Source organism: Janthinobacterium sp. ROICE36, assembly GCF_002869965.1.
Lineage (GTDB): Bacteria > Pseudomonadota > Gammaproteobacteria > Burkholderiales > Burkholderiaceae_D > Janthinobacterium.
The window spans coordinates 1-102,533 of record NZ_PEBS01000011.1; the positions used below are offsets into that span (position 1 = coordinate 1).

Genomic DNA, 102,533 nt, shown 5'->3' on the forward strand with positions numbered 1-102,533 from the left:
TTCCCGTGCCGATGGCTTTCCACAGCTTCGGTGGCTGGAAGCGCAGCCTGTTTGGCGACCACCACGCGCATGGCCCGGAATCGGTGCGTTTCTACACCAAGCAGAAGGCCGTCACGCAGCGCTGGCCGGCCTCGACAGCTGCAGGCGCCGAGTTTGCCATGCCGACCTTGAAGTAAAACGCCGTGGCGGCGCGCAGCATCAGCGCGCCGCCACGTGTCCGTAGCAGGTCTTCAGTTTCATATAGTCGTAAAAGACGCTGCCCGGCGCGATGCGGGCACCGTCGCAAGCGGTCTGGAAGTCGGTTTCCTTCTCGTTGTACAGCAGGCGCACGATGAGCTGTCCTTCGCCGTTGCGGTACACATCCCACTGCATATTGGCCGCCAGCGGCGAGACGTCCTGTCCGCGCCACGGATTACTCTCGTAACTGTAGCTGGCCGATGCCGGCAGCGGCGCCAGCACCTGCTTCAAGCCCATGGCCGAAGCGAGCGGAATGATCATCTCGGCGTGCGTGAAGCGCAGCTTGGCCGCGTGGCGCAAATCTCCCTTGGTCAGCGCGTCGACTTCCTTGAAAAAATCCTCGCGCAAGGCCAGCGCGAAACGCCAGGTCACGCCTGCGCTGGCCGTGGTAGCCGGTCCTTTCTGGTAAAAATCCTCATGGTCGGCGATATACGCGTAGTAGCGCGCATCCTCGGCAGGCATGTAGCGGCTGAAATCGGCCGGTACTTCATGCCGCATGCCGGCGCTGATCGCATACAGCGCATACAGTTTCGAGGCGGCCGCATTCAGGCTGCGGATGACGGTCTTGCCGCTGCCCGTCATGGTACGCGTGAGCTTGCCGTCCGCGCTGGTGAAGGTGTAGCTGCCCTTGTCGGCATAGCTGGCGCGGCCGCCTTCAAACTGGTCGAGGAAGGCGGGCGCAAACAGCCGTTCAAGCACGTGGCGCGCATGCGCGGCCGCTTCCGGCTGCCGGGCTGGCGCATCCATCAGCGCGTGCAGCTGCTTGGTTCTTTGATAGTACTGGTAGGCCTGGCTGGCGGCATAGGTGGCGTAATGCGGGTTGGCGCGATCGGCGACAAAATCCGTCTGCGGCGCCAGCTTGTGCGCGTACAGCAGGAAGCGGTTGACGCCATCATGCTGCAGTACGGGTGCGCGTTGCTGCGGATACGGCGTCGGCGCGGGCGGCAGGTACAACAAGGGCGCCAGCGCGGGCGCGTGTTCGAGCAGCGACTGCGTGAAAAAGCGCGCACTGTCGCGCGCGCGGTCCACGCCCGAATCGATGGTGACGAGCTGGCGCGGCGCCGTCGCGGCATCCTGCCCGATTTGCGCAAACAGGGTAGGCAGGCGCGCCAGTATGCGCACGGCCAGTTGCCGGTGTTCGTCGATGCCCGTCTGCGACAGATTGCCGTAGCCGGGCCGCTCGATGCCGGCCACGCCATAACCAAGCAAGGCATTCGCCTGCATCAGGGCCAGGATATCGGGGCCCAGTTCGCGTCCCAGTGGCGTGAGCGCCTCCTGCGCGGCGGCCTGCTGCCACATCGCATACAAGGCCGCGTCGTTCTTCATGCCGGTCAGCCCGCGCGAACCGTGGCGCGCCACCAGTTGCGTGTAGATGGGCTGGAAGCCGGCCGGCGGCGCGGCATAGGTGGCCGGATCCTGCTGTGGCGCATAGGGCGTCTTGGTCTGGTAATGGCCTTCGACGGCCATGGCGGGAGCGGAGCTGATGGCGAAGGCCAGGGCCAGCAGCATGCTGGACAAGGGGAGAGATGGGGGCATGGGAGTCCGTGACGTGATTAGTTCCTGGGTGCGAGCCTAGCATCAAACGTCAAACAGGCGGGCACGGCTACCCGCCTGCATGCCCTGATTACTGCGCCACGTGGCCGTAGCAGGTCTTCAGCTTCGCATACACATAGAAATGGCTGCCGGCAGCAAAGCGGGCGCTATCGCAGGCGGCCTGGAAGTCCGTTTCCTTTTCGTTGTACAGCATTTTTACCAGCACATTGCCGCTGGCGTCGCGGTACACATCCCACTGCATGTTGGCCGCCATCGGCGCCACGTACAGGCCGCGCCAGTTGCTGTTGTCATAGCTGTAGTTCTGCGCCGCCGGCAGCGCGCCGACGACGCCCTTCAGACCCATGGCCGTGGCCAGCGGGATGATGGCTTCCGCGTGCGTGAAACGCAGCTTGGCGCCGTGCGACAGGTCGCCGCGCGCGATGGCGTCCACTTCCGTGAAGAAGTCGTCGCGCAGCGCGCGCACATAGTTCCAGGTGACGCCGGCGCCTTCCGTGGTGCCGGGCCCCTTGTTATAGAAATCCTGGTAGTCCTGCACGAAGGCCTGGTACTTCGCCGCGTCCGACGGCATGTACTGCACGAAGTCGGCTTTTACTTCATTCGTCATGCCGGCCATGATGGCGTACAGGTTGTACAGCACCGAGGCGGCATCGGCCAGGCCCTTGATGGTAGTGCCGCCATCGCCCGTGACGGTGTTGGTGAACTTGCCATCATCGCTGGTAAAACTGTAAGTGCCCGTATTGGCAAAGCGATAGGTGCCGTTGTCGATCCTGTCGACGAAGGTTTTGGTAAACAGTCGCTCCAGCACCTCGCGTCCCAGGGTGCGCGCCGTGGCATCTGTGTCGATGGCCGTGTACTTGGCCAGGAAACCGGGGCTATCCAGGTAGGCCTGGTAAGCCTGGCTGTCCTGGTAAGTCTGGTAATGGCGGTCGAGGGCATCGCTCACCAGGTCCGTCTTCGGCACCAGTTTGTGTGCATACAGCAGGAAGCGGTTGGTGCCATCGGGCTGCGCTACGGGCTTGCCGGCCGGGTAGCCGGCCGGCGCGGGCGGCAGGGTAATCAAGGGCGCGACGGCCGGCGCCGTGGCGGTCAGCGACTGCACAAAATATGCAGCGCTGTCCTTGGCGCGGTCCACGCCGGAACTGATGGTGACGATCTGGCGTGGCGCGCTGGCGGCGTTCGCGCCCAGCTGCGTGAACAGGGCGGGCATGCGCGCCAGCATGCGCACGGCCAGCTGCTTGTGTTCATTGATGCCCGTCTGCGACAGGTTGCCGTAACCGGGCGCCGTGATGCCGTCGACGCCATAGCCGAGCAGCGCGTTGCCCTTCATCAGTTTCAAGATGTCGGCGCCCAGCTTTTGCCCCAGCGGCGTAAGCGCATCGTCGGCGGCCGCCCTTTGCCAGACGTTGTAGAAGGCGGCGTCATACTTCATGCTCGACAGCCCGCGCGAGCCGTGGCGCGCCACCAGTTCGGTGAACACGGGCGCATAGCCGGCCGGCGCGGCTTCATACGTGGCGGCGTCCTGCTGCGGCGTGTACAGCGTCTTGGTCTGATAGTAGGTGACGGGGATGGCCGGCGTGACTGGAGGGGCGGTCTCGCTGCCGCCACAGGCGGCCAGGGAGAACATCAGGATGGGCAGGGGAAGATGGCGTGCGTGCAGCATGGCGTTACCTTCAGGTGTGGTTAGCCCGGGCGCGCCGCGCAGGACGGCGCACCCAGGGTAGACAGGCAGGAGAATGGGCTTTACAGCTTGAGTGCTTTGGCCAGACTGTTGGCGCGCGCATCGCGCTCGCTCAAGGGTGCCAGGCCGTGGCGTTCCTCGATGAACTTCAGAATCGATACGGTTTCATACTCGGTATGGTCGATATGGCCTCCTTCGCTGAAGGGCGAGATGACCAGGGCGGGGATGCGCGTGGCCGGGCCGAAGCGGTCGCCTTTCGGTGGCGCCACGTGGTCCCAGAAGCCGCCGTTTTCATCGGTGGTGACGATGATGACGGTGTCCTTCCATTGCGGGCCTTCCATGATGGCGCTGATGATGGCTACGCCCTCGTCGTCGCCGGCCGCCACGCTCGATTTATCCATCCCTGGATGCATGTTCTTCTTGCCCATGGGCTTGTAGAACGAGACGGGCGGCAGTTTTCCCGCCTTGACGTCGGCGAGCATATCGGAACGGTCTTTCAGGTGCGTGGCGCGCTGCTGCGGGCTGTCGATGAAGCGCTTGAAATAGGTGAACGGCTGGTGGTGATACGAGAAATCGTCGGCCTTCTTGCCCGACTTGGTCGAGGCGACAGCGATGTCGTAGCCGTCCGCATAGTAGACCCAGGAAATGCCCTTGTCCGTCAGGCGGTCGCCGATGGTGGGCAAGGTTTGCGGCGGCAGGAAAGTCTGTTTCTTGGTGGGGTCGAACAGCAACGGGCCCTGCATGGTGTTGACGGCGTAGCCATCCTGCGTCACTTCCGCCTCTTCGCCCTTCTTGTGGCCCGTGCCGCGCTCATCCCGGGCGACGATGGACTTGGGCGCGTTCGGGAACACGGGCGTGCAGGCGCAGGTCAGCCACATGTGGTTGAGGAAGGAGCCGCCGTAGGCGGACTGGAAGAAGCGGTCGGCCAGCGTGTAGCGTTGCGCCAGCGCCCACAGTTTGAGCTTGCTGCCATCGAAATAGCCCATGGGCAGGGCGCCTGTATTGCCCTCGACGACGAAGCGGTCGTTCTTGCCGTCGTTGATCTGGCGCTTGTGCGTCCAGAAGGCATGCACGGGACTGGCCGTCTTGTCGCCCAGCGAGACGCTCGGTTCCATGTGGAAGGGCGCGTTGGCGATGCCGGCCTTGAAGCGCGCGTCCAGGCCGCCCTTGTCGAGCGCGACGGCGGGCAGTATGGCATAGGGCTTGCCATCGGGGCCGGTCTGCGTGGTGGTGTCGGGCGCGCGGCCATTGGCGATGCCGTCGGCGCCAGGGAAGGTGCCGAACAAATGGTCGAAGCTGCGGTTTTCCATGTAAACGACGACGATCTGGCCGATTTTCGCCAGCTTTGGATCGGCGGCGACCGCGGCGGCCATATCTTGCCGCGTGCCGACGGGGGTGGTGCAGGCCGCCAGACCGATGGCCCCGGCGCCGAACAGGGCGATTCTTAGAACGTGGTTCAACATAACAGTCTCCTTGATGGCGCCTCCGCGGACGGGGCGCTTTTTTTAGTGGTGTGGCCAGAACCGGCCTGTTTGAACGAATTGCACACGTGTGCAGCACGCGTGTGCAAACAGTAACCCGGATTTTTTTTGATGTCAACAAGTACAGGCGGGGGACGAAAAAATGTGGAAAACGGGGAACGGCGAGCGGTGGCGGGCGGGCAGACGGCGTTGCGCCATCTGCCGTCTTGAGTGGACTAGCGCGTCGTGCCGCGCCGCACCAGGGTGACGGGTACTTCCTTCAGGCGACCCGGCATGGCAAATTTTTCCATGCGTTCGACCAGGCTCTTGACGGCGCGGCGCGCCAGTTCGCCCGCGTCCTGGCGGATGGTGGTCAGCTGGTAGGCATCGAGCGCGGCCATGGGAATGTCGTCGAAACCGATCACCTGCAACTGCGCAGGCACGTCGATGCCGAACCTGCTGCGCGCCGCATCGATGAAGCCGCAGGCGATCAGGTCGGTGGCGCAAAAGACGCCGTCGGGCAGCTTGCCCGAGGCGAGCAGGGCGTCGGCCGCATCCTGGCCCGCCTGGTAGCCGATGGCGTCAGCCAGGTATTCGTCCGCCGTGCAGCGCTTTTTCGCCACGGCCGGCGCCAGGTGTTCAAGGAAGGCTTTGCCGCGCGCGATGCCGCTGAAACTGCTGGCGCGCGTGTTGATGAAGACCAGCCGTTTGGCGCCGCTGTCGAGCAGGGTGCTGGCCGCCAGTTCGCCACCATGGCGATTGTCACTGTTGACCACGTCCACGCCTTTCAGGTCGCGCGCGCGATTGATCATGGCCACCGGCACTTGACGCTGCAGGTATTCAGTGGCGACGGCGGACGGCGGCGAGCCGGATGTCATGATGACGCCGGAAATCTTGTAGCTGAGCAGGATGCGCAGCAATTCGCTGAGGCGTTCGGGGTCTTCCGCATTCATCAGCAGCGGCACCAGCGCATGTTCGCTCAGGCTGCGCGTGACTTCGCCCAGCAGGGCCACGCGGAACGGGTCCGTGAAGCCTGTGATGACGACGCCTACCAGGTTGCTTTGTCCCTGGTTCATGCTGCGCGCCAGGATGTTGACCTGGTAGCCCAGCGACTGCGCCGCTTCCATCACGCGGGCCCGTGTTTCGGGCGCCACGCTGGCGCCCGGTGTGAATGTGCGCGAGACGGCGGAGCGGGAGACGCCGGCCCGTTTGGCGACGTCCACCGAAGTGACCCAAGACTTGTCTTTTTGTTCCATTGACGGTGTAGATGAATGAGAGGCCGATGCACGATGCGGTGCGGCGCAACGCCGCGCCATCATCTTAGCCGAAAATCCCGGCCGCGGCGCGAACTGAATGCCAGTCCCGCACCACGGCCATCGTGCCGGTGCTCAGCTTCTCAATCGTCTTACCACTTCGGTGTGTACTTCAAGGTGAACTGCACGTTGCGCGGGTCGCCATAGTAGTTATTCGACCCGGTGGTGTTGTAGGCCGGGATGATATAGCGCTTGTCGAGAACATTGTTGACGTTGACCGACAGGGCCATTTGCGGCGTGGCTTGCCAGGCCAGGCGTGCATTCCATATCGAGAAGCCGGCAACCTTGAACGTGTACGCGGTATCGAGCGTATGGCTTTGCAGGTTGGCGCCGGCGCCCACGCTGAACTTGTCCCAGGCGCCGGGCAGGGTATAGCTGGACCAGACGCGCAGCATGTGCTTCGGCGTCCAGGTGGAAAAGACCTTGCCCTGCTTGTCCGGGTCTTCCAGGTAGGTCGTCGTCGTATAGGCGTAGCCGGCCGACAGCTGCAAGCCGCGCGCCACTTCGCCGGAAACTTCCGCTTCCAGGCCCTGGCTGCGCACCTTGCCCGAGGCGCGCGAGCAGTACTGCCCGTCGCACACAAGGTCGGCGGCATAGTCGGTGACGGCGCGGTTCTTGTGGTCGTAGCGGAACACGGCCAGCGAGGTGTTCACCTTGCCATCCATCAGTTCCCCCTTGATGCCCGCCTCGTAGTTGCTGCCCGTGATGGGCTTGAGGACCTTGCCTTGCACGTCGCGGTTGCTTTGCGGCGTGAAGATGTCGGCATAGCTGGCGTAGGCCGACCATTGCGGATCGAGCGCGTAGATCAGTCCCGCCGACGGCGTGAACTTGGCGGTGGCGTTGAGTTGTTCTTCTGAACCTGCAGGCGTCGCATACAGGAAGTCATACCAGCTGAAGCGTCCGCCCAGCACGGCTTTCAGCTTGCCGGTCAACTGGCCGTTCCAGCTGCCATACAGGCCTTTCTGGCGTATTTCGTAGGTGCTGTCGCTGGTCACGCCCGTTGGGCGCGCGGCGATACCGTCGATATCTTGCCATGGACGGTGGTGGTTGATGTTGAAGACGTTTGCCGCTTCTTCCCAGGCGCGCGCGTAGCGGTCGTCTGACGCCAGCGTGACATAGCTGGCGCCCACGAGGACTTCCTGCGCCATGCCCAGGCCATCGAATTTGCCGCGTACGAAGGTATCGATACCGCGCTTGCGGTTGTCGAAAACCAGGCCAAAGTCGCCATAGCGCGCGCCGCTGCCGTCGGGACGGATGGGCATGGCCACGCGCTGGTGCACGGAGCTGGTATTTTCCTGCATGTTCACGGCCGATGCCTTCAGGCTCCACTGGCTGTTGAAATGGTGTTCCAGGTCGAGGTAAACGTTGGTTTGCCTGGCCTCGCTGCGGTTCCAGTCGGCGCCCGTGAAGGTGGAGCGGGGAAGGTTCAGCGCGCTGCCGTCCACATAGCGGGGCAGGCCGATGAAGGTGGGGCGGCCGTGGTCATTGACGTTGCTGATGGCCAGGCCCAGGGTGGTGGCCGGTCCCAGGTCATAGTCGAGCGCCGCATACAGGGTGCGGTTCTTGCTCCACACCTGGTCGACGAAGGAGTGGGTATCGTCTTCATCGACAATAACGCGTCCGCGCAGGCTGGCGTCCGCGTTCAAGGAGCTGCTGACGTCGAGCTGGGCGCCAACATGGTCCCACGAGCCGGCGCGCGCCGTCATGCTGACGCTGCGCGTGGCGGTCGGGCGCTTGCGTACCAGGCTGACGGAGCCACCAGGGCTGCCCGTGCCGACCAGCATGCCGGAGGCACCGCGCAGCACTTCCAGGCGGTCGTAGATGACCATGTTCTCCTGGCCCCAGTTACCCAGTGCATAGGTGTTGCGGTCGATCGGCACGCCGTCGTATTGCCATTGGTCGATCTGGAAACCGCGCGCCGTGATCACCACGCCCGGTCCCACGCCATGTACGCCCACCACGCCGGTGACGTTGTTGACGGCCTCGCGCAAGTCCGTGATGCCCTGATCGTCCAGGCGCTGGCGCGTCAGCACGCTGACCGATTGCGGGATGTCCTTCATCGCTTGCTCGCCCTTGCCGATGCTGATCCTGCGTGCCGTATAGGAGCCGCTGCCTTCCGTGGTGGCGCCTTGCTCGGCCTGGCCGACGATGGTAATCGAGGGCATGGTGCGCTCGGCCGCCGCCGTGGGGGCGGACACCGGCGCGGGGGCTGTCACCAGCACATAACCGGTGGGCGTCTTGCCGATGGCGTAGCCGCTGCCGCGCAGCAGCACGGCGAAACCGTCATCGATGGCGTAGCTGCCTTGCAGGCCTGCGCTGGTCAAACCCTGCACCTTGGAGGCATCGATGACGATGGAGACGCCCGCCTGCTGGGCATAGCGATTCAAGGCACCGGCCAGCGGACCGGCGGGGATGGCGTAGCTGGCGACGGCCGGTGCAGCCTGGGCGACTGCCTGGGCATGCAGGCCGGCGCCGGCCAGCAGCATGGCCGCCAGGGCCAGCGGGCGCAGCCGCGTGCGCAGGGTGTTCGGGGATGAAACGGCAAGGACTTGAACGGACATGGTGACAGCCTTTTTTGATTGATCTCAGCTGCCTTGACGCACGAGATGCGCAAAGTGGAACCGCGCACGCGAAATTATTCGCATTATTTTTTGACGGGAGCGTCGACCATCACCAGGTAGCGCGTCAGCATGCGGATGCGCAGCTGCGGGAAATTATCGATCAACAGTTGCAGCGCCTTGTCCGTGTCGTCCAGCGGCAGCACGGCGGCCACGCGTATACCCGCTATCTGCGCCCGGTCGTAATGCAGTTGTCCGGGACGGTGACGGGCCAGTTCGTCGAGTACCTCGGCCAGCGGCAAGTCATCGACCACCAACTGGCGCGCGCGCCACGCGTCCTGCACGCTGGCCGCATCGATGGCTTGCAACGGGCCCACGCCATCGTCCGTGATGCGCGTGCGCTGGCCCGCCTGCACCACGACGGCCGGATGTTGCGGCACCTGCGCCAGCACTTTGGATTCCAGCATGCTCAAGATGGTGGCGCCATCGTCCCTGCGCACGGTAAAACGCGTGCCCAAGGCGCGGATCGCCGCCTGCTTGCTGTCGACGATGAAGGGGCGCTGCGCATCCTTGGCCACGTTGACGAGGATGTCGCCACGCACCAGCTCCACATGCCGCTCGCCCGCAGTGAAACGCACGTTGACGGCGCTGTCGCTGCCCAGGGTGAGGTGGCTGCCGTCGGCCAGCGTGTGCGTGGACCATTGTCCGGTGGGGCTGCGCAGGTCGGCCAGCAGGTAGGCGGGGCGCTCGCTGCTGACCAGTGCACCGGTCAGCACCAGCGCGGCCACGGCGCTGGCTGCGGCCAGCTGGCGCAGACGTTGGCGCTTGGGGGCAATGGCGGCCAGGGCGGAGCGTGCGGGCCTATGGTCGCCGCCGGCCGGTTCGCGTACGGCATTCAATTGACGCAGCAGGTTTTCCATGCCGGCGGCTGCGGTCGCGTGCAGCGGATCGGCCGCCTTCCACGCAGCGAAGCCGGCCTGCGCGGTGTCGCGCTCGGCCGGATCGTCGGCGCTGAGTTGCACGATCCAGTGCGCGGCCTGCTCGGCTGCGACCTCGGCGCGGATGGTATTCATGCCGCCAGGGCCGGACAGGCATGGCGGCAGGCCAGCAAGGCTTGCACCAGGTATTTTTGCACCATGCGCGTGGAGACCTTCAGTTGTGCCGCCACGGCAGCCTGCGGCTGCTCTTCCAGGTAGTGCAGCAAGAAGGCGTCGCGCGCCTTGGCCGATAAGCCGGCCAGCGCCATGGCGATCTGCTCAAGCGCCTGCACAGCCATCAGGATATCGTCCGGCGAAGGCGCGCCGGGCAAGCTGTCGGCCAGTACGGCCAGTTCCGCCAAGTAGCTGCGCTCGAGTATTTGGCGGCGCGCGCGGTCGAGCAGCAATCGCTTTGCCGTGGTAGACAAGTAGGCGCGCGGCTCGCGCATGCCGAATAGCGCGTCGCGCGAGGCGATGATGCGCACGAACGTGTCTTGCGCCACATCGGCCGCGCCATGCGGGCAGCTGAGTTTTTTGCGCAGCCAGCCGACCAGCCAGCCGTGATGCTCGCTGTAGAGCGACTGCACTTGCTGTTGCAGGCTGGGTTGGACGATGGACATGAGTGATGATTAATATAAATGAGAATTATTCTCATTGTAAGCGCCAGTGGCGGCTTGCCACAATCCCCGATTGCATGCGGATGGGGCAGGTGTTGCGCGCAGGCCGCATGCGCAGCGGTGCGGGAAATGAAAAAACCCGCCGCTGCACGGGGCAGTGGCGGGGTTTTTGGGGCGGGTAATTCTTGGTGGTGATAGGGGGGCTTGAACCACCGACCCCAGCATTATGAATGCTGTGCTCTAACCAACTGAGCTATATCACCAAACAGACCGGTCAGACCGGATGCTGGTTGCGACCATGGCAGAACCATGATTCTTGTTCTTTGGTGGTGATAGGTGGACTTGAACCACCGACCCCAGCATTATGAATGCTGTGCTCTAACCAACTGAGCTATATCACCCAACAGCCGAGCATTATCCAGTCTTCCCATTTCCTTGTCAATGCCGGCCATGAAAAATCTGTGGGTTTTTCGTGGCGTTTTGTCGGTGTGATTATTTTTGTAACGGCGTCAGCAAGTGCTGGATCTGTGCCAGCATGGCGCTGGCCGGATCAGCTCCCAGGCAATCGATGACGATGCGCTCCGGCATCGCGCGTAGCCTAAGTCGAGCCTAGCGCCTGGCCAGTTGTTGTGTGGCGACGCTTATTTCAGCAAAGGGCGGATCTGTGCCAGCATGGCGCTGGCCGGATCAGCTCCCAGGCAATCGATGACGATGCGCTCCGGCATCGCGCGTAACCAGGTCAGCTGGCGCTTGGCCAGCTGGCGCGTGGCGATGATGCCCGTCTCGCGCAAGGTGGCGCGGTCGATGCGCCCATCGAGGTACTCCCAGGCCTGGCGGTAGCCCACGCAGCGCATGGAAGGCAGGCCGGGATGCAGGTCGCCGCGCCGGCGCAACCCTTCCACTTCATCGAGCAGGGCATCGTTTTTCAGCATGATGTCGAAGCGCGTGGCGATGCGCGCATGTAGCACGGCTCGGTCCGATGGCTCCAGCGCGAACGACTGTAATTGAAATGGCAGCACGGTTTTTTCGCGCAGGGCCAGCAGGGCCGACATGGGCTGGCCGGACAGGGCGATGATTTCCAGCGCGCGGCCGATGCGCTGCGCATCGGCTGGCGCCAGGCGCGCGGCCGTGACAGGGTCTTGCTGCGCCAGGCGCGCATGCATGGCGGGCCAGCCGATGGCGGCCGCGTCCTCTTCCAGTTGGGCGCGCAAGACAGGATCGGCGCCGGGCAAGTCGTCGAGGCCATCGGTCAGGCCCTTGAAGTACAGCATGGTGCCGCCGACCAGCAGCGGCAGCTTGCCGCGCGCGCAGATTTCACTCACCAGGCGCAGGGTATCGTTGCGGAACTGCGCCACCGAATAGGCGTCCAGCGGGTCGATGATGTCGATCAAATGATGCGGCGCCTGGGCCAGTTCTTCTTTCGATGGCTTGGCCGTGCCGATATCCATGCCCCGGTAGACGAGGGCGGAATCGACGGAAATGATCTCGGACGGGATGGCTTGCGCGATGGCCAGCGCACTGGCCGTCTTGCCGCTGGCCGTGGGGCCCATGATGGCGACGGCCAGGGGGAGGTGTGGGGTGTTTTTCATGATACTTTTTGATGTACTTGCGATGGGAACCCCAAGGCAAAGGCTGGGGTCAGACCCCGGATTTTTACTGCCCGCGCAGGAACAGTTTATCGAGCGCGTTGATCTCGACCTGTACCCATGTGGGCCGGCCATGGTTGCACTGGTCGGCGCGTTCCGTGCTCTCCATCTGGCGCAAGAGGGCATTCATTTCCTGCACCGACAAGATGCGGTTGGCGCGCACGGCCGTGTGGCAGGCCAGGGTGCCCAGCAATTCGTTCTGGCGCTCGATCAGCACGCGCGAGCCGCCATATTCGCGCACGTCGCGCAGCACGTCGCGCGCCAGCGTTTGCGCGTCGGCGTTTTTCAGCAAGGTCGGCACGGAACGCACGGCCAGGGTGGTGGGCGACAGGGCGGCGATATCGAAGCCCAGCGCCTTGAGCGTTTCCTGGTTTTCATTCGCCGTCGACACTTCGATGGCATCAGCATAAAACGTCACGGGTATCAACAGCGACTGCACCTGCATGTCCTGGCCCGAGACTTGCGCCTGCAGCGCGTTTTTCAGCTGTTCGTACAGGATGCGCTCATGCGCGGCGTGCATGTCGACCAGCACCAGGCCCTTGGTGTTTTGCGCCAGGATGTAGATGCCGTGCAGCTGGGCCAGGGCAAAGCCCAGCGGATATTCTTCGCGCGCCATCGCTTCGGACGAGGCGATGTAGGGCTCGACCTGCGTGATCGGAGAGCTGGCGGCGGCGCCGAACAGGGCGCCGTAAGCCGCCGTGTCCTGGGCGATTCCTGGCGCATCGGCAAAGAAGGGGCGGGCCGCACCGGGCGAGGCGGGCGCGAAGGTATTCGTAAATTGCGCGCCGAACGAGGTTTGCGTCTGCTCGCGGCGCCAGATGCCGGGGCCGCCCGCGCCCTGGGTGCCGTCGTTGACACCGAGGCTGGAAGCGGCCGGCAGCGGCGCCGGCACGCTGCCGAAGGCCGTGGCCGAGGTCTGCGCCAGCGCGCGCTGCACCGCGTGGAAGACAAACTGATGCACGGAGCGGCTGTCGCGGAAGCGCACTTCGATCTTCGACGGGTGCACGTTGACGTCGACCAGCGCCGGGTCGAGGTCGAGCGCCAGCACGTACGAGGGAAAACGGTCGCCATGCAGCACGTCCTGGTACGCCATGCGCACGGCATGCACCAGCAGCTTGTCGCGCACGAAGCGGCCATTGACATAAAAGAACTGGCCGTCGGCGCGTGCCTTCGATGCCGTTGGCAAGCCGGCAAAGCCGTGTATGCGCAGGGTGCCGGCCGATTCGTCCAGCGCCAGGCGCGCTTCGGCGAAGTCATCGCCCAGGATGTGGGCGCTGCGCTTGGCCAGTTCGCTGATATTCCACTGGTTGATGGTGCGCCCATTGTGCGACAGCGAAAACGCCACGTCAGGCCGCGCCAGGGCGATGCGGCGTACCACTTCGGCGCAGTGGCCGTATTCCGTCTGTTCGGATTTGAGGAACTTGCGCCGCGCGGGCGTGTTGAAATACAGGTCTTGCACGTCGACCGTGGTGCCATGCGCGCCCGACGACGGCGAGACGCTGCCGTTGTGCGAGCCAACGATTTCCCACGCATGGGCTGCGTCCGCCGTGCGCGAGGTCAGGGTGACGGCGGCCACCGAGGCGATGGAGGCCAGCGCCTCGCCGCGAAAGCCCAGGGTACCCACGTTTTCCAGGTCGTGCAAGGAGGCGATCTTGGAGGTGGCGTGGCGCGCCAGGGCCAGCGGCAGCTGTTCCTTGTCGATGCCGCGGCCATTGTCGGTAATCGCGATGCGTTTTACGCCCCCTTCTTCCAGCCGCACCGTGATCTGCGTGGCACCCGAGTCGAGCGCGTTTTCCAGCAACTCCTTGACCACGGCCGATGGCCGCTCGACCACCTCGCCAGCGGCGATTTGCGAAATCAACTGGTCAGGCAGGGCCTGGATCGGGCGGTGGGGTGTGATGGGCGCGTTCATGCGGTAATTATACCGGGGCCAAACCCGTCGGGGGGATACGCCCCAATGGGACGTATCCCGATCTCGAAGAGACTGACCCCAGCCCTTGTTCTTGGGCTAAAAGTTGGCCTACTTCGCTATCTCCCGCACCGGTATCGGCGCATTGCACAGGTCGACGTGGTCGGCCGTGACCTTGCTCCAGGGGCCGCCGCGGTGGCGCTGGGCTTCCAGCACGGCCTGGTAGGCGGCGCTGTCTGTGCGCATCACTTCCAGGTTCGCGCGCTGCTCTGGCGGCATGCTGGCGGCCAGGCGGATGGCCTTGATCGGCACGTTTTTCTCGGGGCTGTCATAAAAGCCCATGGGTCCCGCGCCCCGTGGCAGGGTCGACAGCAGCGGCATGCCGGCCACCACGCGTCCGACCACGGTGATGTCGCGGTCCAGGTGGCGCGGCGACTGGCCGATGACGGCGTACAGCTCCGTGCCGCCGCCGCTGTCGCTGGCACTGTCGCGGCCCACACCTACGGTGGCATAGCAATGCGTGAGCCAGGCCGTGCCGCTTTTCGGATCGCGCGCGGACGGGAAACCGTTCGAATGGCCCACCTGCGGCGCATAGCCATCGACGTCCGGCAGGCGCGTGAAGCTCTTGATGTTTTTCAAGGGCACGGTGAATTCGCCGGGCAAGGTGCGTTGGGCATGCAAGATGGGCTTGGGATTTTTCTCGTTCGGATCGCCCCACTGCGCCACCCAGTTGTCCTGCGCGCGCGTGATGGCCAGGCCATCGTAATACTGTTCTGCCACCAGGGCCTTGATGTTGGCCACGTGTTTCGGCGCGAAGTCGGGCGCCAGCTCGATCACCACGCGGCCGGCGGGAATCTCCAGGTACAGGGTGTTGTCCGGGTCCAGCGCACGCCAGTCGGACGGTTTGGAGGCCTTGATCACGTCGGCGAGCGTCGCCTTGGCGGGCAGTTCGGCGGGCGCCTTGATCTGGACAGGCGCCGCGTGGGCAGTCAGATGTGCAAGGCCCAGTATGGTGGCCATGGTCAGGCCGCTCAGTGGGTGTCGATACATGTTTTCTCCTGGTCGGCACGGGTTGCACCGGTCAGAAAGTGTATACCGGAATGCTAATATTTCGTTTGAAAAACATTGCAAATAGTAATCCTGGCATTGGCCGGCCGATACGGCGTTTCCTTAACCTGCACTTAAAATGCCACGCCGCCAGGGGCGCTGCCGAATTAATCACGAAATATAGGGCAGGGGACTGCCGTTGCGCCGGTCCGGTGGTGTATGATTCCGCCGCTACCTCTAGGGAAAAATATATGGATTTTGTGCAATTCCTCGACATGATCGTGCATGTTGACAAGACGCTGGGTCTCTTGATCGAGCAGTACGGTACCCTCGTGTACGCGGTGCTGTTTGCCATTATTTTTTGCGAAACAGGCCTCGTGGTGCTGTTCTTCTTCCCTGGGGATACCTTATTGTTTATCGCCGGCGCGTTTTGCGCGACGGGACAGATGCACCTGGGCTTGCTGATTGCCCTGCTGGTGACGGCGGCCGTCACGGGTAACACGCTCAATTACTGGATAGGCGAGGCCATCGGACAAAGGGTGTTTACCCACGATTACCGCTGGATCAACAAGGATGCCATGCGCCGTACGCATGAATTCTTTGAAAAGCACGGCGGCAAGACCATTATCCTGGCCCGTTTCGTGCCGGTGGTGCGCACCTTCGCTCCCTTCGTGGCCGGCATTTCCGACATGACGCATGCGCGCTTCCAGATGTACAACGTGACGGGCGCCCTGTTGTGGGTGGTCGGTCTGGTGACGGCGGGCTACTTCTTCGGCAATATCCCATGGATTCGCGACCACCTGACCTTGATCGTGCTGATCGGTGTCGGCGCCGCCGTCGTGCCGGTGGTACTGGGCGGCATGTGGAAAATCTACAAGCGCATGGTCGGCAAGTCGGCGTAAGGCCGTATGGATCCGGGGCAAGCGCGCTGCGGCACAGGCCGCAGCGGGCCCCGGATCCAGTTTTTCTCTTCCTTGTTTTTGTTTTACTCCCACGCTGATTCAAGTTTTGTTGCTTTCCAGCCGTAAACCAGAGGGTATTCTCACTTTCTGGATTTCCATGCGACATTTGAGCGCCCTGTTAGCTTGCAGCCTTGCCGCGATGGCGGTCACGGCAAGCGCCAAAGATGTCCCCGCTTCGGCGAGCGCCGCCGCATCCGCGCCAGCGAGCGCGCCCATGTCGGCGTCGGCGCGTGCTGCCGCCATGAAAACCCTGACCGAATCGGTGAAGGGTAAGGAGGTCAAGGCGCCTGTCGTCGTCGCGCCCACGGCGCGCGAGAAGGAAGAAGCGTCTGAAGTCGACCTGTCCGAACGTATCGCGGCGCGCCTGGCGGAAATGCGCGCCACCCAGGCGGCCCGCGCCTCTGCCCGTGCCAAGCGCGCCGCCGTGGTGAAAGCGGCGCCACCGCCACCACCTCCCGTGCCGCGCGGCACGCACTGGTCGTACGAAGGCGACAGCGGCCCGGCCAACTGGAGCAAGATCAATGTCGACTGGGCCAAGTGCGGCAATGGCAGCCGTCAGTCGCCGATCGATATCCGCGATGGCATGAAGGTGGAACTCGAGCAGATCAGCTTTGACTACCACCCATCGTCGTTCAGTGTGGTCGATAACGGTCACACGGTGCAGGTGGGCGTGAGTGGCGGCAATTACATCACGGTGCAGAACCGCATGTTCGAGCTGCAGCAATTCCATTTCCACCGCCCGTCCGAAGAGCGCATCAACGGCAAGGCCTTTGAAATGGTGGTACACCTGGTGCACCGCGACGCGGAAGGCCGGCAAGCCGTGCTGGCGCTGCTGCTGGAGCGGGGCGCGCCGCAAGCGACCATCCAGACGGTGTGGAACAACCTGCCGCTGGAAAAATTCGAGACCATGCAGCCCACCATCCTGCTCGACCCGGCCGAGATGCTGCCGTCGCGGCGCGATTACTACACCTACATGGGATCGATGACGGAGCCGCCTTGCAGCGAAGGCGTGCTGTGGCTGGTGATGAAGCAGCCTATCCAGGCCTCGCCGGCGCAGATGGCCTTGTTCAGCCGCTTGTATCCCTTGAATGCACGCCCGATTCAGCCTGCGAATGGCCGCATCATCAAAGAGTCGAATTAAATAAATGCGAGGCGCTGGCGGCCGGTCCACTCGGCGCCGGCAGCCAGCGTATCGGGCTGGATCAGGGCCGGCTCGATGCAGATGAAGCGCTGGTATTCGTCGTCGGCCAGGTCGGGCAGGGCGGCTGCGTCTTGCGCGCCCGGGTTCCACACGACGGCATCCGTAAAGCCCTGCTGCTCCAGGCGCAGGGTGTGGCTGCCAGACTGCAGGCTCAAGGCGCCCGGCAGCTGGTAGTAGATTCGGTCCAACTTGTCTGCAAACTGCAGCAGTTCTTCCGCCTGCAAGGCATCTTGCGGCGTCTCGTCTGAATAGCGCACGCGCTGCAAGCCGCCAACGCGCGCCTCGCTCAATTGTTCAATCGCAAAATAGCTGTGCAGGGCGGCCGAGAACGGGAATGCCTGCTCGCCTGTGTTGCGCACGGACAGACTCAGCTCCAGCGATTGGCCTTGCACCGCCACGCGCAGGCGCAGGGTGAAGGCGTAGGGCCAGCTGGCGCCGATCGCCTCCGGCAGTTCCGTGTGCTGCAAGGTAAATTCCGCATGGGCAGCGCCATCGACTTTGCCGGTCGATTCCAGCTGCCAGGTCGCCACGCGCGCAAAGCCATGGCGCATGCCCGTGCCGCGCGCGCCGAACTGGGGAAAGATCACGGGCACGCCGCCACGGATGGCGCGGCTGCCATCGAGACTGGATGCGCGGCTGCAGAACAGGCGCTCCTGGCCGTCGCTGGTCCGCCACGAGACCAGGTGGCCGCCGTACAGGGTGACGGTGGCTTGCGCGCCATCGGCGGCGCAGATGGTCACGGCTGGCAGCTCGCCAAAGATACTCTCGCTCATGCTCGGCTTTCTTGTCAGGTCAAACGGCTTTTCGCCAGCGGCGGATTCTTGGCGAAGTAATTCTTGATGCCCGTGACGATGGCGTCTGCCATCTGGTCCTGGTAGCCGTTGTCGGTCAGCTTGGCTTCTTCTTCCGGGTTCGAGATGAAGGCTGTCTCAATCAGGATGGAGGGGATGTCCGGTGCTTTCAGCACGGCGAAACCGGCCTGCTCGACGGATCCCTTGTGCAGGCGGTTGATGCCGCCGATTTCGCGCAGCACGGCCTTGCCCAGCTTCATGCTGTCATTGATTTGCGCCGTCGTCGACAGGTCGAGCAGCACGCTGGCCAGTTGCTTGTCGTGGTTCTTCACGTTCACGCCGCCGATCAGGTCGGCCTGATTTTCCTTGTTGGCCAGCCAGCGCGCGGCCGTCGAGGTGGCGCCTTTCTCGGACAGTACGAAGACGGACGAGCCGCGCGCCGTCGGCTGGATGAACGCGTCGGCGTGGATGGAGACGAACAGGTCGGCCTGCACCTTGCGTGCTTTTTCCACGCGCATGCCCAGCGGGACGAAGAAATCGGCGTCGCGCGTGAGCATGACGCGCATGTTGGGCTGCAGTTCCAGCTTGGTTTTGAGGCGCTTGGCGATGGCCAGCACCACGTCTTTTTCGCGGCTGCCCCGGCTGCCCATGGCGCCCGGGTCTTCGCCTCCGTGGCCGGGGTCGAGCGCGATGGTAATCATGCGCACCACTTTCTGGCCTGGCAGGGGGCGCGCTTCGGGGCGCTGTTCCGGGCGGATATCGGGCACAGGCGGCACGATGGTCGCCACCGGCGGCACGACCGCCACGGGCGGCTTGCCGCTGTCGGGCAGGGGCAGCGCGGGCGGCGGCGTATGCGTGCCGGCCATCGGTGGCTTGGCGGGGTCGCTCGACCAGTCGCCCTTTTCGATCATCTGCGCGATCAGGTCCGGCTCGTGCACGGGATACAGGTCGAAGATCAGGCGGTGGTTGTAGGAGCCGGCCGGCGGCAGGGTAAACAGCTGCGGCGTGACTTCCTCCTTCAGGTCGAACACCAGGCGCACCACGTTGGGCCGGTTCTGGCCCACGCGCACCTGCTTGATGTACGGGTCGTTCGACTGGATCTTCGCCACCAGGCCTTTCAAGGTGGGATTGAGCTCCAGTCCTTCGATGTCGACCACCAGCCGTTCCGGGTCCTTGACGATGAAGTGGGTCGCCTTCAGGATGCTGTCGTTTTCCAAGGTGACGCGCGTGTAGTCATCGGCCGGCCAGACGCGCACGGCGAGAATTTGCGCCGCCATCGCCGACATGGGCGCGAACACGGACAACAGCAGGGTGCCGCCGGCCTTGAGTACCGTGCGCCGGGTGATGGGCGAGGAGATCAAAGGTTCGGGGCGAATTTGAGACGATGAAGGCATGACAGACCCAATTCAGAAGACGCCTGCAATTCTACATCACGTCCTGTACCCGCAACGTTCAAATAAATATTCAGGTCGGCCGGCGGCAGAACCGGTTCGGCTTTCTCCGGCCATTCGACGATGCAGATATTGCGGCCGTCGAAGTCTTCGCGAAAACCGGCGTCGAGGAATTCCTCGGCACTGCCCATGCGGTACAGGTCGAAGTGGATGACGTTGACGCTCTGGCCATCGAGCTGCACCGTGTACGGTTCGGACAGCGTATAGGTGGGGCTTTTGACGTGGCCCGCATGGCCTGCCGCGTGCAGCAGGGCGCGCGTGAGGGCCGTCTTGCCGGCACCCAGGTCGCCATGCAGGTAGATCGCCAGGCCCGGTGCCAGTGCGCGCGCCAGCGCGGCGCCCAGCGCGGCGGTACCGGCTTCGTCGTGGAGGTGGGCTGTGAAGTGTTCGGTCATTATCTTCTGTATCGCATAAAATGGAGGCTGCTGTCATTGTAACCGCCCGCGCGCCTGCCGTTTTCCGTAAAGTCCCCTATGTCTGCCACCGTCACCGATCTCGCCGTCCTGGCGCGCACCATTAAAGAATGGGGGCGCGAGCTGGGTTTTGCCGAGGTGCGTATCGCCGACGTGGACCTGTCGCACATGGAAGCACCCTTGCAGGCCTGGCTAGCTGCAGGGTACCACGGCGAAATGGATTACATGGCCAGCCATGGCATGAAGCGTGCGCGCCCGGCCGAACTGGTGCCGGGTACGGTGCGCGCCATCAGTGCGCGCATGAATTACCTGCCGCCGGCGCTGGGCCCGGACTGGCGCGCGCACGAGGCGGCGCGCGACGCCGATCCCGCAGCGGCCGTGATCTCCGTGTATGCGCGGGGCCGCGACTATCACAAGGTGATGCGTGCGCGCCTGCAGCAGCTGGCCGAGCGCATCAAGGGCGAGATCGGCGACTTCGGTTACCGCGTCTTCAGCGATTCGGCGCCCGTGATGGAAGTCGAACTGGCGCAAAAGGGAGGGCTGGGCTGGCGCGGCAAGCACACTTTGCTGATCAACCGCCAGGGCGGCTCCTTCTTCTTCCTCGGCGAAATCCTGATCGACGTGCCGCTGCCCGTCGACCCGCCGGAGATTGCGCGCTGCGGCCAGTGCTCGGCCTGCATCACGGTGTGCCCGACGCAGGCGATACTGGGGCCGTACCAGCTCGACGCGCGCCGCTGCATCTCCTACCTGACCATCGAATTGAAGGGCGCCATTCCCGTCGAGATGCGCCCCTTGATCGGCAACAAGGTGTACGGCTGCGACGATTGTCAGACCGTCTGCCCGTGGAATAAATTCGCCCAGCGCGCCGTCGTGCCCGACTTCGACGAGCGCCACAGCCTGGGCAGCGCCGGCATGGTGGAGCTGTTCGCCTGGACGGAAGAGCAATTCAACCGCCGCATGGAAGGCAGCGCGATTCGCCGCATCGGCCACGAACGCTGGCTGCGCAACCTGGCCGTCGGCATGGGCAACGCGGCCGCCAAGGCCCTGGGCCAGGCCGACATCGTCGCGGCCCTGCTGTCGCGCCGCGAGCACCCGTCGGCCATCGTGCGCGAACACGTCGAATGGGCGCTGGCCCTGCACGGTATCGTTTGATTTTCGTTTAAACCTGCTGCAGGCGCAGCGCCGACCACTCACTATCAATGGCGACCATCGCCACGCTGTTGCGCCCCACGGTGTGTGCAAAGTGGCGGATATCGTCGCGGTGGATGTCGCTGCCCGCCTCCGCCGGCAACTGCGCCAGCAATTCCCCGTGTTCGCCGCCGTCATTGAGTACGGCCAGGGCCTTGGCATTTTTCACAACCATTTTGTCGAAGGCGGTTTTGTCAGGCATGGCATCGGCGTGTGGATGGGGGAAAGACGCGCATAACAAATTTTTCCTTGACTTATCGATATATCGTTATAAAATAAAGATACCTACTAACGATATATCTTTAAAGAGAAAACATGAGAAACTCACACCACGCAGAACACGGCCATTGCGGCCAACATCACCACCATCACGGCGAGCATCGCCACGAACACAACCCTGGTCACTTCATGCACGGCCGCGGCCCGCGCGGCTTCGACGAGCGAGGCGACGGCATGGGCCATGGCGGCCCCGGTGGCCGGGGTGGACGCGGCGAACGGGCCGAGCGCGTCTTCGGCCGTGGCGACCTGCCGCTGATCGTGCTGGCGCTGATCGAAATCAGCCCCCGTCACGGCTATGAAATCATCAAGGCCATCGAAGAGCGTTGCGGCGGCGCGTATGCCCCCAGCCCGGGTGCCGTGTATCCGACATTGACCTTGCTGGAAGAGCAGGACCACGTGACGTCCTCCGAAAGCGCCAGCGGCAAGAAGCTCTACGCGATCACGGACCAGGGGCGCGCCTATCTTGACGAGAACCGCGCCCAGGTGGACGGCATTCTGGCTCGCCTCGACATGTTCGCCCGGGTCCAGGCGCGCAAGGCCTTGCCCGAGCGCGTGCACCAGGCCATGCACACCCTCAAGCATGCGCTGTTGCTGAACAAGAGCAACTGGAGTGAAGCGGAAGCCGAGCGCGTTTCTGCCGTGCTGGAACAGGCGGCGAACGCCATCGTCGATGGTCACTGAGCCTACTTTACAAGGATAAGCAATGATTACTGCATCACCTACGGCACCACGCCCGCATGCCATCGAGCGCGTGCGGCATGACTTGACACTGCGCGTGCTCACCGTCGTGCGCACCGAGCAGCTGACGCCGCACATGCGCCGCATCACCCTGGCCGGCGACGACCTGGAAGGCTTTGTCTCGCCGGCGCACGACGATCACGTGAAACTGTTCTTCCCCGCCCCGGGCGAGACTACCCCCGTGCTTCCCGTGCTGGGCAACGGCGCTAACCCGATCCAGTACGCGCAAGGGGCGCGTCCCATCGCCCGCAACTACACGCCGCGCCGTTATGACGCCGAACGGCGCGAGCTGGAAATCGACTTCGTGCTGCATGACGACGGGCCTGCATCGCTGTGGGCGGCGCAAGCCGTACCCGGCCAGACCCTGGGCGTGGGCGGTCCGCGCGGCTCGATGCTGGTGCCGTTTGACTTCGACTGGTATGTGCTGGTGGGCGACCAGACGGCCCTGCCGGCGATCGCCCGCCGCCTGGAGCAGCTGCCGGCCACGGCGCGGGCGATGGCCGTGATCGAAATCGTCGAAGACGGCGAACAGATCGCGTTGGACAGTGCGGCGCAGCTGGACGTGCGCTGGGTGGCGCGCAATGGCCGCAGCGGCGCCTTGTTGCTGGAAGCGTTGGCGCAGGTGGCCCTGCCGCAGGATGGCGATGGCTATGTGTGGGTGGCGTGCGAGCATGCGCAGGTGCAGGGCTTGCGCGGGCACTTTATTGAAGCCGGGGTGCCGAAGCAGCATCTGCATGTAGCCAGTTACTGGAAGCATGGGGCGGCCGAGCACCATGAGCATCATGATGAGTGATTAAGGCCGGGGTCAGACCCCAGATTGCAGCCTACTTCAACAAGCCCGCCAGCTCCACCGCCGTCTTGACCTGCATCTTGTCGAAGATATGCGCGCGGTGCACTTCCACGGTGCGCATGCTGATGCCCAGCTTGTCGGCCACCACCTTGTTCATCTTGCCCGCCAAAATCAGGTCCAGCACTTCGCGTTCGCGCGTCGACAGGGTGGCCAGGCGCGCGTGCACGGCGGCCATCTCGCCTGCCTGGCGCGAGTTCGCCAGGCCCTGCTGCACGCGGTCCATCAGGTCGTTGTCGTTGAACGGCTTTTCGAAAAAATCGAAGGCGCCCCGTTTCAGGCTGTCGACGGCCATCGGCACGTCGCCGTGGCCGGTGAGGAAAATCACGGGCAGGCGCGCCGTCAGGTCGCGCTTGACCAGCTGGTCGAACAGGGCGATGCCGTTCATGTCGGGCATGCGCACGTCGAGCAGCACGCAGTCGCCAGCGGCGTCGAAGCTGCCGTCCAGGCTATCGAGGAATTGCTGGGCGCTGGCGTAGTTGCGCGCCTCGATGCTGCGCGAGGCGGCCAGCCAGGACAGGGAGTCGCGTACGACCTCTTCGTCGTCGATGATGTGTAGCATGGTGTCTCCGGCTCGTCGTTATTGGTTATTGCTTATTGCCTGGTGCTGAGTGCGCGGCGCGGCCGGCACACTGAATGTAAAGATAGTACCGCCAGCGGGGTTGGCGTTGAAAGTCAGCGCGCCGCCGTGAAATTCGATGGCGGTGCGGCAGATGTTCAGGCCCATGCCCATGCCTTCGGACTTGGTCGAGAAAAACGGCGAAAACAGCCGCTCGGCCACGTCTTGCGCAATGCCGTGGCCATGGTCGATCACATCCACCGTCACCATGCCTTGCTGCGCATCGTGGCTGGCCCGCAGGCGCATGATACGCCGTCCGGGTGGCGCATCCTGCATGGCCTCGATGGCGTTGCGCGTCAGGTTCAGCAGCACTTGCTCGATCATCACGGGGTCGGCGCGCAACAGCGGCAGGTCCGGCGGCAGCTCTTCCTGGATGGTGACATAGTATTTGCGCGCCTGCAGGTCGATCAGCGCGCGGATGCCGTCGATCAGCGTGCGGATGGCGATATCCTGGCGCTGCGGTTCGCTTTTGCGCACAAAATCATGCACGCTGCGGATGATCTGGCCGGCCCGCTGCGCCTGCGCGCCGGCCTGTTCCAGCGCCGGCTTCAAGGTGTTCGGATCGACGGGGGCGTCATGCTCGATGGCGCGGCGGATCAGGTTCAGCGCCCCCGTGGTGTAGCTGGAGATGGCTGCCAGCGGCTGGTTCAGTTCATGCGCCAGCATCGACGCCAACTCGCCCATGGTGGCCAGGCGCGAACTCGTTTGCAGCTTTTCCTGCTGCTGGCGATTCAGTTCCTCGACCCGCTTGCGGTCCGAAATGTCGAGCACGGAGCCCATCCAGCCTGTCTGCCGGCCGTTCTTGTCCACCAGCGGCGCTTCGAAGATCAGCACGGGCACGCGCGTGCCGTCGGGGCGCTGGAAATAGGTTTCGAACTGCGGCGTGGGATTGCCAGCAAGGGCCTTGACGAAGCGCTGCTGGTATTCCTCCAGCGCTTCTGGCACCCAGTAGGGCATGGGTGGCAAACGCCCCAGGATTTCCTCGGCAGGATAGCCGACGATGTGGCAGAACGCGGGATTGACATACGTGACACGTCCTTCCAGGTCGCGCGCGCGCATGCCTGTCACCAGCGAGTTTTCCATCGCCGTGCGAAACAGCATCTGCTGGCGCAGCGCCCCTTCGGCCACCAGGCGGCGCGAAATATGCCGCCACAGGGCCAGCAAGCTCCACAGCAAACCCAGCGACAGGGCGATGACGGAGCCGACCAGCAAATTGGGCAGCAGCTTGGGCTGGCTTTTTACACTGTCGGTAAACAGGGTGATGGTGGCACCGGGCACGTCGAGCGCGCGCTTGTGCGTGTACACGCCGTGACCGGGACCGGCGGCGGCGCGCCGCGCCAGTACCTTGTCGTCGCGGTCGATCAGCGAAATCTGGTTATCCTGGGCGAACCACCACGGCACCATTTCATCGAGCAGGCTGCTGATCTGGTAGGTAGCTACCAGGCTGCCCACATAGCGCTGGCCATCGAACAGGGGCTGGTGGTAATCCATCAGCATGGCGCCTGGCGGCGCGTCGGGAAAGCCGCTTTGCTGCGATGGCTGGGCATACTGCCCCCGGTGCAGGCGGCGCGCATTGTCGGCCGCCGTCAGCGAAGCCGGTGAAAACGCCAGGGCATGCGGCAGGCTGTTGTCGCTGGTGGCCAGCACCTTGCCGCTGGTGTCGAGCCATAGCACGCGCTGCAATTCGCGGCCATTGCGCAGCATCTGCTGCAGCCGTTCGTGCACTTTTTCCGCGCTCAGCGAGGCGCTGGCGATGTCCACGCCCAGGTTGAACAGGCTTTCCTCGTTGCGCGCCAGTTGAAAGCGGATGGTTTGCTCCACCCACAGGGTATCGGCGATCAACTGCTCCTGGCGCTCGTTGCTTTCCATCTGGCGTGCCTGCCAGGGCAGCCAGAACAGGATGGACAGGAACAGCAGCAGCAGGATGACGGGCAGCAGCCAGCGCATCGGGCTCGATAGCTTGAAGCGGCGTGCAAGGGTGGGAGGAGTCGGCATGGCTGGCAGGGTAGCGGCTTATCGGGAGCCGGCTATTGTGGTTAACCACAATAGCCGTGGTGGTTTCTTTGGGACAATATCCAAGTAGACAAATAATAAAGTTTTTTCAAAAACCATCCAGGAGACAAAAATGCAGATGAAAACCATGTTCGTCGCGCTGTGCGCGGCCATCGGCGCCACCGCCGGCGTCCACGCTTACGCGCAAGCCCCCATCGTCATCAAATTCAGCCACGTTGTGGCGACAGACACGCCGAAGGGCCAGGCCGCCGAGCGCTTCAAGCAACTGGCCGAGAAAGCCACGAACGGCAAGGTCAAGGTCGAACTGTACCCGAACAGCCAGCTATACAAGGACAAGGAAGAACTCGAAGCGCTGCAGCTGGGTGCCGTGCAGATGCTGGCGCCATCGCTGGCCAAGTTTGGCCCGCTGGGGGTGAAGGAATTTGAAGCCTTCGACCTGCCCTACATTTTCCCCAGCAAGACGGCGCTGTACAACGTCACCGAAGGCGAAATCGGCAAGAGCCTGCTGAAGAAACTGGAACCCAAGGGTATCACGGGCCTGGCCTACTGGGACAATGGCTTCAAGGTGATGTCGGCCAACAAGCCGCTGCACAGCCCGGCCGACTTCAAGGGCTTGAAAATGCGCATCCAGTCGTCCAAGGTACTCGACGCGCAGATGCGCGCGCTGGGCGCCAATCCGCAAGTGCTGGCCTTCTCGGAAGTGTATCAGGCGCTGCAAACGGGCGTGGTCGACGGCACGGAAAATCCGCCTTCGAATATGTACACGCAAAAGATGCATGAAGTGCAAAAGCACGTGACCGTGTCCAACCACGGTTACCTGGGCTACGCCGTCATCGTCAACAAAAAGTTCTGGGATGGCTTGCCACCCGATATTCGTGCACAGCTGGAAAAAGCCATGCGCGAGGCCACCACGTTTGAAAAAGCCATCGCCCAGCGCGACAACGACCAGGCCCTCGACGCCATCAAGAAATCGGGCAAGACGCAAATCTATACGCTGACGGTGCAAGAGCAGGCCGAGTGGCGCAAGGCCCTGGCGCCCGTGCAGAAGGCCATGGAGGGGCGCATCGGCAAGGATCTGATCTCCGCCATCAACAAGGAAAGCGCGAAGTAAACAGCGCCGCCGCACCGCCTGGTGCGGCGTTCAGGGGCATCCCTGTCTCTCTGTCGCAACAGCGTCTGCGCGTCCTGCGCGGGTGCTGGCGTCCCCGCATTCTTTGAAAGTCCACCATGAAATTTCTGGATCACCTGGAAGAGTGGCTGATCGCGTCCCTGATGGGCGCCGCCACCATCATCATTTTCGTCGCGGTCGTGCACCGCTACCTGTCCGGCTTGCCGATACCGGGGCTGCAAGACTTCCTGATACAAATCAATACCAGCTGGGCCCAGGAGCTATGTATCTATATGTTCGTTTGGATGGCCAAGTTCGGCGCCGCGTACGGCGTGCGCACCGGCATACACGTGGGTGTCGATGTGCTGATCAATCGCATGAATCCCCGCTGGCGCGACCGTTTCATCGTCTTCGGCCTGGCCGCCGGCGCCCTTTTTACGGGCATCGTCGGGACCCTGGGCGCCAGTTTCGTGTGGTCGATCGGCCACACGGACCAGACCTCAGCCGACATGGAGGTGCCGATGTGGCTGGTGTACCTGGCCGTGCCGCTGGGTTCCTACCTGATGTGCTTCCGCTTCCTGCAAGTCATGGTGCATTTCATTAAGACGGGTACCCTGCCGAAACACGACCATTCGCATGTCGAAGGGCTGGAAGAAGAACTGACGGCTGAAGAAAAAGGAGCCAAGGCATGAACGCGCTGATCATATTTGTGTTGCTGCTGGGCTTGATGCTGACCGGCATGCCGATTTCCATCTCGCTGGGCCTGACGGTGCTCACCTTCCTGTTCACCATGACCAGCGTACCCATCGAATCGGTGGCCCTGAAGATTTTCACGGGTATCGAGAAGTTCGAGATCATGGCCATTCCGTTCTTCATTTTGGCAGGCAACTTCCTCACGCATGGCGGGGTGGCGCGGCGCATGATCAATTTCGCCAGCTCCATGGTGGGCCACTGGCATGGCGGCCTGGCGCTGGCCGGCGTGATGGCGTGCGCGTTGTTTGCCGCCGTCTCCGGCTCCAGCCCCGCCACCGTGGTGGCGATCGGTTCCATCACCCTGCCGGCCATGGTCAAGCAGGGCTATCCACGGGGCTTTGGCGCCGGCGTCATCACCACCTCGGGCGCGCTGGGCATTTTGATACCGCCGTCGATCGTGATGGTGATGTATTCGGTCAGCACGAACACCTCCGTGGGCAAGCTGTTCATGGCGGGTGTGATTCCCGGCATGATGCTGGCCATGCTGCTGGGCCTGACCACCTGGTTTTTGGCGCGCAAGAACAACTATCCACGCATGAAAAAAGCCAGCTGGGGCGAGCGCTTCGTGACGTTCAAGAAAAGCGCCTGGGGCTTGCTCTTGATCGTCATCGTCATGGGCGGTATCTATTCGGGCGCCTTCACGCCGACGGAAGCGGCTGCCATGGCTGCCGTGTACGCCTTCATCATCGCCGTCTTCGTCTACAAGGACTTGAAGATCAAGCAAGTCGGCAAGGTCTTGCTCGATTCGGCCGCCATGTCGGCGATGCTGTTGTATATCATCACCAATGCCGTGCTGTTCTCGTTCCTGATGACCAGCGAAAACATCCCGCAAGCGATGGCCGAGTGGATCACGGGCAAGGGCCTGGGCGTGATCAGCTTCCTGCTGGTGGTCAACGTGCTGCTGTTGGTGGCTGGTAACGTTATGGAACCGTCGTCGATCGTGCTGATCATGGCACCGATTTTGTTCCCCGTGGCCATGAAGCTGGGCATCGATCCTGTGCACTTCGGTATCTTGATCGTGGTCAATATGGAGGTGGGCATGTGCCATCCACCTGTGGGCCTGAACCTGTATGTGGCGTCCGGCATTACCAAAATGGGCATTTCCGAATTGACCGTGGCCGTGATGCCATGGCTGCTGACGATGCTGGCCTTCCTGGGGTTGATTACCTACGTACCACAAATCTCGCTGTGGCTGCCAAATTTAATTTACAACTAAAACAGTTGTCCCCGTCATGGTGCAAAAAAAGTCGATACTGCCGAATAAATGCGCTATGATGGGCAGCCTTAGGGGGAAACACGTCGTTGCATATACGCTCCGCTAGCAAGGCTGAAATACAGAATTGGTCACAAAGTTGGTGGGGGAGTGGTCTATAAAAACGGTATTGATACCGGGGATATATTGAGGAGACACACGTTTCACAGAAGTTGTTGAGTCATAGCTGTTTGCGGCCACAAGCCTGCACCGGCGGACCCAAACGACCGGGAACGTGAAGCAATATTTGAAGCGCACCGACTGGTGCGCTTTTTTTTCGTGCGCGGGAAACGTCCGCCCACCTGGCTGCAGACGGTGCATAATCGCCAGAGCGCAGCATCGTGTGCTTGCGGGTTGTATATTTGCCACACTTGAACTTTGATTAGCAGATGAAAAAACAACAGGGCAGTGAGCTGTTCAGCGCCATCGTGGCCGCGCCATTCGGCGCCATGGGCGTGCGTGTGCAGGACGGCCGGTTGCGCGAACTGGTCTACCTGCGGCCCCACTTCGCCGAAAAAGACGCCCAGGATGCCGTTTCAGCGCTGGCGTGCGTGCAGCTGGCGCGCTATTTCGTCGACCCCGATCATGTCTTCGACCTGCCGCTGGCCGCGCTGGGCAGCGCCTTCCAGCAACGCGTGTGGGCGGCCATCGCCGGCATCCCGCGCGGCCAGGTGCGCACGTATGGCGATGTGGCGCGCCTGATCGGCTCGGCGCCGCGCGCCGTCGGCCAGGCCTGCGGCGCCAACTGGTATCCCGTGCTCATTCCCTGTCACCGTGTCACGGCCGCTGGCGGCCTGGGCCGCTTTGCCCACCACGACGATGCCAGCGGTTTTCACCTGGGCGTGAAGCGCTGGCTGCTGGCGCATGAAGGGGTCGAGGGTTACGCATGATGAACAGTCTGCTGGCGCCGGACAACACTACCCTGATCGATGAATTCTGCGACAGCCTGTGGCTGGAAGACGGCTTGTCGAAAAACTCGCTGGACGCCTACCGGCGCGACATGCGTTTGTTTTCGCGCTGGCTGGAAGTGGCGCGGCCCGGACGCGACAACCTGTACGAGGTGTCCACGGCTGACATTGAAGCGTATTTTGCCGCGCGCCACGACGAGAGTAAGGCGACGTCGTCGAACCGGCGCCTGTCCGTGCTCAAGCGTTTTTACCAGCTGGCCTTGCGGCAAAAACATATCGCGGCCGACCCGTGCCTGAAGATGGTGTCGGCCAAGCAGCCGGCGCGCTTCGTGCATACCTTGAGCGAAGCGCAGGTGGAAGCGCTGCTGGCGGTGCCCGACGTGAGCACGCCTCTGGGCCTGCGCGAGCGCACGATGCTGGAACTCATGTACGCGAGCGGCTTGCGCGTGTCGGAACTGGTGGACTTGACATCCGTGGAGCTGAGCCTCAACGATGGCGTACTGCGCATCACGGGCAAGGGCAGCAAGACGCGTCTGGTGCCGTTCGGTGAGCAGGCGCGGCTGTGGATCGAGCGTTACCTGAAGGAGGCGCGCGGCGTCATCCTCGACGGCCAGATGGACGATGCGCTGTTCGTCACGCGGCGCGGCGGTGCCATGACGCGGCAGATGTTCTGGGTCATCATCAAGAAACACGCGCTGAGCGCCGGCATCACGGCGCCGCTGTCGCCGCATACCCTGCGCCACGCATTCGCCACCCATTTGCTGAACCATGGAGCAGACTTGCGTGTTGTGCAATTGTTATTGGGGCACTCCGATATTTCCACCACGCAAATTTATACGCATGTGGCCCGTGAACGGCTGAAACTGCTGCATGCGCAGCATCATCCGCGCGGCTAAACATTTGGTGTTTGGTCCAATTACGTCATAATGTGCCTTATGTGCTTATCTGTAACATCTAAAAACTAAAGAGGTAGTAAATGGCCAAGACAAATTTCCAATACGAAAAACGGCAAAAAGAGCTGGAAAAGAAGAAGAAAGCCGAGGAAAAAGCCAGGCGCAAGCTGGAAGCGAAGAACAATCCCAAGCCGGCCGACGGCAGCGAGGGTGAAGAGCCGGAAGCGGACGATGCCGATGATGACGCCGAAGGCGACGCGCCCGCCCAGGCGCAGTAATTCCCCGTTCCTGATGACCGGTGCGGCATCGCCGCGCCGGTATCTCCTCGTTCCACCTTCCCTCCGCTATAAGCTCGGCCGCTGGCCGATGGCCAGTTGCAGCTGCGTGCTGGCGATGGCCGCATCGGCGCGCGCCTGCAGATAGCCCTGGTAAGCGTCATCGGCTGAACGCTGCGCCGCCAGCCATTCCAGCAGCGACGCATTGCCTTTGACGTAAGACAAACGCATGCCATCGACCACTTTTTGCGCATCGACCAGCACGCCGTCGCGGTAGCGCGCCAGCCGGTCCTGCGCTGCGCGCAATTGCCGCTGCGCCGTGCGCACTTGCGTTTCCGCCTGCAGTTCCGCCTGGCGCAAGGCCAGCATCGCCTGTGTCACGCCCGCTTCGGCCTGCACCACGTCGCCCTTGTCGCGTCGCGACAGGGGGATGGGGATGGCCAGCGAGAGGGTGAGGGCGCGCGAGCGCGGTGATCCGTCGACGGGATTGCCGCTGCCGTCGATGCCGTCATGGTAGCCGCGCGCGGCGGCAAGGCCGAGCGTGACGGTGGGATCGACGGCGCGGTTGGCGCGCACCAGCGCCGCGCCATCGCGCAGATTGTCCAGGGTGGCGCGGGCGATGCGCACGTCGCTGCGCGCGCCGAGTGCCTGCGCCACCAGCACGCTGTCATCCCTGTCTGCCTGCGCGGCGAAGTCGCAGGCCAGTTGCGCGTCCGGAAACAGGGCGTCGAACTGGCGCCCCAGCGGCGGCGACAGGGCCAGCATGGCGCTATTGGCCTCGCTGCGCGCCTGCGCCAGGTCGGCCTGGAACTGGTCGCGTTCCACGCGCGATTGCAGCAGTTCGATACCGCTCACGTCGCCGGCCTTGCGCCGCACGGTGTTCGCTTCCACCAGCGTCGACAGGGCCGCCATGGTCTGCTGCTTGCGCGCGGCGACTTCGCGCGTGCGGCACGCTTGCGTGAACGCGGCGGCGGCGGTGCCATACAGCTCGCTCCTGAAGCCGGCCACCGTCTCTTCGGCCAGTGCGACACTGCTCTGCGCCGCCTTTAAGCGCGCGGCGCGCTTGCCGCCTGTCTCGATGGCCATGCTGATGGCCGGGTTCCACGTGACGGGACGGTGCTCGATGCTGCGCACCGTCTCGCGCGTGGCGCCCAGGGTGAATTCGGGGTCGGGGCGCAGGCCGGCGATGCCGATGCCTGCCTTGGCCGAGCCTATGTTTTCGCGCTGCGCCTGCAGTTCCAGGCTGTTGGATTCGACGGCGCTCAGGTAGGTCTCAAAGCTCAAGGGGGCGGCAATGGCGCAGGGCGCGATCAGCCAGGCCGCCAGCAGTACATTAAAACGTGTCATGGTTCACTCCTTTGTCGGTCAGGCGTTTTTGTCTGTGCGCCTCGATCAGGTAATACAGGGCCGGCAACAGCAGCAGGGTCAGTGCGGTCGCCGTCACCAGTCCGCCCACCACCACAGTGGCGAGCGGGCGCTGCACGTCGCTACCCAGGCCGCTTGCCAGCATGGCGGGCGTCAGGCCCAGGGCGGCCACGGTAGCCGTCATCAGCACGGGGCGCATGCGGTCGCGCGCGCCTTCCAGCACGGCCTCGCGCAAGCTCCTGCCTTCGTCGGCGCGCAGGCGGTTGATTTGCGCCAGCATCAGAACGGCATTCAATACCGCCACGCCGAACAGGGCGATGAAGCCCACCGCGCTCGAGACATTCAAGGTCATGCCGCGCAGGTGCAGTGCGGCCAGGCCCCCGAGCATGGCCAGCGGCACGGCCAGCAAGACCAGCGCGGGCTGTCGCAGGTTGCGGAACTGGCCAAACAGCAGCAAAAACATGGCGCCCAGGGTCATCGGCAGGATCAGGGCCAATCGGCTTTGCGCGCGCTGCAGGTTTTCGAACTGGCCGCCCCATTCGACGCTGATGCGCTGGTGCTCGTTTGCCACCGCTTGCGCCACCAGGGGACGCGCTTCGGCCAGCAGGCCGGCCAGGTCGCGCCCACGGGCATTCAGGCGCACGATGATGTGGCGCCGTCCCATTTCGCGCACGATCACGCTTTCGCCCGAGGTAGTGCTGATGCTTGCCACCTGCGCCAGCGGAATCCTGGCGCCGTTGGCGGCGGTGAGCATCAGTTTGGCGATGGCATCCGGGTCGGAGCGCGCGGCGGGCGGGAAGCGCACGGCGATGTCGTAGCTTTTCTCGCCCACGTAGAGCTGGCCGATGGGCGCGCCGCCGATGCCGGTGGAAATCAGGTCGGCCACGTCGGCCGCGTTGATGCCGTAGCGGGCCGCCTTTGCCCTGTCCAGTTCCACTTTCAGGTTGGGCAGCGGCGGCTCCACGTCCACCGCCACGTCGGAGGCGCCCGGGACGCCTTTCAATACGTGCGCCACTTTGCCGGCGATACGGCGCACTTCGTCGAGGTCGTTGCCGAAGATTTTCACCGTCAGGTCGCTGTGCGCGCCCGATAATTTGTCCTGCACGCCATCGATCATCGGCTGCATGAAGGCCACCGTATAGCCGGGCATGCGCGCGAAACGCTGGTTCATTTTCGCGATCAGTTGCTGCTTGCTCAGGCCCGACTTCCAGCTTTTGTACGGATGCAGGCCTACGCTGGCCTCGATGTGCGACGGCGTCCAGTAATCGGTGCCGTCGTCGTTGCGCCCTGTCTGCGTGTCGATGGTCGACACTTCCGGGAACTCCAGCGCGGCGCAGCGCAGTTCACTGGCCATCTCGGAGGCCTTGTCGAGGGTAATCCCGGGCGGCATCTGCACTTGCAGCCACAAGGAGCCTTCATCGAGGTATGGTAAAAAGTCGCGCCCGATGCTGCCGCCCAAGATGACAAGCGCTGCGAGCGATCCTGCGCACACCATCGCTACCCAGCGCTTCTTGCCCACCATGCGTTCGAGGAAGCGGCCATATGCTGCTGCCAGCTGTTCCAGCACGCGGTGATGGAAGGTGCGGCGCGGCTTGCGCAAGGCCAGCCAGGCCAGGCCCGGAATCAGCACCAGCGCCACCACCAGCGCGCCCACCAGCGCCGCGCCCACCGCATACGCCATCGGCGAGAACAGCTTGTATTCGATGCGCTGGAAGGCGAACAGGGGCAAGTAGGCGGCGATGATGACGGCCATGCCGAACATGATGGGGCGCGCCACCTGCAGGGTCGACGCTATGGCGTCCTGCAAGGTAAGGGGCCGTTCCTGCTCGCGCTCGCGGCGGCGCAGCATGTTTTCCAGCACCACCACGGAACCGTCGACGAGTATGCCGAAGTCGATCGCCCCCAGGGACAGCAAGTTGGCGGGAATTTTAAAATGGTGCATGAAGATGAAGGCGATCAGCAGTGCCAGCGGGATCGTCAGCGCGACGATGGCGGCCGCGCGCGGGCTGCCCAAAAACAGCAGCAGCACCAGGGCGACCAGCAGCATGCCTTCCCCCAAGGTATAACTGACCGTGTGCAGGGTGGCGTCGATCAGCGCGCTGCGGTCCAGGTAGGGCACCACTTTCACATCCTTTGGCAGCACATAGGCGTTCAATTCATCTACGGCCGCATGGATGCCCGCCAGCGCCTCGGACGGATTGAAATCCTTCAGCAGCAGGGTGATGCCTTCGATGGTGTCGGGATTGTTGTCCTTGCCGAGGATGCCGCGCCGCTCCACGTTGCCGTAGGCGAGCTTGCCGAGGTCCTTCACCAGCACGGGCACGCCGTCCTTGCTGCTGACGACGACATTGCCCATGTCGCCCAGCGAGTGCAGCAAGCCCACGCCGCGCACCACGTACGATTGCTGGCCGCGGTCGATGACGCTGCCGCCACCGCTGATGTTGTTGGCATTGATGGCGTCCTTGACCTGCGCCAGCGAGATGCCGTAGCTGTCCAGTTTTGCGGGATCGAGTTCCAGCATGAACTGCGTGGTGAGACCGCCGAAATTGCTGACGTCCGCCACGCCGCGCACCTGCTGCAGGCGCGGTATCACGGTCCAGAACTGCAGCTCGGACAGTTCGCGCAAGGAGCGTGTTGTCGATTCCAGCGTGTAGCGGTAGATTTCGCCCGTTGGCGAGGTGTAGGGATCGAGCCCCGGCTTGGCGTCGTACGGCAGGTTCACTCTGGCGAGCCGCTCCTGCAGCCGTTCGCGCGTGAAGTAGCCATCGCTGCCATCTTCGAACACCACCGTGATCAGCGACAGCGCGAACAGGCTGCGCGTGCGCAGCACGTGCATGCCTGGAGTGCCGAGCAGGGCGCGCTCCAGTGGTATCGTGATCTGCTGCTCGATTTCCTCGGCGCCCAGGCCCGGCACCTGCGTGACGATTTGCGAGGTGACGTCGGCGATGTCGGGATAGGCTTCGATGGGCAACTGCTTCCAGCAATACACGCCGTAGGCGGCGACGAACAGCAGTACCAGCCAGACGATGCCGCGCCGCTGGCAGCAGGTGGCGATGAAACGGTCAATCATTGAGCAGCACTCCTTCCTTGACGACGATGCGCTCGCCCGCCTTCAGGCCCGCGAGGATTTCCACCTGCCCGCCATGGCTGGCGCCCACTTCCACCGTGCGCGGCGCGAAGCGCAACGGGCCGCGCTCGACCATCACGCGCGTCAACAAACCACTTTGCAGCACGGCCGATGCGGGCACCAGGATGGCGCGGCGGCTGGCGCCGGCAAAACCCGCGTGGGCGAACATGCCCGGCTTGAAGGTGCCGGCGCGGTTGTCGATGGCCACGCGCACTTGCACCGTGCGCGTCTCGGGATCGAGCACCGCACCCACGTAGGCGACCTTGCCCTCGAAGTCCTTGCCGGGCCAGGCATCGACGCTGATGCGGGCCGTCTGGCCCACGGCCACTTGCGCCAGGTCCCTTTCGGCCACGTTGGCCGACAGCCACACGGTGGACAGGTCGGCCACCGTCATGACGGGTGCGTTGACATCGTTCCAATAGCCGCCCTGGGCACCGTCCATGGCGATCACGGTGCCGCTAATGGGCGAGCGCAGGACGTAGTCGCGGCGCGAACCGCGCGCGCTGGTGCCATACTGGGCCAGCTTGTCGGCGCTGGCTTGCGCGTCGCTGCCGGCCTGGTCGTAGGTCGCCTGGGCCGATTCGTACTCCTTGCGCGCGGTGATCTCTGCCTCGAACAGGATTTTTTGGCGCTGCAGCTCCTGGCGCGCCTGCAGCAGGGTGGAACGGGCCTTGCTGTCGTCCGCGAAGGCGGCGCTCAGTTCGGCCGAGTCCAGGGTGAACAGCGGGTCGCCCACCCTGACGCTGTCGCCCAGCGTACGCTGCAAGCGGATGATGCGCCCGGCTAGCGGCGGGGTGATTTTCACCAGTTTTTCCGGCATGGCTACAATGCTGCCCGGCGCATCCGTCTGCGTGGCGATATCCTGTTCCAGCACGGCGGCGATCTGCAGGCGCTGGCGCAGGGGCGACATGTTGTCGACGGCGATGCTGCCGTCGTCCAGATGCCTCGATTGAGCGGAGGGCGTGGCCGCTGCCGTCGGTTTGGCGCAGCCGGCGAGGGCCGAGCAGGCGAGAGCGAGGGCGCAGCTGGCGCCCAGGGCGTTGCGGGTGGTCGTGTTCATCCCGTGTTTCCTTGTTATTGATGGTGATGGGGCATGCGTGGATGCCGTGTCCAAGCGGGCGGTCAGAAGGGGGGCGCGGGCAGTGTGATGACAGCGCCGGGAAAGCATAGCAATGCCGTCCTGAAGAAGCGCCCAAGTTCGCCTGAATCATTCTTCAGGTTCGGTGTGCGCAGGCGGCGGCGCGGTAAAATGCAAGCATAGAAGATGCGGAAAAGCCGCAGCGCAATCGGAAAGGCAGGCATGAGAATTCTCCTGGTGGAAGACGACCGCAAGGCGGCGCGCCTGCTGGCGCGCGGCTTGCAGGAAGAAGGCTTTGTGGTCGACGTGGCGCACAGCGCCGAGGAAGGCGAGGACGAAAGCTACGCCGTCGACTACGACGTGATCGTGCTGGACTGGATGTTGCCGGGCAAGCAGGGTATCGATTTTTGCCGCGACTTGCGCGCACGCGCCATCCAGACGCCCGTGCTGATGCTGACCGCGCGCGACGCCACGGCCGACCGGGTGGCGGGCCTGAACACGGGCGCCGACGATTACCTGACAAAACCGTTCGAATTCGAGGAACTGCTGGCGCGCATCCGCGCGCTGCTGCGCCGCTCCGACATCAGCCGTCCGCTGGTGCTGGCGCTGGCCGACCTGACGCTCGATCCCGTCCGCCACCAGGCGACACGGGCCGGCGCGCCACTGGTGCTCACGCCCAAGGAATATGCGATTCTATTGATCCTGCTGCGCCAGGCGGGCGAAGTGGTCAGCCGCGCGCGCCTGGCCGAGCAGATATGGCAGGCGGACCTGATCGGCATCGACAATCTGATCGATGTCCACGTGCGCAACCTGCGGGGGAAAGTGGACGCGCCGGGCCTGCCGCCATTGATCCACACGGTGCGTGGACGCGGTTTCCGCCTGGCGGAAAACAACGGTGGCTAGCTTTCGCAAGCGCCTGCTGCTGGTGCACCTGGCTGTCATCCTCGCCATTGTCGCCTGCACCGCGCTGGCCGGCTACTGGGGCCTGTCGCGCGCCGTGCGTGGCCAGCTCGATGCGGCCCTGCTGGCGCTGGCCGAGACAGAAATGGCCATGCTGCCGGCCGCGCCGCGCCAGCCCGTGCAGGTGCACGAGGTGGCGTCGGGTCTGGCGCCGCCGTCATTGATGCGGCTCGACCGCCTGGTGCAGATCATCGATGGCGAAGGCCGCGTGCTGGCGCGCAGCCGCAACCTGGAGGCGGCGCAGCTGCCGGCGCCATCGGCGCTGCTGGCGCGCCTGGCGGCCGGCGACACTGTTTTCGAGACCCTGCCCAAGTTCGGCGAGGAGCCGCTGCGCATGGTCTCCATTCCCGTGCCCGCGTCCGGTTCGCGCCTGGCGGTGCAGGTGGCCGGTTCGCTCGACGACGTCAATCACGTGCTGGCCGCGGCTACCGTGCTGTTTGGCGCCATGGCGCTGGCCTTGCTGGCGGCTGTGGGGCTGGCAGGCGAAATGCTCACGCGCCGCGTGCTGGGCGCCATCGACGATGTGGTGCGGCAGGCGCATTCGATAGGCGAAGCCAGCCTGCACCAGCGCCTGCCCCATCCCGACACGCAAGACGAGATCGGCCGCCTGGTCGATACCCTGAACGCCATGCTGGACCGTCTTGAGCACGGCTACGATGCGCAGCGCCGCTTCACGGCCGACGCTTCGCACGAACTGCGCTCGCCCCTGTCGCGCCTGCGCACGGAAATCGAAATCACCTTGCGCCGCCCGCGCGAGGCAGCTGAATATGTCGACGCGCTGGCCTCTTGTCTCGATGAAGTGCAGCGCCTGACAACCCTGGTGGAAGAATTGCTGATGCTGAGGCGCCTCGATGCCGGCCAGGAGCGCAATGCCGTGGAAACCATCGCACTGAATCCTCTCGTGCGCGCGGCGGCGCAGCGCCTGGAAAAGCTGGCAGCGCAGCGCGGCATTCGCATCGTCTTCGATGAAGGTGTGGCTGTGCACGCGCGGGTGGCGGCCGGCCCCGTAGACCTGGTGCTGGCCAATCTGCTGGATAACGCCGTGAAGTTTTCGCCGCCCGACAGCGTCATCACCGTGCACGTGGCGCGCGAGGGCAAGCATGCGCTGGTGGGCGTGGCGGACGCGGGAGCGGGCATCGGCGTGGAAGACTTGCCGCATCTGTTCGAGCGTTTTTACCGGGGAGCCCAGGCGCGCGCGGGCGAGGCGCCCGGCTTCGGCCTGGGTCTGGCCCTGTCGCAAGCCATCGTGCACGCGTATGGCGGCAGTATCGAGGCGCAGAACCGTCCCGCTGGCGGCGCGCTGTTCATCATGCGCCTGCCCGCTTCAAGCTGAGGGGGCCACGCCTTCCCAGCGCACCTGCCGCACTTGCGGCCAGGCGCCCGCGCGGTTGACGAAGCGCACCAGCACGGCGCGCTGCACGGCCTGGCACAGCACCGTGGCGATCAGCTGCACCAGCTGCCGGGCCTCGTCCCAGCTGCGCAGCATTTGCGACGGCGCCAGGCCCGCGCCTTTCAGTTCGGCCAGCAGCAGGCGCACTACATGGTCGGCTTGCGCCGCAGGGCAGGTGACGGTCAGGCGGTAGGTGGCGACGACCGGACCGCGCCTGGCAAACCAATGGAAGAATTTTTTCATCATCACACTCCCCGTTCGGCGACAAATTCCGCGTTATTCACCAGCGCCCAGCGCACGGCCGAAACGCTGCCTTCCAGGCTGACCTGGCTGACGATCTGCTCCAGCAATCCCAGGCTGGACAAGGGCGTGAGCAGGTCGGCGCGCACTTCGATGCGCCCGGCCTGCGCCGCGTCTTCGCTGTGCAAGGATTGCAGCATCAGCGCCGGCATGCCGCTGATCAAGCGCAGCATCAGCTTGCGCACCTGGACTTCCTGCTCCGCCTCGCACACGGCCGTGACGCGGTAGATGCTTTCCGTCTCGATGCCCGCTTCGCTGCCGTGGGCGTTGATGCGTTGCGCCAGGTGGCGCAGCACCAGGTTGGCGACCAGCACGAAGCCCGTGCCGATGGCCGCTTCCAGCGCAAAACCGAGGCCGCACAGCACGCCGATGGCGGCCGAGCACCACAGGGTGGCGGCCGTGTTCAGGCCGCGCACCGTCATCCCTTCGCGCATGATGACGCCGGCGCCAAGAAAGCCGATGCCCGACACTACCTGCGCGGCGATGCGCAGATGGCCGTCGGGATCACCTTCGAGTACGGAGACCATCACGAACAGCGAGGCGCCGACGGACACCAGCGCATTCGTGCGCAGGCCCGCCATGCGCTGGCGCAGCTGGCGTTCGGCGCCGATCATGGCGCCCAGGGTCAATGCTGCGGCAACGCGCAGCGCAAAGTCAAATACCACCATCGGTTTCTCCCGGCTGGGGAGGAACAGGCGAGTGCAGAGGCGAAGACAATTCGCCCCGAAAGGGGGCAGCAGACGATAGCGGTGGAACGATGAGGAGGGAAGTGGCGGCATATGTGCATCGCCGCTGGTAAAACCGCACCTTGCCATGGGCAAGGCGGGCGGAATGCGCGCGTCTTGCCTAAGGCCGATCGCCGATGGTCAATCGACTACTGTCACTGGAACAAGCACCCACGAGTCACTCCATATCATTGATAACGGGGGACAGTCTAGCCAGTGGGGCCGCTTTGGTCAACTGAAGCTCTCTTCAGGAAGCCGCCGCGTCGTCCCCGCCAATGCGGGGACGCTGAAGGCGACTGGTGCAAACTTAATGGGTGGCGCCGGTGGCGTCGGCATGGGCATGCTCGCCGCCGCTGCCACCGAAAAAGCGCGCGGCGCGCTTGCCGAGGCTGTCGAGGTAGGTGTAGGCGACGGGCACCACCACCAGCGTCAGCAAGGTCGAGGTAATCACGCCGCCGATGACGGCGCGGCCCATGGGCGCCTGCGATTCGCCGCCGTCGCCCATGCCGATGGCCATCGGCAGCATGCCGAAGACCATCGCCAGGGTCGTCATCAGGATGGGGCGCAAGCGCACTTGTCCCGCTTCCATCAGCGCTTCGAACTGCCCCAGTCCTTCGCGCTGGCGCTGATTGGTGAAGTCGACCAGCAAAATCGCATTCTTGGTGACCAGGCCCATCAGCATGATGAAGCCGATCACGGAGAAGATGTTCAGGGTGCTGCCCGTGATCAGGAGGGCCAGCAGGACGCCGATCAGGGACAGCGGCAGCGACACCATGATGGCGATCGGCTGCAAAAAGCTGCCGAACTGCGACGTCAGCACCAGGTAGATGAAGATCACGGCAATGCCCAGCGCCATCATCGCGCCACCCATGGTCTCGGCCATCTGCTGCGCATTGCCGGCCACGTCGAAGCGCACGCCGGGCGGCAGGTCGATGGACTTGATGGCTTTCTGCACGTCGGCATCGACGTCGCCGGCAGGGCGACCCTGCACGCCCGCATAGATGGCGACGCGGCGCTGCAAGGCCTGGCGTTTCAGCACCTGCGGGCTGGACGACGGCACGAACTCGACCACCTGGCGCAGCGGAATCATGATTGGCTTGCCATTCGCATCGAGCTTGCTCGACGCCAGCGACAGGTCGGCCAGGTCGGCCACCTTTTGCCGGCCCGACTTGGGCAGCTGCACGTTGACGTCGTAGTTTTGCCCGTCGGACGCCAGCCAGTGGCTGACCGTGTCGCCCGCGACGAATGGACGCAGGGCATTGCCGATCTGCTGCACCGACAAGCCCAGGTCGCTGGCCAGTTCGTTGTTGATCTTCACGGTGGTCGACGGATTGGCGCCTTCCTGGCTGTATTCCATGTCGGCCAGGCCCTTGATGGAGCGCATCTTGTCCATCAGGCGGTGCGCCACTGCATCGAGCTTGCCTTCGTCCGTGCCCAGGATGGCGATGAAGATGGGGCGGTTGCCCACCGACAGGGTGATGCCGGCTATCGGCGCCAGGCGTTCGCGGATCAGTTTTTCCAGTTCCTGCTGCGAGCGGCGCTTGTGCGTCTTGATGTCCGTCAGCTTCAGGTTCACCTCGGCCGCGTTGCGTCCATCGGGCGTGCCGATATTGGCCACCAGGCTGTCGATTTCGGGGAACTCCTTCAGCGCCGTTTCGATCTGGCGTACCTTGGAATCCGTGTATTCGAGGCTGGAGCCGACGGGCGTCTTGAAGCGCAGGTTGACCCAGCCCTGGTCCGTTTCCGGGAACATCTCGCCGCCGATCATCGGCACGAGCATCAGGCTGCCCGCGAACAGCGCCACGGCCGTGGCCAGGGTGGTCTTGCGCCAGCGCAGGGCCACTTTCAATACCTTGCCATACCAGACGTGCAGGTGGTCGATGCCCGTCTCTAACCAGGCCATGAAGCGGCCCAGCCACGGCGCGTATTTGAAGCGGTCCTTGACGGGGTCGCGCCAGACGGACGACAGCATGGGGTCGAGCGTGAAGCTGACGAACAGCGACACCAGCACGGCCACCGCCACGGTGATACCGAACTGCAGGAAGAAGCGGCCGATGATGCCGTCCATGAAGGCGACGGGCACGAACACGGCGACGATGGCGAACGTGGTGGCCATCACGGCCAGGCCGATTTCATTGGTGCCGTCGTTGGCCGCCTTGTAGTGGTTCTTGCCCATGCCCAGGTGGCGCACGATGTTTTCGCGCACCACGATGGCGTCGTCGATCAACAGGCCGATGCACAATGACAGCGCCATCAGGGTCAAAAAGTTCAGGGTAAAGCCGAAGGCCTTCATGGCGATGAAGCTGGCCAGCACGGAGATCGGCAGGGTCAAGCCCGTGATGATGGTCGAGCGCCACGAGTGCAGGAACAGGAAGACGATCACCATGGTCAGCACGGCGCCTTCGATGATGGTGCGCTTGACGTTATTGAGCTGGCTTTGCACGCGTTCCGACTCGTCGTCCAGCACGCGCAGCTGGATATCGGGCGGCAGGGTCTTTTGCAGGTCCGCCGCCACTTTCAGGATGCCGGTGCCCACTTCCACCACGTTGGCATCTTGCACCTTGGTGATTTCCATGGTTACGGCTTGCTGGCCGTTCATGCGCGAGATCGACAGTTCTTCCTGTTCGCCGTCGACCACGGTGGCCACCTGGTCCAGGTAGACGGGGCCGACGGCGCGGCGCGCCACGATGATCTTGCCGAATTCGCGCGCATCCTTGATCTTGCCTTCCACGCGCACCAGTTGTTCGGCTGCGCCATGGCTGATGGAGCCGGCCGGCAGGTTGGTATTCGTCGCCTGGATGGCGCGGATCACTTCATCGACGCCGATGCCCTGGGCATTGAGTTCGATCGGCTTCATGCTGATGAGGATCTGGCGCGCGCGCAAGCCGCGCAGCTTGACTTGTCCCACGCCGGCCACGCCTTGGAAGCGCTTGCTGATGATCTGCTCCGTCATGGTCGACAGCGAGCGCAGGTCATGCCCGGTCGAGGTCAGCACGATGGTGGCGATGGGACGCTCGTTGTCGCCTTCTGCTCGGGCGATGAACGGATCCTTGGCTTCCTTCGGGAAGCGCGGGCGCACCAGTGCCACCTTGTCGCGCAAGTCCTGCATGGCCTTGTCCATATTGGTCGACAGCTCGAATTCCAGGTAGACGCCGGCGCGTCCTTCCCAGGAGTTGGCGCGGATGGTCTTGATGCCGCTGACGGTGTTGACGGCATCCTCGATGGGGCGCGTGATGTCGTTTTCCACGGCTTCTGGCGAGGCACCCGGGTAGTTCACTTCAATGGCGGCGAACGGGAACTGCACGCTGGGCATGCTTTCCACGCCCAGGCCCCGGTAGGAGAAGATGCCCAGCACCACCAGCGCCACCATGACCATGGTGGCGAAGACGGGGTTTTGAATACTGACTTTGGTCATCCACATGGCTTAATCCTTCCCTGCCAGCACGGCCGCCGGTGCTGCGGGGGCGGTGGCTGGCGCGGCGAAGGTCACGCCGTGGCCCGGTTTCACGCCATCGAGCTTGGCGACGATGACTTTGGCGCCCGGCACCAGGCCGGACGTCACTTCCGCATAACCTTCATCCTCGTTGCGCAAGCCCAGGGTGACGGGCTGCGCGACCACCTTGTTATTGACCAGCGCGTACACCACGGGGCCCTGTTTTTCATTGCGCACGGCCGTCAACGGCACCAGCGGCGCCACGGGCGAGCGCTCGGTAACGATGCTGCCCTTGGCGAACATGCCGCCGCGCAGCGCGCCATCGCCATTGTCGACGGCGATGTAGACCAGCATGGCGCGCGAGTCGCTCTCGGTGGTGGGGTTGATGCGCGTGACCTTGCCGGCAAAGTCGCGCGCGCCGAAGCCGTCGACCTTGAAGTGCACGTCCTGGCCCAGCTTGATACGGGGAATCTCCGCGCTGGGCACGGGCGCTTCCAGGGTCAGCTGGGCCAGGTTGACGATGGTGTAGACGGGCATGTCGGGCGAGACTTTTTCGCCAGCCTGCAGGTGGCGCTTGCTGACGATGCCGGCCATGGGCGCGCGGATCACCGTGTCGGCCAGCGCGATGCGGGCGATATCGAGCATGGCGGCGGCGGACTTGACGTTGGCACGCGCCAGGTCGACCGAGTTTTGCGTCGTGTCGTAGGCTGTCTGCGAAATGTATTTCTGCTTGAGCAGCGCCTGGCTGTTCGCTTCATTCTTGGCCGCCATGGACAGGCGCGCCTGCGCTTCGTCCAGCATGGCTTGCTGCTGCGTCAGGCGGGCGCGTAAGTCGGCCGCATCCAGGCGCACGAGGATTTGTCCATTGGCCACTTGCTGGCCTTCCTGCAAGGTCGTGTCCTCAATGACGCCGGAGACCTTGGCCTTGATGGTGGCCTGGGTCACGGGCGCCAGCGAACCGGACAGGGGCAGGCTGATGGCCAGCGCGCGCGCATCGATGGCGGCCACGTCGCTCTGCGCCAGTTCATGCACGGGCGTCTTGGCCTGCTCCTTCTTCTTGCTCGCTTGCAATTCGGCAGCCTTGGCGGCTTGCTGCTTCGATTGCATGACGGTCCATCCGCCGCCGGCCAGGCCCAGTACGACGAGGATCAGCACGGGGGTGCGCCAGCGCCGGCGGCGCGTGGCGGCAAGGGGAGAGGCGGAGGGCAAGGTCTCGTTTTTCATAGTTTTTTAGTCAGGAGCGGCGCAGGGGCTCGGCGCCAGGTCTCGGTGCGGACCCGGCCTGTCGCTGGCCGGGGGGAATTCGGGTAGCGCATCACCGTGGCGGCCGCAGGCAGCACGCCTGCCGCTGCGGCCGTTCACGGCGATGCGCATGTTGCCACTTTAGGAAGATTCAAGTCCGGCCGCCATCGCCGTGCGACAGATTGCACAAAATCGGGGCTGGAATGCAAAAAACGGCGACCAAAGACAATTGCCAGCCTGGACGCCGCGCATGTCACGATGCTTGCGCATCCTCAAGAAGCCGATTCGCCAGCGCGCAAGAATGGTCGGGATGGTTGCGCCACCGGACAGGCCATACGCCCGCCGGTTGCCGTGCGGCCGCGCCACGGGGGGCCTGATGTCTGATCGGATTGTCGGAGCCGCGCCGTCGCCGGGGCGCCTGCTTGCCGCAGCCGAACCACAGGCCGGGCCGGCCGGCAAGGCACTGGACTTGCTGTCCATCATTGTGGCTGCCGTCGAACAGGCGCCTGGGCTGGCCGTGCGCGGCATCGACCGCGACGGCATTGTGCGCTACTGGAGCACCGGCGCGGTGCGCCTGTATGGCGTGGCAGCGGAACTGGCACTGGGCCAGCCGTGGGCCAGGGTGGCCGCCTCGCTGCCGGACGCCGCCAGCCTGGCCGAGCAAGTCTCCGGCGAACTGGCGACCGTGTGGGAGAGTGGCAAGGCGCGCAGCACACGCCTGTGGAAGCTGGACCCCGATGGCGCCGCGCCGCGCTGCATCTGTTCCACCGTGTTTCCTGTCATGCAGTCCGGAAGAGTGCGGCAAGTGGTCTGCATCGATGTCGACATCACGGCCAGCGGCCAGGATGGCGCCGCACAGGGCACCGTGCTGCCGATGGGCGACAATTTTCGCCAGTTGTACGACAAGTCCGCCGACGCCATCGTCATGCTGCGCGACGAGTACATCGCCGAGGCCAATCCGGCCGCTATTGCCCTGTTTCAATGCGAAGACCGGCCACGGTTGCTGGGGCGCCGCCTCAGCGACTTTTCGCCCTTGCGCCAGCCCGATGGCGAATTGTCATCGTTGCGCGGCAGGCAGCTGTCGGCGCAGGCCCACGCCGACGGCAACTGCCGCTATGACTGGCACTATCAGACATGCGCGGGCGAGCTGTTCTGGAGCGAAGTGCTGCTGACTTCCGTCACGCTCGACCATACCTATCTGTTTTACGCCGTGATCCGCGATATTTCCTCGCGTAAACTGGCCGAGCGGGCCTTGTATCTGTCGATGCAGGTCATCGAGCATGCAAGTGTCGCCATCGTCGTGATGGATCCGCAGCAACGCGTCGTCAGCATGAATCCCGCTTACAGCGAGATCAGCGGCTACAGCCCGGACGACATGCTGGGCAAGCCCTTGATCCTGCACGGCGTGGTACCGGAGGCGCCCGCGTTTTTCGACCACGTGTGGGACGAAGTTGACGCCAACGGTTATTGGCAAGGCGATATCGTGGGCCCGCGCAAGGAGGGGGGCGCTATCCGGCCTGGCTGTCGCTGACGGCCATCCGCGACAGCCAGGGGCAGTTGAGCAATTACCTGGCCATACTCAGCGATATCAGCGAACGCAAGAAAAACGAGGAGCACACGCGCCACCTGGCCGAGCACGATTTCCTCACCGACTTGCCGAACCGGGTGCTGCTGCTGGACCGGCTGTCACTGGCGCTGGCGGCTGCGCGGCGCAAGCTGAGCATGCTGGCCATCCTGTACCTGGACCTCGACCATTTCAAGCACATCAATGACAGCATGGGCCACCATGTGGGCGATTTGTTGCTCAAGGAAGTGGCGCGGCGCCTGGTACGCTGCGTGCGCGGCGTCGATACCGTCAGCCGGCATGGCGGCGACGAGTTCGTCATCATCCTGGCCGAGGTGGGCGGCATCGACCAGGTGGCCCATGTGGCGTCCAGCCTGCTGCATGCCGTCACACAGCCCTATCAACTGGGCGAATATGAACTGCATGTGTCGACCTCGATCGGCGTGGCCATCTTTCCCAGCGATGGCGACAGCATCGACACGCTGGTGCACAACGCCGACATTGCGATGTACCACGCCAAGGAAAGAGGGCGCAACAATTTCCAGTTTTTCAATGCCGAGATGAATGCGCAAATCGTCGAGCGGGCCAGCCTGGAGCAAGGCTTGCGCGCCGCGCTGGACCGCGATGAACTCGTGCTGGAGTTCCAGCCCGCGCTCGATATCGCCAGCGGGAAGATACTCGGCGCCGAGGCCCTGTTGCGCTGGCGCCACCCGCAACTGGGCGTGCTGGCGCCCGAGCGCTTCATCGCCGTGGCAGAGGAGTGCGGCTTGATGGTGTCGATAGGCAACTGGGTGCTGCGCCACGCCTGCTTGCGCGCGCGCGCCTGGCAAGATGCGGGCCAGGCCTGGCGCGTGGCCGTGAATCTGTCGCCGACGCAATGCCTGCACAATAATTTATTGCTCAGCGTGCAAGATGCGCTCGCCGTGTCGGGTTTGCCTGCCGCCTGCCTGGAACTGGAAGTGACGGAAGCGCTGCTGATGAAGGGCGGCGCGCGTCTGGCCGGCGTGCTGGCGCAGCTGCGCGCGCTGGGCGCCAGGCTGGCCATCGACGACTTCGGCACCGGCTATTCGCGCCTGGCCAATCTGCGCCATTATCCGGTGGATAAACTCAAGATCGATCCATCCTTCCTGCCCGCTGCGGCCGGCGAGTCTGACACGGCCGTCGCCGCCACCATCATCGCCATGGCGCGCGAGCTGCAATTGACGGTGATTGCCGAAGGCGTGGAAACGGCGCAGCAGCTGGCCTATCTGCGGGCGCAGGGCTGCCAGCAATACCAGGGGCGCTATGCCAGCGCGCAAGTCGAGGGCAGTGCGCTGGCGACGTTGTTACATTAGTTATTGCATTAATCAATGTTTCCCAACAACTTGATGCGCGCCAGCACCTGGCCATGGTCGGATGCGTGCGGCAGGCCCAGCAGCAAATGGTCGTTCAGGCAGCGCACTTCCTGCACCACGCCGATGGCGCGCGGCGAGGCGGCGTGGAAGTGTTCGGACACGAGAATGTGGTCGATCGTCATGTAGGCGCTGTCGTGGATATTCGTGTAGCCCACGTGGCGCAAGGCATCCTGGCGCAACTGGATGGCGTTGGCGTCATACAGGCGCGCGCGCATTTCCATGCCAGGTTCGCACGGCGCGCCCGCCCCCATGACGATGGACGTGGTGACGGCATTGGCGATATCGTTGAAGTCGCCCAGCACGATGCGGGGACGGCCGCTGTGGCCCAGTTCGCTTGCCAGCACGCGCAGGGCCACCGCTTCCGCGCCGCGCCGCTGCAGCGAACGCAGGTTGGCCAGCGCGTAGGCGGCGTCGCTGCCGTCGCCATGGCGGTAGTCGGGCCGGCGCGACTTCAAGTGCACCACCACCACGTCGGTGAGTTGGCCGCCAGGCAAGTGCACCTGCACATGCAGGGGCGCGCGGGCGAAGCGGCAGGCGTTGTCATCGGCGGCATGGCTGTCGGCGGGCACGCTCACGCCGGCCGGGAAATTCGTCCATGCAACACCGGCGCCGGCCAGCGGCAGCCGCGACACCAGCGCCACCGTGGGCAGCATGCGTCCTGCCGCATCCATCGCATCGTAGCCGGCCAGGGTGGCGTCGCGATAGTGGCGCGTGCGCGACAGCACGTCGCGCAGGGCCGCTTGCGAGAAAATTTCCTGGAAACCGATCACGTCGGCTCCGAGCAGGTCGATTTGCCGCGCCGTCCACTCCGCCTTGGCCTCGTATTGCGCCGGGTTCAACGGTTCCAGGTTGTCATACAATTTCACCCCGGCCGGGGCCAGGTTGCAGACATTGAAGGTGGCAAAGCGGATTTCTTCCTGCATAATTAGTACTCCTCACTGAACGATCAGCGTATCACGCATGGCTAAAAAAGAGCATATTTCCGAAACCCAGGCGACGCAGATGCTGCGCAAGCATCAAGTTTCCTTTGAAGAACACCCATATCCCTACGAGGAGCACGGCGGCACCAGCGTCTCGGCGCGCGAGCTGGGGGTGCCGGAACACGCGGTGATCAAGACCCTGGTGATGCAGGACGAGGCGGCGCGGCCGATGATCGTGCTCATGCATGGTGATTGCAAGGTGTCGACCAAGAACCTGGCGCGTGGCATCGGCTGCAAGTCCGTCGAGCCCTGCAAGCCCGAGGTGGCGCAGCGCCATTCCGGCTACATGATAGGCGGCACCTCGCCCTTCGGCACCAGGAAGGCCATGCCCGTCTACGTGGAAGCGTCGATCCTGGAATTGCCGCGTATCTACATCAATGGCGGGCGGCGCGGTTTTCTCGTCTCGCTGGCGCCGCAGGTGCTGCTCGATTTACTGAACGCCAAGCCGGTGCAGTGCGCCCTGCAAGATTAAGAAATCGGCACGCCGCCCTGTCGCTGGACTGGGCGCTGGTGTATATTCTGCTGCGCCAGCCTCGATGCTGGTGCAATAAACACAATAAAGGGAAGAAATGAATCCAGTAATCACAACCGTGGCAATGACAGTGGCCGCTTACTTGCTCGGCTCGATATCGTTTGCCGTGGTGATGAGCAAGGTCTACGGCATTGCCGATCCGCGCACCTATGGCTCGAAAAATCCGGGCGCCACCAACGTGCTGCGCAGCGGCAACAAGGGCGCCGCCATCATGACCCTGCTGGGCGATGGCGCCAAGGGCTGGCTGGCCGTCTTCCTGGCCGACCATTTTGCCAGCGCGCTGGGCGTGGGCGACACGGCCGTGGCGCTGGTGGCCATCGCCGTTTTCCTCGGCCATCTGTGGCCCGTGTTCTTCCGCTTCGTCGGCGGCAAGGGCGTGGCCACGGCCCTCGGCGTGTTGCTCGGTATTAATCCATGGCTGGGCCTGGCGACCCTGGCCACCTGGCTGATCATCGCCTACGCCTTCCGCTATTCTTCGCTGGCGGCCCTGGTGGCTGCCCTGTTCGCGCCGTTTTACTATGGCTTGCTGTTTGGCGTTGATCCCATCTTGCTGGCCGTCATCGTCATGAGCGTGCTGCTGGCTTACCGCCACAGCCAGAACATCGCGAACTTGCTCTCTGGCAAAGAAAGCAAGATCGGCGGCAAGAAGGACGCGGCCAAGGCCGCTGGCAAGAAAAAGTAAGCGCTTGATTTCCCGCGGCCCGCACGCATATGCTGTGCTTGCGGCGCCGCGCGGTGCGGCCGCCACCGACTCGCGCAAAGGCTGCCCACCATGACTGTTTCCAGCACTCCCACTCCCATCCGTATCGACTTCGTTTCCGACGTTTCCTGTCCCTGGTGCGTGGTCGGCCTGAAATCACTGGAGCAGGCGCTGGACAAGCTGCAAGACACCGTCCAGGCCGAGATCCACTTCCAGCCCTTCGAGCTGAACGCCAATATGCCGCCTGAAGGCGAGGATGTCGGCGAACACATCGCCCGCAAATACGGCTCCACTCCGGAACAGATGGCGCAATCGCGCGAAGCGATCCGCGCGCGCGGCGAACAGCTGGGCTTTACCTTTGCCATGGACAAGCGCGGCCGCATCTACAATACCTTCGATGCGCACCGTTTGCTGCACTGGGCCGAGATTGAAGGGCGCCAGAAGGCACTCAAGATGGCCCTGTTCGACGCCTATTTCACGCAGGGCCAGAATCCGTCCTCGCACGAAGTGTTGCTGGCCGTGGCCGGCAAGGTGGGGCTCGATACCGTGCAAGCGGCCGAGGTGCTGGCCTCCGATGCCTACGCCGACGAGGTGCGCGCGCAAGAGCAGTTCTACCAGCAAAACGGCATCAACTCGGTGCCCGCCGTCATCATCAACGAGCGCCACCTGATTTCCGGCGGCCAGCCGCCCGAGGTGTTTGAGCAAGCCTTGCGCCAGATCATCAGCGGCGGCTGAACGGGGCGCCAATGGCGCGCGCCATGGCAGACTTTTTGCGCTACACTCGGCGCAGAAGGAGGATAGTCAAATGCCAACAGCCAGCTGGAATGGTGTCGTCATCGCGCAAGCGGCCGACGATCAGGTGCAAATCGTTGAAAACAATGTGTATTTTCCTTTAGCTGCGGTGATGCAGGACTACCTGCGTCCCAGCAGCCACACGACCATCTGCCCATGGAAGGGCACGGCCAGCTATTACGACCTCGTTGTCGATGGCCAGACAAATGCCAACGCGGCCTGGTATTACCCCCAGCCCAAGGATGCTGCCAAACAAATTGCCGGCTACGTCGCCTTCTGGCGCGGCGTGAGCGTCGAGCGCTGACGCTTTTCATCCTCAATAAAAATCAACAGAAAGCAGACGATGGATTTACGCCTCGCCGTGTACCAACTCGCCTCGGCCCATGCGCTCGATGCTCAACAAACCCGGCAATTGCAGGAAGTGGCCGGCTTCCAGCGCGAACCCGCGCGCCTGGCCTACTGGCTGCCGCGCGGCGTGGCCGTGCTGGGTGCCGCGTTGCTGGGAATGGGCCTGATCTGCTGGGTCGCCGCCAACTGGGAAGAGCTGGGCCGCATGGGCCGTTTTGCCCTCTTGCAAGGCGTGTTTGCCGCCGCCTGCGTGGGCGCGTTCGTCGTGCCCAAGGCGCGCGTGCCCTTGCTGCTGCTGGCCTTGCTGGGCATCGGCGGCCTGTTCGCGTATTTCGGCCAGACTTACCAGACAGGCGCCGATCCGTGGCAGCTGTTCGCCTTGTGGGCCGCGCTGGCCTTGCCCCTGTGCCTGGTGGCGCGCAGCGATGTGCTGTGGACGCCGTGGATGCTGATTTTTTCGACGGCCGCCGCCCTGTGGATGCAGGCGCATGCGCACCACAGCTGGCGCATCGATTCAAGCGATCTGAGCATTTTCGTCAGCGGCTGGCTGGCCGTGTTGCTGGCCTGTGCGTTTGTCTCGCCCCTGCTGGCGCGCTGGACGGGCGCCGGCAGCTGGGCCTTGCGCCTGGGCTTGGTGCTCGCCACCGTCCTCATCACGGGCACGGCCGTCAGCGCCTTGTTCGGCAGCAATATCGAGTCACCGTACTGGGCGGGACTGGGCTTGCTGGCCATCGCCGGCGTCCTGCTGGCCACGCGCCAGTTCTTTGACGTATTCGGCCTGAGCGCCGTCGCGCTGGGCCTGAACACCTTGCTGGTGGGCGGCCTGGCGCGCGTGCTGCTCAATGGCGGCAATGGCGATGGTGTCGGCAGGCTGGTGATGCTGGGCTTGTTTGCCGCCGTGCTGCTGGCGCTGACCGTGCAAGGCATACTGTGGCGCACGCGCCAGGAGGCAGCATGAGCAATAGCAACAGTCAGCGAGCCGATGCGCTCGCCACCCTGATCGACGACGCCACGCGCGCCGGCTTGCTGCCGCCCGGCGCTGCCCGGCCGGCGCAGGATATCCGGCCGTGGCCGTTGGTGCTGATGACGGCCTTCGGCGCCTGGCTGGCCACCATTCCCCTGATGATTGCGCTGGGCGTTGGCCTGGAAAGCGTGGTGCGCCACGGTCCAGGTGCCTACGTCGTGGCGGGCATCGTGCTGGTGGCGTCCGTGCTACTGATCCGCATGCGCGGCGTGGCCTTGTTTGTCGAGCAACTGGCCGTGCCCTGCCTGCTGGTGGGCGGCGGCTTGCTCGGCTATGCCCTGTTCCGCGACTATGCCGCGCAGACGGCCTCGCTGTTGCTGTGCCTGGCGTGCCTGATCGTGGCCGCTGCCCTGCCGCGCGATTGGCTGCGCGTGCTGCTGGGGTTGCTCGCCTGTGGCTTGCTGGCTCTGGGCATCGTCGATAGCGGACGCGACTGGCTTTTCGAGAACGACCCAACGCAACTGTATCTGGCCTGGATGCTGGCCCTGGCATGCTGGCTGGGCGCGCACTGGCTGCAGAAGCAGGCCTTCAACGATGGCCGCGGCGCGCCCGTCGCCGCCTTCCTGGAATCGCTGTCGACGGGCTGGGTCCTGGCCATCTTGCTGGGTCTGGTCTTCTGGTCCGGCATGACCTTCATGCTGGGCGCCAGCGTGGGCGGTGGCTTTGTCGGCGAAGTGACGCGCGAAGTGACGCGGCAGCAAGGCGCTGCCTGGTATGCGCAGGCGTTGAATGCGGTCTCGCTGGTGCTGGCCGTGGCCGCCGCCGCCTGGACGGGATGGCGCTGGCCGGCATTGCGCCAGTTGCCCGCCATCGGCGTGGCGCTGGTGCTGGTCGTGCTGGCCTGGTTCATGCCGGCGCTGGGGCCCGTGCTGCTGATCCTCGCGTATTGTTTGACAAGCGCGCGCACACGCGTGGCCGTGGCGGCCGCGCTGGCGGCGGCGTGGATCGTCGGCAGCTTTTATTACCAGCTGGCCTGGCCGTTGGCCAGCAAGGCGGCGTTGCTGGCCGTGGCCGGCGCCCTGCTGTGCGCGCTATCGTGGCTGGCCACGCGTGGCGCGGTGCTGCATCTGGTGGAAAGCCAGCCGGCGGCCGCGCCGGCGGAAAGCCGCGCCGCGCGCCTGGGCGTGCTGGGAGGATTGCTGCTGGTGTTGCTGGTCGCCAATGGCGGCATCTGGCAAAAAGAGCAGCTGATTGCCAAGGGCGAGCCTGTGTTCGTCGAGCTGGCGCCTGTCGATCCCCGTTCGCTGATGCAGGGCGACTACATGCGCCTCAATTTTCAGGGCCTCGGCGTCCTCAGCACCCTGGCCAGTGTGGACAGGGCGCCCGGCCGGCCCCTGGTGGTGGCCAGGCGCGATGCGCGCGGGGTCGCCGAGCTGCTGCGCCCGTACACCAAAGAGGCGCTGGCGCCCGGGGAATTCCTGCTCGAACTGACGCCGAAGGATGGGAACTGGGTGCTGGTCAGCGATGCCTGGTTCTTCAAGGAAGGCGAAGCGGCGCGCTGGGAAAAAGCCCGCTATGGCGAGTTCCGCGTGCTGCCCGATGGCCGCGCCTTGCTGGTGGGCATGCGCGGCCCGGAACTGGAGAAGCTGTAGCGCAAGTAGTCGTGCAAAAGCGCGCCAGGGCGTCCATCCTGTAAAATTGCCCGATGGATAATATTACGCATTCGGTCATCGGCCTCGGGGTCGGTGAACTGCTACACCGCTGCTTGCCGCCCGAGCCGCAAGCCCCCGCCCAGCGCACCCGGCGCGCGCTGTTTCTGTTTACGGCCTGGTTTGCCAGCAACGCGCCCGACCTGGACCTGGTGCTTACCCGGTTGCTGCCGCGCCCGTTCGGCTACATGTTGCACCACCGCGGCCACACGCATACCTTGCTGCTGGCCTTGCCGCAGGCGCTGCTGTTGCTGGCCCTGCTATGGCTGCTGTGGCCCGGCGCGCGCCGCCTGCTGAAGGACAGCGTGCCCGCCCGGCTGGGCCTGGCGGCCTGCTTGCTGCTGGGATTCTGCTTGCACATGGGTATGGATTTCCTCAATTCCTATGGCTTGCACCCGTTTTATCCGTTTGACAGCCGCTGGCTGTATGGCGACATGGTTTTCATTGTCGAACCCATGTTCTGGGTGCTGCTGGGCGTGCCCGTGATCATGTCCTTGCGCTACGGCATCGTCAAAAGCGTGCTGCTGGCCGCGCTGGCGGCGGCCCTGTGTTTCTTTACCTATACATCCTACTTGGCGCCCGCCTCGCTGGCTGTCCTGCTGGGGCTGGGCCTGGTGCTGGCCGTGTTGCAAGCACGGGCCGGCGAGCGGGGACGGGGAGCGCTGCTGCTGGCTTTCGCGCTGGCTGCCACTTTTATCGGCACGCAGGGCGTGGCCTCGGCCATCGGCCGTACGCGCATCGAGGCGGCCGTGCAGCGGCTCGACCCCGGCACCCGCGTGTGGGATGTGGCGATGACGGCGTTTCCCAGCCATCCCCTGTGCTGGATCTATGTCTCGCTCGACGGCAAGACGGACGCCTACACCTTGCGGCGCGGCACCCTGAGCCTGCTGCCCGAATCGCTGGCGCCCGCCGCTTGCCCGGCCGGGCTGGCCGAGACGGGCAAGCAAGGACAGCAACTGGCGCCCGGTATTGCCGTGTCCGCGCAGGCGGCAGGCAGCCTGGCCGCCTTGCGCGCCTTGCAGGAAAACAATTGCTTTGTCGACGCCTGGTTCCGCTTTGCCCGCATGCCCAGGTTGAATGCGGACAAGTTGACGGACGTGCGTTTCAATCCCGGCATGTTGCCCAATTTTACGACCGTGGAACTGCAGCAGTTCCGTAGCCGGCCATGCCCCGCCTATGTGCCGGGCTGGAATCGCCCCCGCGCCAACATGCTGGCGCTGCCGAAATAGAGAAGGGATGTATTGCTCTTAGGAAAAAATATTGCATGTGGGCCTGCTTCGCCGTGGCCCAGCATGCGACACTAGCAATTCAGCATGAATGTCATTGCGTTAGGATTATCTTGGAAGAGCAGCACGCCTTACCTTATTTGCGAGAAACCCTGCTGTTTCTCGCCCTGGCCGGGATTTTTATTCCGCTATTACAACGCCTGAAGGTCAACCAGGTGCTCGGCTTCCTGGCCGTGGGCGCCCTGTTCGGGCCGTTCGGCTTCGGCCTGTGGGCCGGTGAATTCACATGGCTGACGTATTTCTCGTTCGTGCGCGCCGAGCAGGTCAGCGGCCTGGCCGAGCTGGGCGTGATGTTTTTGATGTTCATGATCGGCCTGGAATTGTCGACGGAACGGCTGTGGGCGCTGCGGCGCTGGGTGTTTGGCGCGGGCGTGGGGCAGGTGGCAGTCAGCGCCTGCCTGATCGGCGGCGTGGCGTATTACTTCGGCCTGTCGCTGGAAGCGTCCATCGTGCTGGGCCTGGTGCTGTCGCTGTCGTCCACGGCCGTGGTGATGCAACTGCTCACCGATCAGCGCTCCTTGCAGACGCCTGCCGGCCAGGCGGGCTTTTCCATTTTGATGTTCCAGGATTTGATGGTGGTGCCGCTGTTCATCCTGATCGACGTGTTCGCCAGCGGGCGCAGCGACGACCTGGCGTACCTGCTCAGCTTTGCGGCCGTGAAATCGGCGGGCGCCATCCTGCTGATCTATCTGCTAGGGCGCCGCGTGATCCGTCCGCTGTTCCAGTTTTTCGTCAAAAAACGCCAGCCGGACGTGTTCATGGCATTGACCCTGCTCAGCACCCTGGGCATCGCGGGCCTGACCTACCTGGCGGGTCTGTCGATGGCGCTGGGCGCCTTGCTGGCCGGCTTGCTGCTGGCGGAAACAGAATTCCGCCATGAAGTGGAAGTGACGATCGAGCCCTTCAAGGGTTTGCTGATGGGGCTGTTCTTCATGTCGGTGGGCATGCAGATCGACGTGCGCGAAATCCTCAAGTCGCCGGTTTTGATTCCGCTGGCCGTGCTGAGCCTGTTTGCGCTGAAAACCCTGGTCATCAGCGTGATTTTCCGCCTCGGCGGCTTTCACTGGGGGCGCGCCGTGGAAACGGGCGTGCTGCTGGGGCAGGGCGGCGAGTTTGCCTTCATCGTCGTCGCGTATGCGCTGGGCACGAAGTTGATCGGCCCGCAGGTGGCGCAATTCGTCATGCTGGTGGTGGGCCTGAGCCTGTTTGCCACGCCGGCGCTGGCCAAGGCGGCGCGCGCTTTCGGCAACTGGTGGGAACAGCGCCACCACCATCAGCTGGCCGACCTGGCGCACGGCGCGCTGCCGCCGCAGGGCAGCACCGTCATCATCGCCGGTTTCGGCCGGGTGGGACAGTTGCTGGGGAAGGTGCTGACGGAACAGGATATCGCGTATGTGGCGATTGAAAATGATGCGCGCCTAGTGACGACCCTGCATCCGCGCGGTTTCCCCGTGTATTTCGGCGATGCGTCGCGCGCGGAATTGTTGCAAAAGGTGAATGCGGACCGGGCTGCCGCCGTGGTGCTGACCATGGACCATGCGGCGTCCGTGCTGCACGCCGTGAAATCGATCCGCCGTGAATATCCGCAGCTGCCCGTGTATGCGCGCGCCCGCGACGAGGCGCATGCGGTGGCCTTGATACAGGCGGGCGCTACCCTGGTCGTGCCCGAGGCGCTGGAGTCGGCGCTGCAACTGACAGCCACCGTGCTGCACACGGTGGGCTTGTCGGAAGCGCGCACGACGGACATCGTGCAAGTCGAGCGCGACCGGCGTAATGCCGTGCTGCTGGCGAAAAAATTGTCGTAGTGCAAGCGTGCGTGTCGCCGTGTTTTGTAAATTATCCGTACAATAATAGTATATGAGCACACTACCCACATGAAAGCCGCGACGAAGAGCGCAGCGTCACCCTTGACGCCGCAGCAGTTGGCGGCGCAGGAAACGCAGCAAAAATTTGGCAAGCCCGAGCGGGGCTGGCGCGAGCAGGTGTACAGCGTCATCTTCGAGGCGGAGACGCGCACGGGCCGCGCCTTCGATTTGCTGCTGATCGCCGCCATCCTGATCAGCGTGACGGTGGTCGTGCTCAGCAGTGTCGCTTCCGTGGCCGAGCGCTATGGCACTTGGCTGACGGCGCTCGAATGGTTTTTCACCATTTTATTTACCATCGAATATTTCGCCCGTCTGGCGTGCCTGCAGCATCCGGTGCGCTACGCCAAGAGTTTTTTTGGCGTGATCGACTTGCTGGCCATCGTGCCGACCTACATCGGCTTGCTGCTGCCGGGCGCGCACGTACTGATCGACGTGCGCATTTTGCGCCTGCTGCGCATGTTCCGTGTCCTCAAACTCACATCCTATGTGCATGAATACACGGTGCTGGGGCGGGCTCTGCTGGCCAGCCGGCGCAAGATCCTCATTTTCTTGTCTTTTGTCATGATGGTGGTCTTTCTGTTGGGTACTGTGATGTATGTCGTGGAAGGGCCGGATCACGGTTACAGCAGCATCCCCACGTCGATATACTGGGCCATCAGCACCATGACCACGGTGGGTTTCGGCGATATCACGCCGCGCACCGACATCGGGCGCACCATCGCTTCCCTGATGATGTTGCTCGGCTGGGGCATCCTGGCAGTGCCTACCGGCATTATCAGTGCCGAAATGACGGTACAGCGCAGTTCCAAGCAGGTGACCACGCGTACCTGTCCCACGTGCCTGAAAGAAGGGCTCGATGACGATGCTAATTTCTGCAAGAACTGCGGTGTTGCATTGCCGCCGCTGGCACGCGATTAGCTCATAGACCGTATTTACTTTACTTTGTTAAGGCCAACATGATTCCAGTTCGCCTGATCGCGACGGGCAAAGCCGTGCCGTCGCATAGCGTCACTTCCGCAAGCCTGGACCTGAAATTGGGCCATCCGGCCGGCTACACCCTGCGCAAGAGCGGCGTGCTGTCGCGCTTTGTCGCCGCGCCCCATGAGTCGCAAAGCCAGCTGGGCGCCGCCGCCCTGCTCGACGCGCTGAAGAATGCCAGCCTGCGTCCATCCGACATCGACTTGCTGATCTGCGCCTGCGGCGTGCCCGAGCAAGCTTTGCCGAACACGGCCTGCTTCGTTGCCGAACACGCCGGCTTGCCACCAGGCACGCAAGGCTTCGACGTCAACGCTAGCTGCCTCAGTTTCATGGCCGCTTTCCGCGTAGCCGCGTCCATGCTGGCGGGCGGCGCCTACCGCCGCATCGCCATCGTCTCGTCCGACCTCGCTTCGCGCGGGGTGGACTGGAGCGAGCCGGAAGCGTCGATGATCTTTGGCGACGGTGCCGCCGCCGTCATCGTCGAGCGCGGCGATGGCAGCGCCGGCATCCGCGCCTACAAGATGGGCACGTATCCGGAAGGGCGGCGCTACTGCGAAATTCGCGGCGGCGGCACCGAGCGCAACCCGCGCAACGGCTGCGAACCGGGCGACTATCTGTTCCGCATGGATGGCAAGGCCGTGTTCCGCCTGGCCGTCAAGGTGATGCCGGATTTCCTCACGGAATTAATGGCAGAGTCGGGCGCGGGACTGGAGAAAGTCGATGTGGTCGTGCCGCACCAGGCCAGCCCGCTGGGCCTCGCGCATGCGGCGCGCATCCTCGACGTCCCCGATGCTAAAATCATCAAGATCTTTGAAACGCATGGCAACCAGGTAGCCGCGTCCTTGCCCACGGCCCTGCACGAGGCGGTGATGACGGGGCGGGCCGTGGCCGGACAGCGTTTGCTGATGATGGGCACGGCCGCAGGCCTGACCATCGGCGGCATGATTCTTGATCTGTGAAGGTGGTGTGATGAGGCGGATACTGGTCACGGGAGCGACGGGCGGCTTGGGGCGCAATGCCGTGCGCACCCTGCTGGCGCAGGGCGTGGAAGTGCGCGCCACGGGCCGCAACGCCGCCGTCGGCCGCGAACTGGAGCGCATGGGCGCGCAATTCGTCGCGCTTGATCTGGCGCAAGCGTCGCCGCGTCAGGTCGATGAGCTGGTACGCGGCATGGATACCGTCTGGCACTGCGCCGCGCTATCCTCGCCGTGGGGCGCCGAGCGCGACTTCATCGCCGCCAACGTCACGGCCACGGGCCAGCTGCTGCGCGCGGCCGCCAGCCTGCACGTGGCGCGCTTCGTGCACATTTCCACCCCGGCCATGTATTTCGACTATCACAATCGCTATGAGGTGCCGGAAACCTTTCGCCCCGATGCCTTCGTCAACGCGTATGCGCGCAGCAAGGCGATGGCGGAAAAGCTGGTGCAAGAGTCGGTGGACCGCCATCGCGGCATGAGCTGCGTGATCCTGCGCCCGCGCGCCATCTTCGGCCCGCACGACCAGGTGCTGATCCCGCGCCTGGCGCGCGTGCTGCAGGAGCGCGGCGGCAAGCTGCCGCTGCCCAGGGGTGGGGCGGTCACCATCGATGTCACCTATGTCGACAATGTCGTGCACGCGATGTGGCTGGCCACCGTGCACAAGACCATCGCTTCCGGCGCCGCCTTCAACATCACGAATGGCGAGCCGGCGCACCTGTGCGACATTTTGCGCAGCCTGTTCTGCGAGCATCTGCAGCAGCCGTTCCAGATCGTCAGCGTGCCCTACCGCGTGCTGGCGCTGGCCGCGCGCCTGATGCAGTTCGCTTCGCGTTTTACGGGGCGCGAGCCGGCGCTCACGCCCTACAGCATCGGCGCGCTCAGTTTCGACATGACGCTCGATAATGCCAAGGCGCGCAAGGTGCTCGGTTACCGTCCCATCGTCAGCCTGCAGGAAGGCATCGCCCTGACGGCGCAGTGGATGCGCCAGGAAGCGGCGGCGCACAAGGTGGGCAAGGAGCGCAATGGCTAGCATCACCGCGTTTCGCGTCGGCCACTGCACGCATCCGTCCTGCATGGTCTTGAAAGGCAGCGGGCTGGCCAGCCGCTGCTTCCCCTCGCGCGCCTACCTGATAGCGACGCGCGCGGGCCTGTACCTGTGGGATACCGGTTATGCCGAGCACTTCCGCGCCGCCACGTCGAAAGGCGTGTACCGCATGTATGCGTGGGTGACGCCGATTTCCTTCGACGAGAATGAATCCCTGCTGGGCCAGTTGCGCGCGCATGGCGTAGCGCCCGGCGACATCCATACCTTGCTGCTGTCGCACTTCCACGCCGACCATATCGCCGGCCTGCGCGACTTTCCCGGCGCGCGGCTGATGGCCTCAAAAACGGGCTGGGACGCCGTGCGCGGCATGTCCGGCGTGGCCGCCGTGCGCCAGGCCTTCGTGCCCGAGCTGCTGCCAAACGATATGTCGGATCGCCTGGCTTTTGTGGAAAGCGTGCCCGAAACGGCCTTGCCGGCGGCCTTGCTGCCGTTTACGCACGGGCGCGACGTCAGCGGCACGGGCGAGATTTACATCGTCGACCTGCCCGGCCACGCCATCGGCCATCTGGGCGCCTTCGTGCTGCAGGACGGCGGCTGGACCCTGCTGGCGTCGGATGCGGCCTGGGTGCCGGAAAGTTTTCAGCAGCTGCGCGGGCCATCGGAACTGTCGTTCCTCATCCAGCACAAGCGCGCGCCGTATTACGCCACCCTGAACCGCTTGCACCAGTTGCACCAGTCGGGCAATGCGCAGATCCGCATCACGCATGAAGATACGCTCGATTATTTGCCTGTGGCGGGCCGCCCGTGAAGCGTATTTTCTGGCTCTTGCTGTCGTACTGGCGCACGCGCCGCCTGCGTTTTGCGGATCGCGCGCAGCTCGGCGCCTACCAGCACAGCCAGCTGGCGCGTTTCATCGATACCCTGTGCGCGCGCAGCCGCTACTTTGCGCCGTATCGCAAGCTGCCGCTGGCGCAGTGGCCATTGATGAACAAGGCGCTGATGCTGGAACACTTCGATGCCATGAACACGCAGGGCATCACCCTGGCGCAAGCGATGGAGGCGGCCATGGCGGCCGAACATAGCCGCGATTTTAGCCCCGCCGTGGGCGACATCACGGTGGGCCTGTCGTCGGGCACCTCGTCGCGGCGCGCCGTGTTTACCGTCAGCCCTCGTGAAAAAGCCCAATGGGCGGGCGTGATGCTGGCCAAGGCGCTGCCCGACGGCCTGTTTTCCGGCGAACGGGTGGCGCTGTTCCTGCGCGCGAACAGCAATCTGTACACGGCCGTGCGCTCGCCGTGGCTGACTTTTGCCTTCTACGATCTGTTCGCACCGTTCGACAGCCTGTGCGCGCAGCTGGCGCAATATCAACCTTCCGTCATCGTCGCGCCCGCGCAGGTGCTGCGCCAGCTGGCCTTGCGCGTCATCGATGGCAGCCTGGCGCTGGCGCCGAAAAAAGTCATCTCGGTGGCCGAAGTGCTGGAAGCGCAGGACCGCGCCCTGATCGTGCAGGCGTTTGGCGCCGTGCATGAAATCTACCAGGCCACCGAGGGATTCCTGGCCAGCACCTGCGAACACGGTGTGCTGCACCTGAACGAGGAATACGTGCACGTCGAGCCGCAATGGCTCGATGCTGAAGAACGTCGTTTTGTGCCCGTGATTACGGACTTTACGCGCATCACGCAGCCCATCGTGCGCTACCGCCTGGACGATATTTTGATCGCGCGCGCCACGCCATGCCCGTGCGGCCGCGCCACGCGCGCCATCGATGGCATCGAAGGGCGCTGCGATGACATGCTGTTCTTGCCATCCTTGCCATCGGCGAACGGCGGCGAACCCGTCGCCGTGTTTGCCGACGTATTGACGCGCGCGTTCGCGCAAGCCTTGCCGCCAGATGCAGATTACCGCCTGGTGCAGTCTGGCGTAGCTGCCTTGCAGCTGCATGCAGCGCTCGACGATGCCGGCCTCGCCGCCTTGCGCGCGCACCTGGCGGCGGTGCTGCGCGGGCTGGGCGTGGCCGTCGATGGCCTGGCCTGGACGACGAGCGGCGAACTGCCTCCCTTTGACCCCACCATGAAACGGCGCCGCATCCGGCGCCTTGCAACAGCATGTACCCTTCTTCCATGACTTTTCCTTGCCGCCTGCTGCACCTGCTGGCCGGCTGGGGCAGCGTCGGCCTCGTGTATTTTTCCAGCGATGTGCTGCAAGGGCAGGGCGTGCTGCTGCCCGAAACGGCCATCGACCGCGCCATTCCCTATACGGATGCCGCCATCTGGCTGTATCTGTCCTTCTTTATCCTGATCCCGTACGCCTACCTGGCGGCCGATGCGGCACGCGTGCGCTGGCTGGCGCGCGCCATGGCGCTCTCCGCGCTGGCTTGCGGCGTGGTCTTTCTGCTGTACCCGACCACCCTCGCGTATCCGCCTGTGGGCGAGGGCAGCGCCTGGAGTACGCAGGCGCTGCGCATGCTGCAGTCGTTTGACTCCGCACAAAACTGCCTGCCTTCGCTGCATGGCGCCCTGACATTGCTGTGCGTGTGGGCCCTGTGCGACAAACGCCACCTGCTGCGCTCCGCGCTGGCCGTGCTGCTGGGGGTCAGCATCTGCTATGCCATCATCGCGCTGCGTCGCCACGTCAGCATCGACCTGGCCGCCGGTCTGGGCGTGGGCGTGGCGGGTGGCATATTGGCGAAAATGCAGGTATTCTGGGCTACCCGCCGTGCCATTTCCACTGAAACCGCATCATGATGAATCCCTTTGCCCTGTCTTTTCTTGTCATGCTGGCCTTTGTGCTGGCCGAACTGCTGATACTGAAATGGGTGCGCAAGACCTCCGTGCCTTGGAAGGACGTCATATTCAATCTCAATTCCGGCCACATCCTGATGTGGGTGTTTCGCGGCGTGGAAGTGGCGGCCTTCGCCCTGCTGCTGCGCCATGTGAACCTGCACATCGTCGACCAGTGGCCCGTGGTGGCGCAATGGGTGTTCGCTTTTTTTGCCTGGGACCTGTGCTTTTACTGGATGCACCGCCTGCACCACAAATTGCCTTTGCTGTGGGCGGTGCACGTGGTGCACCACCAGGGCGAGCATTTCAACCTGTCGCTGGGCGTGCGCAATTCCTGGTATTCGTCGCTGACGAATTTCCCCTTCATCGCCATCCTGGCCGTGCTGGGCGTGCCGCTGGAAATCTTCCTCGTCGTCTCGTCCCTGCATTACACGGTGCAGTTCTATAACCACAATGCGCTGGTGAACAAGTCCGGCATCCTCGATCGATTCATGGTCACGCCCTCGCACCACCGCGTGCACCATGGCACGGACAAGCGCTACATCAACCGCAATTTCGGCGGTACGCTGTTGATCTGGGACCGGCTGTTTGGCAGCTTCCAGCCCGAACTCGAAGGCGTGGAAATGCGCTATGGCGTGAAGGGCATGACACAAACGCATAACCCGCTTCTGGCCAGCAACGGCAAACTGTTCAAATGGCTGCGCGCGCGCTTCCCGCACTGGCAGTCGCGCGGCACTTTTCACGTGCCCGAGCTGTTCATCGGCACTGGTGGCGTGATCCTGTTTGGCCTGGTGATCTATTACGTCAACCATGAAGCGGCGCTGGCGGGCGCGCAGCAGGCGATCCTGTTCGCGCTGATCTTCGCTGGCACGCTGGCGCTGGGCGGCCTGTCGGATGCGCGCCGCTGGGGCGCCATCGCCTGGGTCGCCATCGCCGTGGCCATGCCGGTCCTGTATCTGGGCTGGTATGGCGCGCGCGATGTGTGGGGCATGGCATTCCTGGCCGCGCTGCTGGTCCATGGCCTCGATGGCGCGCGCCGCCTGTGGTGGCCGGCGGCGACCGGGACGCGCGCGTGAGCCAGCTGCCTCCGCTGCGCTTCCAGCCCGCGCGCGATTCCGCCTTCCGCCGCGAATTGCGTGCGCGCGCCGACGCCTACCTGGCGGACGAAGGAAAACACCGCTTTGGCGACTGGCGCATGCACGCGAAGGCCGTTTTCCTGGCCGTGCTGACGATGGTGCTGTATGCGCTGGCCTTGGACGCTGACAGCACCTGGCCGTTTGTCGTCAGCTATGTCGCTTGCCTGGTCGCGGCCATGGCGCTGGCCATGAATACCTTGCACGACGCGGCCCACAGCGCCATCTTCCGCCAGGGACGCCTGAACCGCATCCTGATCCGGCTGGTGGGCTTGCCCGTGGGCGTGGACACGGATTTCTGGACCATCCGCCACGTGCACTTCCATCACACGTATGCCAACGTGGAAGGCTATGACCTCGACACGGAACCGAATCCGTTTTTGCGCCAGACGCCGTTCCAACGCTGGTCGCCGCAGTACCGCTATCAATACCTGTACTGGCCCATGGTGGCGGCCCTGTCGCTGCCTTACCTGAACTGGTATGGCGACTGGCTCGATCGCTTCGGCAAGACGCCCGTGGCGGCGCACAGCCGTTTGCAGGGCTGGCGCGGCTGGCTGTCTTTCCTGGGCTGGAAGCTGGGTCACGTGGCGCTGGTGCTGGCGTTGCCCATGTGGGTGCTGCAGCAGCACGGCATGGCCTGGGGCGTGGTGCTGGGCGCGTATTTCGTGGGCCAGATGATCGCCTCGTGCGCGCTGGTGGCGCTGATCCTCGGCACGCACTGGGCCGAAGTGGAATTTTTCCAGCCGGGGTCCGATGGCACCCTGCCGCACGACTGGTACCAGCACACGTTTTACACGGCCTGCGACTGGACGCCGAAACCGCGCCGCCTGCGCTGGCTCGGTTACTGGCTGGGCGGCTTGAATCTGCACCTGACGCACCATTTGTTCCCCACCTGGAATCACCGCCACTACCCGGCGCTGGCGCGCATCCTGGCCGAGCTGGCGCCTCGTCACGGCCTCGTGTACCGGGAACTCGGTTATGGCCAGCTGCACGCCTCGCAGCAGCAGTTCCTGCGCGCCATGGGCCAGCCACCTGCGCACACCTGACGAATCGTGCTTGACTCGGTTTCCGTTTCGTCTTACATTTCTGTAGTGACAGAAATAAGAGAAAATCATGGAACTGAGTCCTACCACGCAAAAGTACATCCTCCATTGGGGCGAAATGGGCACCCGCTGGGGCGTCAACCGCACGGTGGCGCAAATTCACGCGCTGCTGTTCCTGGCGAATGCACCGCTGACGGCGGAAGATATCGCGGCCAGCCTGAACGTGGCCCGCTCGAATGTCAGCAACAGCCTGAAGGAATTGCAAAGCTGGGGCCTGGCGCGCGTCACGCATGTGATGGGGGACCGGCGTGACCACTTCGTCGCCCTGCAGGATGTGTGGGAAATCTTCCGGGTCATCATGGAAGAGCGCAAGCGGCGCGAGATCGACCCCACCCTGACGGTGCTGCGCGAATGCGCGATCGAAGGCGAGCACGATGCGGCGATACCGCCAGAAACGCTGGCGCGCATGGGCGAAGTGCTGGCCTTCCTGGAAATGCTCAGCAGCACCTACAGCGACTATAAAAACCTGCCACCGGCGACCCTGCAGCGCATGCTGTCGATGGGCGGCAAGGTGGCCAAGTTCCTCAGCCCGGAAGAAAAACCAGGCAAGCACCGAAAATCATGAGCGGCCCCTCGGAAGGAGAACTGTTCAGGAAGGTGATGGGCGAACAGTGGCTCTCCCTGCATCCGGATATCCGCCGCCGCTTCGAGAAAAATCCCGCGCCCGGCCAGCCCCTGTACTACCGGGGCGAACTCAGTGAACTCTCCAGCTCGCGCCTGGGCAAGGTGTTGGGCTGGCTCACGCGCCCTTTCATCGATGGCGCCCTGATCCCGTATGACGACCGCGATTTTCCCGTGGATATCGAAGTCTATTCGCGCCCCGGATGCCCTTACATCTTCAAGCAGCGCACCTACCGCCTGCATGGGCGCGCGCCCATCCGCTTCACCTCCTACATGGCCGAAAGCGAGAAGGGCGAAGTGCTTGAATACGTCGGCATGGGGCTGGGCATGAAGCTGCTGCTGCATGTCGAGAATGGCAACCTGCACTTCACCAGCGACGGCTATTTTTGGGATCTTTTCGGCTGGCGCCTGCCGTTGCCCGGCGTGCTCACGCCCGGCAAGACCTATCTGTGCCATCGCAATGACACGCCGCAGCAATTCAATATCCGCATCGAGATCCGCCACGCCCTGTTCGGCATCACGTTCACCCAGGTCGGCGTGTTCCGCGAAAGCGCGGCGCCTGCCCTACACAAGGAGACACCATGAATACGCATTTGCTGGCCCTGCAACTGATGGCGGCGCAAGGCTGCCTGGGCGCCTTCGACACCATCTACCACCATGAAATCACGGAGGCGCTGCCGCAAAAGGCCTCGGCGCGCTTGGAGCTGACCATCCATGCCACCCGCGCCCTGATCTACAGCCTGCTGTTCGTGGGCCTGGCGGCCTGGGAGTGGCATGGCGCCTGGGCCTGGGTGCTGGTGATCGTGTTTGGCGTGGAAATCGTGCTGACCCTGTGGGATTTCGTGGTGGAAGACCAGACCCGCCTCTTGCCCGCCACGGAGCGGGTCACGCACACGGTGCTGGCGATCAATGCGGGCGCCTTCATCGCGCTGCTGGCGCTCAATAGCAGCGAGTGGGCGAGCCTGCCGACGGCCCTCGTGTGGCAGCCGTATGGCTGGCTCAGCGTCTTCCTGGCCCTGTGCGGCGTGGGCGTGGGCCTGTCCGGCCTGCGCGACGCGTATGCCGTGTGGCAGCTGGGCCGGCGCAAGGTGCAGGATAGGGCAGAAAAAGAGCAGCACTTGAGCTTTGCCGCCGCACCGCAGTCCGTGCTGGTGACGGGCGCCACGGGTTTCATCGGCCAGCAACTGGTGGCCGCCTTGCTGGCCGACGGCCACGCGGTGACGGTGCTGACGCGCCAGCCCAAGCAGGCCGCGTGGACCTTCGATGGCCAGGTGCGCTGCATCGCGGCGCTGGACGAGCTGTCGGCCACGCAGCACATCGACATGGTGGTCAACCTGGCCGGCGCGCGCATCGTCGGAAAGCGCTGGACGCCAGCGCGCAAGGCCGCTTTGCGCCGCAGCCGCGTGACGCTGACGCAGGAACTGGTGGCGTGGATCGGCCGCGCGCAGCACAAGCCACGGATGCTGCTGTCCGCGTCGGCCATCGGCTATTACGGCGTGCAGCCGCAGGGCGACGCGGCGGAATTGACGGAGGAGAGCGCGCCGCAAGCCATCTTCATGTCGCAGCTATGCCAGGAATGGGAAGCGGCCGCGCGCCAGGCGGAGCGCTATGGCGTGCAAGTGGGCTGCATGCGCTTTGGCCTCGTGTTTGGCCACCAGGGTTCGCTGCCGCAGATGCTGCTGCCGATCCGCTTCGGCGTGGGCGGCCCGCTCAGCAGCGGCAAGCAATGGGTGTCGTGGGTGCATGTGCGCGATGTCATCCGCGGCATCGCTCATTTGGCGCGCCGCAGCGAAGAGCAGGCAGTGGGCGGCGCATACAACTTCTGCGCGCCTGAGGCCATCGAGCAGCGCCGCTTCGCCCAGGTGGCGGGCGCGGTGCTGCACCGCCCCAGCTTCATGCCCACGCCGGCCTTCGTCATGCGCGCCTTGCTGGGCGAGCAAGCCGACTTGCTGGTGGAAGGCCAAAGGGTCGCCCCGCGCCGCTTGCTGGCCGATGGTTTTGTTTTCCGCCATCCTCAACTGGAAGGGGCGTTGCGCAGCCTGTAGCCTGGCGTAGAATGAGGATTGGAGGAACCGAACCATGCCGCGCTTCAGCCACACGATAGACAGCCATGTTTACCAGTTCGCCAGCCTGAAGGAGCTGCTGGCGAAGGCCACGCCGCTGCGTTCGGGCGATGTGCTGGCAGGCGTGGCGGCCGCCAGCGCGCGGGAACGGGTGGCGGCGCAGCTGGCGCTGGCCGAAGTGCCGCTATCGCTGTTCCTCAACGAGGCGCTGCTGCCCTACGAAGACGATGAAGTCACGCGCCTGATCATCGACTCGCATGCGCGCGTCGCCTTTGCGCCCATTTCCCACTTGTGCGTGGGCGACTTTCGCGACTGGCTGCTCGATGACGCGACTGATACGGCGGTGCTGGCCGGCGTGCCGCCGGCATCACGCCGGAAATGGCGGCGGCCGTCTCCAAACTGATGCGCTTGCAGGACCTGGTGCTGGTGGCCCGCAAGTGCAGGGTCGTCACGGCTTTTCGCACTACCCTGGGCATGGCGCGCCGCTTGTCCACGCGATTGCAACCGAACCACCCGACGGACGACGCCACGGGCATCGCCGCCTCCCTCCTCGATGGCCTGCTGCTGGGCAGCGGCGACGCCGTGATCGGCATCAATCCCGCCACAGACAATGTGGCGCAGGTGGTCTCGCTGCTGCACTTGCTCGACGCCGTCATTGACCAGTATCAAATACCCACCCAGTCCTGCGTGCTCACGCACATCACCAATACGCTCGAAGCGATACGCCGCGGCGCGCCTATCGACCTGGTGTTCCAGTCTGTGGCGGGCACGCAGGCGGCCAACCGCAGCTTTGGCATCGACATGTCGCTACTGGCCGAGGGGCGGGCGGCGGCCCTGTCGCTGGGGCGCGGCACGGTGGGCAACAACGTCATGTATTTCGAGACGGGGCAGGGCAGCGCCCTGTCGGCCGGCGCGCACCACGGCATGGACCAGCAAACGTGCGAGGCGCGCGCGTACGCGGTGGCGCGTGCGTATCAACCGCTGCTGGTCAATTCGGTGGTGGGTTTCATTGGCCCCGAATACCTGTACGACGGCAAGCAGATCATGCGCGCGGGGCTGGAAGACCATTTCTGCGCCAAGCTGCTAGGACTGCCCATGGGCTGCGACGTGTGCTACACCAACCATGCCGAGGCCGACCAGGACGACATGGATGCCTTGCTGGCCATGCTGGGCGTGGCCGGCTGTAATTTCATCATGGGCGTGCCGGGCGCGGACGACATCATGCTCGGCTACCAGAGCACCTCGTTCCACGACGCCCTGTATGCGCGCCGCGTGCTGGGCTTGCGTCCGGCGCCCGAATTCGAGGCCTGGCTGGCGCGCACGCAGATCACGGATGCGCAGGGCCGCCTGAAGATGGCGCTGGCGCCGGCCTTCCAGGCGGCCCTGCTGCGCCTGGGCGACTAGGGAGGAACGCATGGACGGGAACCAACCTTGGCAGGCCCTGCGCGCGCATACGGCGGCGCGCATCGCGCTGGGACGCCGCGGCGTGAGCGTGCCGACCAGTGCGCAGTTGGCGTTTCAGCTGGCCCACGCGCAGGCGCGCGACGCCGTGCACCTGGAACTCGATGGCCATGCCCTGACACGCGTATTGGCCGCGCAGGGGCAAGACTGCGTGCAGCTGCACAGCGCCGCCGCCACGCGCGCCATCTACCTGCAGCGGCCCGACCTGGGGCGCCGGCTCGACGACGCTTCGCGCGCGCGCCTGGCGGCCGGCGCTACGGGCGTGGACCTGGCGCTGGTGGCGGCCGACGGCCTGTCGGCGCTGGCCGTGCAGCGCCACGCGGCGCCATTCTTGGCTGCCTTGCGCGAACGGCTGGCGCTGGAAGCGTGGACGCTCTCGCCGGTGATGCTCGTGGCGCAGGGGCGAGTGGCCATCGGCGACGAGGTGGGGGAGTTATTGAAGGCGCGCGCTGTTCTGGTGCTGATCGGCGAGCGGCCTGGCCTGAGTTCCCCGGACAGCCTGGGCCTGTACCTGACGTGGGCACCCCGAGTGGGCTTGCTGGACGAGCGCCGCAACTGCATCTCGAACGTGCGCCTGCAAGGCTTGGCGTATGTGCCGGCCGCGTACCGGCTGCACTACCTGCTGTCGCAGGCATTCAGCCGGCAGCTGTCGGGTGTGGCATTGAAGGATGAAACGGTGGAAGAGCGCGCGACCCTGGCGGGCGCGCGCAATTTCCTGCTGGAGTGATCAGATTTCGCGGATGTCGTCCAGCGGCCAGCGCGGGCGCACATTGAACGAGTAATCGTACTTGGCGGCCTGCGGGTTGATTTGCAGGCGCATGGCGCCCGCGAAGGCGATCATGGCGCCGTTATCGGTACAGAATTCCAGCTCCGGGTAATACACCTTGAAACGCTTCTTGGCGGCGGCCGCGTTGAGCGAAGCGCGCAGCTGCGCGTTGGCGCCCACGCCGCCGGCGATCACCAGGCGTTTCAAGCCCGTGTGCTTGAGGGCCGCCACGCATTTGGCCGTCAGCACGTCGACGATGGCGTCGACGAAGCCGCGTGCGATATTCGCCTTGTCCTGCTCGCAGATGTTGGCGATGACTTTTTCTTCGTGCTTCTTCACCACCGTCAACACGGCCGTCTTCAGCCCGGAGAAACTGAAATTGAAATCCTTCGAATGCAGCATCGGGCGTGGCAGCTTGTAGGCCAGCGGGTCGCCGAATTCGGCCAGGCGCGAAATGGCGGGGCCGCCCGGATAACCGAGTCCCAGCAGCTTGGCCGACTTGTCGAACGCCTCGCCGGCCGCATCATCGAGCGTTTCGCCCAGCATGGTGTACTGGCCCACGCCATCGACGCGCATCAGCTGCGTGTGGCCGCCCGACACCAGCAGCGCGATGAAGGGGAACTCCGGCGGCTCGGACGCCAGCAACGGCGACAGCAGATGGCCTTCCAGGTGATGGATGCCCAGCACCGGCTTGTTGATGGCCAGGCCCAGGCTGCAGGCGACGGAGGAACCCACCAGCAACGCGCCGGCCAGTCCCGGACCTTGCGTGTAGGCGATGGCGTCGATTTCGGGCAGGGTGATGCCGGCCTTCGCCAGGGTCTCTTCCAGCAACGGGATGGCGCGGCGGATATGGTCGCGCGACGCCAGTTCCGGCACTACGCCGCCATATTGCTCGTGCATGGCGACTTGCGAATAGAGGGCGTGCGACAGCAGGCCGCGTTGCGTGTCGTACAAGGCCAGGCCGGTTTCGTCACAGGAGGATTCGACGCCAAGAACAATCATGAAGGTGCTAAATAGGGAGGAGTAATCCGTCATTGTAAAGGAAAGCCGGGCATTCCACCGTGCGGCCGGCGCACCATTTCGGCGGCAGTGTGCACTTGCGCAGTGCGGCGCGGGCAGGTTTTGCCGCGCATTTTGGCCATTTCTCGCCTGTGCCGACACTGGCACCGCTCTTGCTTATGCAAACGTGTGCCTTTTTCACGGGAGTTCGCGATGCCAGAACAATGGAAAATGATTTGCCGCCTGAAGGATATGCCGCTGGCGGGCGCGCGCATGGTGCAGCGGGGACTGGCGTGGCAGGACTTGCCGGGCGTGGCGCTGTTCCGCGCGGCTGACGATACGGTGTACGCGCTGCTCGACACGGTGCCTTGCCTGGGCGGCCCGCTGGCGCACGGGGTGCTCATGGAGAAAAACCTGATGGGGCCGAAGAACAGCTGGATCATCGAGCTCGATTCGGGCCGCCTGGTGGCACCCGTGCAGGGCATGGCGCGCCGTTACGCCGTGCGCATCATGGACGGGCGCATCTACCTGGACGTGAATGAACTCAATATCCCGGCCAGCAAGGCCGAACAGGCGCTGGCGGGATCGTTCGCCGTGCTGCCGCATGTGCAGGTGGCAGTGTGAAGGGAAAGGCAAAAACGGCGCACAGGGCGCCGTTTTTCGTATCCGCGCGAGGCTTACGCCGGGCGGCTTAACAAGTGCGCATGCGCGTCGCGCAGCATGGTGGCCGTCGTGTCCCAGTCGATGCAGCCGTCGGTGACGGAGCAGCCGTAGGTCAGTTGCGACAGGTCTTGCGGGATCTTCTGGTTGCCGCTGACGATGTTCGATTCGATCATCACGCCCACCAGCGAGTGGTTGCCCTGGCAGATCTGGTTGACCACGTCGGCCATCACCAACGGCTGCAGTTCCGGCTTTTTATAGCTGTTCGCGTGCGAGCAGTCGACCACCAGGTTGGCCGGCAGCTTGGCTTTGGCCAGCGCCTGTTCGGCGATGGCGATCGAGACCGAATCGTAGTTCGGGCGGCCGTCGCCGCCGCGCAGCACCACGTGGCCATACGCGTTACCGCGCGTGCGCACGATGGCCACATTGCCTTCGGCGTTAATGCCCAGGAAGGAGTGCGGGTGGGCCGACGACAAGATCGCGTTGACCGCAATGCTGATGTCGCCATCGGTGCCGTTCTTGAAGCCGACCGGCGTCGACAGGCCGGACGACATTTCGCGGTGCGTCTGCGATTCGGTGGTGCGCGCGCCGATGGCTGTCCAGGCGATCAGGTCGCCCAGGTATTGCGGTGAGATCGGGTCCAGCGCTTCGGTTGCGGTGGGCAAGCCCAGTTCGCACACGTCGAGCAGGAAGCGGCGCGCCTTTTCCATGCCTTCGTTAACCTTGAAAGAATCGTCCATGTACGGGTCGTTGATGTAGCCCTTCCAGCCCGTGGTGGTACGCGGTTTTTCGAAATACACGCGCATCACCAGCAGCATCGTATCCTTGACTTCCTCTTGTAGCGCCTTCAGGCGGTGCGCGTAATCGAGGCCGGCGACGGGGTCGTGGATCGAGCATGGGCCGACGACGACGAACAGGCGCTGGTCCTTGCGGTCGATGATGTTGCGCAGCGCTTCGCGGCCACGGCTGACGGTGTCGAAGGCGCTCTCCGACAGCGGCAGTTTGGCGTGCAGCTCGGCCGGTGTCGGCATGGGCGCGAAGGAGGTGACGTTGATATTTTCGATGTCTGGCGTATTCATGATTCTGGCTCGGCTTTCGCTATTGCGTTCTTTAAGAGGCAATAGTGTAGCGGAAATGCGGCCTGGCGGCGGGGATGGGGCCAAAACGGGAATGCATCAGTTGTATTTATGGCAGGGCCGGCACGCCGCACATGCTCGAGTATCGCTGCCTCGTGCTGGCGTATCTGTGCGTCCAGGCAGGCGATCTGCTGGCGCACGAGGGCATGCAGCGCATGCTGGCCGGCCCGCAGGTATACATTGAGGCGCGCCGACTCCTGCTGGCGCACGCCGATGATGGCGTGCAGGCGGCGCAGCCACAGGTGCAGCTCCACGTAGGCGGGCGAGGATGGCGTCCAGCGCGCGGGGCGCTTGTCTTCGCAGTAATTGGCCAGCACTACGGCGCTGCGCGCCGCGCCGTCGGGCAAGCCGCAGCCGCGCGCATACGCTTCCAGCGGGCCCGCTTCGGCATCGCAGACCAGCATGCCCATCTCGGCCAGCACGCAGGCGGCGACCTCGCTGTGCGGTGCATCCAGGCGCAGGCAGACGCGCAAGCCCATGATGGTGACGTCGTTCCTTTGCAGCCAGCTACGCAGCCAGCGGTAGCCTGCGAGGTCATTTTCCAGCACCTTGCACAGTACTTCGCCGCCCGAGAGCAGCACGGCTTTCAGCAGCAGCTTGCTCACTTCGATGCCAACGAAGGCGCTTTCCTGTTTGATCGCGTGTTCCATGATGAGTCCTCCCGTGCAGTCATATACGTAGCGGCAGCGCGTTTGGATGCGGTCGCGCTGCACATTCCTTAAAGAAATATGTTGAAAAGACTGTTGCATCGGCGCCTGCGCCGTCCATCAGCCTGTCTGCACGGGAAAAAATCCGTGTAAGCTGGCGCCATGACGACTGTATCCATCCCCCATACCGATGTGGCCGGAGAGCCATTTCCCGCCGCACGTTTCATCAAAGAAATAGGACGCGGCAAGAACGGCGCGCGCAGCATGACGCGCACTGACGCCCGCGCCCTGTACCGCGCCATGCTCGAGGGCCGCGTGTCGGACCTGGAACTGGGTGGCATTTTGTTATCCATGCGCATCAAGGGCGAGTCGGTGGACGAGATCGCCGGCTTCCTCGACGCGGCCGAAGCGTCGTTTGTCCCGCTGGCCGCGCCGGCCGGTGAATTTTCCCCGATCATCATTCCCAGCTACAACGGGGCACGCAAGATGGCCAACCTGACGGCCTTGCTGGCGCTGCTGCTGGCGCGCGCGGGCGCCCCCGTGCTCGTGCATGGCGTCACCAGCGACCCGGGCCGCATCACCACGGCCGCAGTGCTGGCCGCGCTGGGCGTGCCGGCCTCGCCAGACCACGCGCAAGCCGAAGCCGCCATGGCGCGCGGGGAAGCGGCCTTCCTGCCCATAGCGTCACTGGCGCCGCGCCTGGCACACATGCTGTCGCTGCGGCGCGTGTTGGGGGTGCGCAATTCCACGCATACGCTGGTGAAAATCATGCAGCCCTTCGCCGGGCCCGCCCTGCGCCTGGTGTCGTACACGCACCCGGAATACCTGGAAATGCTCGGTGAATATTTCCTGACTGCCTCTGATCCTGCGCGCGGCGACGCATTCCTGATGCGCGGCACGGAAGGCGAGACGGTAGCCAACGCCAACAAGGCGCAGCAGATCGACTGGTTCCATGGCGCTGAGCGTACGGTGCTGGTGGAAAAACAGGCGCTGGTGGAAGCGTTGCCGCATCTGCCGGCCGAGCGCGATGCAGCCACCACGGCCGCCTGGATCGCTGCCGTGCTGCGCGGCGAGGTGCCCGTACCGCCGTCGATTGCCGAACAGGTGGAGCAATGCCTGATGGCATCGCGGCAGATTGCAGCACGGGCGCGCTAGCCGCGTCGTCGCAGTTTACAATGGCGTCTTTGTAATGAGCGGTGAGCGGAATTCTTATGGCAAAACAATTTGATGTGGCAGTGATCGGCGCGGGCGCGGCCGGCATGATGTGTGCGGCTGTTGCCGCCCAGCAGGGCAAGCGTGTGGTGTTGATCGATCACGCGGCCAAGCTGGCCGAAAAGATCCGCATCTCGGGTGGTGGACGGTGCAATTTCACCAATATTAACGCCACCCCGCAAAATTTCCTCTCGGAAAACCCGCATTTCTGCAAGAGCGCGCTGTCGCGCTACACGCCGCAGGATTTCCTTGCGCTGGTGAAAAAATACCGGATCGGCTACCACGAAAAGCACAAGGGCCAGCTGTTTTGCACTGAATCGGCCGAGCTGATCATCGACATGCTCAAGGACGAGTGCGCCGCTGGCGGCGTGCATTGGCGCATGCCGTGCAAGATCGATCATGTTGTCCAGCAAGATGATGGCGGCTTCGTGCTGCAGACCGATAGCGGCGACATCGAGACGGCCAGCATCGTCATCGCCACGGGCGGCCTGTCGATCCCGAAGATCGGCGCCACGGATTTTGCCTACCGCATCGCCAAACAGTTCGACCTGACGATGGTCGAACCGCGTCCGGCCCTGGTGCCGCTGACGTTCGATGCGGCCAGTTGGGCGCCATTCGCGGAACTATCCGGCATCGCGCTGGAAGTGGATGTGGAGACGGGCAGCCTGAAAGGCCGCAAGGCAAGCGGCGCGCGTTTCCGCGAGGATTTGCTGTTCACCCACCGCGGCCTGTCCGGTCCGGCGATCCTGCAGATTTCCAGTTACTGGCTGCCCGGCACGCCCATCGTCATCAACTTGTTGCCGGAAGTGGACGTGGCGCAAACCTTGATCGAAGGCAAGGGCACCTTGAAGAAGCAGCTGGGCAATATCGTCGCGCAGTGGTTGCCGCAGCGCCTGGCCGACTGCTTGCTGGCCGTCAACGGCCTGGCGCCGGACGCGCGCATCGCCGACATGCCCGACGCCCAGCTGCGCAAGCTGGGGCAGGCCATCAATGCCTGGTCCATCGTGCCGGACGGCTCGGAAGGCTACCGCAAGGCGGAAGTGACGCGCGGCGGCATCGATACGCGCGAGCTGTCGCAGCAGACCATGATGGCCAGTAAAGTGCCGGGCCTGTATTTCATCGGCGAATCGGTCGACGTGACGGGATGGTTGGGCGGCTACAACTTCCAGTGGGCCTGGGCTTCCGGCGTCGCGGCAGGTATTGCCTTGCAATAAGCTACTCTGTAATATGGGGTCCCCGGTGCGTGGTTTACGCCACATTCCGGCAGTGATCGCAGGCTGCATGCCGCACGCAAGTGGGGAGGGGCTTCCCTTTCCGAATAAAAGCTGCTACTATCTATCTCTTCCTATACACCACCTCAACGGTTTGAATTTTACATGACCACTATTCGCCTTAAAGAAAACGAGCCGTTCGAAGTCGCAATGCGTCGCTTCAAACGCACCATCGAAAAAACGGGTCTGCTGACCGAATTGCGCGCACGCGAATTCTACGAAAAGCCAACAGCTGAGCGCAAGCGCAAGCTGGCAGCTGCTGTAAAGCGTCATTACAAACGCATCCGCAGCCAACAACTGCCGAAAAAATTATTCTAAGACTGTTCAGTCAGAACCAACCCGGGTAGTTCGGCGCATTGTTCGCCACGGGTTTTGTTTTGATTCGCCTGGAGTGATACTTCAGATGAGTCGCATGCCCGCTCCGGTTCGCCGCAGCGGGTTTTCGCTTTTGTGGCCGCCTGCTTGGTCCGCGCGCACGAGCATCGAGTCCCATTACCACTTACCAACACGAGGATTGCCATGAGCTTGAAAGAACAAATTACCGAAGACATGAAAAACGCCATGCGCGCCAAGGAAGCGGGCAAGCTGGGCACGATTCGCCTGTTGCTGGCGGAAATCAAGCGCAAGGAAGTCGACGAGCGCATCGAATTGACGGATGCCCACGTGACGGCCATCGTGGAAAAAATGATCAAGCAGCGCAAGGATTCGATCACCCAGTTCGAAGCGGGTGGCCGTGCCGATCTGGCCGACATTGAAAAAGCCGAACTGGTGCACCTGGCGGGCTACATGCCTGCCGGCCTGTCGGATGAGGAAGTGGCGGCCGAAGTGGCTGCCGCCGTGGCCGCCTCGGGCGCCGCTGGTCCGCAAGACATGGGTAAGGTGATGGCCATCGTCAAGCCGAAGCTGGCAGGCCGCGCCGACATGACCGTGGTGTCCGCCCTGGTCAAGAAAGCCTTGACGCCAGCAGCGTAAGCATACAATAGTAGTAATCGGCTGCCGGCCCATGCTGGCAGTCGCTCAATCGCCCACACGTTGACCTGGCTCAACCTCAGGCCACGTGCGGTAGTATAGTCTGACCTACAACAAGACCCGCCCTCGCCAGTGATACCTCAATCCTTCATTTCCGATTTGCTCAACCGCGTCGATATCGTCGATGTCGTGGGCCGCTATGTGCAACTGAAAAAAGGTGGCGCCAATTTCATGGGTTTGTGCCCGTTCCACAGTGAAAAATCGCCCAGCTTTACCGTCAGCCCCACCAAGCAGTTCTATCACTGTTTCGGCTGTGGCGCGCATGGCACGTCGATCGGTTTCCTGATCGAGTACTCGGGCATGGGCTTTGTCGATGCCGTCAAGGATCTGGCGCAGAACGTGGGCATGGTGGTGCCGGAAGCGGACGACAAGATCCCGCCAGCCCAGCGCGCGCAGATCCAGGCGCAAAGCATGGCCCTGTCCGACGCCATGACGCAGGCGTGTGATTATTACCGGGGGCAATTGCGCCACGCGCCGGAAGCCATCGCCTACCTGAAGAACCGGGGCTTGACGGGCGAAGTGGCCGCTCGCTTCGGCATGGGTTTCGCGCCCGGCGGCTGGGACAACTTGCGCTCCGTCTTCCCCGATTACGATGTGCTGGCCCTGGCCGAAGCGGGCCTGGTAATCGACAAGGTCGATGAAGAGGGTAATAACCGCAAGCGCTATGACCGTTTCCGCGAACGCATCATGTTTCCGATTCGCAATACCAAGGGCCAGGTCATCGCCTTTGGCGGCCGCGTGCTCGACCATGGTGAACCGAAATATCTGAACTCGCCGGAAACCCCCTTGTTTTCCAAGGGTTTCGAACTATATGGCTTGTTCGAGGCGCGCCAGGCCATACGCGATGCCGGCTATGTGCTGGTGACGGAAGGTTACATGGACGTGGTGGCGCTGGCGCAGATGGGTTTTCCGCAAGCCGTGGCCACCCTGGGTACGGCGTGCACGCCCACCCACGTGCAAAAACTGCTGCGCCAGACCGATAATGTGATTTTCAGCTTCGACGGCGACAAGGCTGGCCGCCGCGCCGCGCGTCGCGCGCTGGAAGCGAGCCTGGCCCACGTGTCGGACAATAAAACCATCAAATTCCTGTTCTTGCCGTCGGAACATGATCCGGACAGTTATATCCGCGAATTCGGTACCGAAGGTTTTGAGCAGCAAGTGCATGAAGCCATGCCGCTGTCGCAATTTTTGCTGAAAGAAGTGTCGGGCGAGCATGATTTGTCGGAACCGGAAGGGCGCGCCCGCGTGCAGTTCGACGCCAAGCCCCTGCTGCAACTGATGGCGCCATCGTCCTTGCGTTTGCAGATCGTGCGCGGCCTGGCGCAGCTGACGCAGTCCACGCCAGCCGAGATCGAAGCCCTGTTTGAGCTGGCCAAGCCCGTTGCCGTGGCGCGTCGCGCGCCGCCGAAATCGGGCCGCCCCGTGCCCGTGGGCCTGGAATTGAAGATCATGCGCATGCTGGTGGCGCATCCGCCCCTGACCATGCGTATCGACGAGGCTGCCCTGACCGCTTTCCAGCATCTGGGGCCGGACGCGGCGCACAGCCTGGGACAACTGGTGGCCGTGGGCCAGGCGCTGGGCGAGCATGGCAGTTTTGCTGCGCTGGCGCAGCAATTGAAGGAGTTGGGCAGCGAATACGATGAGATCATCGGCGAGATCGCGGCCGGCACGGAATCCGATTACGACAGCGAATTGTCGTGGCTGGTCAGCACCATCCGCGAGATCAAATTGAATGCCTTGAAGGCGGAATTGCAGCAATTGTTTGCGTCGGGTTTGCCATCCGAGAAAATTGGTGTACGCTACCGCGAAATCATGCAGGAGCAAGGCGAGCTGGAGCGCGAGCGTGATGCTGAGTTGGTGAATCGCTAATCTTGCTCTGGGGGTATGGCGCGCACTGGAAAAACATTTTTCGCGTGCTATAATTAAATGCTAAGTATTGTGTGCTTTGGCAAGCCAGTTCTGTTTCGTAAATAGTATTTGTTTTCAGTAAGTTAGGCTCTTGATCGGCGCGGTGGATCGTGTCGGCAGCCAGGGCCAACTGGCGTTTGCGGCGTTGCGGGCAAGGCTCGCAGACGCTGGCAAGCCGCGCCAGGCTCTCGCTCCCAACGCGGTCGATGCAGGAATTTCTGCCGAGGCGGCTGGTAACAGCTGGTGGACAGGAATTGCTGCGCTTCCCGCGGATCGTGGCCGATGAGGTGTAAGTAACGTAACAGTGTCGAATTTGCGTTGTCGGCAGGTTCGAAGATGGTGGTTCCCGCAGGTAGACAGGGAACTGGCAGCAAACTTTATCCTAATCCACCGTAAAGCAAGTCGTTGTGTAATCGAAAGCGCCTGTGCCAATCAAGAAACCCGAATCCAAAGCGGCTGTAAAGCCCACTAAAGTTACCACGAAAGCCGAAAAGGCGCTCGACCGGCCAGAAGCGCGCGTGACCAGCGCGCCCGTGGTCAGCCAGACTACCGATGCCGCCACACTGGCGGCCATCGATACATCCGGTTATGTCTTGCCGTCGGTAAAAGTGCCGGGCCGCCGCGGCCGCAAGCCAAAAGAATTCCAGCCAGAAAATGATGAAGTCGCCGCCCTGAACGCCGTCGAGCGGGCCGAACTGAAGGCTGTCGACAAGGCCAAGGCCAAGGACCGCAAGGCGAAGGAGCGCGCGCTGTTGAAGGACGCGTTCTCGTCCGACACGGAAGCGAGCGAGGAAGAACTCGAGCGCCGGCGCCAGAAACTCAAGACCCTGATCAAGTTCGGCAAGGAACGCGGTTTCCTGACCTACGCGGAAATCAACGATCACTTGCCCGAGAACATCGTCGATCCGGAAGCCATCGAAGGCATCATCGGTACCTTCAATGACATGGGCATCGCCGTCTACGAACACGCGCCCGATGCGGAAACCTTGTTGTTGTCCGATAACGTTGCCGTTGTCACCAGCGATGACGAGGCGGAAGCGGCGGCCGAGGCCGCATTGTCGACCGTCGATTCCGATTTCGGCCGCACCACCGACCCCGTGCGCATGTATATGCGCGAGATGGGCTCGGTCGAACTGCTGACGCGCGAAGGCGAGATCGAGATTGCCAAGCGCATCGAAGATGGCTTGAAAGACATGATCCAGGCCATTTCCGCCTGTCCCGTGACGATCGCCGAGATCATCGCCGCCGCCGACCGCATCGCCAACGAAGAGACCAAGATCGACGAAATCGTCGACGGCCTCGTCGATGAAAGCGAACCGGTCGCCGCCGCTCCTGTCGTGGCCGCTCCCGTCGAAGAAGACGAGGAAGAAGGCGAAACTGAAGAAGAGGAAGTCGAAGAAGAGGAAGAGGCGAACGCTTCCGGCGCGGCCGGCTTCTCGGCCGAGCAGCTGGAAACCCTGAAGCGGACGGCGCTGGAAAAATTTGCCGTCATTTCGCAGCAGTTCGACAAGATGCGCCGCGCTTTCGAAAAAGAAGGCTACAACTCCAAGCCCTACGCCAAGGCGCAGGAAGCCATTTCGCAAGAACTGCTGGGCATCCGCTTCACGGCCAAGGTGGTGGAAAAGCTGTGCGACACCCTGCGCGGCCAGGTCGATGAAGTGCGCCATATCGAGAAACAGATACTCGACGTGGCCGTGAACCGCTGCGGCATGCCGCGCGCCCACTTCATCAAGGTCTTCCCGGGCAATGAAACCAATCTGGACTGGGTCGATGGCGAAGTCAACGCAGGGCACGCGTACAGCGCCATCCTGGGCCGCAACATTCCGACCGTCAAGGAACTGCAGCAGCGCCTGATCGACCTGCAGGCGCGCGTCGTCTTGCCGCTGCCGGACTTGCGCAACATCAACCGCCAGATGGCGGCCGGTGAAATGAAGGCGCGCAAGGCCAAGCGCGAAATGACGGAGGCCAACTTGCGCCTGGTTATTTCGATCGCCAAGAAATACACGAACCGGGGCCTGCAATTCCTCGACCTGATCCAGGAAGGCAATATCGGCCTGATGAAGGCTGTCGACAAGTTCGAGTACCGTCGTGGCTACAAGTTCTCGACCTATGCCACCTGGTGGATACGCCAGGCCATCACGCGCTCGATCGCCGACCAGGCGCGCACGATCCGCATTCCCGTGCACATGATCGAGACGATCAACAAGATGAACCGGATCTCGCGCCAGATCCTGCAGGAAACGGGCGCGGAACCCGATCCGGCCACCCTGGCGATCAAGATGGAAATGCCCGAGGACAAAATCCGCAAGATCATGAAAATCGCCAAGGAACCGATCTCGATGGAAACGCCGATCGGCGACGACGACGATTCCCACCTGGGCGACTTCATCGAGGACAACAACACCCTGGCGCCCGCCGACGCAGCGCTGCACGCGTCCATGCGGGGCGTGGTCAAGGACGTGCTCGATTCCCTGACGCCACGCGAAGCGAAAGTGCTGCGCATGCGTTTCGGCATCGAAATGTCCACCGACCATACTCTGGAAGAAGTGGGCAAGCAATTTGACGTGACGCGCGAGCGCATCCGCCAGATCGAAGCCAAGGCGCTGCGCAAGCTGCGCCACCCATCGCGTTCCGACAAGCTGAAAAGCTTCTTGGAAGCCAACTAGAAGCCAATAGGGCTTGACGTGCGCCGCTGATACCCCTATCCTCGCGTGTCCGTTTCCAAAACGGCCGCGCGAGGCGGGTGTCAATAACGCCGCCACGCCGCAGTCCCCCTTGGGCCTCTAGCTCATGCTTGGTTAGAGCAGCGGACTCATAATCCGTTGGTGCCGTGTTCGACTCACGGGAGGCCCACCAAAATTAATCAATAAAAACAAGGGGTTGCGATTACTTGCAGCCCCTTTTTTTATTTTAAATTCGGAAAAGGTTCAACGGAAGTTCAACCGAGATTTAGCGCGGAAATCGGGTTCAACTGCCGCGTCTCTTGTAGGTGTTCCGGTGAGAGGTGAGCGTAACGCATGGTCATCGCCAAACTTTGGTGGCCGAGGACTTTTTGTAGCGCCAATATGTTGCCGCCATTGATTATGAAATGGCTCGCAAATGTGTGCCGCAGGATGTGTGTCAATTGACCGGCAGGCAGCTTCAGTTCGGATCGCTTCAGACCGTCCCGGAATGCGCTGTAAGCGGTTGCGAAGATTCTCTCGTCGTCGGACTCGGCATTGTTGTCATGACCGCCATGCGCCTTGTAGTGCTTTTTCAAGGCGGCTTCGAGGTCTTTTGTTATCGGGACGCCGCGAGCCTTGCTTGATTTTGTTTGAACGAACTGGATGACACCGCTGCGGGCCTGAGTTATGCGTAATGCTTCCGCCTCGCCCCATCTCGCGCCAGTCGATAGGCACACCTTTGCTATCAAGGCGACGTGTGGATTTTGGGCTTTCTCCAGTTCGTCGAGCAACCGGGCAATTTGGGCTTTCGCAAGGTACGACAGCTCGCGCTCCTGTATCTTGAACGCCCTCAATTTTTTCAGAGGGTTATCCTTCTTCCAATGGTTCAATCGGATTAGTTCATTGAAGACTGCTCGAAGGTACGCATGCTCACGGTTCATGTTGTTTGGCGTGAGGCCTTCAACAATTCGTTGAGCGCGATATTCCGCGAATTGGTCCGCTGTGAACAGGTCGCTACGAGGATCGCCCATTGCGGCGCACATCGCTAACAATCGACGGTGCGTGTCGGCTCCGGCTCGTAATCCAGAACCATGATGGCGATACCAAATATCGACAAGATCAGATAATTTTCGCTGATCTTTTTTTGGCGGCGACCATTCTGGCGTTTCCTGCACTTTGGCTTGAATGTGGCGCTCCCAAGCGAGCGCTTCTGCCTTGGTCGGGAATGTCTTCTTTACTCGCTTCCCAGAACGGCCGCCAGGTTGGATGTTGACCTGCCAGCCGGTCCTAACTGCTTTGATTGTCATTGTTCTGCACGATCTTGTTGCCAACGACTTCAAATGCCAGCGCGTTTGTTGTTTTGTCGTAAAACTTACCGTCGATGACGTTGTAGCGTTCCGCTATTTGCAACGGGAAAATGATTTCATCTTGATTCAATTCCTGCCCGGTTAGATTGACTGGTTCGATTGAATTTTCCATGTTTAAAGTGTCCTCTCTTGTTTCATCTCGATTATCAGGTCACGCTTTTTCTCAAGCTGATTTTTGGTCGCAATAAATTTACCTAAAATGGCGACGACCGTGTTCGCTTCGCCAAGTTCCGAAGCGGATTTCTCTATTCCTTTTGTAATGCCCCTCATCATGTTGTAGGTGCTTATTGCATCGTCGATTCCCAGCTCGACTATGTAATTGTCGAGAAATATCTCGACCCAACGAATCTTTTCGAGTACGTCGATTCTGTTAGTCGGGCCGCGCGGCTTCTCTTCGCTCGCATTGATCATTTCAAATTCGGTGAGCGTTTCCAGCTCGTCCAGTGATACGGGTTTGCGCGTCGTCGCATTGCCGGAAATTTTCACAAGTTCGCTAAACAGCCTTGACGAAATTGCGGATTCTGTCAGCTGTCCGTGCGCGGAAAAATCCGCCCTCGGTTTTTGATGACCATACCTTTCATCGGATACGCCGGTGGCAAGCCAAAAAGCATACTCAGGCCATTGTTTGCAAACAGCCTCAAGCATGACCAAAGTGGCATTTTGCTTGCCACTAAGCAATTTTCGCCACGTCTCACCCGCGATGCCAGTCGAAGCCTCAAGAGTCTGCGTACGCTTCTTCCCGTCGAGCTTGTGCTCGATGGTCGTGCGTATCCGATCAGAAATTCTTTCCATTGTTTGACAATCCATCATCGTTGCGTTATATTCCGTAAATCGGAATACCATTCCGGTTTCGGGAAAATCAATCCAACTACTGCAAGTTGAATCCAATTATGAGCGATGCTAAGCCTACTGTCATGCCTTTGTCGTCTGGCGCAGTCCCGCCTCTGGTGACACGCGAGCGTTTTGCCGAGATGTGCGGCCTTCCGGTCGGTGTCATTACGGGGTGGTGTAACAAGGGATTGGTTCCGTGTGTGTCCATCGGGAAATATAGTCTTATCAATGTGGCGCTTCTGCAAAATCGTTGCATAGCGCAAGAATTCGCATGAGTTCCCCCAAAACGTTAGCAGAGCGCCTTGATTGGATGGCTAGGAATCTACCTGGTTTCGCGCAAGAGCTAGAGGATGTAAAAGCCATCGAGCGCCGGGCCACTTGTGATGTTGCAGCCATTCTGCCTGTTCGAAAACAGGATGCCGATGCCGTGGCAAGGATTGCTCAATACGTTTCTTCGGACCTCGTGGGTCGGCTCGATTGGTGGGCCCACCCTGACCGACAGTTCATGCGTATTGATCCTCAATGGTCGCTTGTATACGCGAACTTGCTTAAGGCAGCTCGTTCAGCATGATTGACTCCAAACTCATTCCGCCGAAGATGTCGAAACTCGCCAAGCCAGTACCGCTTCACAAGCGGAGGCTTATCGGCAACGGATCGTCGCAAGCCCCCTCTTGGGTCAGGGACGCGGTCCCTATAAGTGCGTTGCAATTCTCCAACCGTTCCCGTCCACTCTCTTCGGCGATAACTTACAAACTACTTTGTGCCGCTGGTGTGCTTGTCCAGGGGAGCGCCTCTGATTTGCTGTTATGCATTCTTGCAGCCCGAGAAGCGAAGGCGGTCTGGAGTAATCGCCTTCCCGATAGCTCTTTCCGCATTCACATTTTTTACCCCAACCGGCAGCGTGTTCCCGCAGCAGACATTGCGGCTGCGCTCAGAGCACTTGATAACGCGGATGTAAGGGCGGCTGTCGCTCTCCGTCGCGCCGCTGGGGCGTCAAACTCGCCTGCCCGCAGCGCAGCGAGGACAGCCGTGTTTGAGGCTCCAGCTGGCCGGGGTTTGGCGGTTGCCGTAGATGTTGATTTTTGTCAGGCGGGCGTGGTAGCACCGCCTGACAGTCCCGATTTAGGGATTTCCGTTTGCGGCACGGCTGGTGCTTCAGGTGCTTTCGCGTAATGGCCTACGACACCGTTAAATTGCGGTCCCCCGCTCTCAGTCCGGCTGTGATCGAGCAGGCAAAGAGCATGTCATTGCGCCGCTCTGGTGTCGAAATGGCTACCGGCGAAGAGAAATACGTTTTATTCGCAGGTGAACTGTTGGGATCGTGGGATTCGAGAATTTCTGTAATTCCAAAGGATGAGCATTACGTGATCGATAAGAACGGTCGCCCCGTCAAAGAGAGATGTGAGCCGTTTTTAGAGATTGAAGCATCCGTACATAAAATTTTTTTTGGGCACAACGTGTATGGAGGTCCGACCGATTTTCGGCAGGTGTGCCGCGACTTCGTTGCGCTTGTCGAAGAGCTGCTGGAGACCGAGCTGCCACTGGCGGATTACTGGACAGTCCACCGTGTAGATGTCGCCCTGGTGTACCGACTTCCGAAGCTGGCATGCAAGGAATTTTTCGATGGAATGCAGGTCATGAGTTTTCCACGACGCCATCGGGGTTCCGCCAAATACGCGATGGCGGTGTACTTCCCAGGGAAGACAACGACCGTCAAGTTTTATCACAAGGGCACCGAATTTCAAGTGCACGAGCGTAGTCGCATGCGAGGATTTTTTACGAATTTGTTCAAGCACTTGTATGGAAAAAACGACCCGAAAAATTACGAACGGGCCGAACGAAAATTAGAGGCGCTGCAGCGTCTAGCGGATAGCAGGCTGCGGGCCGAGGTTGAGATTCATTCAGATAAATTTCAATACGATTTTGAAAAAAATCCGTTGGTCAAAGAAGTGACGGACGCGTACTTGCAGCAGGTCTACGACAGGGAAGTAGAGAAGCTTTTGCGGGAAGGGAAACAAGCAATGGATACGGTCAGGGGAAGCAGGGCAGTTCTGAGCAGGCTTAAGGCGGTATACGGCCCGTCAACTGGGGCGCGGCTCTATGGTTTTTGGTCATCGTTGTGCACTCTCGGAGACGAGGTGACGAGAGAACAATTCGCCAAGACAGTGTTTTACAGAAATCGAAAATTGCTTGAAGACGCTGGCGTTTCGTGGCGTGGAACCGATGTGACAGTGGTGGCAAATGACGGGCTGCTACCGGTAGATTTTTCTCCGATTAGAACAGACAAGCGACTGTGCTATTTACCGGCGCGCAATCGTGAAGAGTACCAAGTAAGCCGGGAAACGATGCGCCTCGCGGCGTGAAAGGAATTGCTGTGGCAGAAGCGAATGTAATGAAGATGGAAGACAAAAAAGGGCAACTCTCCGTGAAGTCGATGCACGTCGTTGTCACTGGTCGTATTGAAGGGTCGAAGACTTACGAGGGTAAGCGCTACACCCAAGTGATGACGCCAGCTGCGGACGCGTATTCCCGCCCCCAGTTGGTAGAGATCCGCAGCAAGTCGCGCTTGGGCGACAAGGGCGAAGAAATTTCTTGCCAGTGCATCTTGGGTGGTTTTCAGCGCAAGGCATACGAAACAAAAGACAAACAGTCCGGAGAAATCGTGAAGGTGATTCCGGTCGAACATACGCTCGACTTGTGCGAGGAATAGTCCATGGCGGTGGGGGCTGAGCAAGTGGTACTCGTATGCGTTTCCGCGAAAGTTGGGCAGGCTCCCTGCGGAAAGGGCATGGCGCCGGGCACCGTTGCTGCATATTTGATCGACCCTACCCAGGCATCCAGCATCAATGCAGCTTTGGCACCTTTCGACTATGGCTATGCGTCAGCTATTTGGGCACTAGCATTTTCCATGGTCGTTGGTTTGTATGTCGTATCACACGGCATTGGTACGGTCCTCGGCTTTTTACGCCGGGGTTAATTGTTTTTCGTGGCGGGGCGTTTCCCGCATTTTCTCTGAAAGGTTGTTCTATGAAATTTTCTTCGCTGACAAACAAAGCCGCCCTCATTGTGTCCACGGCGCTGGCCGCCCCAATGGTCATGGCAGGCCCTACCGGCCCTGACTTGACTCCGCTGACTTCAGCCATCGATTTCAGTACGGTCATTACCGCCGTGTTGGCGATCGCTGGCCTGCTGGCTACCGTCTACCTCGCTATCAAAGGCGCGAAGATCGTGCTTGGTATGTTGAAGTCGACGTAACTGGTTCGCGGTAGGTTTTGTCCTGGGCGTTGGCATTTTGCCGCGCCCTTTTTTTTCAATAGGGGTGCGCCGTGACGATCAATGATCTTTGGTATTTGTTTATTTTCGCCTGGGGAATTGTTTGCGGTTGGTCCGTTGTCAACGGCTTGAAAACTGGCTGAGGTGATCCATGCGTAAATGTCTTGTGCTATTGCTTTCGTTTTTGTTGGTGTGCCAGTCCTGTCTTGCTGCTGCTGTGCCTGTCAGCAGGATGCAGGGTTCTACGTCAGGTTTGATCCAGCAAAAGGTGGCGAGTAGGGGTTTTGCTGCGAATGATCCACGCTACGGTGCAACGCTGACGGCGGTCACTGGTACTGTAGCAACGATTGCGGGTACTGCTGCCGCTGTTGCTGTTGGTACGATTACTGCACCGGCGTGGGTGACAGTGCTTCTCGCTGCGGGGGTTGGCACGGTCGTCACTTATGCGGTCACCATGGGTATGGATGGTCTATTCAATTGGTTGTTTAAAACGGACAAGATTGATGTATCGACGTTGGCCGGTAACGCTTATTCCGGTGTCGGTTCTACCGGGCCTGTTTGGCAGAGTTACGCCCCGTATGGCGGGGTCAACACGGCAATCTACGGCGGGGATGGTGTTGCGGTAGCACGCGAGGCGCTTTATGCCAGGATGGTCGGTGATGGTGTTACACCGTTGGTTCCGACTTGTTATCCCAACGCTACCTACGCCAGCTGCGTAAAAGGTGGATACTCAACATCAGCTTCTCTCGTGGCTGACGGATACACTCCACCGGTGAACTGTCCAGGTGGGCAGCTCTATCGCGTCGGCACTGGTTGCGTTGCATACGCCCATCCTCTGCCTCCTGGGTATTCTGCGGTCGGTCAGACACCGCAACAGGCTATTGACGCACTTACGGATGCCGAGAAAGCAAAGCCCCTTAATCCCGATCTGATGGCGGCCTCTGCAAACTTGATTTGGCAAAAAGCTTCGGCTGCCCCTGGCTATGACGGCATACCTTATTCGCCAGCGGACCCGATTACATCAGCTGATGCTTTGAAGTGGAAAAATGCTAATCCGACGACGTACCCGACTGTAGGCGATTTTGTCGCTCCGCAGCCAGCTGCTAACTCGCCCTGGTCGATGCCGGTGTCGCCGACTGCAACGACTCATGACCCGGCTGTGAAGCCGGGGACTGCTACCAATCCCGCCGCCGCAAATCCGCTTCAAAACTTGGGTAGCGATCCAAATATCGGTGCGCCGGTCATGGAGGAAACACCTACCGCCGAGAGCATTTTGAAGCCGCTAATGGACTTGATGCCCGGCTTTAAAAACTTCGCCGTGCCGCAGCACAGCGGTGTGTGCCCCAAGCCTGAATTTGCCATTTTTGGGAAGCGCATCATCATGGATAGCCAATGCAATCTTGCTGAGCAAAACAGGTCCGCGTTATTTGCGGTCATGGCCGCTGTATGGGCGTTGAGCGCCGCCTTTATTGTGTTGAGGGCTTGATATGTACGGAATTCTTTTATCTGCGTTAAACACGCTTTTAGGCTTCGTACTCAGGTCGGTCATCATTAAGTTCGGGGTCTTTTTTGCCCTCTACTTCGTCGTGACGGGCTTTGTCGCCGTTCTTCAGTCGTCGGGGTTATTGCCATCGTCATCGGCTGTTTCTGGTGCTCTCGGTGGTATTCCATCGGGCGTTTGGTATTTCCTTGATTTGTTTGCTGTGTCGCAGGGAATTCCGCTGATTCTTTCCGCGATGCTCGCTCGCTTCATCATTCGTCGTATTCCCCTCATCGGATAACTCATGCCAATCAATGCGTTCGGAGGTGGTCCTGGCAGTGGCAAGACGTACGGCGTCATGGAACACGTGATCTTGCCTGCTGTCGCCGCTGGGCGTTTTATCATTACGAACATTGATGGTTTGAACGTACAGGCAATCTATGACTATGTGGTTGAGAACTACTACAAGGACAAGATCATCTGTATTGGGCATATCCGCACTTGCTCGAGGTCTGCCCCTGGTGAGCCCGGTTTTTTTCCGGGAGACTCGTCGTTGGACAAACCCTGCGGTTTCCCGGACCCTGAACGCACCACGGTAGCGGGCGGTGATTTGGTTGTCATCGATGAGGCCACGCGCTATTGGCCCCAGGGTGAGAAGGTCAGCAAGGAAGCGGCGTTTTTCTTTCGTGAGCATCGGCATTTTTCCAATGACCTTGGTCAGACTTGTGACCTTGTGGTGATCGATCCCGACCTTACTTTGCTTGCGCGTCCGCTCAAGGGCAAGATCGAACTTTCCAGCATCACGCATAAACCAAAGGGTTTGGGGCTGAATCGGTATGTCGTTCGGCTATTCCGTGGATCTCGCGTGACTGGTGCCGCTAAGCCTCAGTCCATCAATGGACCGTATCCTTTCAAGCCTGAGATTTACGCGCTTTACAAGAGCTATTCTCACGACAAGGCGTCCGAACAGCCTATTGATAAGCGACAGAATATTTTCCGCAACAAGGTGGTTTGGCTCTATCTGGGCGGCGGCGTTTGCATGCTGTTCGTGAGTGTGGTTTTGATCTGGCGCTTCTTCAACCCCGATCTAGCTAAGGGACGTGTTGCCAGTAAGGTCGTCGGCTCCATCGCCGGTTCCGGTGAGGCTGTTGTTCCCGGCGCTGTCGGTGCTTCTTCCGCCGCGGGTATCCCGCAGTTCTCCACTCGCTGGCGTGTCGTCGGTTCGTATACAGCCCGAGGGCAGTCATGGGTTGTTTTGGCTGACGATGCTGGTCGGCTGCGCCATGAGTCGCCCGGTGCGTTTATGGGAAGTGGTTCTTTGATGGTTGGCGATGTGGATGGGTCCAGGGCGACCACGTATAGCGGTTCTGTCGCTCGATCTGCCGTGATCCCGGTGGAGGTTCCAAAATGAGGTGTCCAATGATCGTTCAAAAAAGTTTCGCCTCCGCGAAATTTCGCCTCCGCGAAATTCTTGTCGTCGTTACTGCGTTTGCGTTTGTGGCCGTGCCTCCTGTGGTTCAAGCCGCTCAGGTGCCGCCAGCCGGGGAGGCTAAGTTTGATTTTCGCGCTGTTCCGGTTTCTCAGATTATTGGCCTCGTGTACGGGCAGGCTCTTACCGTTCCGTATGTAGTTGATCCGGCTGTTCTCAGTGACGAACGGTTGGTGTCTTTTCGGTTTGATTCTCAGCGTGGAGATTTCCGCCATTTCTGGACGGCGTTCCTTGATTCTCTTGGCTTTGTCGTTCAGACGCGTGGCGGTGTAGATTTTGTCGCTGTCAAGATCGCCGAAAAGAATTCTGCCGCTGTTCGTGACGTGTTCGTTTATCGTCCAAAGTACAGGTCCGTGGGTTACCTTGTTGACCTACTCGGGCCGCTGTTTTCTCCTGGCGCTTTTGCTGCTCAGCGCTTAGTTGCTCCTGCTGGCGGAGATCCTGGTTCGGCGGAAGCGCCTAGAGGATCAGCGGCTGGTGCTGTCAACGTGGATTCGGACACTCTCGTCTTTTACGGCACTGCCGATGAGATCAAGCGCATCAGTGGCGCACTTCCTCAAGTCGATTTATCCGCAGGTCAGGTGATGGTCAAGGCCGTAGTTTATGAGGTCACTACCGGGCAGTCAGAGGTTTCGGCTTTTTCTCTGGCATTGTCCGTATTGGGCGGGCGACTTGGTGTATCGATCAACAAAGGTAGTGAGGCTGAAAACGCTATACGGGTTAGCACCGGGTCCATTGATGCTGTTCTGTCAGCGTTTAGAGGTGATTCGCGTTTCAAGGCCGTATCGACCCCGAGTCTGCGTGTGGTGTCGGGCCATCGTGCTCAGTTGCAGGTTGGCCAAGAGGTTCCTACCCTTGGCTCTGTGTCCTACGCTCAGGGGTCTAGCGCTCCAATTCAGTCGGTTGAGTATCGGTCTTCTGGAGTAATATTCGGCCTGATTCCGACTGTTCGCGATGGGGTAGTGCAATTGGTTGTTGACCAGCAGATCAGCGATTTTTCTCGAACTGAAACCGGCGTCAATAATAGTCCTACTCTTACGAAACGCGGCTTGTCAACTACCGTGAACATGGCTGACGGTGAGTTGATCGTACTCGGTGGACTTGCTCAGGACAAGGCTACTGCGTCTGATAGCGGGCAGTCGTTTTTACCAAAATTCATGAGGTCACGTGCGGGTTCTAATTCCCGCACCGAGGTCATTCTCATGTTGCAGGTAACAAAGATTTGAATGAAAAAATGCAGTAGAATTTCGCCTCCGCGAAACTGGTCAAATGAGGGGCGCGCTAATGATCGAGGTAAGGACTGTCGGGTAGAGATGTGGCGATGTGATCTGCCTACTACGCAATCGAGCGTATGGAAGTGACGCCGGCGGCAGCGCAGTACGCAAATTGGCTGCATAGATGTGACGCTTTGAGCAGCGCACTACGCAGATTGAGTGTAGAGATACGTGTTGTAAGCGATGGTCGTTTCCGAACCCCCGAAATTTAACGACATTCGTTAGCGAAACGTGCTTCGCAACCCCCGAAACGGCTTCCCTTATAAATTGCAGGAGGAACGATGAGTCTAGACGTTGGCCTGAACAGTGACAGTATCAACTACGAAGTGGCGTTGGATATCGCGGGGGAGCGTAGGCAGTTTTTCATGGAAGCAATTCGCTTGGAAAATGCACAGGATTTGCCGTCACCTTTGTTCGTCGAATATTGCGAGGCACGACTTCGATTGATTGAGCATTTTCAAGATGATCTGAGGCCGACAGACTTACGTACCATTGAACGAATTCTCGACAAACATACCAGGATCAATTGGTTATAGCGAGTTAGTTTGTCATCTGCTCTATGGCCCCCAGGCTGGCCTGAGTTGGAATTCGGACATCTTTCGGGCGGTTGCGGTCTGCGCTGCCCGTCTGCCCATCGGCTCCGACCCACGTGTCTGCTCCGCGATCCCCGTAGCCTTAACATTGATCTGAATACGGGTTGCGGGTGACAGTACAGGTCTATCTTCCCCGAAAAATGTCCGAATAGGTTAAGGGCGTTGCCAGATTCCGTGTTGCGGTTTAGCCAGTTGCTTGGCAAATGTTGCCTTGTTGAGGCAAACCATGTGCTATTCTCAAAGTTTCGTGCGGTACAACTTTGGATGGGATATGCCACTTTATCAATGCATAGATTGTAAAAAACCACTGAGTGAAACAGCGACTGGCTGTATCGGATGTTCGTCAACGGACCCATTTGGCAGGCGGCGGGCTGCTCAGAGGCAGCAGATGTATCTGACGTTGTTTGCCTTGGTTGTCGGCGGCTTGTTATTCTTGGCGTTTCATTTTGATGTGCTCACGTTCGCGATGGTTAAGGGATGGATTGCAAGTAGTCAGAATCGGTGAGCTAGTCTCATCGCGATTGTGACGTTGAGGCCTTTTACGCTGGGGGCCGTCGTAGTGTGCGCGTCTCGTATGAAAGCGCCTTGGCGGGCCGGTCTTTCGCTTTAGCGGCCTGATCCCCGTTCAGGGGATCACTTTCCGCGTCACGGTGGCATGAAGGAGCGTTTTGGCCGGTCGTCCCGGCCAGCGACGATGCCAGCCGGGCGGATCGTTTGCATGCCTGGTGGTTGTGACTTCGGCCAGATCGTCGCGGTAACGATATCCTGCCCGTCAAAATATGTGCTAACCTTCAATCTATGAACGCAAACGTCTATCAAGAATTGCAACACTTAAGCATTGCTGAGAAGCGGTCGCTTGGAGAGGCGCTTATCGTTAGCGCAGATAGTGAAGCGTCGGCGCCGCTCGTTCCCGAAAGTCAACGTTCTGAGCTTCGTTCGAGGCTTGCATATCACCGTGCCAATTCTGATGAGGTCGGCGTTGCATTTTCGCAGCTGCGAGCCAACATCTTGGATGCCTTTAGCAAGGCATGACCTTTCAGGTTGTCTACAAACCACTAGCGCAAATCGAGGCCGCAGAAGCCTATGTTTGGTACGCACGGCCCGAGATTGGTATGGGCGATGCGTTTTTAACCGAGCTGGCGCGCACGGACGGTTTTCTTGCAAACAATCCTCTCTTGTATCCTTGTATCGAGGATGAGATTCATAGGGCGAACTTGAGCCGTTTTCCGTTCTCGCTTTTCTTCGTCATTGATGGCGATGTCGTGAACGTGCTCTCATGTTTTCATCAGCATCGGGAGCCAAAAACACGGGCTCAGCTCCTTTAGTTGAAGTGGTTCAACAAAGGTTCAACGGGGTAGTTAGATAACGGTACTGTAATGGTGGATGACGCGCCGTAAGTCTTTGTATAGTAGGGCATTGTTGCACGTTGTTGCGCAACGCTAAGGACTCATAATCCGTTGGTGCCGTGTTCGACTCACGGGAGGCCCACCAGAATTTAGCAGCAATAGAATGAGCCCCGGCGGGTGACTGCCGGGGCTTTTTTCGTGCTGTCGTACAATCGCGGCTTGGTGCTTTGATGAAGGATGAAACGAGATGACGGCTGAAGTGAAGATTGACGATATCGTGGTGGGTGACGGCAAGGCGGCGGTACGCGGCGCGCTGATTACCGCGCATTACCGGGGCTGGCTGGAAGATGGCACGGAGTTTGATTCGTCGCATCAGCGGGGTGAGCCTTTCCGCTGTGTGTTGAGCAATAACAAGGTCATTCAAGGCTGGATTTTGGGTTTGCACGGCATGCAAGTGGGTGGCACGCGCAAGTTGTGGGTGCCGGCGCATCTGGCGTATGGCGAGCGGCAGGTGGGTTTGATTCCGCCGAATTCCAATCTGGTGTTCGAGATTGAGTTGCTGGAAGTGCTGACGCGCGATTGATGTCTGGATGGTGTAGTCAGGCGGATACGACGCCGACTTTTTTCAGCAGTAGTTGCTCGACATCGGCGCGCAGCGCCTGCTGGGTGGGGAAGTTGGCATAGCGTAAGGTGACATACCCTGCCAGCCTGAGCATGGCGTCGCGCTCCTTGTCCTGGCGTTCGCGGCCGGCGTGGCTGCTGTCGTCGAGTTCGATGACGGCGATGACGTGCAGTTGCTGGCTGCACAGGACAAAATCGGCCACCTTGCGGTCGAAATGGTTTCTGTTTGCCCATCCCTTCGCCGTCACCAGCGCGGAAAACGCCACTTGTGCCAGCACCGTGCATTCCAGCACGGTCGTTTGCAGCAGCTGGTACATCTGCTGCTCGCGCGTCGTCATGACGGGTTTTCTGTGCAGCCTCAATGGCTTGCGCGACTTGGCAGCCTGGCGCGTGGCCAGCATGGCAACGAAGAGGATCAAGATCGCGATGGCGAGCAGGGCGGTGTAGGAAGGCATGGGCTGGCACCAGGATGGACGAGTCCTGATGGTACGCGAACAGCGGCGTGTTTTCGTGCCGCTGCCAGCGTATTTCAGGTGGTGCGCTTGTGGAAGATCAAGCCTGCTTCAGCTTGACTTGCATCAGGTCCAGCGCTGGCACGATGTCATGCAGGCTGGCCACTTCGCAAGTGGGGACGGCGGCCGAGGTATTGGCCATGCTGTCCGGGTTGAACCAGCAACTGGCTATGCCGTAGCGGTTGGCGCCGAGGATGTCGGCGTCCAGGCGGTCGCCGATGATGATCGTTGTTTCCTTGTGGAATGCTCGCGCCATGTTGGCGGCGTATTCGAAGAAGCGCACGTCCGGCTTGGCGTGGCCGCACGCTTCGGAGGTGGCGACGAAGGAAATATAGTCGCTCAGGCCGGAGGCGGCGATACGGCGGTTCTGGATGGACTCTACGCCGTTGGTGATGATGCCCACTTCGCCGATGCGCGACAGGGTTTCGCATACTTGCTTGGCGCCATCGATGAGCACGACCGTGTCCGGCAGCGATTCCAGATACAAGCGGCTGGCCGTTTCCGGGTCCATGGCTATGCCATTCAGGGCAAACGTCTTGCGGAACCGTTCTACCTTCAGGAAATCCTTGCTCACCTCACCCGTTTCGAAACGTTTCCACAGGTCGACGTTTATTGCCTGGTAGTGGGTGAACAGCCCGTCGATGCCGTCGCGCAAGCCCAGTTCGTGCATGGTATGCAGGAACGAGCGCTTTTCGGATGCCCTGAAATCGAGCAGGGTATCGTCCAGGTCAAACAGGAATAATTTGTATTTCATGGCATGTTGTTGAAAGTGTGGAACTTGTCTTGCATCGTAGCACGTAGCGCTGAATTCGGTTGGCCGTGCCCTGCGCGGGCGATCCGCTACAATCGCTGCCAGACCCGTCACTTTCACTCCATTCCTCCCATGACCCAGCTCTCCGTCAACGTCAATAAAATCGCCTTGCTGCGCAATGCGCGCGGCCGCAATTTCCCGGACCTGCTCGCGTTTTCCGCGCGCTTTCTCGACTTGGGGGCTGCCGGCATTACCTTGCACCCGCGCCCGGACCAGCGCCATGCGCGCTACGATGATGTTGCCCCATTGCAGCGCCTGTGCGCGGAGCGGGGACGCGAGCTGAATGTGGAGGGCTATCCGGCGGCGGAATTTTTGCAGGTGGTAAAAGTCGCCCGCCCGGCGCAATGCACGCTGGTGCCTGACATGCCGGGGCAGCTGACGTCCGATCACGGCTGGGACATCGAGCAGCATGCGGCGCTGTTGCGTCCCGCCATTGCGCAATTGAACGACTTGGGCGTCCGCGTCAGCTTGTTTGTCGATGCCGATTGCCCGGCGCTGGAATGGGCGCGCGAGGTGGGGGCCGCGCGCGTTGAACTGTACACGGAACGGTTTGCCGAGAGTTATGGCGGCGCGCAGGCCGATGCCGTATTTGAAACGTATTTACAGGCGGCGCGGCGGGCACAGGCGCTGGGCCTGGGCGTGAATGCCGGGCACGACCTCGATTTGCGCAACCTGGCGCGCTTCCTGGACATTCCCGGCATCCTGGAAGTGTCGATCGGCCATGCGCTGATGGTTGAATGCATCGAGCAGGGCATGGATAAGGTGCTGGGCCGTTACCTTGAGATATGTCAATCGTAGGCACCTTGGGTGGCGACGCTGGCCGGCCGCTACAGCCTGAGCGGGACTGGCCCTTCTTCGCTGCCGTTTCCAGCGAGCACCCGGCACTGGCGCAGGGGCGAGGATGGGTTAGTGCCAGATGCTTGAGTGACGTTTACCTATCCACCCACCAGTTGAGCAAGGTCTCATCGTCGTCGTCATCGAGGTTGACGTAGATATTGGCGAAGTACCATTCCACGCCCGTCGCCGTGCGGAAGGCATCGAAGGGACCGTTGACGTTGTAGATGCCGTGGTGTCCCGGCACGCTGAAGGTAAGATTGCCCTTGTACTGGCCGTCCAGGGTGCCGCCCAGCTGGCTTTGCACGTCGCGTTCGAGCTGGTCCACTGCTTCTTGCGGCACATCGTCAGCGTAGATCTGGATGCAGAAGTTGCCGCCGCGCGTTAATACTTCGGCGGGGGCCAGTGGGTCGGCAATGTTGACGATGTCGCCGCGCGCCAGGTTCAGGGTCAGGCCGGGCGAGGCCAGCAGTTCGTAGACGTGCTCGTCAATCTGGCGTGCCGGCAGGGTTTCATACACGGGGCCGTCGGTGTTTTCACCTGCCAGTACGCGGATATGCGGCAAGCCTACACAATTGATATCTTCCATTCATTCTTTCATCGTACCGGCGCCATGCGTTGCGCGCCGCGCCAGGGAGGGGGTTATCGCAATATTGTACCGGGTACGTGCCGGCTGGCGGGGTACGCAACGGTGCAAACGAGGAGAGTCCATGGAGAAAGTGGTGCAGGCAGGCGGCTGTTTATGTGGCGCCGTGCGCTCCGAAGTGACAGGCGAAGGCAGCAATTCGCACTGCTGCTCGTGCCGCAATTGCCACCAGCACACGGGCGCGCCGACGGTGGCGTGCGTGGAGTTTGCGCGTGATCAAGTGCGCTGGACGGGCACGGCCGGTGCACCGGCCACTTACCATTCTTCCGCGTATTCCAGCCGGGCCTTTTGCGCCGCTCGCGGCAGTTGCATCGGCGCCATCGACGATGCGCCCACGGTAGCCTTGCTGGTGGGCAGTTTTGATGATACTGCCCAGGCTGCCTTTAAGCCCGAGTACCACTCGTTTGACGATGCCAGACCGGGTGGGTGGTCGCCAGCACCGTTGCTGATGAGCCGCGTCTGGCGTGTGGCACAGCGCCGCGTGTCTGAAACCGGCCTGCGGGCATCGTGCGAAACCTGGTGCATGCGCCGGAATGAAAAAAGCACGCCGAAGCGTGCTCGCGCTGATGACTAGCGCTGATGACTTAGTTATGAGTGCTGATGCCGCTGCGAAACTGCTCGAAACCGGCACGGGCGGCCTTGTAGCAATTGCCGGCGGCCGCTTCCAGGCCTTCGCGGTCGAGCACTTCGACCGTGCCGCGGCGGTACTGGATCAAGCCTTCGTCCTGCAGCTTGCGGGCCGTGACGGTGACGCTTTCGCGGCGCACGCCCAGCATGTTGGCCATGGTGTCTTGCGTAACTTTTAGCTCGTTCGACAGGGAACGGTCAAGGCGGTCCAGCAGCCAGCGGCACAGTTTTTGTTCGATGCTGCAATGACGGCCGCCCACCACGTTCTGTGCCATTTGCGCAAACATGGCGCTGGTGTAGCGCATCAGCAATTGTGCCAGCGCACCGCCCTCATTGAACACTTCACGCAGGAAGGCAGTTTTCAGGCGGTAGCCGTAGCCAGCGGTCTGTACGATGGCGGTGCAAGTGGCGCGCTCGGCTTCGTACAGCACCACGCCAGCGACACCTTCGCGGCCAATGACGGCGATCTCGGTGGTGGCGCCGTCTTCCATCACATACAGCAGGGAAACGATGGCGTTGGTGGGAAAATACGTGTATTCAATCTTGCCGCCGCAATCGAACAGGTGCTTGCCAGCAGGCAAAGCGACCAGCTCCAACTGGCAAAACAGGCGCTCCAGATCGGCGCGCGACAAGGCGCGCAGCAATTCGTTCTGTTGCGCGCCCGTGATGCTGATCATGGGCGTTGTTGGCGCGGCTTGCCAGTTGTGCTGGGCTGCGGCGTGGCTATTCGTTGCTGGGGTCAGGTTGCTATAAGCTTTGTACATGGTAGGGCCTCATTTTCTGATTTTGTTGGATGGCGCTGCTTTTCTGGCTTGCTAGCGTTGTGCTGAATCTTGTATCCACTATAGGACGAGGGGGCGTGGGCGGCCATCGGATGAGCCGACGCGCTTATGTAGGCTAGGAACATTGCCTCGTGTCATCCGACTCCTACGCCTGCTTCTGCATTTCCCTGTAGAAACAATGGTGCCTGGGAAATAATGCGACACGCTGCCCGCTACACGCGAACTATAGACACAGGCAGCGGTCCAACCACTGTGCGTGGAAGTACAACGGCAATAAAATATTGCCTCTCGGAAATTTGATGCGCATTTCGATAGGAGTTGCTGTGCTTGCTCTGCAACCTTGCTCACTTCCGCTCCATCCCGCCCTCATTGCGCGCGCTGCGCCGCGCATGTGCCGGTGCGCGCGCCTGTCTGGTCTGGTTTCCCCGTTTAATGAAGGAAAGCAAGGCATGAAATGGTTTTTGATCTGAAAATTGCCACCAAGCTAATTTTGTCGTTTGGTGCCGTGCTGGTATTGACGGCGGCGTTGGGCGTGTCGGCGATCTTTTCCATGGCGCGCATCAATAGCGCGTCGACGGACCTGTCCACCAACTCGATGCCCAGCGTGCTGGCAGCCATGTCCATGCGCAGCGATGTCAGTGATTTCCGCCACCGGGAACTGGCGCACATGCTGGCCGCGCAGGATGCCGACATGGCGCAGAATGAAACGCGCATGACGGAAACGCAGACCAAGCTGAAGGCCGATGGCGACAACTACCGTCGCCTGATTTGCGAACCGGGCGAGCAGGAAGTCTTCGAGCGCTTCCTGGCGCTCAACGATGAATTCATGCGCCTGCACGCAATCATGCTGAGCCTGTCGCGCGAGATGAAGAAGGAAGAGGCGCTCGCGCTGGCCGTGGGGCCGTCGGCCAAGGTCATGGCAGACATGATGGTGGCCCTGGATAAACTGGTGTCCATTAACACGGACGGCGGCGTGCGCGCGAGTGCCAGCGCCGATGCAAGGTATGCGGCCTCGCGCGCCAGCCTGATCGGCTTGCTGGCGGGCATCGTCGTCCTCGGCATGCTGCTGGCGCTGTGGGTGGCGCGCCAGGTGGCGGCCGGCGACTTGACGGCGCATATCGTTGTGCAATCGCAAGATGAAACAGGGCAATTGATGCAGGCCCTGAAGGACATGAATGCCCGCCTGCAGAACCTGGTGGGCCAGGTGTGCAGCGGCACCGATACCATCGCTACGGCGTCGAGCCAGATTGCCGCCGGCAACCAGGATTTGTCGTCGCGCACGGAAGAGCAGGCCAGTTCGCTGGAAGAGACGGCTTCCTCTATGGAAGAGCTGACCTCGACCGTCAAACAGAATGCGGACAATGCGCGCCAGGCCAACACCATGGCGCTGATCTCGTCGAGCATCGTCATCGAAGGCGGCAAGGTCGTCAGCGGAGTGGTGGGCACGATGGCGTCGATCAATGCCTCGTCGCGCAAGATCGTCGACATCATCGCCGTCATCGACGGCATTGCTTTCCAGACCAAATATTCTGACCCTGAATGCCGCCGTCGAGGCCACCGAAATGCGCAACCTGGCACAGCGCTCGGCTGCGGCGGCCAAGGATATCAAGGTCCTGATCGGTGATTCGGTCGAGAAAGTCGAGGCGGGATCGGTGCTGGTGGACCAGGCGGGTCGCACGATGGAGGACATCGTTGCCAGCATCACCCGCGTGACGGACATCATGAGCGAGATCACTGCCGCCAGCAGCGAGCAGAGCGCCGGTATCGAGCAAGTCAACCAGGCCATCGCCCAGATGGACCAGGTGACGCAGCAAAATGCGGCCCTGGTGGAAGAGGCGGCCGCAGCGGCCGAAGCTATGCAGGAGCAGGCGGCCAGCCTGAGCGCCGTGGTCAGCATCTTCAAGCTCGACGTTACCAGCGCCGCCGTGAGCTGGCCGCGCGCGCCAGTCAGGGCGCAGGCAGTCGTCGCCCCCGTACCGGTGTCGCGTGAATTGGCCAGCACGGCGCGTCGCATGGCGCCAGTGGATGAGTCGGAAAGCTTTTAATTAAGAAATTAAGCGCGCTTGCGCGGTGTTCTGATGCTTTGGGTGGCACGCGCGGCAGCGGCTTGCTGGCGCTGTTGCCAGGCCCTCAGGGCCTCTTCGTAGGCGGCCAGGTGTTCCTGGTACATTTCCAGCACGCAAAAGGTGCAACCGCTGTGGCAACACTCGTCATTGCCCGGCTTGCTGGGTGCTTGCGGTTGCGGATCGTGGGGTAAAGGCGGGTTGGGCATAGTGGCGACAGGGGACGGCGGAGCTGGCATCATACGGCATTCCGGCGTGCCATTACTGGAACGCTTTTTGCTCAAAAATCACGGTTTCCGTGTACAGTTGCGGTGAATTAGGGTATCGTTTACAGCACTGATATTGTATCTTCTGCGCGCGATGTTCCGCCGGCGCGATCTCCGCCGCCATCGCAGCACATCTCTTCGACGCTCCCGCATACGCCCTACAGCATGTCCCGGAGCACGGAGGTGCCGCAAGAACTATGATCCATGGCTTGCAAGACGGAGCTGCCTGTGCCCAGAAATGTTGTTTATTGAGAAAGCATGGCTTCCGCAGTGCGGAGGCACACCAGAAAATTTATGTCTGAAACCGAATCGACTCCTACGCCCAGCCCGGCGATTGCCCCTGAAGCGGCACCCGCTGCTGCACCCGCACCTGCCGCATCCGCTGCCCCCACCCTGACTTTTGCCGACTTTGGCCTCGCGCCTGAAATCCAGCGCGCACTGACCGACCAAGGCTACACCCATCCGACACCGATCCAGGAACAAGCGATCCCCGTGGTGCTGCAAGGCCGCGATGTGATGGGTGCCGCCCAAACGGGCACCGGCAAGACGGCCGGTTTTTCCTTGCCGATCATCCAGTTGCTGCTGGCGCATGCCAGCAGCAGCATGTCGCCGGCCCGCCATCCGGTGCGCGCGCTGATCCTGACGCCGACCCGTGAACTGGCGGTGCAGGTGGCGGAAAACGTCAAGGCCTACGCCAAGCATACGCCATTGCGTTCGACTGTCGTTTTCGGCGGCATGGACATGAAACCGCAAACCGTCCTCCTGCGCGGGGGCGTGGAAATCGTCATCGCCACGCCGGGCCGCTTGCTTGATCATATCGAGCAAAAAAACATCAGCCTTAGCCAGGTGCAGATGCTGGTCATGGATGAAGCCGACCGCATGCTGGACATGGGCTTCCTGCCGGACTTGCAGCGCATCATCAACTTGCTGCCGAAACAGCGCCAGAACCTGATGTTCTCGGCTACGTTCTCGCCAGAAATCAAGAAGCTGGCTGCCACCTTCCTCAACGATCCGCTGACGATCGAAGTGGCGCGCAGCAACCAGACGGCCGACAAGGTCACGCAAGTGGTCTACAAGGTGACGGAAGACCAGAAACACGCCGTGGTGGCCCATTTGCTGCGCCAGCGCGACCTGAAGCAGGTCATCATCTTTTCGAATACCAAGATCGGCGCTTCGCGCCTGGCCCGCGTGCTGGAGCAGGAAGGCATGAGCGCCACGGCGATCCACGGCGACAAGAGCCAGCAGGAACGCATGGCGGCGCTGGAATCGTTCAAGAAGGGCGAGATCGACGTGCTGGTGGCCACCGACGTGGCGGCGCGCGGCCTGGACATTTCCGACCTGCCTTGCGTCATCAACTTCGACTTGCCCTACAACGCAGAAGACTATGTGCACCGCATCGGCCGCACGGGCCGCGCCGGCGCATCGGGCGACGCCATTTCGATCTATTCGGACAAAGACGAGCGCCTGCTGACGGACATCGAAAAACTCATCAAGCAAAGCATCAAGCGCGGTGAATTGACGGGCTTTAACCCGGCTCCCGCCCGCAGCAGCGACAGCGAGCGCCGCCCGCCGCGCCGTGCCGAAGGTGGCGAGGCGCGTCCCGCGCGTGCACCCGAGAGCCGCCATGCTGGCGACAGCAGCCGCGACAGCCGCTCTGCCGAGCGCGGTGCGCGTCCCGCCTTTGGTCCCGGCGCCCGCCGCGAAAAGGCCGATCCCTGGTTCCTGAAACCGTATGAGCCGGCCAAGGCAGCCGCTCCGGCGGCCGCCAGCATGGCGCCTGTTGCGGCCAAGCCAAAGCAGAAGGTGGCGGCGTTGCTGGGTGGGTTGTTAAAGCAATAATGTCGTATGGAAAATGATGTAAGGCGCAGTCTTTATTCATGTTTTTGATATTGAATAACGCTTGCTTCCTGTCGGTCTGGAAGAGATGCCCGCCCACCAAGGCGGGCTTTTTTTGTCGCGGTATAAATATATTTTTTCGATATTCAAGCAACGCTCGGCAATTCTTTATGCCTATGATGATGAATGATTAATTGAGACATACATCTTCATTTTTCATATCGTCAGGCTTGGGCTGCAGTTAATTGATTTTGTCTTTGCCCGTTATTTGATCGAACACCATATTCAAATCCCTGTATTCTTTTGCGGCTATATCCCGCCTCTTTTTGCGGGAAGTACGGCGCGTGGGAAATTTCCATACCCCTCTTCAATGTGGCCCGGCCGCGGGCCGCTAGATGGCTGTGGTCCTGCCTGTGCTGTCGGTTTTGCCGTGTGATGCCGATGCTAACGGCAACAAGTTGCGGGAACGCTTTGGTGGTTGCCTTGCGGTACATCGGACTGCATGCGTAGCCGGAATTTTTTGTGACAAGGTGTAAGACCCTTTTTTTATTGGATAAAGCTGACATAGGCTATGGCTGAGCATAACTGTGAGCTATTGTTGAAAGTGCAACGCGTGTTTGGTCTTTTGCTGTGTTGCATGGCGTTGCCCTGACTATCCTGCGCGCATTGCGCCTCATGTGACAGCATCCTTGTGCACGAAAACACCACAGCGTATCTTTTCACTTGCCGCAAGTGTATTTTTCATGGCGTTATTCTGGTGCGCCATGATTACTTATTTGATAATATTGATATGTTGCTTGATAAGGACCCATTATTCTGTTGCTGGTATTTTGAGTGCTTGGTGGTGTAAGTGTCAAGACCTGCCTGGTTATATACGCGTTTAACGAATAATTCCGGCTTTTTCTCCTGCCATTTCTTCATCGCCTGAATCGGTGTTGCGTTATCCAAGGCGCGCTGGGGAATGTTGTGGTTGTAGATTTTCAGGTAAT

95 protein-coding genes, 3 tRNA genes and 4 pseudogenes are annotated in these 102,533 nt (G+C 62.2%); 62 read left to right on the plus strand and 40 right to left on the minus strand.

Annotation, left to right across the window (positions count from 1 at the left end; all coding sequences use genetic code 11):
* A pseudogene (locus CSZ94_RS28515) lies at nt 1–176 on the plus strand (methylmalonate-semialdehyde dehydrogenase (CoA acylating)); the annotation flags it as partial.
* 22 nt (nt 177–198) lie between these two features.
* On the opposite strand, the gene CSZ94_RS06555 reads toward CSZ94_RS28515, so the two are convergent.
* The 12 genes from CSZ94_RS06555 to CSZ94_RS06610 form a co-directional block, all read right to left on the minus strand.
* A complete protein-coding gene (locus CSZ94_RS06555; protein WP_258000809.1) occupies nt 199–1,773 on the minus strand; it encodes a histidine phosphatase family protein in 1,575 nt (524 codons plus the stop codon).
* 88 nt (nt 1,774–1,861) lie between these two features.
* Nucleotides 1,862–3,451 (minus strand): histidine-type phosphatase, encoded by a 1,590-nt coding sequence (locus CSZ94_RS06560; protein ID WP_102120775.1) that lies wholly within the window; start codon nt 3,449–3,451, stop codon nt 1,862–1,864.
* A gap of 80 nt (nt 3,452–3,531) precedes the next feature.
* Entirely contained in the window at nt 3,532–4,932 is a 1,401-nt protein-coding gene (locus tag CSZ94_RS06565; protein ID WP_102120776.1) for an alkaline phosphatase family protein, read from the minus strand.
* A 233-nt stretch (nt 4,933–5,165) separates the two neighbouring features.
* Nucleotides 5,166–6,185, minus strand: a complete 1,020-nt coding sequence (locus tag CSZ94_RS06570) for a LacI family DNA-binding transcriptional regulator (protein ID WP_102120777.1) — start codon at nt 6,183–6,185, stop codon at nt 5,166–5,168.
* A gap of 149 nt (nt 6,186–6,334) precedes the next feature.
* On the minus strand, nt 6,335–8,803 hold the full coding sequence (locus tag CSZ94_RS06575) for a TonB-dependent siderophore receptor (RefSeq protein WP_102120778.1): 2,469 nt from the start codon (nt 8,801–8,803) through the stop codon (nt 6,335–6,337).
* 83 nt (nt 8,804–8,886) lie between these two features.
* Complete coding sequence (locus CSZ94_RS06580) at nt 8,887–9,873, minus strand: FecR domain-containing protein (protein ID WP_102120779.1); 987 nt, start codon at nt 9,871–9,873, stop codon at nt 8,887–8,889.
* Nucleotides 9,870–10,397 (minus strand): sigma-70 family RNA polymerase sigma factor, encoded by a 528-nt coding sequence (locus tag CSZ94_RS06585; protein ID WP_102120780.1) that lies wholly within the window; start codon nt 10,395–10,397, stop codon nt 9,870–9,872. Before CSZ94_RS06585 ends, CSZ94_RS06580 begins: the two co-directional genes overlap by 4 nt.
* A 183-nt stretch (nt 10,398–10,580) precedes the next feature.
* Nucleotides 10,581–10,657 (minus strand) — tRNA-Met (locus CSZ94_RS06590).
* 61 nt (nt 10,658–10,718) lie between these two features.
* Nucleotides 10,719–10,795 (minus strand) — tRNA-Met (locus tag CSZ94_RS06595).
* Between the two features lie 240 nt (nt 10,796–11,035).
* Nucleotides 11,036–11,983: a tRNA (adenosine(37)-N6)-dimethylallyltransferase MiaA gene (gene miaA / locus CSZ94_RS06600; protein WP_102120781.1), complete on the minus strand. Its 948-nt coding sequence runs from the start codon at nt 11,981–11,983 to the stop codon at nt 11,036–11,038.
* Nucleotides 11,984–12,047: 64 nt separating this feature from the next.
* On the minus strand, nt 12,048–13,952 hold the full coding sequence (mutL, locus tag CSZ94_RS06605; protein WP_102120782.1) for a DNA mismatch repair endonuclease MutL: 1,905 nt from the start codon (nt 13,950–13,952) through the stop codon (nt 12,048–12,050).
* A gap of 108 nt (nt 13,953–14,060) precedes the next feature.
* Nucleotides 14,061–14,999 carry a peptidylprolyl isomerase gene (locus CSZ94_RS06610; RefSeq protein ID WP_102120783.1) on the minus strand — a complete coding sequence of 313 codons (939 nt, stop codon included), beginning with the start codon at nt 14,997–14,999 and terminating at the stop codon, nt 14,061–14,063.
* Between the two features lie 248 nt (nt 15,000–15,247).
* Between CSZ94_RS06610 and CSZ94_RS06615 the strand changes: the two genes are divergently transcribed.
* Nucleotides 15,248–15,898 carry a VTT domain-containing protein gene (locus CSZ94_RS06615; RefSeq protein WP_102120784.1) on the plus strand — a complete coding sequence of 217 codons (651 nt, stop codon included), beginning with the start codon at nt 15,248–15,250 and terminating at the stop codon, nt 15,896–15,898.
* Nucleotides 15,899–15,997: 99 nt separating this feature from the next.
* Here the strand turns inward: CSZ94_RS06615 and CSZ94_RS28520 are convergent, their stop codons facing one another.
* On the minus strand, nt 15,998–16,201 hold the full coding sequence (locus CSZ94_RS28520; protein ID WP_258000810.1) for a hypothetical protein: 204 nt from the start codon (nt 16,199–16,201) through the stop codon (nt 15,998–16,000).
* On the opposite strand from CSZ94_RS28520, the gene CSZ94_RS06620 reads away from it, so the two are divergent.
* Nucleotides 16,200–17,099, plus strand: coding sequence for a carbonic anhydrase (locus CSZ94_RS06620; protein ID WP_258000811.1), 900 nt, complete (start codon nt 16,200–16,202; stop codon nt 17,097–17,099). The two genes, CSZ94_RS28520 and CSZ94_RS06620, sit on opposite strands and share 2 nt — an antisense overlap.
* Here CSZ94_RS06620 and CSZ94_RS06625 read toward each other — a convergent pair.
* From CSZ94_RS06625 to tsaE, 3 genes are read right to left on the minus strand one after another with little or no spacing between them, the layout of a single operon-like run.
* Nucleotides 17,096–17,932, minus strand: a complete 837-nt coding sequence (locus tag CSZ94_RS06625) for a D-hexose-6-phosphate mutarotase (RefSeq protein ID WP_102120785.1) — start codon at nt 17,930–17,932, stop codon at nt 17,096–17,098. The two genes, CSZ94_RS06620 and CSZ94_RS06625, sit on opposite strands and share 4 nt — an antisense overlap.
* A gap of 14 nt (nt 17,933–17,946) precedes the next feature.
* On the minus strand, nt 17,947–19,344 hold the full coding sequence (locus tag CSZ94_RS06630; RefSeq protein ID WP_102120786.1) for an N-acetylmuramoyl-L-alanine amidase: 1,398 nt from the start codon (nt 19,342–19,344) through the stop codon (nt 17,947–17,949).
* The gene (tsaE, locus tag CSZ94_RS06635; protein WP_070223037.1) at nt 19,308–19,796 is read right to left on the minus strand and encodes a tRNA (adenosine(37)-N6)-threonylcarbamoyltransferase complex ATPase subunit type 1 TsaE; all 489 of its coding nucleotides are present in this window, start codon (nt 19,794–19,796) and stop codon (nt 19,308–19,310) included. The genes CSZ94_RS06630 and tsaE overlap by 37 nt, the downstream gene beginning before the upstream one ends.
* Before the next feature lie 78 nt (nt 19,797–19,874).
* Between tsaE and queG the strand changes: the two genes are divergently transcribed.
* On the plus strand, nt 19,875–20,966 hold the full coding sequence (gene queG, locus CSZ94_RS06640) for a tRNA epoxyqueuosine(34) reductase QueG (protein ID WP_102120787.1): 1,092 nt from the start codon (nt 19,875–19,877) through the stop codon (nt 20,964–20,966).
* A 7-nt stretch (nt 20,967–20,973) separates the two neighbouring features.
* Here queG and CSZ94_RS06645 read toward each other — a convergent pair whose 3' ends face one another.
* The gene (locus CSZ94_RS06645; RefSeq protein WP_102120788.1) at nt 20,974–21,204 is read right to left on the minus strand and encodes a hypothetical protein; all 231 of its coding nucleotides are present in this window, start codon (nt 21,202–21,204) and stop codon (nt 20,974–20,976) included.
* A gap of 113 nt (nt 21,205–21,317) precedes the next feature.
* Here CSZ94_RS06645 and CSZ94_RS06650 point away from each other — a divergent pair, with 113 nt between their 5' ends.
* Together CSZ94_RS06650 and CSZ94_RS06655 are read left to right on the plus strand one after the other, a co-directional pair.
* Nucleotides 21,318–21,962, plus strand: a complete 645-nt coding sequence (locus CSZ94_RS06650) for a PadR family transcriptional regulator (RefSeq protein WP_102120789.1) — start codon at nt 21,318–21,320, stop codon at nt 21,960–21,962.
* Nucleotides 21,963–21,984: 22 nt separating this feature from the next.
* Nucleotides 21,985–22,812, plus strand: a complete 828-nt coding sequence (locus tag CSZ94_RS06655; RefSeq protein ID WP_102120790.1) for a siderophore-interacting protein — start codon at nt 21,985–21,987, stop codon at nt 22,810–22,812.
* A gap of 31 nt (nt 22,813–22,843) precedes the next feature.
* On the opposite strand, the gene CSZ94_RS06660 is transcribed toward CSZ94_RS06655, so the two are convergent.
* A complete protein-coding gene (locus CSZ94_RS06660) occupies nt 22,844–23,428 on the minus strand; it encodes a response regulator transcription factor (protein WP_102120791.1) in 585 nt (194 codons plus the stop codon).
* 18 nt (nt 23,429–23,446) lie between these two features.
* Entirely contained in the window at nt 23,447–25,480 is a 2,034-nt protein-coding gene (locus CSZ94_RS06665) for a sensor histidine kinase (protein WP_258000812.1), read from the minus strand.
* Between the two features lie 136 nt (nt 25,481–25,616).
* Here CSZ94_RS06665 and CSZ94_RS06670 point away from each other — a divergent pair, with 136 nt between their 5' ends.
* From CSZ94_RS06670 to CSZ94_RS06695, 6 genes are all read left to right on the plus strand, one after another.
* Entirely contained in the window at nt 25,617–26,609 is a 993-nt protein-coding gene (locus CSZ94_RS06670) for a TRAP transporter substrate-binding protein (protein WP_374703564.1), read from the plus strand.
* 116 nt (nt 26,610–26,725) lie between these two features.
* Complete coding sequence (locus CSZ94_RS06675) at nt 26,726–27,298, plus strand: TRAP transporter small permease (RefSeq protein ID WP_102120794.1); 573 nt, start codon at nt 26,726–26,728, stop codon at nt 27,296–27,298.
* Nucleotides 27,295–28,575: a TRAP transporter large permease gene (locus CSZ94_RS06680; RefSeq protein WP_102120795.1), complete on the plus strand. Its 1,281-nt coding sequence runs from the start codon at nt 27,295–27,297 to the stop codon at nt 28,573–28,575. The genes CSZ94_RS06675 and CSZ94_RS06680 overlap by 4 nt, the downstream gene beginning before the upstream one ends.
* A 425-nt stretch (nt 28,576–29,000) precedes the next feature.
* Complete coding sequence (locus CSZ94_RS06685; protein WP_102120796.1) at nt 29,001–29,501, plus strand: methylated-DNA--[protein]-cysteine S-methyltransferase; 501 nt, start codon at nt 29,001–29,003, stop codon at nt 29,499–29,501.
* Nucleotides 29,498–30,415 (plus strand): site-specific tyrosine recombinase XerD, encoded by a 918-nt coding sequence (gene xerD, locus CSZ94_RS06690; protein ID WP_180977383.1) that lies wholly within the window; start codon nt 29,498–29,500, stop codon nt 30,413–30,415. Before CSZ94_RS06685 ends, xerD begins: the two co-directional genes overlap by 4 nt.
* Before the next feature lie 80 nt (nt 30,416–30,495).
* Nucleotides 30,496–30,690, plus strand: coding sequence for a hypothetical protein (locus CSZ94_RS06695; RefSeq protein WP_102120797.1), 195 nt, complete (start codon nt 30,496–30,498; stop codon nt 30,688–30,690).
* 66 nt (nt 30,691–30,756) lie between these two features.
* Here CSZ94_RS06695 and CSZ94_RS06700 read toward each other — a convergent pair whose 3' ends face one another.
* The 4 genes from CSZ94_RS06700 to CSZ94_RS06715 form a co-directional block, all read right to left on the minus strand.
* The gene (locus CSZ94_RS06700) at nt 30,757–32,034 is read right to left on the minus strand and encodes a TolC family protein (protein WP_102120798.1); all 1,278 of its coding nucleotides are present in this window, start codon (nt 32,032–32,034) and stop codon (nt 30,757–30,759) included.
* Nucleotides 32,021–35,122, minus strand: a complete 3,102-nt coding sequence (locus tag CSZ94_RS06705; protein ID WP_102120799.1) for an efflux RND transporter permease subunit — start codon at nt 35,120–35,122, stop codon at nt 32,021–32,023. Before CSZ94_RS06705 ends, CSZ94_RS06700 begins: the two co-directional genes overlap by 14 nt.
* Nucleotides 35,115–36,239, minus strand: a complete 1,125-nt coding sequence (locus CSZ94_RS06710) for an efflux RND transporter periplasmic adaptor subunit (RefSeq protein ID WP_102120800.1) — start codon at nt 36,237–36,239, stop codon at nt 35,115–35,117. Before CSZ94_RS06710 ends, CSZ94_RS06705 begins: the two co-directional genes overlap by 8 nt.
* A gap of 62 nt (nt 36,240–36,301) precedes the next feature.
* The gene (locus tag CSZ94_RS06715) at nt 36,302–36,481 is read right to left on the minus strand and encodes a hypothetical protein (RefSeq protein ID WP_102120801.1); all 180 of its coding nucleotides are present in this window, start codon (nt 36,479–36,481) and stop codon (nt 36,302–36,304) included.
* Here CSZ94_RS06715 and CSZ94_RS06720 point away from each other — a divergent pair.
* Nucleotides 36,480–37,160, plus strand: coding sequence for a response regulator transcription factor (locus CSZ94_RS06720; protein WP_102120802.1), 681 nt, complete (start codon nt 36,480–36,482; stop codon nt 37,158–37,160). The two genes, CSZ94_RS06715 and CSZ94_RS06720, sit on opposite strands and share 2 nt — an antisense overlap.
* Complete coding sequence (locus tag CSZ94_RS06725) at nt 37,153–38,550, plus strand: sensor histidine kinase (protein ID WP_102120803.1); 1,398 nt, start codon at nt 37,153–37,155, stop codon at nt 38,548–38,550. The genes CSZ94_RS06720 and CSZ94_RS06725 overlap by 8 nt, the downstream gene beginning before the upstream one ends.
* Here the strand turns inward: CSZ94_RS06725 and CSZ94_RS06730 are convergent.
* The 4 genes from CSZ94_RS06730 to CSZ94_RS06745 form a co-directional block, all read right to left on the minus strand.
* Nucleotides 38,542–38,853, minus strand: a complete 312-nt coding sequence (locus CSZ94_RS06730) for a hypothetical protein (RefSeq protein ID WP_102120804.1) — start codon at nt 38,851–38,853, stop codon at nt 38,542–38,544. The genes CSZ94_RS06725 and CSZ94_RS06730 overlap by 9 nt on opposite strands.
* Entirely contained in the window at nt 38,853–39,572 is a 720-nt protein-coding gene (locus tag CSZ94_RS06735; RefSeq protein ID WP_207781108.1) for an MgtC/SapB family protein, read from the minus strand. Before CSZ94_RS06735 ends, CSZ94_RS06730 begins: the two co-directional genes overlap by 1 nt.
* A 367-nt stretch (nt 39,573–39,939) precedes the next feature.
* Entirely contained in the window at nt 39,940–43,053 is a 3,114-nt protein-coding gene (locus CSZ94_RS06740) for an efflux RND transporter permease subunit (protein ID WP_102120805.1), read from the minus strand.
* A gap of 3 nt (nt 43,054–43,056) precedes the next feature.
* A complete protein-coding gene (locus CSZ94_RS06745) occupies nt 43,057–44,289 on the minus strand; it encodes an efflux RND transporter periplasmic adaptor subunit (RefSeq protein WP_102120806.1) in 1,233 nt (410 codons plus the stop codon).
* A 394-nt stretch (nt 44,290–44,683) separates the two neighbouring features.
* Between CSZ94_RS06745 and CSZ94_RS06750 the strand changes: the two genes are divergently transcribed.
* Nucleotides 44,684–45,838: a PAS domain-containing protein gene (locus tag CSZ94_RS06750; protein ID WP_180977384.1), complete on the plus strand. Its 1,155-nt coding sequence runs from the start codon at nt 44,684–44,686 to the stop codon at nt 45,836–45,838.
* Nucleotides 45,775–47,205, plus strand: coding sequence for a putative bifunctional diguanylate cyclase/phosphodiesterase (locus CSZ94_RS06755; protein WP_102120808.1), 1,431 nt, complete (start codon nt 45,775–45,777; stop codon nt 47,203–47,205). Before CSZ94_RS06750 ends, CSZ94_RS06755 begins: the two co-directional genes overlap by 64 nt.
* Nucleotides 47,206–47,213: 8 nt before the next feature.
* On the opposite strand, the gene CSZ94_RS06760 is transcribed toward CSZ94_RS06755, so the two are convergent.
* Complete coding sequence (locus tag CSZ94_RS06760) at nt 47,214–48,188, minus strand: endonuclease/exonuclease/phosphatase family protein (protein WP_102120809.1); 975 nt, start codon at nt 48,186–48,188, stop codon at nt 47,214–47,216.
* A gap of 37 nt (nt 48,189–48,225) precedes the next feature.
* On the opposite strand from CSZ94_RS06760, the gene ybaK reads away from it, so the two are divergent.
* The 21 genes and pseudogenes from ybaK to eutC all read left to right on the plus strand — a co-directional run bounded on the left by ybaK (nt 48,226) and on the right by eutC (nt 69,329).
* Nucleotides 48,226–48,717, plus strand: coding sequence for a Cys-tRNA(Pro) deacylase (ybaK, locus tag CSZ94_RS06765; protein ID WP_102120810.1), 492 nt, complete (start codon nt 48,226–48,228; stop codon nt 48,715–48,717).
* Between the two features lie 97 nt (nt 48,718–48,814).
* Nucleotides 48,815–49,459 (plus strand): glycerol-3-phosphate 1-O-acyltransferase PlsY, encoded by a 645-nt coding sequence (gene plsY / locus CSZ94_RS06770; RefSeq protein WP_243136053.1) that lies wholly within the window; start codon nt 48,815–48,817, stop codon nt 49,457–49,459.
* Nucleotides 49,460–49,549: 90 nt separating this feature from the next.
* Nucleotides 49,550–50,212, plus strand: a complete 663-nt coding sequence (locus tag CSZ94_RS06775) for a DsbA family oxidoreductase (RefSeq protein ID WP_102120811.1) — start codon at nt 49,550–49,552, stop codon at nt 50,210–50,212.
* Nucleotides 50,213–50,282: 70 nt separating this feature from the next.
* Complete coding sequence (locus tag CSZ94_RS06780) at nt 50,283–50,573, plus strand: DUF427 domain-containing protein (RefSeq protein WP_102120812.1); 291 nt, start codon at nt 50,283–50,285, stop codon at nt 50,571–50,573.
* A gap of 39 nt (nt 50,574–50,612) precedes the next feature.
* The gene (locus tag CSZ94_RS06785) at nt 50,613–51,575 is read left to right on the plus strand and encodes a DUF2157 domain-containing protein (RefSeq protein ID WP_102120813.1); all 963 of its coding nucleotides are present in this window, start codon (nt 50,613–50,615) and stop codon (nt 51,573–51,575) included.
* A complete protein-coding gene (locus CSZ94_RS06790) occupies nt 51,572–53,233 on the plus strand; it encodes a GDYXXLXY domain-containing protein (RefSeq protein WP_102120814.1) in 1,662 nt (553 codons plus the stop codon). Before CSZ94_RS06785 ends, CSZ94_RS06790 begins: the two co-directional genes overlap by 4 nt.
* A gap of 53 nt (nt 53,234–53,286) precedes the next feature.
* Nucleotides 53,287–54,519 carry a metal-dependent hydrolase gene (locus CSZ94_RS06795; protein ID WP_102120815.1) on the plus strand — a complete coding sequence of 411 codons (1,233 nt, stop codon included), beginning with the start codon at nt 53,287–53,289 and terminating at the stop codon, nt 54,517–54,519.
* 110 nt (nt 54,520–54,629) lie between these two features.
* Nucleotides 54,630–56,381: a cation:proton antiporter domain-containing protein gene (locus CSZ94_RS06800; RefSeq protein WP_102120816.1), complete on the plus strand. Its 1,752-nt coding sequence runs from the start codon at nt 54,630–54,632 to the stop codon at nt 56,379–56,381.
* A 69-nt stretch (nt 56,382–56,450) separates the two neighbouring features.
* Nucleotides 56,451–57,359, plus strand: a complete 909-nt coding sequence (locus tag CSZ94_RS06805; RefSeq protein ID WP_102120817.1) for an ion transporter — start codon at nt 56,451–56,453, stop codon at nt 57,357–57,359.
* 38 nt (nt 57,360–57,397) lie between these two features.
* Nucleotides 57,398–58,378, plus strand: a complete 981-nt coding sequence (locus CSZ94_RS06810) for a 3-oxoacyl-[acyl-carrier-protein] synthase III C-terminal domain-containing protein (protein WP_102120818.1) — start codon at nt 57,398–57,400, stop codon at nt 58,376–58,378.
* Between the two features lie 10 nt (nt 58,379–58,388).
* A complete protein-coding gene (locus CSZ94_RS06815) occupies nt 58,389–59,426 on the plus strand; it encodes an NAD-dependent epimerase/dehydratase family protein (protein ID WP_102120819.1) in 1,038 nt (345 codons plus the stop codon).
* Nucleotides 59,419–60,249, plus strand: coding sequence for an MBL fold metallo-hydrolase (locus CSZ94_RS06820; protein ID WP_102120820.1), 831 nt, complete (start codon nt 59,419–59,421; stop codon nt 60,247–60,249). The genes CSZ94_RS06815 and CSZ94_RS06820 overlap by 8 nt, the downstream gene beginning before the upstream one ends.
* Nucleotides 60,246–61,565, plus strand: coding sequence for a F390 synthetase-related protein (locus tag CSZ94_RS06825; RefSeq protein ID WP_102120821.1), 1,320 nt, complete (start codon nt 60,246–60,248; stop codon nt 61,563–61,565). The genes CSZ94_RS06820 and CSZ94_RS06825 overlap by 4 nt, the downstream gene beginning before the upstream one ends.
* Nucleotides 61,562–62,185 (plus strand): phosphatase PAP2 family protein, encoded by a 624-nt coding sequence (locus CSZ94_RS06830; RefSeq protein ID WP_102120822.1) that lies wholly within the window; start codon nt 61,562–61,564, stop codon nt 62,183–62,185. The genes CSZ94_RS06825 and CSZ94_RS06830 overlap by 4 nt, the downstream gene beginning before the upstream one ends.
* Nucleotides 62,182–63,297 (plus strand): sterol desaturase family protein, encoded by a 1,116-nt coding sequence (locus tag CSZ94_RS06835; protein WP_102120823.1) that lies wholly within the window; start codon nt 62,182–62,184, stop codon nt 63,295–63,297. Before CSZ94_RS06830 ends, CSZ94_RS06835 begins: the two co-directional genes overlap by 4 nt.
* Entirely contained in the window at nt 63,294–64,400 is a 1,107-nt protein-coding gene (locus CSZ94_RS06840) for a fatty acid desaturase family protein (protein ID WP_258000813.1), read from the plus strand. Before CSZ94_RS06835 ends, CSZ94_RS06840 begins: the two co-directional genes overlap by 4 nt.
* A 67-nt stretch (nt 64,401–64,467) precedes the next feature.
* Nucleotides 64,468–65,022, plus strand: a complete 555-nt coding sequence (locus CSZ94_RS06845; RefSeq protein WP_102120825.1) for a GbsR/MarR family transcriptional regulator — start codon at nt 64,468–64,470, stop codon at nt 65,020–65,022.
* Nucleotides 65,019–65,663 (plus strand): DUF4166 domain-containing protein, encoded by a 645-nt coding sequence (locus CSZ94_RS06850; RefSeq protein WP_180977385.1) that lies wholly within the window; start codon nt 65,019–65,021, stop codon nt 65,661–65,663. The genes CSZ94_RS06845 and CSZ94_RS06850 overlap by 4 nt, the downstream gene beginning before the upstream one ends.
* Nucleotides 65,660–67,123: a TIGR01777 family oxidoreductase gene (locus CSZ94_RS06855; protein ID WP_102120827.1), complete on the plus strand. Its 1,464-nt coding sequence runs from the start codon at nt 65,660–65,662 to the stop codon at nt 67,121–67,123. Before CSZ94_RS06850 ends, CSZ94_RS06855 begins: the two co-directional genes overlap by 4 nt.
* A gap of 34 nt (nt 67,124–67,157) precedes the next feature.
* Nucleotides 67,158–68,545: pseudogene (locus tag CSZ94_RS06860) on the plus strand (ethanolamine ammonia-lyase subunit EutB).
* 10 nt (nt 68,546–68,555) lie between these two features.
* A complete protein-coding gene (gene eutC / locus CSZ94_RS06865; protein WP_102120828.1) occupies nt 68,556–69,329 on the plus strand; it encodes an ethanolamine ammonia-lyase subunit EutC in 774 nt (257 codons plus the stop codon).
* Here the strand turns inward: eutC and tsaD are convergent, their stop codons facing one another.
* Nucleotides 69,330–70,370 carry a tRNA (adenosine(37)-N6)-threonylcarbamoyltransferase complex transferase subunit TsaD gene (gene tsaD, locus CSZ94_RS06870; protein ID WP_102120829.1) on the minus strand — a complete coding sequence of 347 codons (1,041 nt, stop codon included), beginning with the start codon at nt 70,368–70,370 and terminating at the stop codon, nt 69,330–69,332.
* Between the two features lie 210 nt (nt 70,371–70,580).
* Between tsaD and CSZ94_RS06875 the strand changes: the two genes are divergently transcribed.
* On the plus strand, nt 70,581–70,991 hold the full coding sequence (locus tag CSZ94_RS06875; protein WP_146009753.1) for a nitrite reductase (NAD(P)H) small subunit: 411 nt from the start codon (nt 70,581–70,583) through the stop codon (nt 70,989–70,991).
* Between the two features lie 53 nt (nt 70,992–71,044).
* Here CSZ94_RS06875 and CSZ94_RS06880 read toward each other — a convergent pair whose 3' ends face one another.
* Both CSZ94_RS06880 and CSZ94_RS06885 read right to left on the minus strand, forming a co-directional pair.
* The gene (locus CSZ94_RS06880; RefSeq protein ID WP_102120831.1) at nt 71,045–72,106 is read right to left on the minus strand and encodes a 3-deoxy-7-phosphoheptulonate synthase; all 1,062 of its coding nucleotides are present in this window, start codon (nt 72,104–72,106) and stop codon (nt 71,045–71,047) included.
* Nucleotides 72,103–72,813 (minus strand): hypothetical protein, encoded by a 711-nt coding sequence (locus tag CSZ94_RS06885; protein ID WP_146009754.1) that lies wholly within the window; start codon nt 72,811–72,813, stop codon nt 72,103–72,105. Before CSZ94_RS06885 ends, CSZ94_RS06880 begins: the two co-directional genes overlap by 4 nt.
* A gap of 159 nt (nt 72,814–72,972) precedes the next feature.
* Here CSZ94_RS06885 and ybiB point away from each other — a divergent pair, with 159 nt between their 5' ends.
* The 7 genes from ybiB (at nt 72,973) to CSZ94_RS06920 (ending at nt 81,086) form a co-directional block, all read left to right on the plus strand.
* A complete protein-coding gene (ybiB, locus tag CSZ94_RS06890; protein ID WP_102120833.1) occupies nt 72,973–73,965 on the plus strand; it encodes a DNA-binding protein YbiB in 993 nt (330 codons plus the stop codon).
* A gap of 56 nt (nt 73,966–74,021) precedes the next feature.
* Entirely contained in the window at nt 74,022–75,236 is a 1,215-nt protein-coding gene (locus CSZ94_RS06895; protein WP_102120834.1) for an NAD(P)/FAD-dependent oxidoreductase, read from the plus strand.
* 162 nt (nt 75,237–75,398) lie between these two features.
* Nucleotides 75,399–75,611 (plus strand): 30S ribosomal protein S21, encoded by a 213-nt coding sequence (rpsU, locus tag CSZ94_RS06900; RefSeq protein WP_008451879.1) that lies wholly within the window; start codon nt 75,399–75,401, stop codon nt 75,609–75,611.
* A 201-nt stretch (nt 75,612–75,812) separates the two neighbouring features.
* On the plus strand, nt 75,813–76,265 hold the full coding sequence (locus tag CSZ94_RS06905; RefSeq protein ID WP_058049818.1) for a GatB/YqeY domain-containing protein: 453 nt from the start codon (nt 75,813–75,815) through the stop codon (nt 76,263–76,265).
* Between the two features lie 129 nt (nt 76,266–76,394).
* The gene (gene dnaG / locus CSZ94_RS06910; protein WP_102120835.1) at nt 76,395–78,191 is read left to right on the plus strand and encodes a DNA primase; all 1,797 of its coding nucleotides are present in this window, start codon (nt 76,395–76,397) and stop codon (nt 78,189–78,191) included.
* A gap of 464 nt (nt 78,192–78,655) precedes the next feature.
* Nucleotides 78,656–80,896, plus strand: coding sequence for an RNA polymerase sigma factor RpoD (rpoD, locus tag CSZ94_RS06915; protein WP_102120836.1), 2,241 nt, complete (start codon nt 78,656–78,658; stop codon nt 80,894–80,896).
* 111 nt (nt 80,897–81,007) lie between these two features.
* Nucleotides 81,008–81,086 (plus strand) — tRNA-Ile (locus CSZ94_RS06920).
* A gap of 82 nt (nt 81,087–81,168) precedes the next feature.
* Here the strand turns inward: CSZ94_RS06920 and CSZ94_RS06925 are convergent.
* Genes CSZ94_RS06925 through CSZ94_RS06935 form a run of 3 tightly spaced genes read right to left on the minus strand, consistent with a single transcriptional unit; the run spans nt 81,169 to nt 83,052 of the window.
* Nucleotides 81,169–82,200: a phage integrase gene (locus CSZ94_RS06925; protein WP_102120837.1), complete on the minus strand. Its 1,032-nt coding sequence runs from the start codon at nt 82,198–82,200 to the stop codon at nt 81,169–81,171.
* Entirely contained in the window at nt 82,181–82,372 is a 192-nt protein-coding gene (locus tag CSZ94_RS06930; protein WP_102120838.1) for a hypothetical protein, read from the minus strand. The genes CSZ94_RS06925 and CSZ94_RS06930 overlap by 20 nt, the downstream gene beginning before the upstream one ends.
* 2 nt (nt 82,373–82,374) lie before the next feature.
* Nucleotides 82,375–83,052, minus strand: a complete 678-nt coding sequence (locus CSZ94_RS06935; protein WP_146009755.1) for a hypothetical protein — start codon at nt 83,050–83,052, stop codon at nt 82,375–82,377.
* A 310-nt stretch (nt 83,053–83,362) separates the two neighbouring features.
* Here CSZ94_RS06935 and CSZ94_RS27550 point away from each other — a divergent pair, with 310 nt between their 5' ends.
* The 13 genes from CSZ94_RS27550 (at nt 83,363) to CSZ94_RS06995 (ending at nt 93,129) form a co-directional block, all read left to right on the plus strand.
* The gene (locus CSZ94_RS27550) at nt 83,363–83,662 is read left to right on the plus strand and encodes a hypothetical protein (RefSeq protein WP_146009756.1); all 300 of its coding nucleotides are present in this window, start codon (nt 83,363–83,365) and stop codon (nt 83,660–83,662) included.
* 601 nt (nt 83,663–84,263) lie between these two features.
* A complete protein-coding gene (locus CSZ94_RS06945) occupies nt 84,264–85,454 on the plus strand; it encodes a phage/plasmid replication protein, II/X family (RefSeq protein WP_102120840.1) in 1,191 nt (396 codons plus the stop codon).
* A 29-nt stretch (nt 85,455–85,483) separates the two neighbouring features.
* On the plus strand, nt 85,484–85,801 hold the full coding sequence (locus CSZ94_RS06950; RefSeq protein ID WP_258000814.1) for a single-stranded DNA-binding protein: 318 nt from the start codon (nt 85,484–85,486) through the stop codon (nt 85,799–85,801).
* Between the two features lie 78 nt (nt 85,802–85,879).
* Nucleotides 85,880–86,068, plus strand: a complete 189-nt coding sequence (locus CSZ94_RS06955; RefSeq protein ID WP_102120861.1) for a hypothetical protein — start codon at nt 85,880–85,882, stop codon at nt 86,066–86,068.
* Between the two features lie 50 nt (nt 86,069–86,118).
* The gene (locus CSZ94_RS06960) at nt 86,119–86,346 is read left to right on the plus strand and encodes a major capsid protein (protein WP_102120841.1); all 228 of its coding nucleotides are present in this window, start codon (nt 86,119–86,121) and stop codon (nt 86,344–86,346) included.
* Between the two features lie 169 nt (nt 86,347–86,515).
* On the plus strand, nt 86,516–87,850 hold the full coding sequence (locus CSZ94_RS27555) for a hypothetical protein (protein WP_146009757.1): 1,335 nt from the start codon (nt 86,516–86,518) through the stop codon (nt 87,848–87,850).
* A 1-nt stretch (nt 87,851) separates the two neighbouring features.
* Nucleotides 87,852–88,145 carry a DUF2523 family protein gene (locus CSZ94_RS06970; RefSeq protein ID WP_102120843.1) on the plus strand — a complete coding sequence of 98 codons (294 nt, stop codon included), beginning with the start codon at nt 87,852–87,854 and terminating at the stop codon, nt 88,143–88,145.
* Between the two features lie 3 nt (nt 88,146–88,148).
* On the plus strand, nt 88,149–89,255 hold the full coding sequence (locus tag CSZ94_RS06975) for a zonular occludens toxin domain-containing protein (protein WP_102120844.1): 1,107 nt from the start codon (nt 88,149–88,151) through the stop codon (nt 89,253–89,255).
* 8 nt (nt 89,256–89,263) lie between these two features.
* Nucleotides 89,264–90,559, plus strand: a complete 1,296-nt coding sequence (locus CSZ94_RS06980; RefSeq protein WP_102120845.1) for a type II secretion system protein GspD — start codon at nt 89,264–89,266, stop codon at nt 90,557–90,559.
* Between the two features lie 329 nt (nt 90,560–90,888).
* A complete protein-coding gene (locus CSZ94_RS06985) occupies nt 90,889–91,143 on the plus strand; it encodes an antitoxin (protein ID WP_102120846.1) in 255 nt (84 codons plus the stop codon).
* Nucleotides 91,144–91,998: 855 nt separating this feature from the next.
* Nucleotides 91,999–92,232 (plus strand): addiction module protein, encoded by a 234-nt coding sequence (locus CSZ94_RS29255; RefSeq protein WP_219725980.1) that lies wholly within the window; start codon nt 91,999–92,001, stop codon nt 92,230–92,232.
* On the plus strand, nt 92,229–92,525 hold the full coding sequence (locus tag CSZ94_RS06990; RefSeq protein ID WP_102120847.1) for a type II toxin-antitoxin system RelE/ParE family toxin: 297 nt from the start codon (nt 92,229–92,231) through the stop codon (nt 92,523–92,525). The genes CSZ94_RS29255 and CSZ94_RS06990 overlap by 4 nt, the downstream gene beginning before the upstream one ends.
* A gap of 268 nt (nt 92,526–92,793) precedes the next feature.
* The gene (locus CSZ94_RS06995; protein WP_102120848.1) at nt 92,794–93,129 is read left to right on the plus strand and encodes an FKBP-type peptidyl-prolyl cis-trans isomerase; all 336 of its coding nucleotides are present in this window, start codon (nt 92,794–92,796) and stop codon (nt 93,127–93,129) included.
* A 16-nt stretch (nt 93,130–93,145) separates the two neighbouring features.
* Here the strand turns inward: CSZ94_RS06995 and CSZ94_RS07000 are convergent, their stop codons facing one another.
* Both CSZ94_RS07000 and CSZ94_RS07005 read right to left on the minus strand, forming a co-directional pair.
* On the minus strand, nt 93,146–93,622 hold the full coding sequence (locus CSZ94_RS07000; RefSeq protein ID WP_102120849.1) for a DUF2726 domain-containing protein: 477 nt from the start codon (nt 93,620–93,622) through the stop codon (nt 93,146–93,148).
* 97 nt (nt 93,623–93,719) lie between these two features.
* Entirely contained in the window at nt 93,720–94,433 is a 714-nt protein-coding gene (locus CSZ94_RS07005) for a YjjG family noncanonical pyrimidine nucleotidase (RefSeq protein WP_102120850.1), read from the minus strand.
* A 129-nt stretch (nt 94,434–94,562) separates the two neighbouring features.
* Here CSZ94_RS07005 and CSZ94_RS07010 point away from each other — a divergent pair, with 129 nt between their 5' ends.
* Nucleotides 94,563–95,288 (plus strand): pyridoxine 5'-phosphate synthase, encoded by a 726-nt coding sequence (locus CSZ94_RS07010; protein WP_102120851.1) that lies wholly within the window; start codon nt 94,563–94,565, stop codon nt 95,286–95,288.
* Nucleotides 95,289–95,421: 133 nt separating this feature from the next.
* On the opposite strand, the gene CSZ94_RS07015 is transcribed toward CSZ94_RS07010, so the two are convergent.
* Nucleotides 95,422–95,913 carry a DUF4265 domain-containing protein gene (locus tag CSZ94_RS07015; RefSeq protein WP_102120852.1) on the minus strand — a complete coding sequence of 164 codons (492 nt, stop codon included), beginning with the start codon at nt 95,911–95,913 and terminating at the stop codon, nt 95,422–95,424.
* 121 nt (nt 95,914–96,034) lie between these two features.
* Here CSZ94_RS07015 and CSZ94_RS07020 point away from each other — a divergent pair, with 121 nt between their 5' ends.
* Nucleotides 96,035–96,544 carry a GFA family protein gene (locus CSZ94_RS07020; RefSeq protein WP_102120853.1) on the plus strand — a complete coding sequence of 170 codons (510 nt, stop codon included), beginning with the start codon at nt 96,035–96,037 and terminating at the stop codon, nt 96,542–96,544.
* A gap of 10 nt (nt 96,545–96,554) precedes the next feature.
* Here the strand turns inward: CSZ94_RS07020 and CSZ94_RS07025 are convergent, their stop codons facing one another.
* Nucleotides 96,555–97,274: a Crp/Fnr family transcriptional regulator gene (locus tag CSZ94_RS07025; RefSeq protein WP_102120862.1), complete on the minus strand. Its 720-nt coding sequence runs from the start codon at nt 97,272–97,274 to the stop codon at nt 96,555–96,557.
* 554 nt (nt 97,275–97,828) lie between these two features.
* On the opposite strand from CSZ94_RS07025, the pseudogene CSZ94_RS07030 reads away from it, so the two are divergent.
* Nucleotides 97,829–99,424: pseudogene (locus CSZ94_RS07030) on the plus strand (methyl-accepting chemotaxis protein).
* A gap of 8 nt (nt 99,425–99,432) precedes the next feature.
* Here CSZ94_RS07030 and CSZ94_RS07035 read toward each other — a convergent pair.
* Complete coding sequence (locus CSZ94_RS07035) at nt 99,433–99,684, minus strand: oxidoreductase-like domain-containing protein (protein WP_258000815.1); 252 nt, start codon at nt 99,682–99,684, stop codon at nt 99,433–99,435.
* 318 nt (nt 99,685–100,002) lie between these two features.
* On the opposite strand from CSZ94_RS07035, the gene CSZ94_RS07040 reads away from it, so the two are divergent.
* Nucleotides 100,003–101,547, plus strand: coding sequence for a DEAD/DEAH box helicase (locus CSZ94_RS07040; RefSeq protein ID WP_102120855.1), 1,545 nt, complete (start codon nt 100,003–100,005; stop codon nt 101,545–101,547).
* Nucleotides 101,548–102,396: 849 nt separating this feature from the next.
* On the opposite strand, the pseudogene CSZ94_RS29415 reads toward CSZ94_RS07040, so the two are convergent.
* Nucleotides 102,397–102,533 (minus strand): annotated as a pseudogene (locus CSZ94_RS29415) (IS481 family transposase); the annotation flags it as partial.

Bases quoted from the DNA above. Each gene is read 5' to 3' on its own strand.
- CSZ94_RS06810 (WP_102120818.1), top strand. From the start codon at position 57,398: ATGATTCCAGTTCGCCTGATCGCGACGGGCAAAGCCGTGCCGTCGCAT.
- CSZ94_RS06780 (WP_102120812.1), top strand. From the start codon at position 50,283: ATGCCAACAGCCAGCTGGAATGGTGTCGTCATCGCGCAAGCGGCCGAC.
- CSZ94_RS27555 (WP_146009757.1), top strand. From the start codon at position 86,516: ATGCGTAAATGTCTTGTGCTATTGCTTTCGTTTTTGTTGGTGTGCCAG.
- CSZ94_RS07015 (WP_102120852.1), bottom strand. From the start codon at position 95,913: ATGGAAGATATCAATTGTGTAGGCTTGCCGCATATCCGCGTACTGGCA.
- CSZ94_RS06750 (WP_180977384.1), top strand. From the start codon at position 44,684: ATGTCTGATCGGATTGTCGGAGCCGCGCCGTCGCCGGGGCGCCTGCTT.
- CSZ94_RS06975 (WP_102120844.1), top strand. From the start codon at position 88,149: ATGCCAATCAATGCGTTCGGAGGTGGTCCTGGCAGTGGCAAGACGTAC.
- queG (WP_102120787.1), top strand. From the start codon at position 19,875: ATGTCTGCCACCGTCACCGATCTCGCCGTCCTGGCGCGCACCATTAAA.
- CSZ94_RS07020 (WP_102120853.1), top strand. From the start codon at position 96,035: ATGGAGAAAGTGGTGCAGGCAGGCGGCTGTTTATGTGGCGCCGTGCGC.
- CSZ94_RS06875 (WP_146009753.1), top strand. From the start codon at position 70,581: ATGCCAGAACAATGGAAAATGATTTGCCGCCTGAAGGATATGCCGCTG.
- CSZ94_RS06970 (WP_102120843.1), top strand. From the start codon at position 87,852: ATGTACGGAATTCTTTTATCTGCGTTAAACACGCTTTTAGGCTTCGTA.
- CSZ94_RS06930 (WP_102120838.1), bottom strand. From the start codon at position 82,372: ATGGAAAATTCAATCGAACCAGTCAATCTAACCGGGCAGGAATTGAAT.
- CSZ94_RS06665 (WP_258000812.1), bottom strand. From the start codon at position 25,480: ATGCCGACTCCTCCCACCCTTGCACGCCGCTTCAAGCTATCGAGCCCG.
- CSZ94_RS06655 (WP_102120790.1), top strand. From the start codon at position 21,985: ATGATTACTGCATCACCTACGGCACCACGCCCGCATGCCATCGAGCGC.
- CSZ94_RS06630 (WP_102120786.1), bottom strand. From the start codon at position 19,344: ATGCCTTCATCGTCTCAAATTCGCCCCGAACCTTTGATCTCCTCGCCC.
- CSZ94_RS06695 (WP_102120797.1), top strand. From the start codon at position 30,496: ATGGCCAAGACAAATTTCCAATACGAAAAACGGCAAAAAGAGCTGGAA.
- rpsU (WP_008451879.1), top strand. From the start codon at position 75,399: ATGACCACTATTCGCCTTAAAGAAAACGAGCCGTTCGAAGTCGCAATG.
- CSZ94_RS06560 (WP_102120775.1), bottom strand. From the start codon at position 3,451: ATGCTGCACGCACGCCATCTTCCCCTGCCCATCCTGATGTTCTCCCTG.
- CSZ94_RS06950 (WP_258000814.1), top strand. From the start codon at position 85,484: ATGAAGATGGAAGACAAAAAAGGGCAACTCTCCGTGAAGTCGATGCAC.
- CSZ94_RS06700 (WP_102120798.1), bottom strand. From the start codon at position 32,034: ATGACACGTTTTAATGTACTGCTGGCGGCCTGGCTGATCGCGCCCTGC.
- CSZ94_RS06715 (WP_102120801.1), bottom strand. From the start codon at position 36,481: ATGCCTGCCTTTCCGATTGCGCTGCGGCTTTTCCGCATCTTCTATGCT.
- CSZ94_RS06790 (WP_102120814.1), top strand. From the start codon at position 51,572: ATGAGCAATAGCAACAGTCAGCGAGCCGATGCGCTCGCCACCCTGATC.
- CSZ94_RS07010 (WP_102120851.1), top strand. From the start codon at position 94,563: ATGACCCAGCTCTCCGTCAACGTCAATAAAATCGCCTTGCTGCGCAAT.
- CSZ94_RS07040 (WP_102120855.1), top strand. From the start codon at position 100,003: ATGTCTGAAACCGAATCGACTCCTACGCCCAGCCCGGCGATTGCCCCT.
- CSZ94_RS06775 (WP_102120811.1), top strand. From the start codon at position 49,550: ATGACTGTTTCCAGCACTCCCACTCCCATCCGTATCGACTTCGTTTCC.
- CSZ94_RS06555 (WP_258000809.1), bottom strand. From the start codon at position 1,773: ATGCCCCCATCTCTCCCCTTGTCCAGCATGCTGCTGGCCCTGGCCTTC.
- xerD (WP_180977383.1), top strand. From the start codon at position 29,498: ATGATGAACAGTCTGCTGGCGCCGGACAACACTACCCTGATCGATGAA.
- CSZ94_RS29255 (WP_219725980.1), top strand. From the start codon at position 91,999: ATGAACGCAAACGTCTATCAAGAATTGCAACACTTAAGCATTGCTGAG.
- ybiB (WP_102120833.1), top strand. From the start codon at position 72,973: ATGACGACTGTATCCATCCCCCATACCGATGTGGCCGGAGAGCCATTT.
- CSZ94_RS06685 (WP_102120796.1), top strand. From the start codon at position 29,001: ATGAAAAAACAACAGGGCAGTGAGCTGTTCAGCGCCATCGTGGCCGCG.
- CSZ94_RS06990 (WP_102120847.1), top strand. From the start codon at position 92,229: ATGACCTTTCAGGTTGTCTACAAACCACTAGCGCAAATCGAGGCCGCA.
- CSZ94_RS06995 (WP_102120848.1), top strand. From the start codon at position 92,794: ATGACGGCTGAAGTGAAGATTGACGATATCGTGGTGGGTGACGGCAAG.
- CSZ94_RS06955 (WP_102120861.1), top strand. From the start codon at position 85,880: ATGGCGCCGGGCACCGTTGCTGCATATTTGATCGACCCTACCCAGGCA.
- CSZ94_RS06710 (WP_102120800.1), bottom strand. From the start codon at position 36,239: ATGAACACGACCACCCGCAACGCCCTGGGCGCCAGCTGCGCCCTCGCT.
- miaA (WP_102120781.1), bottom strand. From the start codon at position 11,983: ATGAAAAACACCCCACACCTCCCCCTGGCCGTCGCCATCATGGGCCCC.
- CSZ94_RS06720 (WP_102120802.1), top strand. From the start codon at position 36,480: ATGAGAATTCTCCTGGTGGAAGACGACCGCAAGGCGGCGCGCCTGCTG.
- CSZ94_RS06580 (WP_102120779.1), bottom strand. From the start codon at position 9,873: ATGAATACCATCCGCGCCGAGGTCGCAGCCGAGCAGGCCGCGCACTGG.
- CSZ94_RS06850 (WP_180977385.1), top strand. From the start codon at position 65,019: ATGAGCGGCCCCTCGGAAGGAGAACTGTTCAGGAAGGTGATGGGCGAA.
- CSZ94_RS06570 (WP_102120777.1), bottom strand. From the start codon at position 6,185: ATGGAACAAAAAGACAAGTCTTGGGTCACTTCGGTGGACGTCGCCAAA.
- CSZ94_RS06620 (WP_258000811.1), top strand. From the start codon at position 16,200: ATGAAAACCCTGACCGAATCGGTGAAGGGTAAGGAGGTCAAGGCGCCT.
- CSZ94_RS06675 (WP_102120794.1), top strand. From the start codon at position 26,726: ATGAAATTTCTGGATCACCTGGAAGAGTGGCTGATCGCGTCCCTGATG.
- CSZ94_RS06880 (WP_102120831.1), bottom strand. From the start codon at position 72,106: ATGAATACGCCAGACATCGAAAATATCAACGTCACCTCCTTCGCGCCC.
- CSZ94_RS06760 (WP_102120809.1), bottom strand. From the start codon at position 48,188: ATGCAGGAAGAAATCCGCTTTGCCACCTTCAATGTCTGCAACCTGGCC.
- eutC (WP_102120828.1), top strand. From the start codon at position 68,556: ATGGACGGGAACCAACCTTGGCAGGCCCTGCGCGCGCATACGGCGGCG.
- CSZ94_RS06830 (WP_102120822.1), top strand. From the start codon at position 61,562: ATGACTTTTCCTTGCCGCCTGCTGCACCTGCTGGCCGGCTGGGGCAGC.
- CSZ94_RS07035 (WP_258000815.1), bottom strand. From the start codon at position 99,684: ATGATGCCAGCTCCGCCGTCCCCTGTCGCCACTATGCCCAACCCGCCT.
- CSZ94_RS06795 (WP_102120815.1), top strand. From the start codon at position 53,287: ATGGATAATATTACGCATTCGGTCATCGGCCTCGGGGTCGGTGAACTG.
- CSZ94_RS06610 (WP_102120783.1), bottom strand. From the start codon at position 14,999: ATGTATCGACACCCACTGAGCGGCCTGACCATGGCCACCATACTGGGC.
- CSZ94_RS06945 (WP_102120840.1), top strand. From the start codon at position 84,264: ATGGCCTACGACACCGTTAAATTGCGGTCCCCCGCTCTCAGTCCGGCT.
- CSZ94_RS06805 (WP_102120817.1), top strand. From the start codon at position 56,451: ATGAAAGCCGCGACGAAGAGCGCAGCGTCACCCTTGACGCCGCAGCAG.
- CSZ94_RS06815 (WP_102120819.1), top strand. From the start codon at position 58,389: ATGAGGCGGATACTGGTCACGGGAGCGACGGGCGGCTTGGGGCGCAAT.
- CSZ94_RS06980 (WP_102120845.1), top strand. From the start codon at position 89,264: ATGATCGTTCAAAAAAGTTTCGCCTCCGCGAAATTTCGCCTCCGCGAA.
- CSZ94_RS06615 (WP_102120784.1), top strand. From the start codon at position 15,248: ATGGATTTTGTGCAATTCCTCGACATGATCGTGCATGTTGACAAGACG.
- CSZ94_RS06575 (WP_102120778.1), bottom strand. From the start codon at position 8,803: ATGTCCGTTCAAGTCCTTGCCGTTTCATCCCCGAACACCCTGCGCACG.
- CSZ94_RS06740 (WP_102120805.1), bottom strand. From the start codon at position 43,053: ATGTGGATGACCAAAGTCAGTATTCAAAACCCCGTCTTCGCCACCATG.
- CSZ94_RS06835 (WP_102120823.1), top strand. From the start codon at position 62,182: ATGATGAATCCCTTTGCCCTGTCTTTTCTTGTCATGCTGGCCTTTGTG.
- CSZ94_RS07025 (WP_102120862.1), bottom strand. From the start codon at position 97,274: ATGATCAGCATCACGGGCGCGCAACAGAACGAATTGCTGCGCGCCTTG.
- CSZ94_RS28520 (WP_258000810.1), bottom strand. From the start codon at position 16,201: ATGGCGGCAGCACGCGCCGACGCCGACATGGGCGCGCTCGCTGGCGCG.
- CSZ94_RS06650 (WP_102120789.1), top strand. From the start codon at position 21,318: ATGAGAAACTCACACCACGCAGAACACGGCCATTGCGGCCAACATCAC.
- CSZ94_RS07000 (WP_102120849.1), bottom strand. From the start codon at position 93,622: ATGCCTTCCTACACCGCCCTGCTCGCCATCGCGATCTTGATCCTCTTC.
- CSZ94_RS06925 (WP_102120837.1), bottom strand. From the start codon at position 82,200: ATGACAATCAAAGCAGTTAGGACCGGCTGGCAGGTCAACATCCAACCT.
- CSZ94_RS06565 (WP_102120776.1), bottom strand. From the start codon at position 4,932: ATGTTGAACCACGTTCTAAGAATCGCCCTGTTCGGCGCCGGGGCCATC.
- CSZ94_RS27550 (WP_146009756.1), top strand. From the start codon at position 83,363: ATGAGTTCCCCCAAAACGTTAGCAGAGCGCCTTGATTGGATGGCTAGG.
- CSZ94_RS06885 (WP_146009754.1), bottom strand. From the start codon at position 72,813: ATGGAACACGCGATCAAACAGGAAAGCGCCTTCGTTGGCATCGAAGTG.
- tsaD (WP_102120829.1), bottom strand. From the start codon at position 70,370: ATGATTGTTCTTGGCGTCGAATCCTCCTGTGACGAAACCGGCCTGGCC.
- CSZ94_RS06705 (WP_102120799.1), bottom strand. From the start codon at position 35,122: ATGATTGACCGTTTCATCGCCACCTGCTGCCAGCGGCGCGGCATCGTC.
- CSZ94_RS06645 (WP_102120788.1), bottom strand. From the start codon at position 21,204: ATGCCTGACAAAACCGCCTTCGACAAAATGGTTGTGAAAAATGCCAAG.
- CSZ94_RS07005 (WP_102120850.1), bottom strand. From the start codon at position 94,433: ATGAAATACAAATTATTCCTGTTTGACCTGGACGATACCCTGCTCGAT.
- CSZ94_RS06960 (WP_102120841.1), top strand. From the start codon at position 86,119: ATGAAATTTTCTTCGCTGACAAACAAAGCCGCCCTCATTGTGTCCACG.
- CSZ94_RS06985 (WP_102120846.1), top strand. From the start codon at position 90,889: ATGAGTCTAGACGTTGGCCTGAACAGTGACAGTATCAACTACGAAGTG.
- tsaE (WP_070223037.1), bottom strand. From the start codon at position 19,796: ATGACCGAACACTTCACAGCCCACCTCCACGACGAAGCCGGTACCGCC.
- ybaK (WP_102120810.1), top strand. From the start codon at position 48,226: ATGGCTAAAAAAGAGCATATTTCCGAAACCCAGGCGACGCAGATGCTG.
- CSZ94_RS06845 (WP_102120825.1), top strand. From the start codon at position 64,468: ATGGAACTGAGTCCTACCACGCAAAAGTACATCCTCCATTGGGGCGAA.
- CSZ94_RS06680 (WP_102120795.1), top strand. From the start codon at position 27,295: ATGAACGCGCTGATCATATTTGTGTTGCTGCTGGGCTTGATGCTGACC.
- CSZ94_RS06855 (WP_102120827.1), top strand. From the start codon at position 65,660: ATGAATACGCATTTGCTGGCCCTGCAACTGATGGCGGCGCAAGGCTGC.
- CSZ94_RS06895 (WP_102120834.1), top strand. From the start codon at position 74,022: ATGGCAAAACAATTTGATGTGGCAGTGATCGGCGCGGGCGCGGCCGGC.
- CSZ94_RS06585 (WP_102120780.1), bottom strand. From the start codon at position 10,397: ATGTCCATCGTCCAACCCAGCCTGCAACAGCAAGTGCAGTCGCTCTAC.
- CSZ94_RS06730 (WP_102120804.1), bottom strand. From the start codon at position 38,853: ATGATGAAAAAATTCTTCCATTGGTTTGCCAGGCGCGGTCCGGTCGTC.
- plsY (WP_243136053.1), top strand. From the start codon at position 48,815: ATGAATCCAGTAATCACAACCGTGGCAATGACAGTGGCCGCTTACTTG.
- CSZ94_RS06625 (WP_102120785.1), bottom strand. From the start codon at position 17,932: ATGAGCGAGAGTATCTTTGGCGAGCTGCCAGCCGTGACCATCTGCGCC.
- CSZ94_RS06745 (WP_102120806.1), bottom strand. From the start codon at position 44,289: ATGAAAAACGAGACCTTGCCCTCCGCCTCTCCCCTTGCCGCCACGCGC.
- CSZ94_RS06785 (WP_102120813.1), top strand. From the start codon at position 50,613: ATGGATTTACGCCTCGCCGTGTACCAACTCGCCTCGGCCCATGCGCTC.
- CSZ94_RS06905 (WP_058049818.1), top strand. From the start codon at position 75,813: ATGAGCTTGAAAGAACAAATTACCGAAGACATGAAAAACGCCATGCGC.
- CSZ94_RS06670 (WP_374703564.1), top strand. From the start codon at position 25,617: ATGAAAACCATGTTCGTCGCGCTGTGCGCGGCCATCGGCGCCACCGCC.
- CSZ94_RS06820 (WP_102120820.1), top strand. From the start codon at position 59,419: ATGGCTAGCATCACCGCGTTTCGCGTCGGCCACTGCACGCATCCGTCC.
- CSZ94_RS06935 (WP_146009755.1), bottom strand. From the start codon at position 83,052: ATGGAAAGAATTTCTGATCGGATACGCACGACCATCGAGCACAAGCTC.
- CSZ94_RS06660 (WP_102120791.1), bottom strand. From the start codon at position 23,428: ATGCTACACATCATCGACGACGAAGAGGTCGTACGCGACTCCCTGTCC.
- mutL (WP_102120782.1), bottom strand. From the start codon at position 13,952: ATGAACGCGCCCATCACACCCCACCGCCCGATCCAGGCCCTGCCTGAC.